Annotated in this window: 108 protein-coding genes and 1 pseudogene (2 of these 109 running past the window's edge); 52 read left to right on the top strand and 57 right to left on the bottom strand. The window is 63.5% G+C overall.

All coding sequences use genetic code 11. From position 1 onward, the window contains the following. The 3 genes from BTN82_RS29255 to BTN82_RS29245 all read right to left on the bottom strand — a co-directional run. Positions 1-426, bottom strand: partial view of a LysE family transporter gene (locus BTN82_RS29255; protein WP_075122474.1) — the 5' portion only. It extends 207 nt beyond the left edge of the window; the window shows 426 of its 633 coding nt (coding positions 1-426); the start codon lies at positions 424-426; the stop codon falls past the left edge of the window. A gap of 112 nt (positions 427-538) precedes the next feature. Beyond that, positions 539-1,117, bottom strand: coding sequence for a mechanosensitive ion channel family protein (locus tag BTN82_RS29250; protein ID WP_075122473.1), 579 nt, complete (start codon positions 1,115-1,117; stop codon positions 539-541). Further along, positions 1,117-3,027: an ATP-binding cassette domain-containing protein gene (locus tag BTN82_RS29245; RefSeq protein WP_075122472.1), complete on the bottom strand. Its 1,911-nt coding sequence runs from the start codon at positions 3,025-3,027 to the stop codon at positions 1,117-1,119. Before BTN82_RS29245 ends, BTN82_RS29250 begins: the two co-directional genes overlap by 1 nt. A gap of 50 nt (positions 3,028-3,077) precedes the next feature. On the opposite strand from BTN82_RS29245, the gene BTN82_RS29240 reads away from it, so the two are divergent. Continuing rightward, a complete protein-coding gene (locus BTN82_RS29240; RefSeq protein WP_075122471.1) occupies positions 3,078-3,542 on the top strand; it encodes a TIGR02444 family protein in 465 nt (154 codons plus the stop codon). Here the strand turns inward: BTN82_RS29240 and BTN82_RS29235 are convergent. Continuing rightward, positions 3,539-4,672, bottom strand: coding sequence for an AlgP family protein (locus BTN82_RS29235; RefSeq protein ID WP_075122470.1), 1,134 nt, complete (start codon positions 4,670-4,672; stop codon positions 3,539-3,541). The genes BTN82_RS29240 and BTN82_RS29235 overlap by 4 nt on opposite strands. Positions 4,673-4,865: 193 nt before the next feature. Here BTN82_RS29235 and BTN82_RS29230 point away from each other — a divergent pair, with 193 nt between their 5' ends. Then, positions 4,866-5,531, top strand: a complete 666-nt coding sequence (locus BTN82_RS29230; RefSeq protein WP_075122469.1) for an FKBP-type peptidyl-prolyl cis-trans isomerase — start codon at positions 4,866-4,868, stop codon at positions 5,529-5,531. 63 nt (positions 5,532-5,594) lie between these two features. Here BTN82_RS29230 and BTN82_RS29225 read toward each other — a convergent pair whose 3' ends face one another. The 7 genes from BTN82_RS29225 to BTN82_RS29195 all read right to left on the bottom strand — a co-directional run bounded on the left by BTN82_RS29225 (position 5,595) and on the right by BTN82_RS29195 (position 11,928). After that, entirely contained in the window at positions 5,595-6,053 is a 459-nt protein-coding gene (locus BTN82_RS29225; protein ID WP_075122468.1) for an Rsd/AlgQ family anti-sigma factor, read from the bottom strand. Positions 6,054-6,262: 209 nt separating this feature from the next. Next, the gene (locus tag BTN82_RS29220; RefSeq protein ID WP_075122467.1) at positions 6,263-6,784 is read right to left on the bottom strand and encodes a disulfide bond formation protein B; all 522 of its coding nucleotides are present in this window, start codon (positions 6,782-6,784) and stop codon (positions 6,263-6,265) included. Between the two features lie 161 nt (positions 6,785-6,945). Continuing rightward, the gene (locus BTN82_RS29215) at positions 6,946-8,184 is read right to left on the bottom strand and encodes a heme biosynthesis protein HemY (protein ID WP_075122466.1); all 1,239 of its coding nucleotides are present in this window, start codon (positions 8,182-8,184) and stop codon (positions 6,946-6,948) included. After that, positions 8,181-9,320: a uroporphyrinogen-III C-methyltransferase gene (locus BTN82_RS29210; RefSeq protein ID WP_075122465.1), complete on the bottom strand. Its 1,140-nt coding sequence runs from the start codon at positions 9,318-9,320 to the stop codon at positions 8,181-8,183. Before BTN82_RS29210 ends, BTN82_RS29215 begins: the two co-directional genes overlap by 4 nt. A gap of 17 nt (positions 9,321-9,337) precedes the next feature. Next, complete coding sequence (locus tag BTN82_RS29205; RefSeq protein WP_075122464.1) at positions 9,338-10,105, bottom strand: uroporphyrinogen-III synthase; 768 nt, start codon at positions 10,103-10,105, stop codon at positions 9,338-9,340. After that, on the bottom strand, positions 10,102-11,043 hold the full coding sequence (hemC, locus tag BTN82_RS29200) for a hydroxymethylbilane synthase (protein WP_075122463.1): 942 nt from the start codon (positions 11,041-11,043) through the stop codon (positions 10,102-10,104). Before hemC ends, BTN82_RS29205 begins: the two co-directional genes overlap by 4 nt. A 138-nt stretch (positions 11,044-11,181) precedes the next feature. Next, a complete protein-coding gene (locus tag BTN82_RS29195) occupies positions 11,182-11,928 on the bottom strand; it encodes a LytR/AlgR family response regulator transcription factor (protein WP_075122462.1) in 747 nt (248 codons plus the stop codon). Between the two features lie 591 nt (positions 11,929-12,519). On the opposite strand from BTN82_RS29195, the gene argH reads away from it, so the two are divergent. Further along, positions 12,520-13,914, top strand: a complete 1,395-nt coding sequence (argH, locus tag BTN82_RS29190; RefSeq protein ID WP_075122461.1) for an argininosuccinate lyase — start codon at positions 12,520-12,522, stop codon at positions 13,912-13,914. A gap of 55 nt (positions 13,915-13,969) precedes the next feature. Here the strand turns inward: argH and BTN82_RS29185 are convergent, their stop codons facing one another. Beyond that, the gene (locus tag BTN82_RS29185; protein ID WP_075122460.1) at positions 13,970-14,629 is read right to left on the bottom strand and encodes a glutathione S-transferase family protein; all 660 of its coding nucleotides are present in this window, start codon (positions 14,627-14,629) and stop codon (positions 13,970-13,972) included. A 125-nt stretch (positions 14,630-14,754) separates the two neighbouring features. On the opposite strand from BTN82_RS29185, the gene BTN82_RS29180 reads away from it, so the two are divergent. The 3 genes from BTN82_RS29180 to BTN82_RS29170 all read left to right on the top strand — a co-directional run bounded on the left by BTN82_RS29180 (position 14,755) and on the right by BTN82_RS29170 (position 18,498). Further along, positions 14,755-15,039: a hypothetical protein gene (locus tag BTN82_RS29180; RefSeq protein WP_075122459.1), complete on the top strand. Its 285-nt coding sequence runs from the start codon at positions 14,755-14,757 to the stop codon at positions 15,037-15,039. A gap of 186 nt (positions 15,040-15,225) precedes the next feature. Further along, positions 15,226-15,471: a TIGR02647 family protein gene (locus tag BTN82_RS29175; RefSeq protein WP_075122458.1), complete on the top strand. Its 246-nt coding sequence runs from the start codon at positions 15,226-15,228 to the stop codon at positions 15,469-15,471. Positions 15,472-15,648: 177 nt separating this feature from the next. Then, positions 15,649-18,498, top strand: a complete 2,850-nt coding sequence (locus BTN82_RS29170) for a class I adenylate cyclase (RefSeq protein WP_075122457.1) — start codon at positions 15,649-15,651, stop codon at positions 18,496-18,498. Between the two features lie 16 nt (positions 18,499-18,514). Here BTN82_RS29170 and rnk read toward each other — a convergent pair whose 3' ends face one another. The 3 genes from rnk to cyaY form a co-directional block, all read right to left on the bottom strand. After that, entirely contained in the window at positions 18,515-18,928 is a 414-nt protein-coding gene (gene rnk, locus BTN82_RS29165) for a nucleoside diphosphate kinase regulator (RefSeq protein ID WP_075122456.1), read from the bottom strand. 141 nt (positions 18,929-19,069) lie between these two features. Next, complete coding sequence (locus tag BTN82_RS29160; RefSeq protein WP_075122455.1) at positions 19,070-19,303, bottom strand: DUF1289 domain-containing protein; 234 nt, start codon at positions 19,301-19,303, stop codon at positions 19,070-19,072. 3 nt (positions 19,304-19,306) lie between these two features. Continuing rightward, positions 19,307-19,639 carry an iron donor protein CyaY gene (gene cyaY, locus BTN82_RS29155; protein WP_025807051.1) on the bottom strand — a complete coding sequence of 111 codons (333 nt, stop codon included), beginning with the start codon at positions 19,637-19,639 and terminating at the stop codon, positions 19,307-19,309. 239 nt (positions 19,640-19,878) lie between these two features. On the opposite strand from cyaY, the gene lptM reads away from it, so the two are divergent. From lptM to BTN82_RS29120, 6 genes are read left to right on the top strand one after another with little or no spacing between them, the layout of a single operon-like run. Next, positions 19,879-20,031, top strand: coding sequence for an LPS translocon maturation chaperone LptM (gene lptM, locus BTN82_RS29145; RefSeq protein WP_075122454.1), 153 nt, complete (start codon positions 19,879-19,881; stop codon positions 20,029-20,031). 9 nt (positions 20,032-20,040) lie between these two features. After that, positions 20,041-21,288 (top strand): diaminopimelate decarboxylase, encoded by a 1,248-nt coding sequence (lysA, locus tag BTN82_RS29140; RefSeq protein WP_075122453.1) that lies wholly within the window; start codon positions 20,041-20,043, stop codon positions 21,286-21,288. A gap of 4 nt (positions 21,289-21,292) precedes the next feature. Continuing rightward, entirely contained in the window at positions 21,293-22,123 is an 831-nt protein-coding gene (gene dapF / locus BTN82_RS29135; protein WP_075122452.1) for a diaminopimelate epimerase, read from the top strand. Positions 22,124-22,136: 13 nt separating this feature from the next. Continuing rightward, positions 22,137-22,862: a DUF484 family protein gene (locus BTN82_RS29130; RefSeq protein ID WP_075122451.1), complete on the top strand. Its 726-nt coding sequence runs from the start codon at positions 22,137-22,139 to the stop codon at positions 22,860-22,862. 2 nt (positions 22,863-22,864) lie between these two features. Beyond that, entirely contained in the window at positions 22,865-23,761 is an 897-nt protein-coding gene (gene xerC, locus BTN82_RS29125; RefSeq protein WP_075122450.1) for a tyrosine recombinase XerC, read from the top strand. Then, positions 23,761-24,465: an HAD family hydrolase gene (locus tag BTN82_RS29120; RefSeq protein WP_075122449.1), complete on the top strand. Its 705-nt coding sequence runs from the start codon at positions 23,761-23,763 to the stop codon at positions 24,463-24,465. Before xerC ends, BTN82_RS29120 begins: the two co-directional genes overlap by 1 nt. A 149-nt stretch (positions 24,466-24,614) precedes the next feature. Here BTN82_RS29120 and sutA read toward each other — a convergent pair whose 3' ends face one another. From sutA to glnK, 4 genes are all read right to left on the bottom strand, one after another. Continuing rightward, the gene (gene sutA, locus BTN82_RS29115) at positions 24,615-24,938 is read right to left on the bottom strand and encodes a transcriptional regulator SutA (protein WP_075122448.1); all 324 of its coding nucleotides are present in this window, start codon (positions 24,936-24,938) and stop codon (positions 24,615-24,617) included. Positions 24,939-25,040: 102 nt separating this feature from the next. Beyond that, positions 25,041-25,466, bottom strand: coding sequence for a secondary thiamine-phosphate synthase enzyme YjbQ (locus tag BTN82_RS29110; RefSeq protein WP_075122447.1), 426 nt, complete (start codon positions 25,464-25,466; stop codon positions 25,041-25,043). A gap of 211 nt (positions 25,467-25,677) precedes the next feature. Beyond that, positions 25,678-27,015: an ammonium transporter gene (locus tag BTN82_RS29105; protein WP_075122446.1), complete on the bottom strand. Its 1,338-nt coding sequence runs from the start codon at positions 27,013-27,015 to the stop codon at positions 25,678-25,680. Positions 27,016-27,050: 35 nt separating this feature from the next. Further along, positions 27,051-27,389, bottom strand: coding sequence for a P-II family nitrogen regulator (gene glnK / locus BTN82_RS29100; protein WP_002555808.1), 339 nt, complete (start codon positions 27,387-27,389; stop codon positions 27,051-27,053). Between the two features lie 417 nt (positions 27,390-27,806). On the opposite strand from glnK, the gene BTN82_RS29095 reads away from it, so the two are divergent. Together BTN82_RS29095 and BTN82_RS29090 are read left to right on the top strand one after the other, a co-directional pair. Then, positions 27,807-28,067 (top strand): accessory factor UbiK family protein, encoded by a 261-nt coding sequence (locus BTN82_RS29095; protein ID WP_075122445.1) that lies wholly within the window; start codon positions 27,807-27,809, stop codon positions 28,065-28,067. A gap of 172 nt (positions 28,068-28,239) precedes the next feature. Then, the gene (locus BTN82_RS29090; protein WP_075122444.1) at positions 28,240-29,733 is read left to right on the top strand and encodes a YifB family Mg chelatase-like AAA ATPase; all 1,494 of its coding nucleotides are present in this window, start codon (positions 28,240-28,242) and stop codon (positions 29,731-29,733) included. Positions 29,734-29,739: 6 nt separating this feature from the next. Here BTN82_RS29090 and BTN82_RS29085 read toward each other — a convergent pair whose 3' ends face one another. Then, complete coding sequence (locus BTN82_RS29085) at positions 29,740-30,954, bottom strand: aldose 1-epimerase family protein (RefSeq protein WP_075122443.1); 1,215 nt, start codon at positions 30,952-30,954, stop codon at positions 29,740-29,742. Positions 30,955-31,239: 285 nt separating this feature from the next. Between BTN82_RS29085 and BTN82_RS29080 the strand changes: the two genes are divergently transcribed. The 11 genes from BTN82_RS29080 to BTN82_RS29030 all read left to right on the top strand — a co-directional run bounded on the left by BTN82_RS29080 (position 31,240) and on the right by BTN82_RS29030 (position 47,627). After that, the gene (locus BTN82_RS29080) at positions 31,240-32,586 is read left to right on the top strand and encodes an SrfA family protein (protein WP_075122442.1); all 1,347 of its coding nucleotides are present in this window, start codon (positions 31,240-31,242) and stop codon (positions 32,584-32,586) included. Positions 32,587-32,603: 17 nt separating this feature from the next. Beyond that, positions 32,604-35,669, top strand: coding sequence for a virulence factor SrfB (locus tag BTN82_RS29075; RefSeq protein ID WP_075122441.1), 3,066 nt, complete (start codon positions 32,604-32,606; stop codon positions 35,667-35,669). Beyond that, positions 35,666-38,380, top strand: a complete 2,715-nt coding sequence (locus tag BTN82_RS29070) for a putative virulence factor (RefSeq protein WP_075122440.1) — start codon at positions 35,666-35,668, stop codon at positions 38,378-38,380. Before BTN82_RS29075 ends, BTN82_RS29070 begins: the two co-directional genes overlap by 4 nt. Before the next feature lie 3 nt (positions 38,381-38,383). Beyond that, complete coding sequence (locus tag BTN82_RS29065) at positions 38,384-39,400, top strand: hypothetical protein (RefSeq protein ID WP_075122439.1); 1,017 nt, start codon at positions 38,384-38,386, stop codon at positions 39,398-39,400. Beyond that, entirely contained in the window at positions 39,397-41,391 is a 1,995-nt protein-coding gene (locus tag BTN82_RS29060; protein ID WP_186828469.1) for a vWA domain-containing protein, read from the top strand. Before BTN82_RS29065 ends, BTN82_RS29060 begins: the two co-directional genes overlap by 4 nt. Positions 41,392-41,401: 10 nt before the next feature. Then, complete coding sequence (locus tag BTN82_RS29055; RefSeq protein WP_075122438.1) at positions 41,402-42,118, top strand: ABC transporter ATP-binding protein; 717 nt, start codon at positions 41,402-41,404, stop codon at positions 42,116-42,118. Further along, complete coding sequence (locus tag BTN82_RS29050; protein WP_075122437.1) at positions 42,102-43,325, top strand: ABC transporter permease; 1,224 nt, start codon at positions 42,102-42,104, stop codon at positions 43,323-43,325. Before BTN82_RS29055 ends, BTN82_RS29050 begins: the two co-directional genes overlap by 17 nt. Then, complete coding sequence (locus BTN82_RS29045) at positions 43,315-44,853, top strand: SUMF1/EgtB/PvdO family nonheme iron enzyme (RefSeq protein WP_075122436.1); 1,539 nt, start codon at positions 43,315-43,317, stop codon at positions 44,851-44,853. Before BTN82_RS29050 ends, BTN82_RS29045 begins: the two co-directional genes overlap by 11 nt. Before the next feature lie 51 nt (positions 44,854-44,904). Further along, positions 44,905-45,633, top strand: coding sequence for a hypothetical protein (locus BTN82_RS29040; RefSeq protein ID WP_075122435.1), 729 nt, complete (start codon positions 44,905-44,907; stop codon positions 45,631-45,633). Positions 45,634-45,643: 10 nt separating this feature from the next. Then, entirely contained in the window at positions 45,644-46,147 is a 504-nt protein-coding gene (locus BTN82_RS29035) for a hypothetical protein (protein WP_075122434.1), read from the top strand. Between the two features lie 64 nt (positions 46,148-46,211). Then, complete coding sequence (locus BTN82_RS29030) at positions 46,212-47,627, top strand: VWA domain-containing protein (RefSeq protein ID WP_075122433.1); 1,416 nt, start codon at positions 46,212-46,214, stop codon at positions 47,625-47,627. Here BTN82_RS29030 and BTN82_RS29025 read toward each other — a convergent pair. Further along, entirely contained in the window at positions 47,624-48,211 is a 588-nt protein-coding gene (locus BTN82_RS29025) for a TetR/AcrR family transcriptional regulator (protein ID WP_075122432.1), read from the bottom strand. The two genes, BTN82_RS29030 and BTN82_RS29025, sit on opposite strands and share 4 nt — an antisense overlap. A 114-nt stretch (positions 48,212-48,325) precedes the next feature. Here BTN82_RS29025 and BTN82_RS29020 point away from each other — a divergent pair, with 114 nt between their 5' ends. Continuing rightward, positions 48,326-49,252: an ABC transporter six-transmembrane domain-containing protein gene (locus BTN82_RS29020; RefSeq protein WP_186828468.1), complete on the top strand. Its 927-nt coding sequence runs from the start codon at positions 48,326-48,328 to the stop codon at positions 49,250-49,252. A 4-nt stretch (positions 49,253-49,256) separates the two neighbouring features. Here the strand turns inward: BTN82_RS29020 and BTN82_RS29015 are convergent, their stop codons facing one another. From BTN82_RS29015 to BTN82_RS29005, 3 genes are all read right to left on the bottom strand, one after another. Continuing rightward, positions 49,257-50,228, bottom strand: a complete 972-nt coding sequence (locus BTN82_RS29015; protein WP_075122430.1) for a Ca2+-dependent phosphoinositide-specific phospholipase C — start codon at positions 50,226-50,228, stop codon at positions 49,257-49,259. 106 nt (positions 50,229-50,334) lie between these two features. Then, positions 50,335-52,311, bottom strand: coding sequence for a methyl-accepting chemotaxis protein (locus BTN82_RS29010; protein WP_075122429.1), 1,977 nt, complete (start codon positions 52,309-52,311; stop codon positions 50,335-50,337). A gap of 190 nt (positions 52,312-52,501) precedes the next feature. Then, complete coding sequence (locus BTN82_RS29005; protein WP_075122428.1) at positions 52,502-53,422, bottom strand: LysR substrate-binding domain-containing protein; 921 nt, start codon at positions 53,420-53,422, stop codon at positions 52,502-52,504. Between the two features lie 157 nt (positions 53,423-53,579). Between BTN82_RS29005 and BTN82_RS29000 the strand changes: the two genes are divergently transcribed. Continuing rightward, entirely contained in the window at positions 53,580-54,989 is a 1,410-nt protein-coding gene (locus tag BTN82_RS29000) for a NorM family multidrug efflux MATE transporter (RefSeq protein WP_186828467.1), read from the top strand. Positions 54,990-55,081: 92 nt separating this feature from the next. Here BTN82_RS29000 and BTN82_RS28995 read toward each other — a convergent pair whose 3' ends face one another. Then, complete coding sequence (locus BTN82_RS28995; RefSeq protein WP_075122426.1) at positions 55,082-56,755, bottom strand: putative bifunctional diguanylate cyclase/phosphodiesterase; 1,674 nt, start codon at positions 56,753-56,755, stop codon at positions 55,082-55,084. 266 nt (positions 56,756-57,021) lie between these two features. Here BTN82_RS28995 and rep point away from each other — a divergent pair, with 266 nt between their 5' ends. Both rep and BTN82_RS28985 read left to right on the top strand, forming a co-directional pair. Next, complete coding sequence (rep, locus tag BTN82_RS28990) at positions 57,022-59,031, top strand: DNA helicase Rep (RefSeq protein ID WP_075122425.1); 2,010 nt, start codon at positions 57,022-57,024, stop codon at positions 59,029-59,031. Between the two features lie 57 nt (positions 59,032-59,088). After that, the gene (locus BTN82_RS28985) at positions 59,089-59,658 is read left to right on the top strand and encodes a xanthine phosphoribosyltransferase (protein WP_044465749.1); all 570 of its coding nucleotides are present in this window, start codon (positions 59,089-59,091) and stop codon (positions 59,656-59,658) included. A gap of 67 nt (positions 59,659-59,725) precedes the next feature. On the opposite strand, the gene BTN82_RS28980 is transcribed toward BTN82_RS28985, so the two are convergent. From BTN82_RS28980 to dadA, 6 genes are all read right to left on the bottom strand, one after another. Next, entirely contained in the window at positions 59,726-61,651 is a 1,926-nt protein-coding gene (locus tag BTN82_RS28980; RefSeq protein ID WP_075122424.1) for an acetyl-CoA hydrolase/transferase C-terminal domain-containing protein, read from the bottom strand. Positions 61,652-61,785: 134 nt separating this feature from the next. Then, complete coding sequence (locus BTN82_RS28975; RefSeq protein WP_075122423.1) at positions 61,786-62,199, bottom strand: c-type cytochrome; 414 nt, start codon at positions 62,197-62,199, stop codon at positions 61,786-61,788. Positions 62,200-62,382: 183 nt separating this feature from the next. Beyond that, positions 62,383-62,931 carry a cupin domain-containing protein gene (locus tag BTN82_RS28970; protein ID WP_007932420.1) on the bottom strand — a complete coding sequence of 183 codons (549 nt, stop codon included), beginning with the start codon at positions 62,929-62,931 and terminating at the stop codon, positions 62,383-62,385. A gap of 128 nt (positions 62,932-63,059) precedes the next feature. Continuing rightward, complete coding sequence (gene alr / locus BTN82_RS28965) at positions 63,060-64,136, bottom strand: alanine racemase (protein ID WP_075122422.1); 1,077 nt, start codon at positions 64,134-64,136, stop codon at positions 63,060-63,062. 92 nt (positions 64,137-64,228) lie between these two features. Then, positions 64,229-64,582, bottom strand: a complete 354-nt coding sequence (locus BTN82_RS28960) for a RidA family protein (protein ID WP_075122421.1) — start codon at positions 64,580-64,582, stop codon at positions 64,229-64,231. Further along, the gene (gene dadA, locus BTN82_RS28955; protein ID WP_075122518.1) at positions 64,554-65,855 is read right to left on the bottom strand and encodes a D-amino acid dehydrogenase; all 1,302 of its coding nucleotides are present in this window, start codon (positions 65,853-65,855) and stop codon (positions 64,554-64,556) included. The genes BTN82_RS28960 and dadA overlap by 29 nt, the downstream gene beginning before the upstream one ends. A 155-nt stretch (positions 65,856-66,010) precedes the next feature. Between dadA and BTN82_RS28950 the strand changes: the two genes are divergently transcribed. After that, entirely contained in the window at positions 66,011-66,499 is a 489-nt protein-coding gene (locus tag BTN82_RS28950) for an Lrp/AsnC ligand binding domain-containing protein (RefSeq protein WP_017125528.1), read from the top strand. Between the two features lie 77 nt (positions 66,500-66,576). Here BTN82_RS28950 and BTN82_RS28945 read toward each other — a convergent pair whose 3' ends face one another. Continuing rightward, a complete protein-coding gene (locus BTN82_RS28945; protein ID WP_075122420.1) occupies positions 66,577-66,930 on the bottom strand; it encodes a YkgJ family cysteine cluster protein in 354 nt (117 codons plus the stop codon). A 148-nt stretch (positions 66,931-67,078) separates the two neighbouring features. On the opposite strand from BTN82_RS28945, the gene BTN82_RS28940 reads away from it, so the two are divergent. After that, the gene (locus BTN82_RS28940) at positions 67,079-68,386 is read left to right on the top strand and encodes an NAD(P)/FAD-dependent oxidoreductase (protein ID WP_075122419.1); all 1,308 of its coding nucleotides are present in this window, start codon (positions 67,079-67,081) and stop codon (positions 68,384-68,386) included. 104 nt (positions 68,387-68,490) lie between these two features. Here the strand turns inward: BTN82_RS28940 and BTN82_RS28935 are convergent, their stop codons facing one another. After that, complete coding sequence (locus BTN82_RS28935) at positions 68,491-68,736, bottom strand: DUF1127 domain-containing protein (protein WP_075122418.1); 246 nt, start codon at positions 68,734-68,736, stop codon at positions 68,491-68,493. Positions 68,737-68,916: 180 nt separating this feature from the next. On the opposite strand from BTN82_RS28935, the gene BTN82_RS28930 reads away from it, so the two are divergent. Together BTN82_RS28930 and BTN82_RS28925 are read left to right on the top strand one after the other, a co-directional pair. Next, complete coding sequence (locus tag BTN82_RS28930) at positions 68,917-70,347, top strand: PLP-dependent aminotransferase family protein (protein ID WP_075122417.1); 1,431 nt, start codon at positions 68,917-68,919, stop codon at positions 70,345-70,347. Positions 70,348-70,407: 60 nt separating this feature from the next. After that, positions 70,408-71,970, top strand: a complete 1,563-nt coding sequence (locus tag BTN82_RS28925; RefSeq protein ID WP_148169624.1) for a phospholipase D family protein — start codon at positions 70,408-70,410, stop codon at positions 71,968-71,970. A gap of 109 nt (positions 71,971-72,079) precedes the next feature. Here BTN82_RS28925 and BTN82_RS28920 read toward each other — a convergent pair whose 3' ends face one another. Then, a complete protein-coding gene (locus BTN82_RS28920; protein WP_075122415.1) occupies positions 72,080-73,228 on the bottom strand; it encodes an MFS transporter in 1,149 nt (382 codons plus the stop codon). A 220-nt stretch (positions 73,229-73,448) separates the two neighbouring features. Continuing rightward, positions 73,449-74,942, bottom strand: a complete 1,494-nt coding sequence (locus tag BTN82_RS28915) for an aldehyde dehydrogenase (protein ID WP_075122414.1) — start codon at positions 74,940-74,942, stop codon at positions 73,449-73,451. 235 nt (positions 74,943-75,177) lie between these two features. Here BTN82_RS28915 and BTN82_RS28910 point away from each other — a divergent pair, with 235 nt between their 5' ends. Beyond that, positions 75,178-75,540: a cupin domain-containing protein gene (locus BTN82_RS28910; protein WP_075122413.1), complete on the top strand. Its 363-nt coding sequence runs from the start codon at positions 75,178-75,180 to the stop codon at positions 75,538-75,540. Positions 75,541-75,598: 58 nt separating this feature from the next. Here the strand turns inward: BTN82_RS28910 and rpmG are convergent, their stop codons facing one another. After that, positions 75,599-75,754 (bottom strand): 50S ribosomal protein L33, encoded by a 156-nt coding sequence (rpmG, locus tag BTN82_RS28905; protein ID WP_003177274.1) that lies wholly within the window; start codon positions 75,752-75,754, stop codon positions 75,599-75,601. 11 nt (positions 75,755-75,765) lie between these two features. Next, entirely contained in the window at positions 75,766-75,999 is a 234-nt protein-coding gene (rpmB, locus tag BTN82_RS28900) for a 50S ribosomal protein L28 (protein ID WP_007921114.1), read from the bottom strand. Positions 76,000-76,568: 569 nt separating this feature from the next. Between rpmB and BTN82_RS28895 the strand changes: the two genes are divergently transcribed. Next, positions 76,569-78,158 carry an ABC transporter substrate-binding protein gene (locus BTN82_RS28895; protein WP_075122412.1) on the top strand — a complete coding sequence of 530 codons (1,590 nt, stop codon included), beginning with the start codon at positions 76,569-76,571 and terminating at the stop codon, positions 78,156-78,158. 8 nt (positions 78,159-78,166) lie between these two features. Here the strand turns inward: BTN82_RS28895 and radC are convergent, their stop codons facing one another. Beyond that, positions 78,167-78,841 (bottom strand): RadC family protein, encoded by a 675-nt coding sequence (gene radC / locus BTN82_RS28890; protein WP_075122411.1) that lies wholly within the window; start codon positions 78,839-78,841, stop codon positions 78,167-78,169. A 131-nt stretch (positions 78,842-78,972) separates the two neighbouring features. On the opposite strand from radC, the gene coaBC reads away from it, so the two are divergent. The 4 genes and pseudogenes from coaBC to argB all read left to right on the top strand — a co-directional run bounded on the left by coaBC (position 78,973) and on the right by argB (position 83,226). After that, positions 78,973-80,181, top strand: a complete 1,209-nt coding sequence (coaBC, locus tag BTN82_RS28885) for a bifunctional phosphopantothenoylcysteine decarboxylase/phosphopantothenate--cysteine ligase CoaBC (protein WP_075122410.1) — start codon at positions 78,973-78,975, stop codon at positions 80,179-80,181. A gap of 5 nt (positions 80,182-80,186) precedes the next feature. Next, positions 80,187-80,642 (top strand): dUTP diphosphatase, encoded by a 456-nt coding sequence (gene dut, locus BTN82_RS28880; protein ID WP_060841716.1) that lies wholly within the window; start codon positions 80,187-80,189, stop codon positions 80,640-80,642. A gap of 249 nt (positions 80,643-80,891) precedes the next feature. Continuing rightward, a pseudogene (locus tag BTN82_RS28875) lies at positions 80,892-82,295 on the top strand (phosphomannomutase/phosphoglucomutase); the annotation flags it as partial. 25 nt (positions 82,296-82,320) lie between these two features. Further along, a complete protein-coding gene (gene argB, locus BTN82_RS28870) occupies positions 82,321-83,226 on the top strand; it encodes an acetylglutamate kinase (RefSeq protein WP_075122408.1) in 906 nt (301 codons plus the stop codon). Positions 83,227-83,359: 133 nt separating this feature from the next. Here argB and pyrE read toward each other — a convergent pair whose 3' ends face one another. Then, on the bottom strand, positions 83,360-84,004 hold the full coding sequence (pyrE, locus tag BTN82_RS28865; protein ID WP_075122407.1) for an orotate phosphoribosyltransferase: 645 nt from the start codon (positions 84,002-84,004) through the stop codon (positions 83,360-83,362). Positions 84,005-84,085: 81 nt separating this feature from the next. On the opposite strand from pyrE, the gene BTN82_RS28860 reads away from it, so the two are divergent. Then, the gene (locus tag BTN82_RS28860; RefSeq protein WP_003176915.1) at positions 84,086-84,865 is read left to right on the top strand and encodes an exodeoxyribonuclease III; all 780 of its coding nucleotides are present in this window, start codon (positions 84,086-84,088) and stop codon (positions 84,863-84,865) included. A 61-nt stretch (positions 84,866-84,926) separates the two neighbouring features. Here the strand turns inward: BTN82_RS28860 and BTN82_RS28855 are convergent, their stop codons facing one another. Next, entirely contained in the window at positions 84,927-85,295 is a 369-nt protein-coding gene (locus tag BTN82_RS28855; protein WP_075122406.1) for a DUF4870 domain-containing protein, read from the bottom strand. A 31-nt stretch (positions 85,296-85,326) separates the two neighbouring features. Continuing rightward, entirely contained in the window at positions 85,327-86,049 is a 723-nt protein-coding gene (gene rph, locus BTN82_RS28850) for a ribonuclease PH (protein WP_075122405.1), read from the bottom strand. A 270-nt stretch (positions 86,050-86,319) separates the two neighbouring features. Between rph and BTN82_RS28845 the strand changes: the two genes are divergently transcribed. The 6 genes from BTN82_RS28845 (at position 86,320) to BTN82_RS28820 (ending at position 91,610) form a co-directional block, all read left to right on the top strand. Continuing rightward, a complete protein-coding gene (locus BTN82_RS28845) occupies positions 86,320-87,183 on the top strand; it encodes a YicC/YloC family endoribonuclease (RefSeq protein ID WP_075122404.1) in 864 nt (287 codons plus the stop codon). A 10-nt stretch (positions 87,184-87,193) separates the two neighbouring features. Next, on the top strand, positions 87,194-87,814 hold the full coding sequence (gmk, locus tag BTN82_RS28840) for a guanylate kinase (RefSeq protein ID WP_075122403.1): 621 nt from the start codon (positions 87,194-87,196) through the stop codon (positions 87,812-87,814). Between the two features lie 167 nt (positions 87,815-87,981). After that, positions 87,982-88,245, top strand: coding sequence for a DNA-directed RNA polymerase subunit omega (gene rpoZ / locus BTN82_RS28835; RefSeq protein ID WP_007921129.1), 264 nt, complete (start codon positions 87,982-87,984; stop codon positions 88,243-88,245). Between the two features lie 57 nt (positions 88,246-88,302). Then, positions 88,303-90,408 (top strand): bifunctional GTP diphosphokinase/guanosine-3',5'-bis pyrophosphate 3'-pyrophosphohydrolase, encoded by a 2,106-nt coding sequence (gene spoT, locus BTN82_RS28830; protein ID WP_075122402.1) that lies wholly within the window; start codon positions 88,303-88,305, stop codon positions 90,406-90,408. A gap of 24 nt (positions 90,409-90,432) precedes the next feature. Next, on the top strand, positions 90,433-90,813 hold the full coding sequence (locus BTN82_RS28825; protein WP_007921133.1) for a RidA family protein: 381 nt from the start codon (positions 90,433-90,435) through the stop codon (positions 90,811-90,813). A gap of 56 nt (positions 90,814-90,869) precedes the next feature. Further along, on the top strand, positions 90,870-91,610 hold the full coding sequence (locus BTN82_RS28820) for a hypothetical protein (protein WP_075122401.1): 741 nt from the start codon (positions 90,870-90,872) through the stop codon (positions 91,608-91,610). A gap of 88 nt (positions 91,611-91,698) precedes the next feature. Here the strand turns inward: BTN82_RS28820 and BTN82_RS28815 are convergent, their stop codons facing one another. Continuing rightward, entirely contained in the window at positions 91,699-92,550 is an 852-nt protein-coding gene (locus BTN82_RS28815; RefSeq protein WP_075122400.1) for an SDR family oxidoreductase, read from the bottom strand. Between the two features lie 187 nt (positions 92,551-92,737). Between BTN82_RS28815 and exbB the strand changes: the two genes are divergently transcribed. The 6 genes from exbB (at position 92,738) to BTN82_RS28785 (ending at position 99,663) form a co-directional block, all read left to right on the top strand. Then, positions 92,738-93,724, top strand: coding sequence for a tonB-system energizer ExbB (exbB, locus tag BTN82_RS28810; protein WP_075122399.1), 987 nt, complete (start codon positions 92,738-92,740; stop codon positions 93,722-93,724). Between the two features lie 6 nt (positions 93,725-93,730). Beyond that, positions 93,731-94,159, top strand: a complete 429-nt coding sequence (gene exbD / locus BTN82_RS28805) for a TonB system transport protein ExbD (RefSeq protein WP_007921142.1) — start codon at positions 93,731-93,733, stop codon at positions 94,157-94,159. After that, positions 94,156-94,902, top strand: coding sequence for an energy transducer TonB (locus tag BTN82_RS28800; protein WP_075122398.1), 747 nt, complete (start codon positions 94,156-94,158; stop codon positions 94,900-94,902). The genes exbD and BTN82_RS28800 overlap by 4 nt, the downstream gene beginning before the upstream one ends. Before the next feature lie 276 nt (positions 94,903-95,178). After that, positions 95,179-96,099: a hydrogen peroxide-inducible genes activator gene (locus tag BTN82_RS28795; RefSeq protein WP_075122397.1), complete on the top strand. Its 921-nt coding sequence runs from the start codon at positions 95,179-95,181 to the stop codon at positions 96,097-96,099. A gap of 9 nt (positions 96,100-96,108) precedes the next feature. Continuing rightward, positions 96,109-98,184: an ATP-dependent DNA helicase RecG gene (gene recG / locus BTN82_RS28790; protein ID WP_075122396.1), complete on the top strand. Its 2,076-nt coding sequence runs from the start codon at positions 96,109-96,111 to the stop codon at positions 98,182-98,184. A 78-nt stretch (positions 98,185-98,262) separates the two neighbouring features. Further along, positions 98,263-99,663, top strand: coding sequence for an aminoacyl-tRNA deacylase and HDOD domain-containing protein (locus BTN82_RS28785; RefSeq protein WP_075122395.1), 1,401 nt, complete (start codon positions 98,263-98,265; stop codon positions 99,661-99,663). Positions 99,664-99,738: 75 nt separating this feature from the next. Here BTN82_RS28785 and BTN82_RS28780 read toward each other — a convergent pair whose 3' ends face one another. From BTN82_RS28780 to tssM, 15 genes are all read right to left on the bottom strand, one after another. Continuing rightward, complete coding sequence (locus tag BTN82_RS28780) at positions 99,739-100,122, bottom strand: helicase (protein ID WP_075122394.1); 384 nt, start codon at positions 100,120-100,122, stop codon at positions 99,739-99,741. A gap of 197 nt (positions 100,123-100,319) precedes the next feature. Next, positions 100,320-100,790, bottom strand: coding sequence for a hypothetical protein (locus tag BTN82_RS28775; protein ID WP_081375527.1), 471 nt, complete (start codon positions 100,788-100,790; stop codon positions 100,320-100,322). Positions 100,791-100,801: 11 nt separating this feature from the next. After that, positions 100,802-101,362: a DUF3304 domain-containing protein gene (locus tag BTN82_RS28770; protein ID WP_075122393.1), complete on the bottom strand. Its 561-nt coding sequence runs from the start codon at positions 101,360-101,362 to the stop codon at positions 100,802-100,804. Continuing rightward, complete coding sequence (locus BTN82_RS28765; protein ID WP_075122516.1) at positions 101,347-101,892, bottom strand: DUF3304 domain-containing protein; 546 nt, start codon at positions 101,890-101,892, stop codon at positions 101,347-101,349. Before BTN82_RS28765 ends, BTN82_RS28770 begins: the two co-directional genes overlap by 16 nt. Continuing rightward, entirely contained in the window at positions 101,892-102,419 is a 528-nt protein-coding gene (locus tag BTN82_RS28760) for a DUF3304 domain-containing protein (RefSeq protein ID WP_410002848.1), read from the bottom strand. The genes BTN82_RS28765 and BTN82_RS28760 overlap by 1 nt, the downstream gene beginning before the upstream one ends. Before the next feature lie 11 nt (positions 102,420-102,430). Beyond that, complete coding sequence (locus tag BTN82_RS28755; RefSeq protein WP_075122392.1) at positions 102,431-102,985, bottom strand: DUF3304 domain-containing protein; 555 nt, start codon at positions 102,983-102,985, stop codon at positions 102,431-102,433. Further along, positions 102,970-103,506 carry a DUF3304 domain-containing protein gene (locus BTN82_RS28750; RefSeq protein WP_075122391.1) on the bottom strand — a complete coding sequence of 179 codons (537 nt, stop codon included), beginning with the start codon at positions 103,504-103,506 and terminating at the stop codon, positions 102,970-102,972. The genes BTN82_RS28755 and BTN82_RS28750 overlap by 16 nt, the downstream gene beginning before the upstream one ends. Before the next feature lie 422 nt (positions 103,507-103,928). After that, positions 103,929-106,556, bottom strand: a complete 2,628-nt coding sequence (locus BTN82_RS28745) for a T6SS phospholipase effector Tle1-like catalytic domain-containing protein (RefSeq protein WP_075122390.1) — start codon at positions 106,554-106,556, stop codon at positions 103,929-103,931. Then, the gene (locus tag BTN82_RS28740; protein ID WP_075122389.1) at positions 106,544-107,047 is read right to left on the bottom strand and encodes a DUF3304 domain-containing protein; all 504 of its coding nucleotides are present in this window, start codon (positions 107,045-107,047) and stop codon (positions 106,544-106,546) included. The genes BTN82_RS28745 and BTN82_RS28740 overlap by 13 nt, the downstream gene beginning before the upstream one ends. A 98-nt stretch (positions 107,048-107,145) precedes the next feature. Continuing rightward, complete coding sequence (locus tag BTN82_RS28735; RefSeq protein WP_261793032.1) at positions 107,146-107,682, bottom strand: DUF3304 domain-containing protein; 537 nt, start codon at positions 107,680-107,682, stop codon at positions 107,146-107,148. Between the two features lie 11 nt (positions 107,683-107,693). Continuing rightward, positions 107,694-108,500, bottom strand: coding sequence for a DUF4123 domain-containing protein (locus BTN82_RS28730; protein WP_075122387.1), 807 nt, complete (start codon positions 108,498-108,500; stop codon positions 107,694-107,696). 11 nt (positions 108,501-108,511) lie between these two features. Beyond that, positions 108,512-110,578, bottom strand: coding sequence for a type VI secretion system tip protein VgrG (locus tag BTN82_RS28725; RefSeq protein ID WP_075122386.1), 2,067 nt, complete (start codon positions 110,576-110,578; stop codon positions 108,512-108,514). A gap of 21 nt (positions 110,579-110,599) precedes the next feature. Continuing rightward, positions 110,600-111,661, bottom strand: coding sequence for a serine/threonine-protein kinase (locus tag BTN82_RS28720; RefSeq protein ID WP_075122385.1), 1,062 nt, complete (start codon positions 111,659-111,661; stop codon positions 110,600-110,602). Continuing rightward, the gene (locus BTN82_RS28715; RefSeq protein ID WP_075122384.1) at positions 111,658-112,386 is read right to left on the bottom strand and encodes a PP2C family protein-serine/threonine phosphatase; all 729 of its coding nucleotides are present in this window, start codon (positions 112,384-112,386) and stop codon (positions 111,658-111,660) included. The genes BTN82_RS28720 and BTN82_RS28715 overlap by 4 nt, the downstream gene beginning before the upstream one ends. Further along, positions 112,386-112,775, bottom strand: the 3' end of a protein-coding gene (gene tssM, locus BTN82_RS28710) for a type VI secretion system membrane subunit TssM (protein ID WP_075122383.1). The gene runs 3,138 nt beyond the window's last position; 390 of the gene's 3,528 nt are visible here — the last part of the coding sequence; its start codon lies beyond the right edge, outside the window — the gene reads right to left on this strand; it ends in the stop codon at positions 112,386-112,388. Before tssM ends, BTN82_RS28715 begins: the two co-directional genes overlap by 1 nt.

Raw genomic sequence — 112,775 nt, 5'->3', positions numbered from 1 at the left:
GTGGGGATCGATGAACTGCGGCAGGACCGCCAGCATGAACACCAGGGCCTTGGGGTTGCTGATATTGACCAGGAAGCCGCGGAACACCAGTGCCAGGGGCTTGCCGATCGGCCGGATCGCCGCGTCGTCGCTCAGGTTGCTCGGCAGCGCGCGCCATTGTTTGACCGCCAGGTAGACCAGGTACGCCACGCCGAACCATTTGATTGCGTAGAAGGCCGTCGAGGACGCAGCGAGAATCGCCCCCACGCCGGCCGCGACAATCGCAATCTGCATGGCCAAGCCCAGTTGCAGACCGAGGGCGTTCCAGTAACCGCGCCAGAAACCGTATTGCAGGCCGCAGGACATCGACGCAATCGCGCCGGCCCCCGGGGAAAGGCTGATCACCCAGCACGCGGCGAAAAACGCCAGCCATGTCTCAAGAACCATCGCACACCTCGGCTCGAATTCGTCGTAGACGCCTAAGCTAATGCGCCGGCCAGCGGATGACCATAGATTTTTGTCGGGCAAGCGCCGCGGTTACAGAGAGGGCGAAGGACGCTTACTTCTCGCCTGCGCCCGGCAGTACATCGCTACCGCGCCAGCGGCGCACCGAACGCTGGAAGAACAGGCTGTTGGGCACTTGCACCATGACACTGCCGGTGCCGGCTTCTTCGGCTTCGATCAGCGAGGTGTACAACAGGTTGATCGCCACCACCCGGCCTTTGATACCCGGCTTGTCGAGGGTGTCCACCAACTCGACCACATCGCCGATGCGGAACGGGCCCACGGTGAAGATCAGGATCGCGCAGAGCAGGTTGGACAACACGCTCCACATGGCGAAGAAGGCCACCGCGGCAACGGCGACAAACCCGGACAAGGCGGTCCAGAGCACCGTCGCCGACACCCCGAGGCGTTCCAGCACGAAGATCAGCGCACTGCCCATGATCAGCCACCGCAGGCCGCCCCGCAGCGGCATCAGCAACTGCGGCGGGAACGGATAACGTTCGCCCAGGCGGGTCAGGCCACGTGCGACAAAGCGCTGGGCAATGTAGCCGGCCAGCAGGATCAGCAGGATCTGCACCGCGACCCACAGCGGCTCGACCCACTGGATTGGCAACGGCAGCTTGAACGCGTCCATCAGGACAAGGCTTCCAGTTCCGCCTGCATGCTTTCCAGCAATTCCAGGGCCTCCATCCAGGTTTCTTCCAGCTCGCCTTCGCGCACCTTCAGCCTGGCCTGCTCGGCCAGCAGGTCGCGCAATTCGTCCTTGCGCGCCGCCTCATAAAGGCCGCTGTCGCCGAGGCTGGTCTCGATTTTCGCCAACCGCTCGTGAACCTTGCCCAGCTCGGCTTCCAGCTTGTCGGCCTCGCGCTTGTGTGGAGCCAGTTGCTGACGCAAGGCAGCGGCAGCCTGACGCTGGGCCTTTTTGTCGGTCTTGTCCGGGTTGACCGTGGCCGTGCTGACCGGCGCGTTGCGCAGACGGAAGTCCACCAACCAGCGCGCATAGTCCTCCAGGTCGCCGTCGAACTCTTCGACCTTGCCGTCGGCCACCAGGAAGAAGTTATCGGTGGTGCTTTTAAGCAAGTGACGATCGTGGGAAACCACCAATACCGCACCACTGAACTCTTGCAGGGCCATGGTCAGCGCCAGGCGCATTTCCAGGTCCAGGTGGTTGGTCGGTTCGTCGAGCAGCAACAGGTTCGGCTTGCCCCAGGCGATCAGCGCCAGGGCCAGGCGAGCCTTTTCGCCGCCGGAGAAGTTCAGCACCGGCTCGTCGATCCGCGCACCGCGGAAGTCGAAGCCGCCGAGGAAGTCGCGCAGGGTTTGCTCGCGCTCGGTCGGCGCCAGGCGCTGCAAATGCAGCAGCGGGCTGGCCTTGGAATCCAGGGAGTCCAGCTGGTGCTGGGCGAAGTAGCCGACCACGGTGTTCTCGCCACGGGTCAGGCGGCCGCCCAGCGGCGACAGTTCGCCGGAGAGGTTCTTGATCAGGGTCGACTTGCCCGCGCCGTTCGGGCCTAGCAGACCGATACGCGCACCCGGGGTCAATTGCAGCTTGACCTTCTCCAGGACGGTTTTTTCGCCGTAGCCCAGGCGCGCGTCGGACAGGTCGAGCAGCGGGCTGGAGATCTTCTCCGACTCGCGGAACACGAAGTCGAACGGCGAATCGACATGGGCGGCGGACAGCTCTTCCATCCGCTCCAGGGCCTTGATCCGGCTCTGGGCCTGGCGGGCCTTGGTGGCCTGGGCCTTGAAGCGCGCAATGTACTTTTCCATGTGCGCGCGTTGCGCCTGCTGCTTCTCGTAGGCTTGCTGCTGCTGCGCCAGGCGCTCGGCACGGGCGCGCTCGAAGGCGCTATAGCCGCCGCGATAAAGCGTGATCTTGCGCTGGTCGACGTGAGCTACATGGTCGACCACGGCATCGAGGAAATCACGGTCGTGAGAAATCAGCAGCAAAGTGCCGGGATAACCCTTGAGCCAGTCTTCCAGCCAGAGGATCGCATCCAGGTCCAGGTGGTTGGTCGGTTCGTCGAGCAGCAGCAGGTCCGACGGGCACATCAAGGCCTGCGCCAGGTTCAGGCGCATCCGCCAGCCGCCGGAGAAATCGCCAACCTGGCGGTCCATCTGCTCGTTGCTGAAGCCAAGGCCCGCCAGCAACTTGCGCGCCCGGGCGTCGGCGGTATAACCGTCGGCGCTGTCCAGCTCGGCATGCAGGCGTGCCTGGGCCGCGCCGTCGTGGGCGGCTTCCGCGGCGGCCAGATCACGCTGCACTTCGCGCAGGCGCAGGTCGCCATCGAGCACATAGTCGACCGCCAGCCGTTCGAGGGTATCGACCTCCTGGCGCATATGGGCGATACGCCAGTCAGCCGGCAGGAAGCAGTCGCCCGAATCCGGGTGCAACTCGCCGCGCAGCAAAGCGAACAGGCTGGATTTGCCGGCGCCGTTGGCACCGATCAGGCCGGCTTTCTGGCCGGCGTGCAGGGTCAGCTCGGCGTCTTCTAGCAGACGTTGCGGACCACGCTGTAAAGTCAGGTTCTGAAGTCGAATCATAATGGCGGCGGAGTCTACCAGCTTCGTTGGCAACTGGCGCGAGTAGCGATATGTCCCCTGACCTGTGGAGTTTCACCCTCAAGACCTACGCCCGTCCGGGCGTCGAGGAGGCCTGCCTGAACCTGCAGGCGGCCGGGGCCAATGTCTGCCTTTTGCTCTGTGCGGCCTGGCTGGGCGCACGCGGAGTGGCCTGCAACACCCAGCGCGTGGAACAACTGCGAGCCCTGGGCCAGCCTTGGCACGACGACGTCGTCAAGCCGCTACGACAGTTGCGCACGCAATGGCGCGCGGGCGCGAGTACGGACCCGCAACTGGCGGCGTTGCGCGAACAGATCAAGGCACTGGAACTGGAAGCCGAACGGCAACTGCTGTTGCGCCTGGAGACACTGGCGGGGGAATGGTCGGAAGGTGCGGCGCAGGATCTGACGAACTGGCTGGAAGGGCTGGCGGCCGAAGCCGCCGACCTTGACCGCGACGCGCTGCAGGTGCTGCGCGTCGCGGCGACCGGCGCTTAGGAAGCGCTGGTTGGCGTGGTGCTGGTAGCAGTAGCTGGAGCTGGAGTGCTCGCTGCCGGAGCTGGCGAAGCTACAGGGGCCGCAGGCTTGGCAGCAGGAGCAGCCGGAGTCGCTGGCTTGGCGGCCGCTGGAGCGGTTGCCGGTTTGGCAGCAGCAGGTTTGGCGGCGACTGGCTTCTTCACCGCAGGTTTGGCTGCCGGCTTGGCCGCGGGTTTCGCCGCTGGCTTGGCTACAGGTTTGGCAGCAGTCGGTTTGGCGGCGGGCTTGGCTGCAGCAGGCTTGGCCGCAGCGGAAGCGGCGGGTTTGGCAGCTGCAGGTTTAGCCGCGGGCTTGGCTGCTGCCTTCACGGGAGCTTTTGCCGCAGCAGGTTTGGCGGCCGGCTTCGCAGCAGGTTTAGCGGCTGGCTTGGCGGCTGGTTTGGCAGCTACCGGCTTGGCGGCGGGCTTGGCTGCAGCAGGCTTGGCAGCGGGTTTTGCCGCTGGCTTGGCGGCAGGTTTGGCCGCTGCGGGTTTGGCAGCAGGTTTAGCGGGGGCTTTTGCCGCAACAGGCTTGGCGGCGGGTTTGGCTGTGGCAGGTTTGGCGGCGGCGGTTTTTGCCACTGGTTTGGCCGCGGGTTTGGCGGCAGGTTTGCTGGCCGCTTTGGCCGGGGCTTTCGCAGCAGGTTTGGCAGGCGCTTTGGCCGCTGGCTTGGCTGCAGCTTTCGCTGCTGGAGCAGTTGCTGGCTTGGCGGAGCGAGTGCTCAGCACCTTGGCTGCGGCTTCTTTGACCCGGCCTACACCCTGGGCCAGTTTCAGGCTTTCCTGGGCGTCGCGCTTGAGTTGCAGAATGTAGGTGCGGGTTTCGGATTGACGCCCCTTAAGTGCATCGAGCAGGTCTTCAAGTTCTTTCACCGCGTCCTTGGCTTTGGCTTGTGCCTTGGCCTTGCCGGCCGCCGCGGCGTCCTGCAATTTAGTGCGCGACTTGTGCAGTTTTTCCTGTGCCTTGCCGCGTTGTTTTTCCAGTTTGGCGAGCAACTTTTCAGCATCAGCCAAGGCTTGGGAACAAGCGTTTTCCAAGTGTTCGAGCAGGCTGCCCGAAAGCTGTTGGAGCAAATGCAACGGAGTATTTACAGGCTTCTTATTGGCCGACATGGGTTACCTCCTGGCTGACGTGAGTTGCGGCTCATACTAGACCTCTGCTGCTACCGCCGCTAGGGCATGTTGACAGTATCGAATGCCATGCGTTGCAGACGATTGAAAATGTTCTTCGTACACCAGAAAGTTACTCAGCAGCCGGCACATTCACGCTGGCATAATTCACCCCATCTCAGGCCGGAGTGCGCCCATGTCGCGTTACCTTTTTTTATCCCTGTGCGTGTTCCTGCCGCTGGCTCAGGCCGCAGAAGATCCGCAGAAAAACGATGCCCACGACCTGGCCTACAGCCTCGGCGCGAGCCTCGGCGAACGCCTGCGCCAAGAGGTGCCGGACCTGCAGATCCAGGCATTGGTGGAGGGATTGAAACAGGCCTATCAGGGCAAGCCCCTGGCACTCAAGGACGAGCGCATCGAGCAGCTTCTCGCCCAGCATGAAGCCCAGTCCAACGAGCAGGCAGGCAAACCGCAGATCGAAGTGGCGCTGGAAAACGAACAGCGTTTTCTGGCGACCGAGAAAAAACGGCCGGGAGTGCGCGAGCTGGAAAACGGCATCCTGCTGACCGAACTGGCGCCGGGCAACGGCACACGACCCGGACCTGACGGCTCGGTACAGGTGCGCTACACCGGGCGCCTGCCTGACGGCACGGTGTTCGATCAGAACCAGCAGCCGCAGTGGTTTCGTCTGGACAGTGTGATTGCCGGATGGCGCAGCGCCTTGCAACAGATGCCGACAGGCGCGAAGTGGCGCCTGGTGATTCCTTCGGCCCAGGCATACGGTGCCGACGGCGCCGGCGACCTGATCGCGCCCTATACGCCTTTGGTATTTGAAATCGAGTTGCTGGGAGCTACCGGCTAGGGCGCCGCAGAAATGAAAAACGGCGCGCAATGCGCACCGTTTCGGTAAACCTTTCGCTGCACCTCAGGCCTGAACGGCGGCCTCTTCCTTGTGAGCGTTGTGCAGCACTTCGATCAGGCAATCTTCCAACTCGAAGCGCTCATGCAACAGGCCGCCCAGCTCCTTGAACTTTTCCGCCACGCATTTGCCTTCGTCGCACAGGTCGTTGAACGCCAGCAGCTTTTCGGTGATGACGTCGATCCGCGGATAAATGGTTTCGGCCAGTTCGAGCCCACGCGTGTCGTTGAAGGCCTTGGCCTCGCCGGTCAGTTGTTCATAGATTTCAAAGTGCCCGGCAGAAACGTAGTCGACAAGGATTCCACAGAACTCCTGCAACGGCTGTCGATTCTCCGCCAGCGCCTCAGGCTCCGCGCCGAGAGCATCATAGGCTCGAACCAGTTCGTGACGCTCCTGCAACCAGCGATCGATCAGCAGATGCACTCCACCCCAGCGTTCCTGAGCATTCTGACAACTTTCCAGCATGGCGATCTCTCTTCCCTATATGGGTCATGCTGCTCTGAATCCGCCACTGGACTGAACATCGGCATCCGCCCAGGCAGAACAGCATCGAGCAACGTAATTGCGGTGACACGTGCGGGCCAGATTATGCCCGCTCGACAGCCGCTTCAAGGTACGCAGGAGATAAAGTTCATACAAGTGTTTAATCTTGAGCCCCGTCGCAAATCGACGACTCAGGCCCCGGCCGCCTTGAGCCGGCCCCGCGATAGAAGCCACGCCAGACGCCAAGCACTCAGAATCAACACGCTGATGAAAAACAACAGGCTCCACTCCGCGGCGCTCATGTCCAGCAACGTCCAGGTGACCTCCGCGCACTGTGCCGTTCCGGTAAAAACCAGCTGCAGGGCACGCCCCCAGGACAGATTGCCGAGCATGAACGGCATGTCCGGCAAGCACGCCAGCAGTTGATCCGACGGAATGTTCTGCAACAGTACATGGCGCCCAGCCGTGACGACGCCCGCCAGGCTGCCAAGCAGTTCCAGCAGCCAGTACAAGGCACTTGCCGGGTATTGTGGGCCATGCAGGAGGGCGACCAGGCTGATCGAGGTCAACAGCAACGCGCAGAAGCGCTGCAACACCCATAACAGGCAAGGCTCGAGCCCAACCCCGTACTCCAGGTGAAACGAAGCCCACAGGGCCAAGGCCCCGGTAAAAAACACCAGGAAAAACAGCAAGCGCGAGCCGGCCAGCGACATGAGGTATCCGCAACGGAAGAAACAGGCTGCCACGGTAGAGAAAGCGCCCGGCCCTTTCAAGGCGCGCCATGACAAGATCGGCGCGGCAAACGGACACTGCGGCCGGATCGGCCAATTCGCCAGGCGGGCCGACCCTCTCGGGTCGTGCCTGCCCTGCGGATCTAGACCCTGGCCGGAACCGGCAAGGGCGATGCCAGCAAACGTTCGTCCAGCAACCCCAGGCCTTCCTGGAACAACTGGTTGCTGCGCTCGGTATCGCCCAACTGCGCCAGCAGCCGGGCCAGTTCGGCGCACGCCTCAGGGTTACGCTGGATGCGCAGGCTGCTTTCCAGGTAATCCCGCGCCTTGCCCCAGAGACTGCTTTGCAGGCACAGGCGGCCCAGGGTCAGCAGCAAGCTCGGATCGTTGGGATGATCCTTGAGCCACTGCTCGGCAAACTGCAGTTGCCGCGCCGGATCGCTGCCACGCAACAAACCGTAGAGCCGTGCCAGATGGCTGTCGTATTTGCGCTTGAGGGCACCGCGCAGCACCTCTTCAGCCTCGGCCTCGGCGCCCAGTTGTCGCAGCTGCTCGGCATAGGCCAGCACCAGCTGCGGCTCCTGACGCTGCGCCGCAGTCAGTTGCTGCCAGGCGCGATTGAGCGATTGCAGGCCAACCGCGCCGTCTTCTTCACGGCGCGCCGCGAGCGTCAGGTTCTCGCCCCAGGCCCGACGTTCCAGCTCGGCCAGCTCATTGGCGGGCAGGACCTTATCCTTGCGCAGCTCGGGCAACAGGCGAATCACCGCCGACCAGTCGCCCCGCTGCTGTTGCAGGCGCTGCAATTGCCGCAGCACTTGAACGCTGTGCGGATGGCGCTCATGCATGGCTTGCAGGGTGTTCAGCGCGCCTTCGGTATCGCCGCGATCGGTCTGCAGTTGGGCATGACTCAAGGCCACCGCCAGCTCGGCCTGGGGCTGACGTTCGAGGGCGCGCTCCAGGAGCTTGTCGCATTCCTCGTAGTGTCCCTGTTCGTTCGCTGCTCGCGCCGCGCCAAGGTAATACAGAAGCGGCTGGCGCTCGGCTTCCGCGGCACGGTGCAAATGCCGCTGGGCGCTGGCCCAGCGACCTTCGGCCAGGTCCATCTGGCCTTGCTCGATGGCGATCTGCACGCGGCGGCTGCGGTTGCGCCGCGACCAGGGATTGACCACGCCGCTGGAAGCCATCACCAGCTCGACCAACGTCTTGATCCCCCAGATCACCAGCCAGATCACTGCGACCAGCGCCAGGGTCGCCCATAGGCTCGACTCGTAACGGAAGCTGTCATAGGCAACCAGGACGTAACCGGAATGTTCGGCAATCGCCAACCCCAACAACCCCGAAGCGGCAATGACCAGGAACAGAATCACATACAGGCGCTTCATGGGCTGGTCTCCTGCGCGGTACCCGCGGCAGGCTTGGCCGGTGGTTTCACCGACTCTTCAACACTCAGGTTGCGCCGCTCCAGATAGGCTTGAACGGCGCTCAGGGTCTTGCTCAGGTCCGGCGTCAACACGGTGACCGGCTGCTTGCTCAGTTCGGACACTCGCTCCAGCATGAGCTTGCTCTGCGGGTTGTCCTGGTTGAAGTTGCCCTTCAACACATCCCGGGCTTCCGCCAGGGCCTGGGTGTACACCGGCGCCTGGCCGTTCAACGCCGCCCACTGAGCCTGCTCCAGGGCCAGGCTCAACGCCAGGCGTACCTGCGTCAGGCTTTGCCCAGCCAGCAATGGCCGCACGTTCTTGTCAGCGTTGAAGTCGATGCGGATATAGCGCGAGATCTGCTCCCACCACTGCGCCCAGCGACTGGCGCCATCGCCATCGGCGGTCAGGCCCAGCAGCGAATCGCCACGGTCGCGGTACTCGGGGGCCAGTTCGGTGAGCTCGACGACCTGATCGCGCAACGCCCCCAATTGCAGGAACAGCCCAGTGCGGTCCGGCTGCTCGGTGCTACGCAGGGCCGCGAGGCTCTTGGCCAACTGCTCGCGAGCGGCGAAAGAGCCCGGGTCGTTCTGCTCGCGCAGGATCTCGTCGGCGCCCTGCACCAGGGCCTGGGCGCTGCTGATGTCCTGCAAGGCCGAAAGACGCAGGCTGGCGAGGCGCAGCAGATGCTCCGCCTCGGCCAGTCGCCAGTCCTTGCGGCTGGCGCCGAGCACGCTTTCCAGTTTCTGGCTGAGTCGCTGCTGGTCGCCTTGCAACTGCGCGACCAGACGACGTCGATCTTCCAACTCGCCGGCCGCCGGCAATTGCTCCAGGCGCGCCGTCAGACGCTGCTCATTGAGCTTCAGGTTCTGGGTCTCATCGCCCAGGGCCTGCAATTGCCCCAACTGCTGTTGATGGTTGGCCTGCAGGTGACGCACCTGCCAGACACCCCAGCCGCCGACGGCGACGCCGGCCGCCCCCAACAGCAGGGCCAGGATCGCCAAGCCGTTGCCACGGCGCGGCGCAACAGGAGTGGCGGGCTCGGCCGGTGCATCGAGTACCGGCTGGACATCATCTTTAGGCAAGGCTGTTTCGCTCACGTATCCATCCTTTGCGTTTAGAGAACGGGCACGGGTTGCTCCCGTAACGCCGTTAGCAAGGCCGCGGCGCTGGCGCCACGACAATCCACAACTTTCTCGGCCCCGGCGGCACGCGCCATCTCGGCGACCCGGGGGCTCGGCACGAACAACGGTAGCCGTGCCACCTCTGGCCAGGCCTCGCCGGCCAGCTGCTGCAAGTGCTCGAAACCCTGCCCACTGCTGACCACCAGCCCATTCAAGCGTTCCGCTCGAATGCGTTGCAGCAGGGTGCCGTCGGCGTAGCGCGGCAGCTCGCGGCGGTACAGTTCCAGATAATCGACACTAGCACCTTGGCCGCGCAAACGCTCAGCCAGCCACTCGCGACCGCCCTCCCCGCGCACGATCAACGTGCGCGGAGCAGGCCGTGCAATAGCCTCGCGCAACTGGGGAAGTTCAAGCAAGGCTTCGCTGTCGTCGCCCTGCTCGGGGAAAAATACCTCCAGGCCGTGATCGGCCAGAACCTGCGCCGTACCGGCGCCCACGCTGAACCAGCGCTGGCGGGGCGGCTGCGGCCAGAACCGTTCGAGCAACTGCACGGCCGCTCGCGCCGCCGGCTTGCTGACCACAATCACCGCGCAATAGCCCGGCAGGTCGAGCACTTTGGCGCGCTGGGCGTCGTCAAAAGGCAGCGCCTGGATGTCCAGCAAAGGCAGGCTGCTGCTGAACACACCGGCTTCGCCCAGCGTCTCGGCCAGCAGAGCCGACTCGTCCGTGGGCCGGGTCAGCAGCACACGCCAGCCGGTCACTCTTCGCCAGCCTCGCCATAGACTGCGCGCAGGATATCGTCGGCACCCTGGGCCAGCAGATCGTCCGCTACCTGCACTCCCAACGTCGCCGCCGCGCTACGCGGGGCCCGGGCCTCGGCACTGAGCAGCACACCGCCGCTCGGCTCGCCGACCAGGCCGCGTAACCACAGCTGGTCGCCTTCAAGCACCGCATAGCAGGCGATCGGCACCTGGCAGCCGCCATTCAGATGTTTGTTGAGGGCCCGCTCGGCAACGACCCGATCCGCCGTATCGGCATGATGCAGCGGTGCCAGCAGCCCGTGGATCTCGCTGTCGGCCGTGCGGCATTCGATGCCCACCGCACCCTGGCCGCCGGCTGGGAGACTGTCATCGACGCTGATCGAAGAAGTGATGCGCTCTTCAAAACCAAGACGGATCAGGCCCGCGGCGGCCAGGATAATGGCGTCGTACTCGCCGGCGTCGAGCTTGGCCAGGCGCGTGTTGACGTTGCCACGCAGGAAACGGATCTGCAGGTCCGGACGACGAGCCAGTAATTGCGCCTGGCGACGCAGGCTGGAAGTACCCACCACGCTGCCCGCAGGCAAGTCGTCAAGACTGGAATAGGTATTGGAGACAAAGGCGTCGCGCGGGTCTTCGCGCTCGCAGATACAGAACAGGCCCAGGCCTTCGGGGAAATCCATGGGCACGTCTTTCATCGAATGTACGGCGATATCCGCTTCGTTTTCGAGCAGCGCGGTCTCCAACTCCTTGACGAACAGGCCCTTGCCGCCGATTTTCGACAGCGGCGAGTCAAGCAGCTTGTCGCCGCGACTGACCATCGGCACCAGCGTCACGATCAACCCCGGGTGGGCGGCTTCCAAACGAGCTTTGACGTATTCGGCCTGCCACAAGGCCAAGGCACTTTTGCGGGTAGCGATGCGGATTTCGCGAGAGGACATGGATCAATCCGTACTGAAGAAAATACGGCAGATGATAACAGCTCAGCCAAATCAGCTTTGACTTGTATCAGGACAGCAGCCCTCCCTGGCCGCAGGAACGTTGCAGGCGTAATGGGCGATCCGTCTGGTCGCCCTGGCCTAGAGCTGCTGCATCATCTTGCGCACGCCGGCCACATGCCGTCGGCTGACGATCAATGCATCGCCGTTGAGACCCTTGAGGAACAACTGGAAATGCCCCAGAGGCGTACGCTGCAGACGCTCGATACGCTCGCGGGCTACCAGGGCGTTGCGGTGGATCCGCACGAAGCGCTCGCCGAATTCGTCTTCCAGCGCTTTCAGAGGCTCGTCCAGCAGGACTTCGCCGCCCTCGTGGCGCAAGGTCACGTACTTGTGGTCGGCAATGAAATAGACCACCTGACCCAGTGGGATCAGCTCGATGCCTTTGCGAGTACGCGCGCTGATATGGCTGCGTGGGCCGCTGCCGCTTTCGGCGGCAGGCCGGGTCAGGGCCGCAAGCTGCACCCTGTTGGGACGATCGGCCTTTTTCAACGCCTCGAGCAAATGCTCGGAACGCACGGGCTTGAGCAGGTGGCCGACCTCGCTGACATCAAAGGCTTCAAGAGCAAATTCGTCGGGAGCGGCGCAGAAGACCACCGCCGGAGGCGCCTCGCGCTCGCACAAGCGGGCAGCGACCTGCAGGCCATCGAGGCCCGGCATGCGGATGTCGAGAAGCACGATATCCGGCTTCAGGCTGTCGATCAGGGCCAATGCCTCTTCGCCATTGGTGGCGCTGGGCTCCAGGACACTGTATCCCTCAAGCTCACTGACCATACGGCTCAGCCGCTCGCGGGCTAGGGGTTCGTCATCAACGATCAGGACATTCATATTGCGCTGGATTCCTGCGTGAGTCTCGCACAAGGATAGCGTAGACAGGTGGAGTGACATCCGTCACCGCGATCCACGCTAAGACTAGTGCGAGGGCCAAAAAGTGCCCTGCCGCGGGCACCTATATTTACCCGGCCCTGAGCGATACCGCTCAAGGCCCGCCACTGCACGACATGGTCATGGGGATTGCTGATACAGGACACAAACACCCCCTCTCTTATAGTCGGCTTCTACCCCGGCCGCCTCCCCCTTGAATCCTGGGTGGCGTCGGAACCGAAGCGCGTGCGACAACGGCTGAGTGGTCAGCGCCCGGATTCGATGAAAGATCCAAGGCAGCGCTGCTCCTTCCAGTCCAACTGTAGACGGTTGCCAAGACGATATTGCTCAATCGATAAATATCGTTACATCACTCTTAGCACCCGACCTTCGCTCACCTAGTCTCTGCGCGCCCGAGGCCGGCGACAAGCGCCCGCAAGCCCGTGGCAGAAATAAAAACCTGCCGACCGGCGCCAGCTACAGGATTGGCAACCCTGTTATTATCCGCGGCAACTTTTCAGCCCATTTTCCTTCCAGCCGATCACGAGCGAATTCATGAGCACTGACAAGACCAATCAGTCCTGGGGCGGCCGCTTCAGTGAACCCGTCGACGCCTTCGTCGCCCGCTTCACCGCCTCCGTCACTTTCGACCAGCGCCTCTATCGTCATGACATCATGGGCTCGATCGCCCACGCCACCATGCTGGCCAAAGTCGGTGTACTGACCGACGCCGAGCGCGACAGCATCATCGACGGCCTGAAAACCATTCAGGGCGAAATCGAGGCCGGCACCTTCGACTGGCGCGTCGACCTGGAAGACGTGCACATGAACATCGAGGCGCGCCTGACCGACCGTATCGGCGTCACCGGCAAAAAGCTGCACACCGGCCGCAGCCGCAACGACCAGGTCGCCACCGATATCCGCCTGTGGCTGCGCGACGAGATCGACCTGATCCTGGCGGAAATCACCCGCCTGCAAAAAGGCCTGCTGGAGCAGGCCGAGCGCGAAGCCGACAGCATCATGCCGGGCTTCACTCACCTGCAAACCGCACAGCCCGTGACGTTCGGCCACCACATGCTGGCCTGGTTCGAAATGCTCAGCCGTGACTACGAGCGCCTGGTCGATTGCCGCAAACGCACCAACCGCATGCCGTTGGGCAGCGCCGCGCTGGCCGGCACCACTTACCCGATCGATCGCGAGCTGACCAGCCAGCTGCTGGGTTTCGACGCCGTCGGCGGCAACTCCCTGGACAATGTGTCTGATCGCGATTTCGCCATCGAGTTCTGCGCGGCCGCCAGCATCGCCATGATGCACCTGTCGCGCTTCTCCGAAGAGCTGGTGCTGTGGACCAGCGCGCAGTTCCAGTTCATCGACCTGCCCGACCGTTTCTGCACTGGCAGCTCGATCATGCCGCAGAAGAAAAACCCGGACGTTCCGGAGCTGGTTCGTGGCAAGAGCGGCCGCGTGTTCGGCGCCCTGATGGGCTTGCTGACGCTGATGAAGGGCCAACCCCTGGCCTATAACAAGGACAACCAGGAAGACAAGGAACCGCTGTTCGATGCCGCCGATACCCTGCGCGACTCGCTGCGCGCCTTCGCCGACATGATCCCGGCAATCAAACCCAAGCACGCGATAATGCGCGAAGCGGCGCTGCGCGGTTTCTCCACCGCCACCGACCTCGCTGACTACCTGGTGCGCCGCGGCCTGCCATTTCGTGACTGCCACGAGATCGTTGGCCATGCCGTGAAATACGGCGTGGAAACCGGTAAGGACCTGGCGGAAATGAGCCTGGAAGAACTGCGTAAGTTCAGCGATCAGATCGATCAGGATGTGTTCGCCGTGTTGACCCTGGAAGGCTCGGTCAATGCCCGCAACCATATCGGCGGTACCGCGCCCGCCCAGGTCAGGGCGGCGGCGGTTCGCGGCCAGGCGCTGCTGGCCAGCCGTTAAAAGCATCACGAGCAAGCTGGCTCCTACAAGAGCCAGCTTGCTCGTGACCAACGAGTTACTTCTTGCTGGCGATCATCGCCAGGAACTGCGGCATCGCCGCATCCTTGTCCGCCGCGACCCGCTGCACATTCGGCATCTGCTCCAGGCGCGCCATCAGGGCCTTGGCCGCCGGGATCTCGGCCAGGTAATCCACCCCGAACAGTTTCTGCCCCACCGCGCAGGCCAGGCTGACGCTGTAAAGGAAATACAGGTCCGCCACGCTCAGGCTGCCACCTGCCACATAGGGGGCGAACTTCGCGTGCCTGGCCAGCGAGGCGAAGCCCAGCGTCAATTCGTTACGGGATTTATCCTTGATCGCCTCGGGCACCGCCATGCCGAAAAACGCCTCGCCGTAACAGGCTCGCGCCGGCAGCTCGATGTACAACTCGATCTCCTTGGCCAGCGCCAGCACCTGGGCGCGCTCGAACGGATCGTTCGGCAATAGCGCCGGACCGGATTGGCTCTGCTCGAGGTATTCGAGGATCACGCTGGTTTCATTGATAACGCCCTGCTCCACCCCCAGCACCGGCACCTTGCCGCGCGGGCTGATGGCCAGCGCTTCGGGGCTTTGCCCGGCGTAGAACGGTACCTCTTCGAAAGGCAGACCTTTTTCCAGTAACGCCAGTTTCACCATGTTGTAGTAGTTGCTGACGGCGAATCCATAAAGCTTGAGCATCACGTAGCCTCCAGGCCGGGTACGGGGTTGGCAGCCCTTCTTATAGATCCTCGGCAGCCTGCTCGCCAGCAGCATCAGCCGGCTGAATACGGGTAAACTGGCGGCCTTTCCTTGAGGAGCCTGCCATGAGCGAGCCAGTTGATATCGACAACGACGAAGAAGAGTTCGCCGAAAACACCCTGATCGAAGCGATCGAGAACCAGATCGAAAGCGATAACCCACCGGCGGCCAAGGCCACGTTCAACAAGCTGACTCTGGTCGGCTATGAGCGTGACGAAATCCTCAACCTCATGGCCCACGTCTTGGCGGTGGAAATCGACGCGATCCTCGAAGAAGACCGCGCGTTCGACACCCAATGGTACGAAGCCGCGCTGCGCGCCCTGCCCGAGCTGCCGCCCGAGAAGAAATAAGCCCGCCACGCCTCGCACCCGCAACCGGCCGGCGCGACTGCCGGCCTTGACTACACTGGTACGCGCCCTGCGGCCAAATACCGCCGTCCAGAGGCGCAAAAGTCCGCAGCGGACACTGGACAGGCTGCCTAACTGCGGTCACCTTAAGGACGCTGTCGTCTAATTCCTAGAAAGTCTGGAGTCCTTATGTCGTATACCCCTGAGTTGGTTGCCGAACTGGAAATCCTTGCACTCTTCAACCTGGACAATTCCCAGGAAGGCCTGAAAATCCATCAGACCGCCGCCCCCCAAGCTATCGCCGCCGCACGACGCCTGTTCGAAAAAGAGCTTATTACCCAGCCCGATGGCGGTTACCTGACCAGCCTGGGCCGCGATGCCGCCGAGCATGCGCAAGGTCTGCTGACCATCCTGGCGGTCAAAGAACTCGCCTGAGGGTTTTCCCCTACAGCCCTCGGAATCCCCGCCTGTCGGATTCCGCGGGCAAGCCCTCAGCCAGACGCTGTAAATCTGACGTCAAAAATAAAATTCAGCTTAAAGCTCGCCCTCGACTGACTGTAAACTGCTCCCCATCTCAGACCTCCCACGTCCAAGCTTCGCGAGCCTGTTTGAATGACCCGCACCCATGAAATACGCCCAGATCTGGACGAGGGAATCGACCGCAAGGTTCTCAGCCAACTGCGTGCGCGCTTTCTGAAGCTCAACGAAGGACGCCTGGGGCGGGCCATGGAAGGGTTGTCGCTGCGCCAGCAACTGGTGCTCAACCTGTTGCCGCTGTTCTTTCACGTCAACCACCCGCTATTGCCGGGCTACGTATCGGGCGGCACCCCCGCCGGGCTGTCCAACTACGAGCCCGATGCATCGACGCTCAACGAAGCCCAGCGCCTGACCCGCTCGTTTTCCTACAAGGTCCGTCCCGGCAATGCTCCGCGCCCGATTCACGGCCTGTTCCTGATGGGCAGTCTGGGCACCCTGGCCCAGGCCGACCAGAGCGACATGGACGTGTGGGTTTGCCACGCTCCCGATCTCGGCGAAAACGAACTCGCCGAACTGCGCAAGAAATGCCTGCTGCTGGAGGCCTGGGCTGCCAGCCAGGGCGCCGAGGCGCACTTTTTCCTGATCGATCCCAGCCGGTTTATCCGCGGCGATCGCGACACCCAGCTGAGCTCCGACGATTGCGGCACCACCCAGCACTATCTGCTGCTGGACGAGTTCTACCGCACCGCCATCTGGCTGGCCGGCCGCACGCCGTTGTGGTGGCTGGTGCCGGTGTACGAAGAGGCCCGCTATCACCAGTACACCCATACGCTGCTGTCCAAGCGTTTCATTCCGGCCGATGAAAACCTCGACCTTGGCCACCTGGCTCATATTCCGCCGGGCGAATTCATCGGCGCCGGGCTCTGGCAACTGTTCAAGGGCATCGAGTCGCCGTACAAGTCCGTGCTCAAGCTGCTGCTGACCGAGGTCTATGCCAGCGAACATCCGCGGGTGGAGTGCCTGAGCCTGCGCTTCAAGCAGGCAGTCTTCGCCAATCGCCTGGACCTCGACGAGCTGGACCCGTACGTCGTGGTCTACCGACGCATCGAGGAATACCTCAAGGCGCGCGGCGAGCCGGAGCGCCTGGAGCTGGTACGGCGCAGCCTGTACCTGAAGGTCAACCGCAAGCTCACCGGCAACAGCGGCGCGCGCAACCCGAGCTGGCAGCGCACGCTGCTCGAACGACTGGCCCACGAATGGGGCTGGGATCACCGCCAGTTGGCCATGCTCGACAGCCGCAGCCAGTGGAAAGTCCGCCAGGTCAGCGCCGAGCGCCGGGCCCTGGTCAACGAACTGAACTACAGCTATCGCTTCCTGACCCAGTTCGCCCGCACCGAGCAGACCCTCGGCCTGATCAACAAACGCGACCTGAATGTCCTGGGCCGCCGCCTGTACGCAGCCTTCGAGCGCAAAGCGGGCAAGGTCGAATTCATCAACCCCGGCATCGCCCCGGATCTGGCCGAAGACACCCTGACCCTGGTGCAATCGCCCAACAAGAAAGAGCCTGGGCAAACCCTCTGGGGCCTGTACAACGGCAACTTGAACGCCCTTGAATGGGAGCACTTCGCGCCGATCAAGCGCAGCCGCGAACTGCTGGAGCTGCTGACCTGGTGCCATCGCAACGGCGTAATCGACAGCAGCACGCGCCTGGCGCTGCATCCCGGCAGCAGCGACCTGAGCGAGTTCGAGCTGTTCAATCTGCTGGGCTGCCTGCAACAGACCATCGCCCTGCCCCTGGGCACTGTCAGCGAAGAGCGCCTGCTTCACGCCAGCGTGCCCAGCGAAGTGCTGGTCCTGGTTAACGTCGGCCGCGATCCGCTCAAGCACCACCGCGACCTGAATATCCTGATGACCACCGAGCGCACCGACTCCCTGAGCTACGCCGGGGTCCGGGAAAACCTGGTGCTGACCCTCGACCAGGTGACGCTCAACAGCTGGAACGAAGTGCTGGTGAGCCGTTACGACGGCGCCCATGCCCTGCTCGACTGCCTGCGCGACTACCTCAACAACCTGCCGCGCGGCCCCGAACAACCGAAGCTGCGGGTGCGCTGCTTCTGCCACAACCGGGCACAGTTCATCGCCCAACGGGTCGAAGAGTTGTTCGACATGGCGCAGAACCTGCTGCTCAGCCAGCTCAATCATCGCTACCTGATCCAGGTACAACAGCATTACCACGTGCTGGAGCTGGTGCCGGGCCAAGTCAACCATGTGGCACTGGCGAGCCTACCGGCGCTGGTCGATTACCTGAGCGAGGAACAGTCGAGCTACAGCCCGCTGTACCTGGACCCGATGGCCCTGGAGGAGCACGACCTGGCGCTGATCCTGCCGATGGGCCAGCCTGACTGCATCCAGGTGTTCTACCGCGTCATCGAAGCCCAGGCCGAGCTGTATGTGCTGGATGAGTTCGATGCGCTCTGGCAGCAAAGCCTGCCCTACCACGACGAGCAGAGCCTGTTGGTGCCCCTGCAACGCTTCTTGCAGTCGATTCTCTATCGACGCGACGCCCAGCTGCCGATGGATGCCGCGCAGGCGCTGGTCCCGCTGGATATTTTGTATTACCAGATATTGCCCTCGGGCAGCACCCGGGCCCGCCGGGTCGAACCGCGCCCGGCACCGCAGACGCCGGCCGACAAACCCTTCTATGACGTACAGGGCATCATCGGCAAAGCCGCACCGGGGCAGGTGCAAGTCACCCTGTATTGCAATCAGCGGGAGTTTTCCGAACTGGAGCATGGCGACCAGTTGTTTGCCGCGGTCGCTCAGGAAATTGTCGGCCAACGTCGTGAAACCGAACGCTATCGCTGCTACATCACCGACCTGGACCTGTCCGGCCTGCTCGGCGACCACCACGGCTCAAGCAACCTCTACCTGCGTTACAAGGCCGACCTGGAGCGCGCCTTGAACGACGCGCTCGAACAGGTCTAGCTGCTCGCGGGCCCGATCAGAGGTGAAAGTCGCCCGCCGCTTCCGGTTGGTATTCCACTTCCAGCAGGGTCAGCTTCAGGGTCTTGCCGCCAGGAGCCGGCCAGTCGATGTACTGCCCGACCTGCAGGCCCAGCAGGGCGCTGCCCACTGGTGCGAGGATCGAGATCCGGCCTTCGTCGGCGTTGGCGTCCTGTGGGTACACCAGGGTCAGGTGGTAGTCCTTGCCGCTGCCCTCTTCGCGGCAATGCACGCGCGAATTCATGGTCACGACACCGGCCGGGACTTCATCGTGGCCCACCAGGGTTTCGGCGCGGTCCAGCTCGGCCTGCAACGCGACGACGCCAGGCAGCGTGTCGTCCAGGCTGTCGATCAGGCGCTCCAGACGCTGCACGTCAAGGCGGGTGAGAATGATGGAAGGTTCGGTGCTCATGATCCAGGAAGACTCCTTTTTTCGGCACAAAAAAACAAAACCCCGTCCAGATAAGACGGGGTTTTCACCGGCCTCGATGTGGCGAGGCGAAGCTGGACACTATCACAGCATCCTGAAGAAACAAACCGTACAAGTACGAACCTACAGCTCCCCTGCCGCTACGGCCCGCTTGCGCTGCAGCGCCTGGGTACAGATCTCTCGCCGTCGCGCGTCGTCCGCCGAACGCCATTCGCGAATGTCTTCGACATGCCGGAAACAGCCCTTGCAGACTTTTTCCTCGTCGAGCCGGCACAGGCTGATGCAGGGCGAGGCCACGGCCGGGCTGACATTGCTGTACAGCGGCTTGGGCGGTCGTACGGGGGCGGCTTGCGTCACGCGTCAGAGCCCTTCGAACTCAAGCTTGATATCGGCCTGCTCGAGGACGATGCGCTCGAGCATCTCGCCAAGCTGCTCTTCGCTCTTGTCGCACATCCAGCGCTCGCTTTCTTCGTCGTAGTCGAAGTGGAAACCGCCGGAGCGCGCCGCCAGCCACAGCTGACGCAACGGTTCCTGGCGGCTGAAGATCACCTGGCTGCCGTTTTCGAACTTGACGGTGAGCACGCCGGCGGAACTCTCCAGATCGATATCCAGGTCGCTTTCGTCGAAAATGTCCTCCAGCGTCTGCTGGGTGGCATCGACCAGATCGTGAAAACGGGCTTCAGTCAAACTCATTGCGGGAACCTCGGAAAGTGTCTACTCACGCTCAAGCGCCGCAAGATACGGGCGCATCCAGGCGAATGCAAAGGATACCGATCATGGGCGCGCACAGGACAGAAAATATCCCCGCGCCCAGCGCTCTCAGCGCCTGCACCCGGGGCAAAGGCCCGCCCGACGGGTATTCCAGCGCATAGGCAAGCCGCCGGGTGGCCGGTATACTCGGGCGCAATTAACGCATTCTCAAGGATTTCGCCATGAAGCGCCTGATCTCTTCCCTTGCTGCGCTCGTCGCGGTTGCCTGCCTTGTCACTGCCTGCGGCCAAAAAGGCCCGTTGTATCTACCCGATGACAGCAAATCCGCTGACGAGCAGGGTCATTCCCAGTCGCACAAGCACGACACCAACTAAGGGAACCCCATGGACGCTTTTAACTACCGCGACGGTCAGCTGTTCGCGGAAGGTGTAGCGTTGTCCGCCATTGCCGAGCGCTTTGGCACGCCGACCTACGTCTATTCCCGAGCGCATATCGAAGCCCAGTACCGTGCGTACGCCGATGCCCTCGCCGGCATGCCGCACCTGGTCTGCTTCGCGGTAAAGGCCAACTCCAACCTGGGCGTATTGAATGTCCTGGCGCGCCTGGGCGCCGGTTTCGACATCGTTTCCCGGGGTGAGCTGGAACGCGTCCTGGCAGCTGGCGGCGCGGCCGACAAGATCGTGTTCTCCGGCGTCGGCAAGACCCGCGACGACATGCGTCGCGCCCTGGAAGTCGGCGTGCACTGCTTCAACGTGGAGTCCAGCGACGAGCTGGAGCGCCTGCAACAGGTGGCCGCCGAGCTGGGCGTTCGTGCGCCGGTCTCGCTGCGGGTCAACCCGGACGTGGACGCCGGCACCCACCCGTACATCTCCACCGGCCTCAAGGAAAACAAGTTCGGTATCGCCATTGCCGCCGCCGAGGATGTGTACATCCGCGCCGCGCAACTACCGAACCTGGAAGTGATCGGCGTCGATTGCCATATCGGCTCGCAACTGACCACCCTGGCCCCGTTCATCGATGCCCTCGATCGTCTGCTGGACCTGGTCGACCGCCTGGGCGAATGCGGCATCTACCTTCGCCACATCGACCTCGGTGGCGGCCTGGGCGTGCGTTACCGCGATGAAGAGCCGCCGCTGGCCGCCGACTATGTCAAGGCCGTGCGCGAGCGCCTCGACGGTCGCGACCTGGAGCTGGTCTTCGAGCCTGGCCGCTTCATCGTCGCCAATGCCGGCGTCCTGCTGACCCGGGTCGAGTACCTCAAGCACACCGAACACAAGGACTTCGCCATCGTCGATGCGGCGATGAACGACCTGATCCGCCCGGCCCTGTACCAGGCCTGGATGGATGTCAGCGCCGTACGCCCGCGCACCGCCGAAGCCCGCACCTACGACATCGTCGGCCCGATCTGCGAAACCGGCGACTTCCTGGCCAAGGAACGTCAGTTGGCACTGGAAGAAGGCGACCTGCTGGCCGTGCATTCGGCCGGCGCCTACGGTTTCGTCATGAGCTCCAACTACAACACCCGCGGTCGCGCTGCTGAAGTGCTGGTCGATGGTGAACAGGCTGTTGAAGTGCGTCGCCGCGAGACGGTAGCCGAGTTGTTCGCTGGCGAAAGCCTGCTGCCGGAGTAAGCCCATGCTGCTGCGTTTTACCAAGATGCACGGCCTGGGCAACGACTTCATGGTCCTCGACCTGGTCAGCCAGCACGCGCACATCCTGCCCAAACATGCCAAGCAATGGGGCGATCGCAATACCGGTGTCGGTTTCGACCAGTTGCTGATCGTCGAAGCGCCGAGCAACCCGGACGTGGATTTCCGCTACCGGATCTTCAACTCCGACGGTTCCGAAGTGGAGCAATGCGGTAACGGTGCCCGTTGCTTCGCCCGTTTCGTCCTCGACAAACGCCTGACCACCAAGCGCCAGATCCGCGTCGAGACCAAAAGCGGCATCATCGAACTGGATGTGCGCAATGACGGGCAAATCAGCGTCGACATGGGTGCGCCGCGCCTGGTGCCCGAGCAGATTCCGTTCGTGGCGTCGGCCCAGGCCCCGAGTTATCAGGTCGACGTCGACGGCCAGGGCGTCGAGCTGGCCGCCGTCTCCATGGGCAACCCCCATGCCGTGCTACGGGTCAGCGATATCAACAGCGCGCCGGTGCATGAACTGGGACCGAAGATCGAACATCACCCGCGCTTCCCGGCACGGGTCAATGTCGGTTTCCTCCAGGTCATCGACCGGCAGCGCGCGCAGTTGCGGGTTTGGGAACGCGGCGCTGGGGAAACCCAGGCCTGCGGTACCGGAGCCTGCGCCGCCGCAGTGGCTGCGATCAGCCAGGGGTGGATGGATTCGCCGCTATTGATCGACCTGCCGGGCGGGCGCCTGTCCATTGAATGGGCGGGCCCTGGCCAACCGGTGAAGATGACCGGCCCGGCAGTACGCGTATACGAAGGACAGGTGCGTCTTTGAATGAGCGAAAACCATGACCGATAAGCCTCAGGTTCCAGCCGAACAACCCGACGAATGCCCTTCCGAAAACCTGGAGGCCGCGGCGATCGCCGCGTACCTGGAGGCTCACCCGGACTTCTTCGTCGAGCACGAAGAACTGCTCCCGGCCTTGCGCATTCCCCATCAGCGCGGCGACACCATCTCGCTGGTGGAGCGGCAGATGAAGATCCTGCGCGAGCGCAACATCGAGATGCGCCACCGGCTTTCGCAGTTGATGGATGTGGCCCGCGACAACGACCGGCTCTTCGAGAAGACCCGCCGCCTGATTCTGGCGCTGATGGATGCCAACAGCCTGGAAGACGTGGTGATCAGTGTCGAAGACAGCCTGCGCCAGGATTTCCAGGTGCCTTTCGTCAGCCTGATCCTGTTCAGCGACAGCACCCTGCCGGTAGGCCGCTGGGTCACCGCGGCAGACGCCCAGACCGCCATCGGCGGTTTGCTGACCGAAGGCAAGAGCGTCAGCGGCAGCCTGCGCGAGCATGAACTGGACTTCCTGTTCGGCGAAGAACAGCGCCAGCAGATCGGCTCTAGCGCAGTGGTCGCCATCGCCCACCAGGGCATTCATGGCGTGCTGGCCATCGCCAGCCGCGATCCGCAGCACTACAAAAGCTCGGTGGGAACGCTGTTCCTCAGCTACATCGCCGAAGTCATGGGCCGCGTGCTGCCGCGCTTCACTCACTCGCTACGCTCGGTACGCTGACCGTGGAACGGCAGCTGGACGCCTACTGCGCGCACCTGCGCAGTGAGCGCCAAGTGTCGCCCCATACGCTGGCGGCCTACCGCCGCGACCTCGACAAGGTGCTGGCGTTCTGCGCCAAACAGCAGGTTTCCAGCTGGTCCGACCTGGATATCCAAGGCCTGCGCAGCATGATCGCGCGCTTGCATCAGCAAGGGCAGTCCTCCCGCAGCCTGGCGCGCCTGCTCTCCGCCGTGCGCGGCCTGTACCACTACCTGAACCGCGAAGGCCTGTGCGATCACGACCCGGCCAACGGCCTGGCGCCACCCAAGGGCGAACGTCGCCTGCCCAAGACCCTGGACACTGACCGGGCTTTGCAGCTGCTCGACGGCGCGGTAGAGGATGATTTTCTCGCGCACCGCGACCAGGCGATTCTCGAACTGTTCTATTCCTCGGGGCTACGCCTGTCGGAGCTGACCAGCCTCGACCTCGATCAGCTGGACCTGGCCGATGGCCTGGTCCAGGTCCACGGAAAGGGCAGCAAGACCCGGGTCCTGCCGGTCGGCAAGAAAGCCCGCGAGGCCTTGCAGCTCTGGCTGCCACTGCGAGCCCTGAGCAACCCGCCGGACGACGCGGTGTTCGTCAGCCAGCAGGGCCGGCGCCTGGGGCCGCGGGCGATCCAGCTGCGGGTCAAGGCCGCCGGCGAACGCGAGCTGGGGCAGAACCTGCATCCGCACATGCTGCGTCACTCCTTTGCCAGCCATATGCTGGAGTCCTCCCAGGACCTGCGCGCCGTCCAGGAACTGCTGGGGCACTCGGACATCAAGACCACCCAGATCTACACCCACCTGGACTTCCAGCACCTGGCGGCGGTCTACGACAGCGCCCACCCACGGGCCAAACGCAACAAAGGCGGTGAGTAATGACGATCAAGCTGATCACCTTCGACCTCGACGATACGCTGTGGGATACCGCGCCCGTGATCGTCAGCGCCGAAGCCGTGCTGCGCCAATGGCTGACCGACCACGCGCCGCAGCTGGGCGGCGTGCCGGTGGAGCATCTATGGGCCATTCGCGAGCGGGTGCTGAACGCCAGGCCGGAACTCAAATACCGCATCAGCGCCCTGCGCCGCCAGGTGCTGTTCCATGCCCTGGAGGAGGCCGGCTACGAGCAGGGCCAAGCCAATGCATTGGCCGACCAGAGTTTTGAAGTGTTCTTGCAGGCGCGGCATCAACTGGAGATATTCCCCGAGGTCCAGCCGACCCTGGAAGCGCTGGCCAACCACTTCGCCCTGGGCGTGGTCACTAACGGCAACGCCGATGTGCGTCGCCTGGGGCTGGCGGACTACTTCAAGTTCGCCCTGTGTGCGGAAGATATCGGCATCGCCAAGCCCGATTCGCGGCTGTTTCACGAGGCCCTGCAGCGGGGCGGGGCCACCCCGGATACCGCCGTGCACATTGGCGACCATCCGGGCGACGACATCGCCGGAGCCCAGCAGGCTGGACTGCGGGCCATCTGGTTCAACCCGACGGGCAGGACCTGGGAGGCCGACCGCCTGCCGGATGCGCAAATCCGCAGCCTGACCGAGCTGCCGAAGCTGCTGGCGCGCTGGCACAGCGGCGCCTGACCTGAGGTTATCGCGAGCAAGCTTCGCTCCTACAGACGACTGCGTACTCCTCGTTCGCGATCACCGTGCAGCGCTGCCATTCCCTGAAAGGCGCCCATGAAAAAGCCCGCAGCGACGGCGGGCTTTTTCAGCAAGCAAGTGGCGAGGGCTCAGATAGGCCGGCTACCGTACTTGTTATCGGGCTTCTTGGGCGGGTCGGCAACCACATTGGCCTCGACTTCCTGCACTTTGCCGCCACGGGCCAGGAACTCCTCCATGGCGCGCGCCAGGGCATCACGCTCTTTGTTCTTGGCTTCGACGCTCGGCAGTTCGTCTACCGAGACGGCAGCCTTGGCCTTGCCTTTGGCGGCCGGGGCAGGAGCATCACCGCCATCGTCTTCCGCCGCATCGTCGGCGGCCGCTTCAAGACCTTCCTCGGCTTCGTCTTCGTCGCCTACTTCGAGGTCGTCGTTTTCCAGATCATCGTCGCTCATGTTCTACCTCATGACTTGCGAAAAGCAGATTAGTTATAGCCCAGCTGAGCCGACTGTCGAAGGCCGCTGGAAAAAATTCAACGTCCACTGATAACCAGCGGCTTATGCCTTATCACCGTATAAGGTGGCAAGGACTTTGCGGGCACCGCCATGATCACGATGCTCGCCCAGATAAACGCCTTGCCAGCTGCCTAACGCCAAGCGACCCGCCGAGACCGGCAAGCTCAATTGACAGCCTAGCAAACTGGCCTTGAAGTGCGCCGGCAGATCATCGGGCCCTTCGTCGTCATGTTCATACCCGGCTACGCCTTGTGGCGCCAGGGTGTTGAAGAAACGCTCGAAGTCCCGACGAACAGCAGGATCGGCGTTCTCGTTGATGGTCAACGAGGCCGAGGTATGCTGCAGCCACAAATGCAACAGACCGACCCGACATGCCTTCAGTTCGGGCAGGCCGGCGAGCAACTCGTCCGTTACCAGATGAAAGCCCCGGGGCCTTGCCCGCAGGGTAATCAGAGTCTGTTGCCACATACAGTTCTCCGCACATTCGGCGCGCATTCTAGCGCGCTCTGGAAAAAAACAAAGTGTCGAATATTCCTCCAATGCTGTAAGTCATTGACTCGAAAAAAAAGCCGTCGGCAAACAGGCTGGCAAGCTCTGGAAAAAACCTTTCAGCTGTCTATCAATGACAAAACCCGGGCAAAAAAATGCCCGGCAAGCCGGGCACTTTTTTCTCGCGAGATTACAGGTTGTAACCGCGCTCGTTGTGTTGCGCCAGGTCGAGGCCGACCGACTCTTCTTCCTCGGTGACACGCAGCCCCATGACCACATCCAGCACCTTGAGGATGATGAAGGTCACGATCGCGGTGTAGATCACCGTGAAGCCCACGCCTTTGCACTGGATCCACACTTGTGCGGCGATGTCGGTTACGGTGCCGAAGCCGCCCAGCGACGGCGCGGCGAACACACCGGTAAGGATCGCGCCGAGGATGCCGCCGATACCGTGCACGCCGAAGGCGTCCAGGGAATCGTCGTAGCCCAGCTTGCGTTTCAGGGTGGTTGCGCAGAAGAAGCACACCACGCCTGCCGCCAGGCCAATCACCAGGGCGCCCATCGGGCCCACGGTACCGGCGGCCGGAGTGATGGCGACCAGACCGGCGACCACGCCCGAAGCAATCCCCAGGGCGCTTGGCTTACCGTGGGTCAGCCACTCGGCGAACATCCAGCCCAGCGCCGCGGCGGCGGTGGCGATCTGGGTCACCAGCATCGCCATGCCGGCGGTGCCGTTGGCGGCGGCGGCGGAACCGGCGTTGAAACCGAACCAGCCGATCCACAGCATGGCCGCGCCCATCAGGGTGTAGCCGAGGTTGTGCGGCGCCATCGGCGTGGTCGGGAAGCCTTTACGCTTGCCCAGTACCAGGCAAGCCACGAGGCCCGCGACACCGGCGTTGATGTGCACCACGGTGCCGCCGGCGAAGTCCAGCACGCCCCAGTCCCACATCAGGCCGCCGTTGCCGGACCAGACCATGTGGGCGATCGGCGCGTAGACCAGGGTGAACCAGATAGCCATGAACACCAGCATGGCGGAGAACTTCATCCGCTCGGCGAAGGCACCGACGATCAGTGCTGGAGTAATGATGGCGAAGGTCATCTGGAAGGTGATGAACACCGCCTCGGGGAACAGCGCCGCGGGGCCGGTCACGCTGGCTGGCGTGACGCCGGCGAGGAACGCCTTGCCCATGCCGCCGACGAAGGAGTTGAAGTTGACGACGCCCTGCTCCATGCCGGTGGTGTCGAACGCGATACTGTAGCCATAAATGACCCACAGGATGCTGATCAGACCGGTAATGGCGAAGCACTGCATCATCACGGAAAGAATGTTTTTCGAGCGCACCATGCCGCCGTAGAACAGCGCCAGGCCGGGAATGGTCATGAACAGCACCAGGGCCGTCGAGGTCAGCATCCAGGCGGTGTCACCGGAATTGAGGACTGGAGCCGCCACTTCGTCTGCCGCCATGGCCAGGCCGGGCATTACGAGGGACAAAAGGGCTCCTAGCCCTGCGATTTTACGCAGAGTCATATTGTTTTCTCCTGGGGCGTTGGGTTTGGGGCGGCTTAGATCGCGTCGGTATCGGTTTCGCCGGTACGGATGCGAATAGCCTGTTCCAGATTGACCACGAAGATCTTGCCGTCACCGATCTTGCCGGTGTTGGCGGCCTTGGTTATCGCCTCGATGACCCGGTCAAGATCCTTGTCGTCGATGGCGACATCGATCTTCACCTTGGGCAGGAAGTCGACCACATACTCAGCACCGCGATACAGCTCGGTGTGCCCCTTCTGCCGACCGAAGCCTTTGACCTCGGTAACGGTAATGCCCTGCACGCCGATTTCGGACAGCGACTCGCGCACGTCGTCCAACTTGAACGGCTTGATGATGGCAGTGACTAGCTTCATGAAACTCTCTCCCGAATTGGTGGACTTGCCCCAGGAAAACAAACCCGACTCAAGTCTAAGCGCAGTGCCTGGCTTTGTAACGCATCGTCGGCCGTCCTCGACCAGACCGACGCCAGCTAACCGCTCCTGGCGAAACACTTCCCCCGTTCCGCCTGTCGCACTGCATTCGCCACAACGACTGCATCAGTGCATGGGTCATCAGCGACTAAGCAGAAACCTTGCCATTTCGTGAAAACCCATTGATTTCAGTCCTTTGCTCATCGTGCGCAAAACCACTTCGCCATCATCGCCGCGGATACGCACAACAACGGTGCGCCGCCGCCCGGAGCAATGCGCGAAAAACGTGCATCGCGCCTGCCCGATTGACTATAGACAGCGCGTGATACACTGCCCGCCATTGTTTTCAGGACACCTCCCATGCTTGCGCCCAAAGACCTCCTCGACGCCCTGAGCGGCCATGCTTCCCGCCTGTTCAGCGGCGACACCCCACTGCCCCGCGCCGAAATCGAAAGCCAGTTCAAGGCCCTGCTGCAAAGCGGTTTCAGCAAGCTGGACCTGGTCAGCCGGGAAGAATTCGACAGTCAGATGGTCGTGCTCGCCCGCACCCGGGCCCGCCTGGAAAGCCTGGAAGCGAAAGTCGCCGAGCTGGAAACCAGGCTCAATCCGAGCGAGCAATAACCCCCGCCGCCACATGACGATTCGCCGCATCGAACCGGGTCGGTCCCATGACCGGCTCGGCTGAAGCGCCCGCCGCAACATCCTGAGTCCATTTACCGACACGGCAATGCCCCCGCCGGGGCTAGGCTTGCACAACCGCAGGACGCGGTTTCCCAGCCTCAAGGAACGAGTCATGTCTCTGGCCATCGTCCACAGCCGTGCCCAGACCGGCGTGCAAGCGCCAGCCGTGTCGGTCGAAGTACACCTCGCCAACGGCCTGCCGGCGCTGACCCTGGTGGGCCTGCCCGAGGCCGCGGTCAAGGAAAGCAAGGACCGGGTGCGCAGCGCCATTCTCAATTCCGGTTTCGATTTCCCCGCCCGGCGCATCACCCTCAACCTCGCCCCGGCCGACCTGCCCAAGGACGGCGGACGCTTCGACCTGGCTATCGCCCTGGGCATTCTCGCCGCCAGCGTGCAGGTGCCGACCCTGGCTCTGGAGGAGGTCGAATGCCTCGGCGAGCTGGCGCTGTCCGGCGCGGTGCGCCCGGTACGCGGCGTGCTGCCAGCGGCCCTCGCCGCGCGCCAGGCCGGACGCACGCTGATGGTGCCGCGCGCCAATGCCGAGGAAGCCTGCCTGGCCTCGGGGCTGCGGGTGATCGCGGTCGAGCACCTGCTCGAAGCCGCCGCCCACCTCAACGGCCACACGCCCATCGAGCCCTATGCCTCGAACGGCCTGGCCTACCGGAGCCAGCCCTACCCCGACCTCAACGAAGTGCAGGGCCAACTGGCCGCCAAGCGGGCGCTGCTGGTGGCCGCGGCCGGCGCGCACAACCTGCTGTTCAGCGGCCCGCCGGGCACCGGCAAGACCTTGCTGGCCAGCCGCCTGCCCGGCCTGCTGCCACCCCTGGAAGAACAGGAAGCGCTGGAAGTGGCCGCCATCCAGTCGGTCGCCAGCCACATTCCCTTGAGCCATTGGCCGCAACGGCCTTTTCGCCAGCCCCACCACTCGGCTTCGGGGCCGGCGCTGGTCGGCGGCGGCTCGAAACCGCAGCCTGGGGAAATCACCCTGGCCCACCACGGTGTGCTGTTTCTCGATGAATTGCCGGAGTTCGATCGCAAGGTCTTGGAGGTGCTGCGCGAGCCGCTGGAGTCTGGCCAGATCGTCATTGCCCGGGCCCGCGACCGGGTGCATTTTCCGGCGCGTTTTCAGTTGGTGGCGGCGATGAACCCCTGCCCCTGTGGATATCTCGGTGAACCCAGCGGTCGCTGCCGTTGCACCCCGGAACAGATCCAACGTTATCGCAACAAACTCTCCGGGCCGCTGCTCGACCGCATCGACCTGCACCTGACCGTCGCCCGGGAAACCACCGCCCTCAACCCCGAGCCACAGCCTGGGGATAACACCGCACAGGCCGCAGCGCGGGTGGCCAGCGCCCGGGAACGCCAGCAACGACGCCAGGGTTGCGCCAATGCCTTTCTCGACCTGCCCGGCCTGCGCCGGCACTGCAAGTTATCCACAACCGACGAAGCCTGGCTGGAAACCGCCTGCGAGCGCCTGACCCTGTCGCTGCGCGCCGCCCACCGCCTGCTCAAGGTCGCCCGCACCCTGGCGGACCTCGAACAGGCCGAACGAATCAGCCGCGAGCACCTGGCCGAAGCCCTGCAATACCGTCCGCCCGCCAGTTGAGGACGGTCACTCCTTGCTCAGGTCCACCAGCGGAATGGAGCGGACTTCGGTCTGCCGGCCGTTCTGGATCTGCTTGATATCGGCCAGGCTCTTATCCACAGCCGCCTTGTCGGCCAGCAGGCTGTAGCGGATCTGGAACTGCTTGCTCTGCCCGGCGTCGATGGTCGGCACCAGGCCCAGCGGACGCTGGTAGCGGCGGTTATAAGAGAAGCTGGTGCCCGGCTCCAGGCCGGTCACGTAGCCCTGGCCCCGGGTGTCGGTGTTTTTCCACAGGGAGAACACCGGCAACTCCCGGGTATTGAACCCCACTGCCACGCCGAGGCTGCCGGCCTTGTTGTACAGCACCGTCAGGGTGTCGCCCTGGGCATCGGCGTAAGGCACCAGGTTGTAGACGGTTTCGTCGTAGTCCCGGGTCGGGCCGCGGTAGGTCTGCCAGTCCGCGAGGTCGGCCTTGGCCTTGTCGTTGAACGGCGAGACCTGCTTCACCGGGGCAGCGAACTTCGCGCCCTCTTCGAGGAACGGCGTGCTGAAGTTGCTGTGATACAGCGCCTGGTACTCCTTCGGATAGTCGCCGTTGTTGGTCAGGGTGTCGTTGAGGGCAAAACGGGTGCTGCCCGGCTCGGTCACCAGTTCGGTGGCCACCAAGAAGTCGACCTTCTTGAAGGCCTGCTCCTTGAGTTCGCCACGCAGGCTGATGGCGTAAGGCGGTTGTTCGTCGATATGCAGGGTGACCTTGCTGGCCGGAATGTTCGCCGCGCGGCCGTGCAGGGTCAGTAGCTCGCCGTTGTCCACGCCCGGGTGCCCGACCCATTCGTAGCCGCAACGGGTCACCAGCTCGTTGAAGCCTTCCAGCCAGCCAAGGCCGCCGCGACCGTTCAACTCGATGAACGCCGGGTTGACCACTTCCTTGACCGGCGAATCCCAGCCCATGCGGACATTCCCCACCGACGCCTGCAAGACGTTCATGCCGCGGGTCGGCACCACCGAGAGTTTCATCGTGCCGTTGTCGATATCGACAATGCTCACTCCCTCCTGGCGCCCGCCATGCAGGGTGCGCAGGCTGATCGAAAAGGGCGTGGCGCTTTTCACCCCCAACTGCGCGCTGGTGATATGAACGTCCTGCGCGGCCTTGTCGCTATCGAGCAGGACATAATCCCAGGCCATGGCGTGGGAAGCGGCGGCGAATGCACAGAAAGCGACCAGCAGTTTGAGCAGTGTCATGGGGATCAGCCTTTATTGGAGTTGTGCGGTTTTTATAGCGCGGATGAATCGTTTCAGCAAACACTTGGACAAACGTCCTCGCCAACCCCTCAAGCCACGGCTGGTCAGCTTCTCCGTCAAATCAGTGCACACGCTTGTCATCCCATGACACACTCGCCAGCGCGGCCACCAATGTCACATTGACGACGACATCATTCTGACATTAAGGTCGCCAGCTAAATTTAGGGAGCAAGCACAGGCGTCCTGCCTGTCTTTAATTTGCGCGAATGAGCACATGGAGTCTGGATGCGCGGGGCACTATTACGCAGCGGTAAGAGCGGGTCATTCACTGCCTTGGGCGAAACAGGCCAGCCGGTCTATAGAGCGGCCCTGCAATTGCGCGAAGCCATTCGCCGCAAGAACCCCGAGATGGTCGACCACCTGGCCATCCCGCAAAGCGACGAGTTGGGCAACCAGATCGACTGGTACAGCGGCATGCCCGGCGACGTCATCCCCTGGAGCAGCGCGACCGAAGAGGAGCGCGCGCCCGCCCGCGTCCAGCTCGCGGCCCTCAAGACCGCGCTCGAAGAGCTGAGCCAGCGCTTCCTCGGCGACGACCCCGCCGAACAGCAGGGCGACAAGGCCGTGTTCGGCAAACTGCTCAAGCGCGTGATTCATTTCCCCGACGAAAACTTCGTATACCTGGTAAACGGCAAGCCGGTCCTGACCTTCTGGGGCTTCGAGCACGCCGACGCCGATCGCAACCGCGATCCGCTGCACTGCCTGCAGGCTCCCGCCGCGGCACCGCCGGTGGCTCCCGTTGTGGCGCCCCTGACCGCCGCGGCCGCCGTAGCGCCTGTCGTCGCCCGTCCCTGGTGGCGGCGCTGGTGGTGGCTGTTGCCGCTGCTCCTGTTGCTACTACTCCTGCTGCTATTGGGCCTGCGTGGCTGCATCCCCGGCGTACCGCTGGTGACGTTGCCGACGCTGGGCATACAGCATGAAGAACCCGTGGCCGACGCGACGCTGGACAGCACGGCCCTGCCTACGGTCAACGGTGTGGTCGCACCCGGCACGACCGTGGTCGGCAACGGCGCAACCCTGGCCACCGAGACTCCAGTGGTGGGCGGGGCAAACGAAGCCGCGGCGCCGGCGGACGTCAAGGTCGATCCGGCCGCCCCATCGAACGCGCCAACACCAGACAACCCGGCGCAAGACGCCGCTGTTGCGCCAGCACAAAACCCGTCAGCCGCCGTGCCGCCCCCGGCAACCCCGCCCGCGGGTCCGCCCCTGAGCATCCCGGCCAACAGCGCCGACGGCGTGGCCGACTTCCTCAACGGCCAGTACCGCGCGGGCGCCGGCATCCAGGACCGACGTACCGGCAAGCCGCTGCGCCTGGAGTACCAGTTCAAGGACGGCAAGGGCCAGGTCACCGTGCGGCGCGCCAATGGCGTCAACTGCACCGGCCCGGTCACCGCAGCCATGAATAAAGGCAGCCTGTCCATCGACAGCCAAGGCCAGGCCGTCTGCGCCGACGGCAGCACCTACGACATGCCAAAGGTCGACTGTCGGCAGGGCGCGACCAGCGTCGCGGACTGCACCGGCGGTTATGGAAACGAGAAATTCCCCTTGTCCATGCGGCAGACGGGCGAATAAGACTGGAAACCCCTGACATGTTGCCTGAAGTCACCCAATTCGAAGATACCGTCACTCTCGTCAGCGACACCGGCATCCAGTTCATGGACTTCGCCTTGCGCCTCGATCCGCGCAAGGAACCCGCCGGCGAGTTCGCCCCGATGATCAGCGGGCTGATCTGCCGCCTGCTGTACAACGAAGAGAAGGATTTCTACTTCTACGAACCCGAACCGGAAAAGCTCGAAAAGACCAAGCCGGTGTTCAGCGTCGACATGAAAAGCAGCCTCGACCTGCTGGACGGCGTCTGGCTGCCGCTCCCGTTCTTCCGCTTCATGCCGCCGCACCGTTTCGACGAAGGCCCGAGCAACTGGTCGCGGATGCGCCTGGTCAAGCTGCCGGCCCCGGACATCGACGGCAACACCCATCGCCTGACGCTGGCGTTCGACAGCCGGGTCATGCCCAAGCGCGAAGGCACCGCCTACCTGGCCCCGAACGAGGAAGACATCAGCTCCGGCGTGTCCTTCAAGCTGGCGGGCAAGGCCCGCGAACTGCGCTGGTTCCTGGCCCAGCCGTGGGTCAACGAATGGCTGCTGGAAGTGTTCAACGAGGGCAACACCCATCGCTCCCGCGAAGAACTGGATATCGACATCCGCGCCGGCCACCACCTGGCCCATTACCTGAACGTGCTCAGCCTGCTGGGCAAGCCCAGCGCGGCGCAGCAGTCCGACAAACCACCGAAGGTCGAGATCCCCGAACTCAAGGTGGTCGCCAACGACAGCAACGGCCTGGTCAAGCCGATTCCGGTGGACCTGGTTCTGGACGTCGGCAACTCGCGCACCTGCGGGATCCTGATCGAGAACCACGGCCAGGCCGGCTCGGGGCTCAAGCAGAACTACGTGCTGGAACTGCGCGACCTGATCACCCCCGAACACACCTACAACCAGCCGTTCGAGAGCCGCGTGGAGTTTTCCCAGGCCTACTTCGGCAAGGACCACTGCTCGGTCAAGAGCGGCCGCCACGACGCCTTCCAGTGGGCCACCATCGCCCGCGTCGGCAGCGAGGCCGGACGCCTGGCCAGCCGTCGTCGCGGCACCGAGGGCTCCACCGGGCTCTCCAGCCCGAAACGCTATCTGTGGGACGAGAGCGCCTATGGTCACGGCTGGCGCTTCAACTGCGCCTATGTCAAGACCGACAACGAGCCTTACGCCACCGCCGCGCCGTTCTCGCACCTGATCAACGAAACCGGCGAGGCGCTCTACGCCCTCGACGAAGACGACCGCCTGCCGGTGTTCATGCCGCGCTACTCGCGCAGCTCGCTGATGACCTTCATGCTGGCCGAGGTCCTGGCCCAGGCGCTGTCGCAGATCAACAGCCCGGCCCAGCGTTCGCGCCAGGGCCATACCCGGGTGCCGCGCCAGCTCAACAGCGTGACCCTGACCGTGCCGCCGGGCATGCCCCAGGCCGAGCGCAGCATCCTCAACGAACGCCTGCTCCAGGCCATCGGCCTGGTGTGGAAAAGCCTTGGCTGGCACGCCGGCGAAGAAGATCCGCACCAGGATGAAAGCCAAAAGCCGCGCACGCCGCTCCCGAGTATCCGCGTGGAGTGGGACGAGGCGTCCTGCGGCCAACTGGTCTACCTGTACACCGAGGTCAACGAGAACTTCGCCGGCCACCCGGAAGAGTTCTTCGACACCCTCGCCCGCCCGGACAAGACCGACCGCGAACGCATCACCCTGGCGACCATCGATATCGGCGGCGGCACCACCGACCTGGTGATCACCGACTACCGCCTCGACCGCGCCGGCAACATGGGCACCGGCAGCAACGTGCACATCGTGCCCGAGCAGCGTTTTCGCGACGGTTTCAAGGTGGCCGGCGACGATATCCTGCTCGACGTGATCCAGGACTTCATTCTCCCCAGCTTCGAGAAAGCCCTGCAAAGCGCCGGCGTGCGTGCCCCCGACTCGCTGATGTCGCGCCTGTGCGGTGGCGAGACCGTGAGCGTGCAAGACGAAATCCTCCGTCAGCAGCTCAACCTGCAAGTCTTCGTCCCGCTGGGCCTGGCGCTGCTCAAGGCCTACGAGCACTACGACCCGCAAGACCAGGCGCAAGTGGCCAATCACGTCTATCGCGACCTGCTGGGCGACAACGCCATCGGCCAGGCCGTGCTCGACTATGTGAACAGCGCGGTGCGCCGCGAAGTCGGCGGGCACAGCACCTTCGACCTGTACCAGGCCTCGATCAGCTTCGATCTGCAACGCCTGCATGCCGCGTTCCTCAACGACCAGATCAACATCACCAAGATCCTCGGCGCGCTCTGCGAAGTGGTGGCCCAGTACCCTTGCGACGTGTTGCTGCTCACCGGCCGGCCCTCGCGCCTGCCCGGCGTCCTGGCGTTCATTCGCAAGGTCCTGCCGTTGCCGCCGGGGCGCATCCTGGCGCTGCAGAACTACCGCACCGGTGGCTGGTACCCGTTCCACAAGAACGGCCGCATCGACGACCCGAAAAGTACCGCCTCGGTCGGCGCCATGCTCTGCCTGTTGTGCGCCAACCACAGCATGCCGAACTTCTACTTCCGCTCCGCGGCGCTCAAGCCGTACTCGACGGTCAAGCACATCGGCATCATCGACCAGAACAATGTGATCAAGGATGCCGACGTGCTGTACCGCGACATCCAGTCCGAAGACAACAAGATCAAGCTGCCAGTGATCGGCAGTGGCGACGACGCCGACACGCCGCAGCTGGAAATGCGCGGCGACCTGCGCCTGGGCTTCCGCCAGCTGGCCGCCGATCGTTGGGCCGCGTCGCCGCTCTACACCTTGAGTTTCACCGCCGCCGGCCGCGACAAGTTCTCCCGGGCCATTGGCGAGAACGGCGATGCGCCGTTGCTCAAGGTGCGCTTCGAGGTCAAGGGTCCGGACAAGCACACGCGCAAGCATGGGCTGGTCAGCGACCGGCTTTCGGTGAGCGGTATCGAATCCAACAGCAGCAACGTCAGCTTCAACCCGCGCAGCGACCTCAAGCTGGAGCTCAACACTCTGCTTGACGCCAGCCTGAGCGAGACCAAGTACTGGCTCGACAGTGGAAGTGTGAAACGCAAATGAACGACCTGACCCCCGAACAAACTCAGCTCTCCACCCGTTGGGCCGCGGTTTACGAAGGTGCCGGTCAGGCGCTGGAATGGATCGCCCAGACCCGCGGCAACGCCCCTCGGCTGGACGGCGAAGCCGACAACCTGAACCTGCGCCTGCATCGCGCGCGCAACCTGGCGCACAGCCTCGGGCGCGTCGCCTGCACGCCGATGACCATCGGTTTCTTCGGCCTGTCCCAGGCCGGCAAGTCGTACCTGATCTCGGCCCTGGCCGCGGGCCGGAACGGCAAGCTGGAAACCGATTTCGGCGGCAAGCGCCTGGACTTCATCGAACACATCAACCCGGTGGGCGGCGGCAAGGAAGCCACCGGCCTGGTCACGCGTTTCAGCCGCCGGGCCAAACCCGGCGACGACCCGCACTTCCCGGTCGAGCTCAAGCTGTTCAACGAGATCGAGCTGGCGAAGATCCTCGCCAACTCCTGGTTCAAGGACTTCGACCTGGAGCGGATCTCCTACGAGATCGACGAAGAGCGCATCCAGCGCGTGCTCAAGCCCTTTGAAGGGCGGGAAACCGGCCCCGTGCAACCCGGGGTCAGCGCCGATGACCTGGTGTCGCTGTGGGATTACCTGCGGGACAACTTCCGCAACTCGGTGAAAAAACTCGAGCACCTGTATTGGCCCAAGGCACTGCAACTGGCGCCGCGCCTGAACTTCCAGGAACGCGCCGAGCTGTTCTCGATTCTCTGGGGCGAGCAGCGCGAGCTGGTCCGCGCCTATCAACAACTGGCCGGCGCCCTGCACAAGCTCGGCCTGCCAGAGACCGTGTTCGCCCCGCTGCACGCCCTGGTGCGCTTCGACAACGATGCCTATAGCCAGCGCGACAGCATCATGAACGTGGATATCCTCGAGCGTTTCGGCACCCCGCAAGACCTGCCGATCGAAGTCCGTCCGCAACTGGCCGGGCAGCTGCAAAACAGCCAGGGTATCCCGGTGGCGCAGCTCGCGGCCTTGACTGCGGAGATGACCTTCCGCCTGATCGAGGCGCCCAGCGACGAGATCGTCGATCAGGTCGACCTGCTGGACTTCCCCGGCTACCGCGGGCGCAAGAAGCTCCATGAAATCGCCAGTTCCAACGACCCGGACGCCAGCGGCAAGGACAACTCGGTTTCCCAGTTGATCCTGCGGGGCAAGGTCGCCTACCTGTTCGAGCGCTACACCGACAACCAGGAAATGAACGCACTGGTGGTCTGCACCGGCTCGACCAAACAGAGCGATGTCAACGATGTGGGCCCGGTGCTGACCCGCTGGATCGAAAAGACCCAGGGCGGCGACGCGGCGACCCGCGCCAAGCGCGAAATCGGGCTGATCTGGGCGCTGACCATGCTCGACCTGCGGGTCAGCACCTCGCTCAAGCTGACCCCGGCGCAGTACGACGAAAGCTGGGACGGCATGATCAAGCTGACCATGCTCGAACGTTTCGGCAGCCTGCCGTGGATGAACGACTGGGCCGGCACCCCGTTCCAGAACACCTTCCTGGTGCGCAAGCCGCGCATGGACGCGGCCTTCATCAAGCAGGACGCCTCGGGCGCGGAAAGCGGGATCAACCCGGATTACCAGGAGCGCCTCGCCGAGCTGGGGCAGAGCTTTGCCAGCAACGCCCTGGTGTGCAAGCACATCAAGGCCCCGGACCAGGCCTGGCAAGCCATGCTCAAGACGGACGACGGCGGCATCAGCCATTTCAGCGCCAGCTTCACCGGCGTCGCCAACACCGAGTTCAAGCTGCAACGTATTCGCGAGCAACTGGACGAATGCATCGAGAGCCTGACCGTCCACGGCCTGAGCACCTGGTACCACGCTGACGGCGACGGTGCTGCGGCGGCCAAGAAGGCCCAGGCGCAGATGATCCTCAGCCAGCTGGGCCGTCGCCCGGCGGTGCTCGGCGAGCTGATCGACCACCTCGATGTGCCCTGCGAAGAAGTCCGCGACCTCTACCTCAGCGGCGTCTACGAAAGCGACGAAGCCGAAACGGCCAGCGACGAAGCGGCCGCCCCGGCAGCGAGCCCGAGCCTGTACGGCGACGAAGGCGGATTCGATTTCGCCGACCTGGGCGACGACCTCGCGGACAGCAGCCCGGCCAGCCCGGCCTCTGCCACCAAGGCCCCGGAAGCGCAAAGCAACGAACACCGCTTCGCCAAGGCCGCCTTCACCGCCTGGATCGCCCACCTGCGCGACCTGCCGACCCGCCAGAGCCTGCTGAATCTGCTGGGGCTGGAAAAATCCCTGATCGAAGCGGTGGTCGACGAACTGGTCACCGCCGGCTATCGCCAGGACCTGCCGGGCCAACTCAGCCGGGCCGTGCTCAAGCGGGCCCAGAGCGGCGCCCGCCGCGACCAGCTGGTGGAGCGCCAGGTGCTGGAAGTGCAGCGGGTGCTGCGCGATTTCGTCTCCTGGTTCGGCTACATCCAGAAGCCGGTGGCCCAGCGGCCGAACAGCCGCGCGGGCGCCAAGGCGCCGCTGTTCTCCTTCTACACCGATGTCGGCCCGGGCCAGGTCCCGGTGCTGCCAGCGCAACCGGCGAACCAGGCGCAGCTGTTCCTTGGCGACTGGCTCTCGGGCCTGGCCTACATCACGCTGGACAATGCCGGCCATGGCGCCGGCCGCGAAATCACCCCCGAACAGAACGAAAAGCTGGGCCGCGTGCTCACAGCCTTCACAGCGAGATAAGCAATGCCCATTCGAGTCGACCTGCTCGCGTTAGAGCCCAATGCACCCGGCCAGGCCCGCCTGACGGTGAAGAAATGGCAAGGCGTTGCGCAGAACCTGGAGTTCTCGATCCAGCGCAACCAGGATGCTTTCTACCTGCAGAACGGCCAGCAGTGGAGCAACAATCCCTACTGGTTCCAGGTGTCCAGCTTCGACCTGGACGCCAGCGGCGAAACCCTGCAGACCCAGGCCGGTCCCGAGGTGGTCGATCCGCTGCTGGAAGGCAGCGCCAACTCCAACTTCCAGATCGAGCTACGCGAACAGGGCCCGGGTTTCAGCGACAAGGGCGTGGTTCGCCCCGGCGCCGGCCTGCTGCCGTCCACCGCGGGCGGCCAGACCCGCTCGACCTACGACGCCGGCCACCTGGCCGCCCCGGCAGCCGCCGCCCCGGAGATTCCACAATTGCCGGAGCTGCCCCTGGCCGAGCCGGAACCCGAGCCGGCAGCGCCCGAGCCGAGCTTCGCCATCAGCGAAACCGAACCCTTGGCGCCCGCGCCGGCAGAGCAGAAAAAGCGCCGCTGGATCTGGCCATTGCTGCTGATCCTGGCGCTGTTGATCGCGGCCGCGGCCTGGTTCTGGCTGAAAAAGCCCGACGCCCCGGTACCGGTCACCAGCGCCGCCACTCCCGCCGAAGCCGGTGCCTGCACCCTGGAAAGCATGAGCAGCCAGCCCGAGCTGACCTTCGTCCAGGCCTGCATCAAGGCCGCGCCAGCCAGCGCCGAGTTGCTGGAAATCATCACCCTGGCCAAGAGCAACAACCATTGCGGCGTGGCCCAGCGCCTGTACGCCAACCGCGCCCAGGCCGGCGACCTGCAGATCGCCAGCGCCTACGCCCACGAATACGACCCCAAATATCACAAGGCCAGCAGCTGCTTCGCCGAGCCCGACAAGGCCACTGCCGCCTACTGGTACGAAACCATCCTCAGCCACGAGCCGGACAACGCGGAAGCCAAACAGCGCTTCGAGGAGTTGCAGAAGTGAGTCGCGCATCCCTGAACCGCTTCCTGCTCTGCGGCGCCGCGCTCCTGGCGCTGGGCGCCGGCGCGCCGGCCCAGGCCGCCGACCAGCCGTTGATCCAGGCGGGCAAGAAAACCCTGTTCCAGCGCGTGCTGACCACCCCGGGCTGCCACCTCAGCCCGTCGGCGGGCGGCGCGGCGGGCGAGGCCCAACCGACCTTCTCGCGCTTCTATGTGTACGAACGCGCCCAGGCCGGTAATGCCGAGTGGCTGAAAGTCGGCCCCGACAGCTACGGCAAGACCGTCGGCTGGCTGCCGGCCAGCTGCACCACCGACTGGAAAATGCAGCTGACCCTGGCCTTCACCAACCCGGCCAACCGCGATCGGCTGCTGTTCTTCAAGGACCGCGCCACCGTCGAAGGCATCCTCGACGCGCCGGACCCGGTGAGCAAGGTCGCCCCGCTGCGCGCCAAGCTCAAGCAAGGGGCCCAGGCTCCTGGCGTGCTGGCCGAGGAGCCGGAGTACTTCGTCGACCTGCAGAAGCAGTTCTACCTGCTGCCGATTCTCAGCGGCGAAGAAGTGATGACCGAAAGCGGCTTCCGCACCCGCCTGCTGAACGTGGCCTCGGTCAGCAAGGACGACGACAAGAACGCCAAGGGCGGCAGCGGTACGGGCGCCAACGGCGGTGCCGGCGGCGACGTCAGTACCAGCAGCCAGTTGAAGGAGTTCAGCGCCGCGGTGGTGTTCGTCATCGACTCGACCATTTCCATGGACCCCTACATCGACCGCACCCGCGAGGCGATCCGCAAGGTCTACCAGCAGATCGAGTCGCAGAACCTGGGCAAGCAGGTCAAGTTCGGCCTGATCGCCTTCCGCTCCAGCACCAAGGCGGTGCCGGGTCTGGAGTACGTCAGCAAGATGTACGCCGACCCCAACCAGGTCAAAGACAGCGCCGACTTCCTGGCCAAGGTCGCCGACCTGAAGCAGGCCAAGGTCTCCAGCAGCAGCTTCGACGAGGACGCCTATGCCGGCGTCATGCACAGCATCGACCAGGTCGACTGGAGCCAGTTCGGCGCCCGTTACGTGGTGCTGATCACCGACGCCGGGGCCATCGAGGGCGACGAGAAGCTCTCCAACACCGGCCTCAGCGCCACCCAGGTGCGCCTCGAAGCGGCCAAGCCCGGCGTGGCCATCTACACCCTGCACCTCAAGACCCCGGCGGGGCTCAAGGACCACAGCAAGGCCGAGGCGCAGTACCAGAACCTGTCGACCTACCCGGGCACCAACACTTCGCTGTACTACCCGGTCGACGCCGGCGACGTGCAGGCCTTCGGCCGCAAGGTCGATGCCCTGGCCACCGCCATCACCTCCCAGGTGAAAGCCGCGTACATGGGCGAAGACGCCATCGGCAGCGCCCTCAACGCCAAGCAGGACCCGGCCGAGAAGAAAATGCTCGAGGACGCCGCGCTGATCGGCCACGCCATGCAGCTGGCCTACCTCGGCGAGAAGACCAACAGCAAGGCGCCGCCGGTGTTCCAGGCCTGGATCACCGACCGCGACCTGATCAAGCAGAACATCCCCACCACCGACGTCCGCGTGCTGCTGACCAAGGCCCAGCTCAGCGACCTCAGCGACGTGCTGAAGAAGATCCTCGACGCCGCCAACGAAGGCCTGATTTCGCCGACCGAAATGTTCGAGCGCCTGCGCTCGGTGGCCGCCACCATGGGCGCCGACCCCAACCAGCTGAAACAGAACGGCAACGCCAAGCTCGCCGAAATGGGCGTGCTCGGCGAGTACCTGGAAGACCTGCCGTACCAGAGCGAGGTGTTGAACCTGGACGAGGAAACCTGGAAGAGCTGGGATGGCCTGGCCCAGGAGAAATTCATCCGGACGCTGAACACCAAACTGCGTCACTACCAGCGTTACAACGCCGACGTCGACCGTTGGGTGGCCCTGGCCAAAGACAGCGACGCCCGGGACAACGTCTACCCGGTGCCGCTGGAAATGATGCCTTAACGAGACGCCCATGCTGGATATCAAGAACCTGCTGGTGCGCCGGGGCGAAGGCGCCCAGGCGCATCAGGTGCGCCTGCCGGAGCTGAGCATTGGCAGCGGCCAGATCCTCGCCATCACCGGCGAAAGCGGCTGCGGCAAAAGCACCCTGCTGGAAGCCATCGGCCTGCTGCTGCGGCCGGTGGAGCTGCAGCGCTTCAGCCTGAGCCCCGCGGATTCGCCGGCCGCGGCGCCGCTGGACATCGGCCAGCTGCTCGCCGCCGACGACCAGCCGGCCCTGGCCGCGGTGCGCTCGCGCTACCTGGGGTTCATCCTGCAAAGCGGCGGCCTGCTGCCCTTTCTCAGCGTCCGCGACAATATCCTCCTGCCTCGCCGCCTGCTCGGCATGCCGCTGCACAGCGAACACGTCGACCAGGCCATCGCCACCCTGCGCCTGCAAACCCTGCTGGACAAACGCCCGCAGGCCCTGTCGATCGGCGAGCGCCAGCGGGTCGCTTGCGTGCGCGCGATCGCCCACGAGCCGCTGTTGCTGCTGGCCGACGAACCCACTGCCGCCCTCGATCCCCATAGCGCCAGGCGGCTGTTCGAGCTGCTGCTGAGCCTGGTCTCGAGCCTCGGGCTGAGCGCCCTGGTGGTGTCCCACGACTGGGCCCTGCTCAAGGACTTTGGCTTGCCGCGCCTGGGCGCGACCAGCCGTCAGGGAGAAACGCTGTTTGAACCTGTGGATTGATCGCCTGTGCCTGCTCGGCAAGCTGGCCACCGAAGACCTCTGGCACGACCGCAAGGTGTCGCTGTGCATCGCCGCCTCGCTGGTGGCGGTGATCGCTCCGCTGTTGCTGCTGTTCGGCCTCAAGCACGGGGTGGTCAGCCAGTTGCAGGATGAGTTGCTGCGCGACCCGCGCAACCTTGAAGTGAAGATGCTCAGCAGCGGCAACTACGACAACGCCTGGATCGAGCGCCTGCGCCAGCAGCCACAGACCGGCTTCGCCATCGGCCAGACGCGCTCGCTCAACACCCAGGCCGACCTGTTCGTCGGCCTGCAACGCTTCGTCGAAAACGCCGAGATCATCCCCACCGACGCCGGCGACCCGCAGCTGGACCTGCCCGGGGTCGCCCCCAGCGGCCGCCAAGTGATCCTCAGTGCACGCGCCGCGCAGCGCTTGCAGGCCAAGGTCGGCGACAGCGTGCGCCTGCGCGCCGAACGACGCCTGGAAGGCAACCAGGAACGCGGCGAAGTGGCGCTGGAGGTGATCGCGATCCTCGACGCCGCGCGCTTCGGTCGCGCCGCCGGGTTCGTCGCGCCCGACCTGTTGCTGAGCCTGGAGCGTTTTCGCGACGGCTATCAGGTCGGCGAATTCGGGGTCGACAGCGGCAAGCCCCTGGGCAGCCTGCAACCGCTGTACGCCCGGGCCCGCCTGTATGCCCGCGACATCGACCAGGTGGCGGATCTGGAACGCTGGCTAAACCAGCAGCACATCGAAACCTCGAGCCGCCTGGCCGACATCGACAACGTCAAGGCCATCAACCATGTGCTGGGGCTGATCTTCGGGGTCATCGCCCTGGCCGCGCTGATCGGTTGCGTCGCGTCGATGGTCGGGGCCTTCCTGGCCAACATCGATCGCAAGCGCAAGAGCCTCGCGGTCCTGCGTCTGCTGGGGTTCAACCGCGCGGCGGTGGCCGGCTTCGTGGTGCTGCAGGCCCTGCTCCTGAGCCTGGCCGGCTACCTCGGCGGGCTGGGGTTCTATTTTGTCGGCAGCCAATTGTTCGACAGCCTGCTCGGCAGCAGCCAGGCCACCGGCACCTTTGTCTGTCACATTACGATCTGGCACGGCCTGGCGGCCCTGCTCATCACTTTTCTGGTCGCTGCGCTGGTGGCCGTCATCGGCGCTGCACGCGCCATCAGCATCCAACCTGCGGAGAGTCTGCGTGAGCTATAAACGTTTCGGCTGGCTGTTGCCCCTGAGCCTGGGCTACCTGCTCGACGCCTCGGCCGCGGGCTGGGAAGAGAAGTTCTACAACCCCATGCCCCAGGACAACGACGTGGTCCTGCCCATGCCCTGCGAAGGCTCGATGGTGTTTCGCAAGGTGTTCATTCCGGTGGCCGGGCCGCTGGACGACTACCCGACCAACATCGGCCAGGACGGCTCGGAGTACGGCTACGTCGAGCAGACCCGCCCGACCTTCATCGCCGGCAGCTTCACCGGGGCCAAGAGCGAAAAATCGCGTTACTACCTGCTGGCCAAGTACGAGATGAGCCAGCTGCAATACGCCGCCCTGACCGAGGAAACCTGCCCCACCGCCTCGACCAAGCTGCGCCTGCCGCAAGTGGCCATCAGCTGGGTCCAGGCCGTCGAAGCGGCGGACAAATACAACCTGTGGCTACGCAAGAACGCCGCCGACAAGCTGCCCAAGGAAGACGGCGCGCTGGGTTTCCTGCGGCTGCCGACCGAGGTCGAGTGGGAGTTCGCCGCCCGCGGCGGGATCGAGGTCGGCACCGCCGAGTTTCGCGATACACGCTACCCGATGCCGGAAGGCCTGAATGCCTACGAATGGTTTGCCGGCGCGCAATCGTCCAACGGCAAGCTGCAACTGACCGGCCTGCAAAAACCCAACCCCCTGGGCCTGCACGACATGCTGGGCAACGCCGACGAAATGATCTTCGAGCCGTTCCGCCTGAACAAGCTCGACCGCCAGCACGGCCAGGCCGGCGGCTATGTGGTGCGCGGCGGCAACTACCTGACCTCCCAGGCCGAGCTGCGCACCTCGTTGCGCAAGGAAGAGCCCTATTACAACAGCGACGGCCAGGTGAAGAACAAGACCACCGGCCTGCGCCTGGCCCTGGTGTCGCCGACCCTGACTTCCCGCGACCGGGTGGCCAGTATCGAAAGCAGCTGGAAGAAGCTCGGCACCGGCGCCGCCGCCCCTTCGGCACCGGGTACCGCCCAGGCCCTGGGCACCCTGGCCTCGGGCGTCGAGGACAAGGCCCTCAAGGAAAAGCTCCAGGCCCTGGAAAACCAGCTGCGCGCCAGCAACCAGCAGCAGGAAGAAACCCGCGACCAGGCGATCCGCGCCAGCCTCAACCTCGGCGCCTTCCTGTGCACCAAGATGCTCGACGACGGCCAGTACGTGGATTTCCTGCAGAAAAACTACGCCCTCAACTGCGAGTCGGCCGAGAAGGACAGCACCTGCGACATGCGCAAGGGCAAGCTCGACGAACAGAAGGACCGCCTGCACAAACTCAGCCGCTACTACGCCAGCAGCCTGGTGGAGTCGGCGTCGCTGTACGGCCAGCCGCTGATCGAGCCGCAAGTGCCGGTGATGGAAGAGATCATCTCGCGCAACAAGCAACTGCAAGACCTCAAGCCGTACCTGCGCACCCACTGGGCCAACCAGAAAGCCTTCCTGCAAAAACAGAAGATCGACACCGAGGCCTGGCTGAAAAGCTGCAAGTCGGTGACCCAATAAGAAATGCCAACAGCGCTAAAAACGCCAACACCGTTAACCAGGAGCACCACCATGTCGCGCAGCCTTTGGACTCGCTTCAAGCTACAGATCGCTTTCACCCTCGCCGCCAGCCTGCTGCTGGGCGGTTGCGCCAGTACCGGTAGCTCCATGCTCGGCGGCGACGGCGCCGACCCGCGCCTGACCCAGGGCAACGACGCGCAGTTCTTCAGCAAGTCCGGCTATCAGGCCTGCGCCGTCGGCGCCGGCGTCGGCATCCTGAGCTGCGCGCTGTCCAACAGCAACAACAAGGCGGTCTGCGCCGTCGCCGCGGGCATCGCCGCCTGTGGCGTGGCCATGGGCGCCAACTACTACCTGGACCAGCGCCGCAGCGAGTACGCCAACACCAGCACCCGCCTGCAGAAGATGAACGCCGACGTCCAGCAGGACACCCAGAACGTCATCACCCGTACCGCTACCGCCCAGCAAGTGATCAAGGACGACCAGGCGCGCATCGCCCAGATCAAGCAGGACATGGCCAACAAGAGGCTGGACAAGGCCCGGGCGCAAACCCAGATCGCCGAGATCGACCAGAACATCGCCCGCCTGCGCAAGGATCTGGGCAACATGCGCAACAAGGTGACCGAGTACGCCAAGGTGGCCGACATGGAACGCTCCCAGGGCGCCGGCGCGGAGATCAAACAGGTGGACATGAGCATTATGAAAATGAACGAGAAAGTCGCTTCGCTGCAGAAAGAAGTGGACGCGCTGTACAGCCAGCGTTCGGCAATTACCCTGGGTTGAGATCATGACCATGACCACGGCAAAACACGCGGCGGCGCTCGCCCTGGCGCTGGCCTTGGGCGGCTGCGCCAGCCAGCCCGGCGACTGCGACGCGACCAACCGCGACGCCAGCCTGCTGACCAAGATGAACTGCGACTATTCCGGCGGCTACAGCGAACAGATCAAGCAGAAGGAACAGGCCCTGACCGCGTCCCGCCAGGAAAACGCCATGTTCCGCCAGGTCTACGACAATATCGCCGCCCAGCAGACCAGCACCCGCCAGGACCTGGCCAGCCAGCAACAGGCCCAGGCCGCGTTGAACCAGTCCCTGGGGCAGTTGCTCAAGTCGCTCAAGGCCCGGCATGGCAACGAGAGCCAGGTGCAGCAGCAGATCGCCGCGCTCGAGCAGCAACTCAAGACCGCCCAGGCCAAGACCACCAGCAACACTCCGGCGGCCCTGGCGGCCAAGCAGCAAGAGCTCAAGGCGCTGCAGAAGAAGGTCAACCAACTGCAGTTCAGCCTGGGTTACGAATAACCCGCTCTCTTAAACCGCGCAGGCCTGTTTCGGCGGGCCTGCACCCTTTTCAGGAATCGTCTGCATGCAACGGGTCATCAGGGATGGTCAGTTCACCGTCGACAAGGCCGATGCGCTGTCGGCCAAGGTCGCGCTGATCCAGAAACACTTCCCGCCCACGGTCGCCAGCCTCTACGCCATTCCCCGCAAAGGCAGCGGCGAGGTGCTGGAGTGGTGGACCGAACTGGGCGGCCAGCCCACGCCCTATGCCGAGCTGAACGAAGACCAGCAACGACGCTTGCTGGACCTCTACCAGCAGCGCCAGGAGGCCCTGGGCCGACTCGCAGACGAGTTGCAAAACCGTAACCAGCCCGAGGCGGCCAGCCTGCGCACGCTGATCGGCCCGCCCGAGCTGGAAGACCTCTACAGCCTCAACGGCGAGCCGCTGGTGATCCGCTGGGGGCTACGCCCGCCGAAACCGCTGCCGCCGCCGGTGGTGATCCCACCCGTGGCGGCGGTAGCGCCGGGCCGCAATTGGTGGAAGCTCGCCGCGGCGCTGCTGGCCCTGCTGCTATTGCTGCTTCTGCTGTGGGCGGCCTACTGGTTCTTCTGCCCGGAAAACCGCCCCGTGGTTCCGGAGCCGGCGGTCCCTGTCGCCGTCGAGCCTCCCGTCAAGGCCGCGGAACCGGTCGCCGAGCCGGTCGTGCCCGCGACCGTTGCAGAACCTGCTCCCGAACCGACGCCTGTGCCTGAGCCGGAACCCGCACCGCCGCCACCGCCACCGCCGCCCAAACCCAAGCCCAAGCCCGCGCCGGCACCGACCCTGGACAACTACGCCTGCCGCAAACAGGCGCCGGACGCCATACCGCCGCAGTTCGTGGTGGTCCTGGATACCTCGGGCTCGATGAACATGAACATCAAGTCGGTGCGCGCCGATGAAGAGTGGTTCTTCGGCAGCCCGGTCAACCAGTACCTCGACCCGATCCGCGCGGACCGGATCTTCACGCCCCCCAGCCGGCTGTCGGTCGCCACCGAATCCCTGACCAGCATGATCAAGGGGCTGGACCCGAAGATCGACACGCGCCTGATCACCTTCAACGGCTGCGCCAGCCAGATCGACCATGGCGTGTTCAGGGCGGCCGACCGACCGCGCCTGATCAACGGTATTCGCGGCCTCCAGGCCAACGACGGCACACCGTTGGCGGACAGCCTGGCCAAGGCGGCGAGCACGGTCGACGGGCGCAAGAACGACGCGGTGATCGTGATGTTCGTCGACGGCGAGGACGGCTGCCAGAAGGACGTCTGCGCCGTGTCCCGGCAGATTGCCGCCCAGCAGCCGCGCCTGCGGGTCAATGTGGTGAACATCGGGGTCGGCGGCCCGTCGCGCTGCATCGCCGAGAACACCGGCGGCCGGGTCTACAGCAGCAGCGACGCGGCCGGCCTGGGCAAGGCCCTGAAGATGGCCAGCAAGGAAGTCTCCAGCAGCACCAAGTGCGACTAGGCCGTCGCCGGGGTAAAGCCCAGCAACAGCCCGGCCACTTCCATCACCTCATCCAGCGCCGCTTCGGCGGCCTCGACCGAAGGTTGCAGCAACAGGTCGTCGCCGTAGCCCATGGTCTGGGCGAAGATCTGCCGGGTCGCACGCGCGGGCGCGGCGCAGCGGAACGCCTGAGCCCGCACCCCGGCCTCGACGATACCGCCCAGCAGCGCCTGCCACTGCGCATTCACCGCCAGGTAGACCTCGGCCATGGCAGCGTCGTGCATGGCCTCGTCCCAGGCGTCCAGCCATAGCGCCCAATCGTCCTCGGCGGTGTCTGGCAGGCAGTAGCGCAGGAACCCCTGCAACGCCTGGAGCGGCGGCGCATCGCGGATTGCGTCGCGCACTTCGTCGAGCTGCTGGTTGGCAAAGCTCAGGAAAGCCTCACGACGCAATTCCTTCCAATCGCTGAAGTAGTGATAGACGTGGCTGCGGGACAACCCGGCGTGGTCCGCCAGGTCACGGGTCGAGACATCGGCGAACCCCTTGCGGCGAAACAGCTCCAGGGCGGCGGCGATGATCTGGTCTTTGCGGTCGGTACGGGACATACGGGCATTACCTCGCGGCGCCGGTAGATGGACGGCGCTTGCATTTTGAGCGATCGCTCAAATATTATTGAGCAGTCGCTCAATAGTAGCGTTTATCTTCCCCTCGGTGCAGTCATGTCGTCCGTTACCCCGCAAACCCTGATCGATGAAAGCAAGAAGATCGGCCAGCAATCCGCCAGCCAGACCCTGAAGGCCATTGCCCGCGCCTACCCCGGCAAGCTGTTCTGCACCCTGTCGCTGGTGGCGCTGGAGAACGCATTGCTGCTGGCCTACCCGCTGTTCGCCGGGTTCGCCGTGGACTCGATCATCCGCGGCGATGCCGGCAGCGCGCTGTTCTATGCGCTGGTGGTGCTGGCGTTCTGGGTGGTCGGGGCCGCGCGGCGGGCGGTGGATACCCGCACCTTCACGCGGATCTACGCCGACCTCGCGGTGCCGGTGATCCTCAACCAGCGCCTGCAGAACCAGAGCACCTCCACCGCCGCGGCGCGGGTGGTGCTGGCGCGGGAGTTCGTCGACTTCTTCGAGAAGCACGTACCGACCATCGCCACCGCGCTGGTGTCGATCGTCGGCGCGGCGGTAATGCTGCTGGTGATCGAGCCCTGGGTCGGCCTGGCCTGCCTGGTGGCCTTGCTGCTGTGCCTGGTCCTGCTGCCACGTTTCGCCCGGCGCAACCAGCAGTTGCACGAGCGCCTGAACGACCGGCTGGAAAAGGAAATCGGCCTGGTGGCCAAGGTCGGCGCGATATCGCTGCAACGGCATTACCGGCTGCTGTCGCGGTTGCGCGTCTGGCTGTCGGACCGCGAGGCGGCGGCCTACCTGTTCCTGGGCGTGGCGGCGGCGCTGCTGTTCGTGATCGCCATCAGCCAGCTGGCCCTGACCGAAGGGGTCAAGGCCGGCCACGTGTACGCGGTGATGACTTACCTGTGGACCTTCGTCAGCAGCCTCGACGAAGCGCCGGGCATGGTCGACCAACTGGCGCGCCTGCGGGATATCGGCAAGCGGGTCGACCCGGGGCTCGGCGAACCGGCCGAACCCCGCTGAAACGTCAGAACGGCCGGATGCGGTAGCCGTTGCCATCCTTGGCCGCGGCGAACTTGTAATACGCCGACAGATTGACCTTCTCGGCGATGTGCTGGGTGAACGACACGCCGTCGTCGCCCCACACCCGGCCGATGTGGCTGTAGGCAAAGGCTTGCGCGGCCCACTGCTTGTCACCCTTGCCCATGTTGTTCATGGCCACGTAGCCGGACGACTGGGTGGACATGCCGCTGACCTTGCCGCTGACATCGTTCTGGCCGTTGGTGACCGGTGAAATGAACACCTTGGCGCTGCTGGTGCGGGCCTCGGCGTATTGCGAGAGTTTCTGGTTCTCCGAGTGGTTGAGCACCAGCAGCACCTTGCCCTGCAACTGGCTGGCGGTCGGCCAGGACTTGCCCTTGAGCGAGCCCTGCAAGGCGCCGCTGCTGACACCCAGGTGTTGGGCCAGGTCGCCCGGGGTGTAGAGCTTGCCCTGGAAAATTCGCCCGACCAGGTCATCAAAGTCTTGCGGCGTCCGCCCGGAGCTGGCCTTCGACCAGCCCTGCTTCTTGTCGAGGATCACGGTAATCGGGAAGTGCCCGGGATGGCTGTCGCTCCAGAGCTTGATGTCGTTGAGGCAAGCCTCGAGGTCGTTGGTGCCTTTACCGTCGCCGGTGCAGTTGTTGTCATTGCCGGACTGCAGCAGGGTGCCGGGGTTGTGCCGCACGAACCAGTGGAGGGCCGAACCGCCGGTGACCGCATCGCGCTGGTCCCAGAAATCCAGCTCCAGGGTCCGCACGCTGTCGAGCACGCTGGTGAAGGTGCCGGCGTACTGTTTTTCGTAGCAGTTATGGCACGCCACCTGGGCAATACCGTTGAAGGCGGTGTACCAGGCAGCCGGGGAAATGAAATCCACGGCCTCCTGGCTCGACGCCATCTGGCTGGCCAGCGCCAGGGGCAATACGGCGATGCGGCGGGCAAAACGCGTGAGAGGGGACATATCAGCTCCTGCCGGGAAGGCGTCCTTTAGGAAAATCGCCCCTATGTTTTAGCCCAGCCCCGCGCATTTGCAATCGAACGTCCCCGCCGCCGGTCACCGACCGCTATCAGCGGAACCGGTCGACTTCCTGGCGCAGGTCCGCCGCCAGCTTCTCCAGTTCCCTGGCGGTAATCGCCAGGTTCGACACCACTTCGCGCTGCTCGCTGTTGGCCAGGGCGATGCTTTGCAGGTTGCTGCTGAGCAGCGTCGCGGTGCTGCTCTGTTCCTGGGTCGCGGTGGTGATCGCGGCGAATTGCTGGCCGGCCGAGCGGCTCTGTTCGTCGATGCGCGCCAGGGCCGAAGCGACATTGGCGTTGCGCGACAGGCCTTCCTGCATCAACGCATTACCCTGCTCCATAGTGGTGATGGCGTGCCCGGTTTCCTGCTGGATGCTGTTGATCATCACCGAGATTTCGTCGGTGGCTTCGCGGGTCCGCGACGCCAGGTTGCGCACCTCGTCGGCGACCACGGCAAACCCGCGCCCCTGCTCGCCGGCCCGCGCGGCCTCGATGGCGGCGTTGAGCGCCAGCAGGTTGGTCTGGTCGGCAATCGCGGTGATCACCCCGACGATGCCGCCGATTTCCTCGGAACGCTGGCCCAGGGTATTGATCACCGTGGCGGTGCTGTTCAAGGCGCCGGCAATCTGCTCCAGCGACGACGACGCCTCTTCCATCGAGGTACGGCCGATCCGCGTCTGCTGGGCATTCTCCTGGGCCAGGCGCTCGGTGTTGCCCATGTTGTCGGCGATGTTCAGCGACGTGGCGCTGAACTCTTCCACCGCCCCGGCCATGCTGCTGATCTCGCCCGACTGCTGCTCCATGCCCTCATACGCCCCGCCCGACAGCCCGGACAGTGCCTGGGCCCGGCCATTGACCTCCTCGGCGGCCTGGCGGATGTGCTCGACCATGGTCGACAGGGCCTGGCCCATCTGGTTGAAACTGCTCGCCAACTGGCCGATTTCGTCCTGGCTGGCCACATTCAGGCGCGCGCTCAAATCGCCTTTGCCCAGGGCGTCGGCCTGGCGCACCAGGTCGCCCAGCGGCGCGAGTTTGCTGCGCAGCAGCCAGACCGTGGCGCCCACCGCCAGCAGCATCGCCAACAGGCTGCCGATCACCAGGCGCAAGCCGACGCTCCAGGTCACCGCGCGGATCTCGGTTTTCGGCATGCTCGCCACCACCGACCAGGGGCCGCCCTCGAACGGCACCACGACGCTATAGAAGTCCTCGGCCTTGTCGCTCCAGAAACGCCCTTTGCCTGGCTGCCTGGCCAGATCGCCGATGGCCGCGACGGACTGCTCCGGGGCCTGCACGCCGGCCGGCGGCACCAGCCATTTGCCCTGCTCGTCCAGCAGCGCCAGGGAACCGGTCTGGCCGATGCGGAAGCGCTTGAGGTTGTCGAACTGGGCGTTCTGCGCGTCGGTGTAGTCGAAGCCGACGAACAGCACCGCGATCACCTTGCCGGCGCTGTCGCGCACCGGGGTGTATTGGGTCATGTACAGGCGCTCGAAGAGCAGCGCGCGACCGACATAGCTCTGCCCGGCCATGAGTTTCTGGTAGGCCGGGTGCGCGTGATCGAGCAAGGTGCCGATGGCGCGGCTGCCGTCCTGTTTGCTCAGGGAGGTGCTGACCCGGACGAAGTCCTCGCCGCTGCGCACGAACACGGTCGCCACGCCCTCGGTCATTTGCTTGAACTCGTCGACTTCCTCGAAGTTGTTGTTCAACACCACGTCGCCCAGGTGCAGGCCCGGGGTCTGGGTGCCGGCCACGGCCACCGGCTGGTCCGGGTGCAGGCTCAGGCCGCCGCTGAAACGCTTCTCGAACAAGCCGCTGAGGCGCTGGGTGCTCTCGCGCAAGGCGCTGTGGAAGGTCGTGAGCTGGTCGGCCAGCAGCCGGGCCTCGCTGGCCAGGTGTTCTTCCCGGGTGTCGAGGTTGGCGGCGTCCAGCGAACGCAGGGCGAAGACGGTACTGCCGCTGATCACGACCGCCAGTACCACGGCGAGTGCGAGACCAAGCTGCGAGGCGATCCGGGCACGAGGTTGAGGCATGACAGCTCCTGGCCGAGAGACCGGATCGTCCTGATCTCGTCACACGCTCGGCAATGGTTCTAAGTAAGAATGAGGCGTTGGAAACGTTCAGAACGAAGGTTCCACTTTCATGGATTCGGCGGCGCCGGGCAATACTTGAGCGAATCGGACGGGTATCGCGCAGGCCGTTTGCCACGGGACCTTCAACGTTTCAGCCGAGACGCTCTACGGCAGGCAATTGCATGGCCCGCACCTCGTTCTGGAGAAAATCGCTGAGGCGGCGCAAACGTTCGCCTCCCGGCCGGGTCTTGGGCCAGACCAGGTAGTAATTCTCACCGCTGGCCACCGCCGTCGGCCAGGGCAGGCTCAGGCGTCCCTGGGCCACATCCTCGGCCACCATCAGCAAGTCGCCCATGGACACGCCATAGCCCCGGGCGGCGGCGATCATGCCCAGCTCCAGGGTATCGAACACCTGCCCGCCCTTGAGCGACACCTGCCCGGACAGGCCCGTGCGCTCCAGCCAGTTGCGCCAGTCCCGGCGATCCGGGGTCGGGTGCAGCAGCTCAGTGGCGGCCAGCCGCGCCACGTCCCACGGCTGGTCGTTGAGCAGGTTCGGCGCGCCCACCGGGATCAGCAGTTCCGGGAACAGGTAACTGGCCTCCCAGTCCGGCGGAAAGTGGCCGTTGCTCAACAGCACCGCGCAGTCGAACGGTTCCTGGTTGAAGTCCACGGAGTCGACGTCCATCCAGGCGCTGGTCAACTGCACTTCGTTGCCCGGCTGCAAATGCCGGAACCGGCTCAGGCGCGCCAGCAGCCAGCGCATGGTCAGGGTCGAGGGCGCCTTCATGCGCAGGATGTCGTCTTCGGCGCGCAGGGTGTTGCAGGCCCGCTCGAGGGCGCTGAAGCCCTCACGGATGCCGGGCAGCAGCAACCGCGCGGCTTCGGTCAGTTGCAGGTTGCGCCCGCTGCGCTGGAACAGCCGGCAGGCGAAGTGTTCTTCCAGGGTGCGGATATGCCGGCTGACCGCGCTCTGGGTGATCGACAGCTCCTCCGCCGCGCGGGTGAAGGAGCTGTGGCGCGCCGCGGCTTCAAAGGCGCGCAAGGCATACAAAGGCGGAAGACGACGGGGCATGGCAGTACTCCACAGGCGCAATCGCGGCAACTTAGCAGAATTCATCCAGCATGAGTTTTAATCATGCCACCAATCGTTTTTATCCCTTTGTGCAACCAGCCCGGAGCGCCGAGAATCAACGGTCTTGCCTCCCTCTTCCCGATCGAGACCGATGATCATGCAGCATCCAGCACGCACCGAACTCTGGGCCATCCTGCGGCTGGCCGGGCCGTTGATCGCCTCGCAGTTGGCGCACATGCTGATGGTGCTGACCGACACCCTGATGATGGCCCGCCTCAGCCCGCAAGCCCTGGCCGGCGGCGGCCTGGGCGCGGCCACCTATTCGTTCGTGTCGATCTTCTGCATCGGCGTGATCGCGGCGGTCGGCACTCTGGTGGCGATTCGCCAGGGCGCCGGCGACATCCCCGGCGCCGCTCGCCTGACCCAGGCCGGGCTCTGGCTGGCGTGGCTGATGGCCCTGGGCGCCGGCCTGCTGCTGTGGAACATCAAGCCGGTGTTGCTGCTGTTCGGCCAGACCGCGAGCAACGTGCAGGCCGCCGGCCAGTTCCTGCTGATCCTGCCGTTCGCCCTGCCCGGCTACCTGAGCTTCATGGCCCTGCGCGGCTTCACCAGCGCCATCGGCCGCGCCACGCCGGTGATGGTCATCAGCCTGGCCGGTACCGTGGCCAACTTCCTGCTCAATTACGCCTTGATCACCGGCATGTTCGGCCTGCCGAAACTGGGGCTGGTGGGCATCGGCCTGGTCACCGCGATCGTCGCCAACTGCATGGCCCTGGCCCTGGCCTGGCATATCAAGCGCCACCCGGCGTATGCCGCCTACCCGCTGCGCCAGGGCCTGTCGCGGCCCAACCGCCAGTACCTGCGGGAACTGTGGCGCCTGGGCCTGCCCATCGGCGGTACCTATGCGGTGGAAGTCGGGTTGTTCGCCTTCGCCGCGCTGTGCATGGGCACCATGGGCAGCACCCAGTTGGCGGCGCACCAGATCGCGCTGCAGATCGTCTCCGTGGCCTTCATGGTCCCTGCCGGGATTTCCTACGCAATCACCATGCGTATCGGCCAGCACTACGGCGCCGGCCAGTTGCTCGACGCCCGCCTGGCCGGCCGGGTCGGGATCGCCTTCGGCGCCGCCGCCATGCTCGGCTTCGCGATGATTTTCTGGTTGCTGCCGAACCAATTGATCGGGTTGTTCCTGGATCACGACGACCCGGCCTTTCGCGAGGTGATCAACCTGGCGGTCAGCCTGTTGGCGGTCGCGGCCTGGTTCGAACTGTTCGACGGTACACAAACCATCGCCATGGGCGCGATCCGCGGGCTCAAGGATGCTAAGACCACCTTCCTCGTGGGCCTGGGCTGCTACTGGCTGATTGGCGCGCCAACGGCTTGGCTGATGGCTTTCACCTTCGGCTGGGGGCCGACCGGCGTGTGGTGGGGCCTGGCTTCGGGGCTGGCCTGCGCCGCCATCAGCCTGACCCTGGCGTTCGAGTGGAAGATGCGGCGGATGATCCGCCGCGAAGGCGCCGGCAGCCGTTCCCAGGACGGCTTCCAGGCGGCGCGGGATTCTCTGTAGGAGCGAGCTCGCGATGGCGGACTCACATTCAACATGGATACCGACTGTTAAACCGCTATCGCGAGCAAGCTCGCTCCTACAGGGCGGAGCCGTCAGATGACTTCGCCCGCGAGAATCTGCTGGTTCCGGCCGAACGTCAGGTACTCCACCAGCTCCGCCAGCGGCAGCGGTTTGCTGATCAGGTAACCCTGGACCTGATCGCAGCCGAAGCTGCGCAGCAAGGCCAGTTGCTCGGGGGTTTCCACACCTTCGGCCACGACTTCCAGATGAAGGTTGTGGGCCAGGTTGATCATCGCGTGCACCAGCTTGCGGTTCTCTTCGCGCAGCTCCATGCCGCCGACGAAGCTCTTGTCGATCTTCAGCAGGGCGATCGGCAGGCTGTTAAGGTGCACGAAGGACGAGAACCCGGTGCCGAAGTCGTCCAGGGAAAACCGCACCCCCAGCCGCCCCAGCGCGTCCATGGTCTGCTTGACCAGGTCGCTGCGGCGCATCACCGCGGTTTCGGTCAGCTCGAACTCCAGCCACTGCGCCTCGACGCCGCGCTCGGCAATCAGCCGGCTGAGGGTCGACAGCAACTGGCTGTCCTGGAACTGGCGGAATGACAGGTTGACCGCCATGTGCAGCGGCGCCAGGCCACGCTCGCGCAGCGCCTGCATGTCGCGCAGCGCCCGGGAAATCACCCAGTAGCCCAGCGGCACGATCAGGCCGCTCTGCTCGGCCAGCGGCACGAACTCGCTGGGCGGCAACAGGCCGCGCTCGCCATGGCGCCAGCGCACCAGGGCCTCGAGGCCGACGATCTGCCCGTCGTGCAGGTTCAGGCGCGGCTGGTAATGCAGCTCCAGCTCGTCGCGGCGCAAGGCCCGGCGCAGCTCGCTTTCCAGGTCGGCAAGGCTGCGGGCGTTACGGTTGATGCGTTCGTTGAAGATATGAAAGGTACAACCCTGGGTGCTTTTGGCCTGCTGCATGGCGATGTGCGCGTGCCACATCAGCGGGTCGGCGCCGGCATTCGCCCGGGCATGGGCGATGCCCAGGCTGCAGCCGATCAACAGGCTCTCGCCGTCGATCCAGTAGGGCTCGGCCATGACTTCGGCGATGCGCTCGGCCATCCACTCGGCGCGTTGCGGCGCCCGGCGGGTATCGATCAAGAGGGCGAATTCGTCGCTGCCCAGGCGCGCCAGCTGGTCCCCGGCCTCGAGCTGGCTCTTGAGCCGCGAGACCACTTGCAGGATCAGCCGGTCGCCGGCCTGGTGGCCCAGCGCATCGTTGGCGTGCCGGAAGTTGTCCAGGTCCAGGTGCCCGAGCGCCAGCCCGCGCCCTTCGTTTTCCGCCAGGCGCGCCGCCAGCAGGGTCTGGAAACCCTGGCGGTTGGCGATGCCGGTCAAAGGGTCCTGTTCGGCCAGGCGCAGCAGGGTGTTTTCCAGCACCCCGCGCTCGCGCACATGGCGCAGGCAGCGACGCACTGTATCGGCGTTGAGACTTTTACTCACCAGCCAGTCGCTGGCGCCCGCCGGCGTACCCTGCGGCTCCTGCTCCAGGAGCAACACCGTGGGCAGGCTGCAACGCCCGGGGGCCGGCTGCAACTGGGGAACGGTTAGCAGAATCGCCGAGCGATCTTCATCGAACAAACGGCTGACAGATTCCCAGGTCGGGGCGCTGATCAGCACCACCGAGTCTCCCAACGGAGCGAGACACTCGCGCAACAAGGCCGCCCACGCCGGCTCTTCGGCCAGCAGCAGCAAGCGCAAGGGTTCGACAGGCTTGGACAAGCTAGCTCCCTAGACTCTGTAATAGAAATTTGCGGTCGGCATTATGACGCGCGGATAAACAATGACAAATGATATTGATTATCAAACGCTATTTCTTGTACCGCTCTAACTCGAACATTAGACGCATATTCAGCGCGCATCCTGAGGGAAAGTATCAAAACCGGCAAATTTAGATAGCGTGCTGCGTCACAAGTCGGAGAGAGCGGCAGAATCCGTCCAGCCTGTTAAAATGCCCGCCCATTTCGTTACAGACTCCTTTTTTCGTCATGTCCCGACTCAATCCCCGGCAGCAAGAAGCCGTGAACTACGTCGGCGGCCCTCTTTTGGTGCTCGCCGGCGCTGGCTCCGGCAAAACCAGCGTGATCACGCGCAAGATCGCCCACCTGATCCAGAACTGCGGCATCCGCGCGCAGTACATCGTCGCCATGACCTTCACCAACAAGGCCGCGCGCGAGATGAAGGAACGGGTCGGCACCCTGCTGCGCAGCGGCGAAGGGCGCGGCCTGACGGTCTGCACCTTCCACAACCTGGGCCTGAACATCATCCGCAAGGAACATGCGCGGCTGGGCTACAAGCCGGGCTTCTCGATCTTCGACGAGACCGACGTCAAGGCCCTGATGACCGACATCATGCAAAAGGAATACTCGGGCGACGACGGCGTCGACGAGATCAAGAACATGATCGGCGCCTGGAAGAACGACCTGATCCTGCCGGCCCAGGCCCTGGAAAACGCGCGCAACCCCAAGGAGCAGACCGCCGCCATCGTCTACACCCACTACCAGCGCACGCTCAGGGCGTTCAACGCGGTGGACTTCGACGACCTGATCCTGCTGCCGGTGAAGCTGTTCGAGGAACACGCCGACATCCTCGAGAAGTGGCAGAACAAGGTGCGCTACCTGCTGGTGGACGAATACCAGGACACCAACGCCAGCCAGTACCTGCTGGTGAAGATGCTGATCGGCAAGCGTAACCAGTTCACCGTGGTGGGCGACGACGACCAGTCGATCTACGCCTGGCGCGGCGCGCGTCCGGAAAACCTGATGCTGCTCAAGGAGGACTACCCGTCCCTGAAGGTGGTAATGCTCGAGCAGAACTACCGCTCCACCAGCCGTATCCTGCGCTGCGCCAACGTGCTGATCTCCAACAACCCCCACGAGTTCGAGAAACAACTGTGGAGCGAGATGGGCCACGGCGACGAGATCCGCGTGATCCGCTGCAAGAACGAAGACGCCGAGGCCGAGCGGGTGGCCATGGAAATCCTCAGCCTGCACCTGCGCACCGACCGCCCCTACAGCGATTTCGCGATCCTTTACCGCGGCAACTACCAGGCCAAGCTGATCGAGCTGAAGTTGCAGCATCACCAGATTCCCTATCGCCTGTCCGGCGGCAACAGCTTCTTCGGGCGCCAGGAAGTGAAGGACCTGATGGCCTACTTCCGCCTGATCGTGAACCCGGACGACGACAACGCCTTCCTGCGGGTGATCAACGTACCGCGCCGGGAAATCGGCTCGACCACCCTGGAAAAACTCGGCAACTACGCCACCGAACGCAAGATCTCGATGTACGCCGCCACCGACGAAATCGGCCTGGGCGAGCACCTGGACAGCCGGTTCACCGACCGCCTGGCGCGCTTCAAGCGCTTCATGGACAAGGTGCGCCAGCAGTGCGCCGGCGAAGATCCGATCTCCGCCCTGCGCAGCATGGTCATGGACATCGACTACGAGAACTGGCTGCGCACCAACAGCTCCAGCGACAAGGCCGCCGACTACCGCATGGGTAACGTCTGGTTCCTGATCGAGGCGCTGAAGAACACCCTGGAAAAAGACGAAGACGGCGAAATGACCGTCGAGGACGCCATCGGCAAGCTGGTATTACGCGACATGCTGGAGCGCCAGCAGGAAGAGGAAGACGGTGCCGAGGGCGTGCAGATGATGACCTTGCATGCGTCCAAGGGCCTGGAATTCCCTTACGTGTTCATCATGGGCATGGAAGAGGAAATCCTCCCCCACCGCTCCAGTATCGAAGCCGACACCATCGAGGAAGAACGCCGCCTGGCCTACGTGGGCATCACCCGCGCCCGCCAGACCCTGGCCTTCACCTTCGCTGCCAAGCGCAAGCAGTACGGCGAGATCATCGACTGCGCGCCAAGCCGCTTCCTCGACGAACTGCCACCGGACGACCTGGCCTGGGAAGGCAACGACGACACCCCGACCGAAGTCAAAGCCGTGCGCGGCAATAGCGCATTGGCGGATATACGCGCGATGTTAAAGCGCTAGAATTGACCACTTTTTACTAGACCTTCGGCGCACATGGCGCCAGTAGAGGAAAGCTTCATGGAAGCACTGCACAAGAAAATTCGCGAAGAAGGCATCGTGCTTTCCGATCAAGTCCTGAAAGTCGACGCCTTTCTGAACCATCAGATCGACCCGGCGCTGATGAAGCTGATCGGCGACGAATTCGCCGCGCTGTTCAAGGACTCGGGCATCACCAAGATCGTCACCATCGAAGCCTCGGGCATCGCCCCGGCCATCATGACTGGCCTGAACCTGGGCGTGCCGGTGATCTTCGCGCGCAAGCACCAGTCCCTGACCCTGACCGAGAACCTGCTGTCGGCGACCGTGTATTCGTTCACCAAGCAGACCGAAAGCACCGTGGCGATTTCCCCGCGCCACCTGACCAGCAGCGACCGCGTGCTGATCATCGACGACTTCCTGGCCAACGGTAAGGCGTCCCAGGCGCTGATCTCGATCATCAAGCAGGCCGGCGCCACCGTGGCCGGCCTGGGTATCGTGATCGAGAAGTCGTTCCAGGGCGGCCGCGCCGAGCTGGATGCGCAAGGTTATCGCGTGGAATCCCTGGCCCGGGTCAAGTCCCTCGCCGGTGGCGTGGTGACTTTTATCTAAGAGGCTTCGCCTCTTTATCGCGAGCAAGCTTCGCTCCTACGGAGGACAGCTTGCCCGCGATGACACCCTACGGCTGCGCCGTCTCCCGCAACGCCGCCAGCAGCAAGCGCTGGTACAACTCCTCGCGCAAGCCGTCGGGCTTCTCCAGCCGCATCCGCTGCAGATGCGCCGGGAACGCCTCCGGTGGCGGCGCGTCCAGCGCGGCCTTGCCCAGTTCGAGAATCTCGCTGAGCTTGAACTTGCTCTTCAGCCAGTTCAGCGCGCGCAGCAGGTCCCGTTCCTCGGCGCTGAAATCGCTGCCCAGCGGATACTCCGGAAACAGATGCCGATGCTGCGCCTGGATCGCCAGCAGGCGCTGCGGCTGGTTGTCGGTAAAGCGCGGGTCGAGGCGAAAATCCTTGGGCAGCTTGCCGGCCTTCTGCGCCTGCTCGATCAGGCCCGGCTGGAAACGCGAGTCGCTGATATTGAGCAGCGCTTCGATCACCTGTGCATCGTTCTTGCCGCGCAGGTCGGCAATGCCGTACTCGGTGACCACGATGTCCCGCAGGTGCCGCGGGATGGTGCAGTGGCCGTATTCCCAGACGATGTTGGAGCTGACCACGCCGGCCGACTCGCGCCAGCTGCGCAGGATCAGGATCGAACGCGCGCCGTGCAGCGCATGGCCCTGGGCGACGAAGTTGTATTGCCCGCCGACACCGCTGAGCACCCGGCCGTCTTCCAGCTGATCCGCCACCCCGGCCCCCAGTAGCGTGACCATGATCGAACTGTTGATAAACCGCGCGTCCAGGCGCTGCAAGCGCTTGAGTTCCTCGTGGCCGTACAGCTCGTTGATGTAGCTGATGGCGGTCATGTTGAACTCGCCGAGCTTGCTCTTGGGCAGGTCCCTGAGGCGCTGGTAGAAACTGCGCGGGCCGAGGAAGAAACCGCCGTGCACCGACACCCCGCCCTCAGCCTGGCCTTCGTCTAAAGTCCCGGCGTTGGCCTGCTGTTGCAGGGCCACCGAGGGGTAGACCTTGCGTCGCACGATGCCCGCGTCGGCCAAGGCCAGCAGGCCGTTGACGAACATTTCGCTGCAGCCGTAAAGCCCCTTGGCGAACGGCTCGACCCCGCCTTCGCGCTCGATCAGCGGCTTCCAGCACTGGACCTCCAGGTCCGCCAGCAGCGCCCGATAACCGTCGTTGTCCGCCTGGCGCGCCAGCAACGCCGCGGTCAGCGCGTCGCCCATGGAACCGATGCCGATCTGCAGCGTGCCGCCGTCGCGCACCAGGGTGCTGGCGTGCAGGCCGATAAAGTGGTCCTGGAACCCCACCGGCATGTTCGGCGTGGAAAACAGCGTGCTGCCTTCCTCTTCGTCGAGCAGCAGGTCAAAACGGGCGGCGTCGATCTCGGCGTCGCCCGGCATGTAAGGCAGGTCGCGGTGCACCTGGCCCAGCAGCAGGATGGTTTCGCCCGCGGCCCGCCGCTCGGCGATCATCGGCAGCAGGTCGAGGGTGATGTCCGGGTTGCAGCTCAGGCTCAGGCGTTCGGCCTGCTGCGGGTCGCGGGCCACCAGCTGGGCGACCAGGTTCAGGCCCGCGGCGTTGATGTCGCGCGCGGCATGGCTGTAGTTGCTGCACACGTAGTCCTGCTGCGCCGCCGGGCTGTTGAGCAGGCTGCCGGGCTGCATGAAGAACTGTTCGATATGGATATTGGCCGGCACCTGGTCGCGGTGCAGGTCGGCGAGGAAATCCAGCTCGGGGTAATCGCCGAACACCTGCTCGATAAAGGGCTCGAGGAAACGCCGTTGCAGTCCGTCCCCCAGCGGCGGCCGGCCCAGGCTCAGGGCGGTGTAAATGGTCAGCCGGCGTTCGGGCAATTGCGCGACGCGACGATACAGGGCATTGGCGAAACGGTTGGGTTTGCCCAGCCCCAGGGGCATGCCCATGTGAATATGCGCCGGCAAACGGGCCAGGACCTCGTCGACCGCCCGCTCGATAGAACACGACTGCACCATCCGATCCTCCTGAACCTTCCATGAATTGAGGTTGGACCGAGCTTGCCGGGTCTTGGTTGCGATGAACAGTCCCAGGCCGGATCGCAGGCACAAAAAAGCCGCTCGTAAGCGGCTTTTTTGCGGAAGATGCAGGCTTATTTCAAACCGGACATCTTCTGGATGGCGCCCTTGAGCTCCTCGTCGGAGCAGTCGGCGCAGGTGCCTTTAGGCGGCATCGCGTTCAAGCCGGTGATGGCCTTGGCCAGCAGGCCGTCGAGGCCGCCCTGGTGATCGGCACGGTCTTTCCAGGCCGCCGCGTCGCCAATTTTCGGCGCACCCAGCAGGCCGCTGCCATGGCAAGCGTTGCAATGCTTGGCGATCACGTCGTCAGGCGTCTTCGCACCGCCGCCGCCCGCGGCAACAGCGACGTCCATGCCCTTGCATTCCTGACCTTGAACGCAGACCTGGCCAACCGGCTCGAGGCGCTTGGCGATGTCGTCGTTGGTTGCAGCTTGAGCGCTGACAGCCCAGAGGGCCAATACGGTTGCTGGTGCGGCCAGCATTTTCATAATTAGGTTCACGCGTACACCCTCAATGGTGGCTAGTCACGCCCACGGCCACGGTTTCGCGGGCGGGCGCAAGTATAACGGTTAGCCCGCCACTCCGAAACAACCCTAGATTCAAAGGGGGATTAGAGCGGGGCGAAACACGGCTTCGGGCACCGCTGCAATCCTTGCAGGACGCCTCTTATGTTAGAAGTTCGCGGGCGTGGCTGCGCTGATTAGTCGCGCGGGAGCATCGAACGGATTACGGAAACGGTGTGGCTTGGTGCTTTCAAAATAGTAGCTGTCGCCCGCTTCGAGCACGAATGTCTCAAGGCCCACTACCAGTTCCAGGCGCCCTTCCACGAGAATTCCGGTTTCCTCGCCCTCGTGGGTGAGCATCTCTTCGCCGGTATCGGCGCCCGGTGGGTAGATCTCGTTGAGAAAGGCGATCGCCCGGCTCGGGTGCGCCCGGCCGACCAGTTTCATGGTCACCGCACCATCGGAAATGTCGATCAGCTCATTGGCTTTGTAGACGATCTGGGTGGGCTTTTCCTGGAGGATTTCTTCCGAAAAAAACTCGACCATCGACATGGGAATGCCGCCAAGAACCTTTCTCAGCGAACTGATCGAGGGGCTGACGCTATTCTTCTCGATCATCGAAATGGTGCTGTTGGTGACGCCCGCGCGCTTGGCGAGTTCACGCTGGGAAAGGCCTTTGAGTTTACGGATGGATTGCAGTCGTTCACCGACGTCCAATGCGGCGGCCTCCTAGGGAATCAGGCGTTGTTGTAATTGAGCGTCATCATGGCGATAGCGTTCAGTATTTACAACACTTGAGCCCCAATCCCCAGGGCAAGGCGACCTTCGGCCGCGGGCGGCCCTACTCAGTCCCCGGAATAGATGCGTGGTACCCGGCGCAAGTTGCAGAACAGCTGGTAGGGAATGGTGTCGGCGGCGGCCGCCAGCTCGCTGGCGAGGATGTTCCTGCCCCACAGTTCGACGCTGGAACCCAACCCGGCCTGCGGCACGTCGGTCAGGTCGATGCACAGCATGTCCATGGAAACCCGGCCAAGCAGCTGGGTCCGCTGCCCCGCCACCAGCACCGGCGCGCCGGTCGGCGCATGCCGCGGATAACCGTCGGCGTACCCCATGGCCACCACGCCGATGCGCATCGGCCGGGAGGTGACGAATTTGGCGCCATACCCCACTGGCTCGCCGGCCGGCAGCTCGCGCACGCAGATCACTTTCGATTCCAGGGTCATCACTGGTTGCAGGCGCGCGGCCAGCGGGTGGCTGTCCTCGAACGGGGTCGAACCGTACAACATGATGCCGGGGCGTACCCAATCGCTGGGGATGTTCGGCCAGCCCAGCACGGCCGGCGAATTGCGCAGGCTGATCTGTGCCGACAGCCCCTGGCGCGCCGCCTCGAACACCGCGACCTGTTCGTCGCTACGGGCGCAACCGAGTTCGTCGGCACGGGCGAAGTGGCTCATGAGCACGATCTTCGCCACCTTGCCGCTGGCCAGCAGCCGCTGATAGGCCGCCTGGTAATCCTTGGGGTGCAGGCCGACGCGGTGCATGCCCGAGTCCAGCTTGAGCCAGACCGTCAGCGGCTTGGCGATCGCGGTTTGTTCGATGGCTTCCAGTTGCCACAGCGAATGCACCACGCACCAAAAGTCATGTTCGACGATCAGGCTCAGCTCGTCGGCCTCGAAAAAACCTTCGAGCAGTAGCACCGGCGCGCGAATCCCCGCCGCCCGCAACTCCAGGGCCTCTTCGATGCAGGCCACGGCAAAACCGTCAGCCTCGGCTTCCAGCGCCTGGGCGCAGCGCACCGCGCCATGGCCATAGGCATCGGCCTTGACCACCGCGAGCGCGCGCGCGCCCGGCGACGCTTCGCGGGCCAGTTGGTAGTTGTGACGCAGGGCTTGAAGATCGATCAGGGCACGGGCAGGACGCATGGCGGCAGACTTCTAGGCGGTCATGTGGGAAGAAAAAACCGGCGCCCGCCGACAGGGTTAGCCGCCATAGGCACCGGGAGAGGGATCTTGCTTTAAGGCAGGGCGGCCACGACGGACAGCTCGACCAGGATTTCTGGCTCGCAGAGCTTGGCCTCGACGGTGGCGCGGGCCGGAGCGACGCCTTTCGGCAGCCACTGGTCCCAGACGCTGTTCATCCCGGCAAAGTGCGCATCGATGTCTTTCAGGTAGATCGTCACCGACAGCAACCGCGACTTGTCGGTGCCGGCCAGATCCAGCAAACGCTCGATATTGGCGAGGGTTTCGCGGGTCTGCTGCTCAATCCCGGCGTTCATGTCGTCGCCGACTTGCCCCGCCAGATACACGGTACCGCTGTGAACGACGATCTGGCTCATGCGCTCATTGGTGAGCTGGCGCTGGATTGACATGTTTTACAGGCTCCTGGGGATTACCGTAACGAGAAATATCGAGACCTTCGGCGCTGATCTGCGGCTTTTTCTTCGCCATCAGATCGGCCAGCAGGCGACCGGAACCACAGGCCATGGTCCAGCCAAGCGTGCCATGGCCGGTGTTCAAGAACAGGTTGCGCATGGACGTGGCGCCGACGATCGGCGTACCGTCCGGGGTGGTCGGGCGCAGGCCGGTCCAGAAACCAGCCTGGGACAAGTCGCCGCCCTGAGGATAAAGATCGTTGACGATCATCTCCAGCGTTTCGCGCCGGCGTGGGTTCAGCGACAGGTCAAAACCGGCTATTTCAGCCATGCCGCCGACGCGGATACGGTTGTCGAAACGGGTGATCGCGACCTTGTAGGTCTCGTCGAGGATGGTCGACGTCGGGGCCATGGCCGGGTTGGTGATCGGCACGGTCAGCGAGTAACCCTTGAGCGGGTACACCGGGGCCTTGATGCCCAGCGGCTTGAGCAACTGCGGCGAGTAGCTGCCGAGGGCCAGCACGTAGCGGTCGGCGGTTTCCAGCTTGCCGTCGATCCACACGCCGTTGACCCGGTCGCCGGCGAAGTCCAGCCGTTGGATGTCCTGGCCGAAGCGGAATTCCACGCCCAGCTTGGTGCACATTTCGGCCAGGCGCGTGGTGAACATCTGGCAGTCGCCGGTCTGGTCGTTCGGCAAGCGCAGGGCGCCGGCCAGGATATCGGTGACCTGGGCCAGGGCCGGCTCGACGCGGGCGATGCCTTCGCGGTCCAGCAGCTCGAACGGCACGCCGGACTCCTTGAGCACGGCGATGTCCTTGGCCGCGCCATCCAGTTGCGCCTGGGTGCGGAACAGCTGGGTGGTGCCCAGGCTGCGGCCTTCATAGGCGATGCCGGTCTCCAGGCGCAGTTCGTCGAGGCAGTCGCGGCTGTACTCGGACAGGCGAACCATGCGCTCCTTGTTCACCGCATAACGGGCAGCGGTGCAGTTGCGCAGCATCTGCGCCATCCACAGGTATTGATCAATGTCGGCGGTGGCCTTGATCGCCAGCGGCGCGTGACGCTGCAGCAACCATTTGATGGCCTTGAGCGGCACGCCCGGCGCGGCCCAGGGAGAGGCATAACCCGGCGAGACCTGGCCGGCGTTGGCGAAGCTGGTTTCCATGGCAACGGCTGGCTGGCGGTCGACCACGGTCACTTCGAAACCGGCACGGGCCAGATAGTAGGCACTGGTGGTACCGATCACGCCGCTACCCAAGACCAGAACGCGCATTTTCATATCCCTCATCGCGGAGAACCGCTGACGTTGTTATTCAGAGCGAAGATGCGCGCAGTATAAGAAGCAACGACCAGTGCTTTTCACTATATAAACGCCTATATTTGGCGAGAATTCTCGGCAAAAACCCTTTTCACGGAGGCGCATCCCCTATGCGTACTAACCATCAGACAAAGCGCGAACTAGACAAGATAGATCGCAATATCCTGCGCATCCTGCAGGCCGATGGGCGCATCTCGTTTACCGAGCTGGGGGAAAAGGTCGGACTGTCGACCACGCCCTGCACCGAGCGGGTCCGCCGCCTGGAGCGCGAAGGCATCATCATGGGCTACAACGCCCGGCTCAACCCGCAGCACCTCAAGGGGAGCCTGCTGGTATTCGTCGAGATCAGCCTGGACTACAAGTCCGGCGATACCTTCGAGGAGTTTCGCCGCGCAGTGCTGAAATTGCCCCACGTGCTGGAGTGCCACCTGGTCTCGGGGGACTTCGACTACCTGGTCAAGGCGCGGATTTCCGAGATGGCCTCGTACCGCAAGCTGCTGGGCGACATCCTGCTCAAGCTGCCCCACGTGCGCGAGTCCAAGAGCTATATCGTGATGGAAGAGGTGAAGGAGAGCCTGAACCTGCCGATTCCGGATTGAGCCGCAGCGGGATTTGAAGAGACCATCGCGAGCAAGCTCGCTCCTGCATTATTAAGGCCGCGCGCGATGGCTTCGGGTCAGACCAGCACCTGGCGGGTGCTCGCCATATAGTCATGGATCTGTTTTTCCACCCGCGGGTGGATCATCTCCACCGGGCGCCGGCCATTGGGGCAAGGCAGGCTCGGGGTGGTGCCGAACAGTCGGCAGATCAGCGGCCGCTCGTCATACACCGTGCAACCGTTGGGCCCCAGGTGCACGCAGTTCAGCTCTTCCATGGCCGCGTCCTGCTCGGCGCGGGTCTTGCGCGGCAGGCGCGACATCTCTTCGCTCGAGGTGGTGACCGGGCCGCAGCAATCGTGACAGCCGGGCACGCACTCGAACGAGGGGATCTGCTGCCGGAGCAGGCGGATTTTCTGGCTGTTGCAGCTCATCGAAGCGCTTACCAAGAGAAGATGGAGGCGTCGATTCTGCCCTAAAAGCCCTGTTGCAGACAGCGCCGGCCGACCAGTGTTGCCGCGCCGGAAAGGTCCGGCTTATGCTCCGTCCATTTTTCCAAACACACGAATCAGGATGATCCACATGCACTCCCGTGTTCAGCCCTCGGGTAATTCGCACCCCGCCTCCTATTACGCTGCCAGCAGCCTGACCCAGCCCGACCACCCGGCCCTGGCCGGCGAGCAGATGGCCGACGTGTGCGTGGTCGGCGGCGGCTTCTCCGGGCTGAACACGGCGATCGAGCTGGCCGAGCGCGGGCTCAGCGTCATCCTGCTGGAAGCGCGCAAGATCGGCTGGGGCGCCAGCGGGCGCAACGGCGGGCAGTTGATTCGCGGGGTTGGCCACGGCCTCGAGCAGTTCGCTCCGGTGATCGGCGAAGACGGCGTGCGCCAGATGAAGCTGATGGGGCTCGAAGCGGTGGAAATCGTTCGCCAGCGGGTCGAACGCTTCCAGATTCCCTGCGACCTGACCTGGGGTTATTGCGACCTGGCCAACAAGCCGCGCGACCTCGAAGGGTTCGCCGAAGATGCCGAAGAACTGCGCGACCTGGGTTATCGCTACGAAACCCGGCTGCTGCAAGCCCATGAAATGCACAGCGTGGTGGGGTCCGAGCGTTATGTCGGCGGCCTGATCGACATGGGCTCCGGGCACCTGCACCCGCTGAACCTGGCCCTTGGCGAGGCTGCGGTCGCGCAGCAGCTGGGCGTGCGCCTGTTCGAGCATTCGGCGGTGACCCGTATCGAGTACGGCCCGCAAGTCAAAGTCCATACCGCCCAGGGAACGGTGCGCACCAACACCCTGGTACTGGGGTGCAACGCCTACCTCAACGATCTCAACCCGCAACTGGGCGGCAAGGTCCTGCCCGCCGGCAGCTACATCATCGCCACCGAGCCCTTGAGCGAAGCACTGGCCCACAGCCTGCTGCCGCAGAACATGGCGGTCTGCGACCAGCGCGTGGCCCTGGATTACTACCGCCTTTCCGCCGACCGCCGCCTGCTGTTCGGCGGTGCCTGCCATTATTCCGGCCGCGACCCGCAGGACATCGCCGCCTATATGCGGCCGAAGATGCTGCAGGTGTTCCCACAACTGGCGTCGGTGAAGATCGACTATCAATGGGGCGGCATGATCGGCATCGGCGCCAACCGCCTGCCGCAGATCGGCCGCCTCAAGGACCAGCCCAACGTGTATTACGCCCAGGCCTATTCGGGCCATGGAGTGAACGCCACGCACCTGGCCGGCAAGCTGCTGGCCGAAGCCATCGGCGGACAGCAAGGCGGCGGCTTCGACCTGTTCGCCAAGGTGCCGCACATCACCTTCCCCGGCGGCAAGCACCTGCGCTCGCCGCTGCTGGCGCTGGGGATGCTCTGGCATCGGTTGAAAGAGTTGCTCTGAAGGCTGTAGCCGCTACGCGGCCGGCATGAAAAAGGCCGCATCCGGCGAAACCGGCTGCGGCCTTTTTGCGGTTGCTGCTTCAGCAAAGACCTGTCAGCGCAGATTCAAAGCCGCCAGAACGGCTTGAGCCCTTCCTGCCGGGCCTGCTCGCGGCTCAGGCCGATATCGCGCAACTGTTCGCTGGTCAGCTCGAGCAACGCCTTGCGTGTACGCAGCCGATGCCAGTACAGGCCCCAGAGACCGAGGCCGGCCGGCGCATTGCGGGCAGTTGTCGCCCCTGCTGCCCGCTCCTGCTCAGCCGCCAGTTCCTGACTGTGTAACGACAAACGCACATCGCTCAAGCCGTTCATTTTTGCTGCTCCTGTTTACTTGGGTCGCTATGAGCAGACATCATGCGCGGGTCGCAAAAACCATTACAGATTCAAAGCTCCGCTATTATTTCCATACAGAATTTCCCCTATCCGGGCTGAATCCTGTAATTTTGCCCCATCTGTACTGGTTACCTGATCAATTTACCCCGAGGCTGCGCCATGACTCTGTACGTCAATCTCGCCGAACTGTTGGGCACCCGCATCGAACAAGGTTTCTATCGCCCCGGCGACCGACTGCCGTCGGTGCGCGCCCTGAGCGTCGAACACGGGGTCAGCCTGAGCACCGTGCAACAGGCCTATCGGGTGCTGGAAGACAGTGGCCTGGCGACGCCCAAGCCCAAGTCCGGCTACTTCGTGCCGGTCAGCCGCGAGCTGCCGGCGCTGCCCGCAGTGGGGCGTCCGGCACAGCGGCCGGTGGAGATCTCGCAGTGGGACCAGGTGCTCGAACTGATCCGCAGCGTGCCGCGCAAGGACATCGTACAGTTGGGCCGCGGCATGCCCGACGTCACCACGCCGACCCTCAAGCCCCTGCTGCGCGGGCTGGCCCGCATCAGCCGACGCCAGGATATGCCCGGCCTGTATTACGACACCATCTACGGCGTGCTCGAACTGCGCGAACAGCTGGCGCGGCTGATGCTCGACTCCGGCTGCCAGATCGGCGCCAACGACTTGGTGATCAGCACCGGCTGCCACGAGGCCCTGTCCACCAGCATTCGCGCCACCTGCGAACCCGGAGACATAGTCGCCGTCGACTCGCCGAGCTTCCACGGCGCCATGCAGACCCTCAAGGGCCTGGGCATGAAGGCCCTGGAAATCCCCACCGACCCGCTCACCGGCATCAGCCTCGACGCCCTGGAGCTGGCCCTGGAACAGTGGCCGATCAAGGCCATACAGTTGACCCCGAACTGCAACAACCCGCTGGGCTATATCATGCCGGAGTCGCGCAAGCGGGCCCTGCTGACCCTGGCCCAGCGCTTCGACGTGGCGATCATCGAAGACGATGTGTATGGCGAACTGTCCTACACCTACCCGCGCCCACGGACCATCAAGTCGTTCGACGACGACGGCCGGGTGCTGCTGTGCAGTTCTTTCTCCAAGACCCTGGCGCCGGGGCTGCGCATTGGCTGGGTCGCCCCCGGGCGTTACCTGGAACGGGTGCTGCACATGAAATACATCAGCACCGGCTCTACCGCGCCGCAGCCGCAGATCGCCATCGCCGAATTCCTCAAGAGCGGCAATTTCGAGCCGCACCTGCGGCGCATGCGTACCCAGTACCAGCGCAACCGCGACCTGATGATCGACTGGGTCAGCCGCTACTTCCCCGCCGGCACCCGCGCCAGCCGCCCGCAAGGCGGGTTCATGCTGTGGGTCGAACTGCCGGAAGGCTTCGACACCCTGCGTCTGAACCGCGCGCTGCTCGGCCAGGGCGTACAGATCGCCGTGGGCAGCATCTTTTCGGCGTCGGGCAAGTACCGCAATTGCCTGCGGATGAATTACGCTGCCAAGCCCACCGCGCAGATCGAGGACGCGGTGCGTAAAGTAGGCGCCGCGGCCATCAAGCTGCTGGCTGAAGACCGCGCCGCCGACTGACCTGTTCCTGTGAGCCTGGCGTCACAACTGGACCATCGCCGAGATTCGAGACGACCTGACTTGAGACCCAGACAGGCCCTGGCCTTCCTTATGCTGATCGCGCTGTGCCTGAGCGGTTGCGCCAGCCTCGACGTGCCCCACGTGCCCAGCCAGGCGCTGCCGGCCGCCGGCTCGGCCTTCGGCCGCTCGATCCAGGCCCAGGCCGCCCCCTATCAGGGACGCTCGGGCTTTCGCCTGTTGCCCGACAGCGCCGAGGCCTTCATGGCCCGCGCCGAGCTGATCCGCAACGCCCAAAGCAGCCTCGACTTGCAGTACTACATCGTCCACGACGGCATCAGCACCCGGATGCTGGTAGACGAGTTGCTCAAGGCTGCCGACCGCGGCGTGCGCATCCGCATCCTGTTGGACGACACCACCAGCGACGGCCTGGACCAGATCATCGCCACCCTCGCCGCCCATCCGCAGGTGCAGATCCGCCTGTTCAACCCCCTGCACCTGGGCCGCAGCACCGGCGTGACTCGCGCCATGGGGCGCCTGTTCAACCTGTCGCTGCAACACCGGCGGATGCACAACAAGCTGTGGCTGGCGGACAACAGCGTGGCCATCGTCGGCGGGCGCAACCTGGGCGACGAGTACTTCGACGCCGAACCCAACATGAACTTCACCGACATCGACATCCTCGGCGTCGGCCCGGTGGCCGAGCAACTCGGGCACAGCTTCGACCAGTACTGGAACAGCGCCCTGAGCAAACCCATCGGCGAATTCCTCTCGCGCCTGCCGTCGGCCAAGGAACTGGCCAACACCCGGCTGCGCCTGCAGCAATCGCTGGACGAGGCCGAGCAGCAGAACCATGCGCTGTTCCAGGCGCTCAAGACCTATCGGACCCAGCCGCGCATGGACATCTGGCGCAAAGAACTGATCTGGGCCTGGAACCAGGCGCTGTGGGACGCGCCGAGCAAGGTCCTGGCCAAGGACGAGCCCGATCCGCGCCTGCTGCTGACCACCCAGCTGGCGCCGCAGCTGCAAGGCGTGAGCCAGGAGCTGATGATGATCTCGGCCTACTTCGTCCCCGGCCAGCCGGGCCTGGTGTACCTCACCGGACGCGCCGACGCCGGGGTTGCGGTGAGCCTGCTGACCAACTCCCTGGAAGCCACCGACGTGCCGGCGGTCCACGGCGGTTATGCGCCGTACCGCAAGGCGCTGCTGCAACACGGGGTGAAACTCTACGAACTGCGGCGCCAGCCCGGCGACAAGGGCAGCGGCGGCAGCGGACCGCATCTGTTCCACAGCGGATCGGACTCCAGCCTGCACAGCAAGGCGATGATCTTCGACCGAAGGCAGTCCTTTATCGGCTCCTTCAACTTCGACCCGCGTTCGGTGCTGTGGAACACCGAGGTCGGCGTGCTGGTGGACAGCCCGGATCTGGCCGAACACGTCCGCGCCCTGGCGCTGCAAGGCATGGCGCCAGCACTGAGCTACCAAGCGAAACTGCAGGACGGCAAGTTGGCCTGGGTCACCGAGGACAACGGGCAATTGCACACTCTGACCCGCGAACCGGGCAGCTGGTGGCGGCGCTTCAACGCCTGGCTGAGCACCACGGTCGGCCTCGAACGCATGCTCTGACCTTCCTCTGTAGGAGCGAGTTTGCTCACGATGACATCCTTCCTGACACATCGTGATGCCTGAGCGAACGCTATCGCGAGCAAGCTCGCTCCTACAGAGGGTATGGGGATTACAGGGTTTGTGGTTGAGCCGCGCCAAACGCGCCCTCGCGCAACAACAGCACGATCAGCCCCAGGGCCCCGGCCGCCATCAGCAACAGCAAGGCATGCCCGCTGACCCACTGGCTACCCGCCCCCGCCACCAACGGCCCGACCAGGCAACCGATCCCCCAGAGCTGGGCAACGTGGGCGTTGGCGCGGACCAGCGCGTCGTCGCGGTAGCGCTCGCCGATCAGGATCAGCGACAAGGTGAACAAGCCGCCAGCGCTGGCGCCGAACAGCACCCACAGCGGCCAGATCAGCAGGGTCTCGAGCAGCAGCGGGATGGCCAGGCTCGACAGCAGCAGGATCACCGCGCAACCTGCAAACAAGGTGCGCCGTGACACGCGGTCGGCCAGCGCACCGATCGGCAGTTGCAGCAAGGCATCGCCGACCACCACGGTGCTGACCATCGCCAGAGCAATCTCTTCGGTAAACCCCTGGCGCAGGCAATAGACCGGCAGCAGGGTCAGGATCATCGCCTCGAACGCGGCGAACAGCGCCACCGCCCAGCCAATGGCCGGCAAGCCGCGGCAGAACCGCCACAGATCGCCGAAGGTCACGCTGCACGCCTCGCTGCTCGGCGCTCCGCTGCGCCCCATCAGCAGTAACGGCGATACCACCAGCAGCACGACGCCGACCCAGAAGCCGTAGTCATGCTCGGTGCCCAGGGCGCCCAGCAACAGCGGGCCGGCCAGCTGGCTCAGGGCATAGCTGCTGCCATACAGCGCCACCAGGCGACCACGCCATTGCTCCACCACCAACTGGTTGATCCAGCTTTCGCCGAGGATGAAGACGATGGTCAACACCATGCCGATCATCAGCCGCAGCACCAGCCACAACGCATAGCTCGGCAGCAGCGCCAGCAGGCCGATGGAGATCGCCCCGCCCCACAGGCACAGGCGCATCAACCCCGCCGTGCCGAAGCGCGCCGCCAGGCGGCTGGAAAGCTTCGCCCCGAACAGGACGCCGATCGCCGGCATCGAGGCCATCACTCCGATCGCAAAGGACCCATAACCCCAGCTCTCCAGGCGGAACGACACCAACGGCATGCTCACGCCCAGGGCCAGCCCCACACTCAGGACAGCCGACAGAACGGCGAAATACGTTGCCCAGCGCATTACCACGCTCCTGTGGATTGTTTTTTCAAGACAGAGACAGCGCAGCCGGGCTTCCCTTGCGAAAAGCCCGGCTGCGCCGTGGATCGAGTCGTCGTTCTGTTGCCAGCGCGTTGCGCTGATCGCGAGCCTGCGCGTACCTACATTGAAATGCGTTTCCCTGTAGGAGCGAGCAGGCTCGCGATGGCGTCGTTTCAGACGCCCAACACCCGCAGCCCTTGAGTTACAGCTTGATCCAGGTCGCCTTCAGTTCGGTGTACTTGTCGAACGCATGCAGCGACTTGTCGCGACCGTTGCCCGACTGCTTGAAGCCGCCGAACGGCGCGGTCATGTCGCCGCCGTCGTACTGGTTGACCCAGACGCTGCCGGCGCGCAGCGCCTTGGCGGTCAGGTGAGCCTTGGAGATATTGGCGGTCCACACCGCTGCCGCCAGGCCGTAAGGCGTGTCGTTGGCGATCTGGATGGCCTCTTCCACCGTATCGAAGGCAATGACCGACAGCACCGGGCCGAAGATTTCTTCCTGGGCGATCTTCATCGCGTTACTGACGCCGTCGAAAATGGTCGGCTCGACGTAGGTGCCACCGGTTTCCTGCAAGGTGCGCTTGCCGCCCACCAGCAGCTTGGCGCCGTCGGCATGCCCGGCCTCGATATACGACAGCACGGTATTCATCTGCTGGGTATCCACCAGCGCACCGACATTGGTGGCCGGGTCCAGCGGGTTGCCCGGCTTCCAGGCCTTGAGGGCCTCGAGCACCAGCGGCAGGAATTTATCCTTGATCGAGCGTTCCACCAGCAGGCGCGAACCGGCGGTGCAGACTTCGCCCTGGTTGAAGGCGATGGCGCTGGCCGCCGACTCGGCCGCGGCCTGCAAGTCGGGAGCATCGGCGAACACGATGTTCGGGCTCTTGCCACCGGCCTCCAGCCACACGCGCTTCATGTTCGACTCGCCGGAATAGACCATCAGTTGCTTGGCGATCTTGGTCGAGCCGGTAAACACCAGGGTATCGACGTCCATATGCAGGGCCAGGGCCTTGCCCACGGTATGGCCATAACCTGGCAGCACGTTGAGCACGCCGGCCGGAATCCCGGCCTCGACCGCCAGGGCGGCGATACGGATGGCCGTCAGCGGCGATTTTTCCGATGGTTTGAGGATCACCGAGTTACCGGTGGACAGGGCCGGGCCGAGCTTCCAGCAGGCCATCATCAGCGGAAAGTTCCACGGCACGATGGCGCCCACCACACCCACCGGCTCGCGCGTCACCAGGCCCAACTGGTCGTGGGGCGTGGCGGCGACTTCGTCGTAGATCTTGTCGATGGCTTCGCCGCTCCAGCTCAAGGCTTGAGCCGCGCCCGGAACGTCGATCCCCAGGGAGTCGCCGATCGGCTTGCCCATGTCCAGGGTTTCGAGCAGGGCAAGTTCTTCAGCGTGCTTTTTCAACAGGCCGGCAAAACGAATCATGGTGGCTTTGCGCTTGGTCGGCGCCAGGCGCGACCAGACGCCGGAATTGAAGGTAGCGCGAGCGTTTTCCACGGCTCGCTGCGCGTCCGCGGCGTCACAGCTGGCAATACTGGCCAGCAGACGGCCGTCGACCGGGCTGATGCATTCAAAGGTTTCGTTGGAGACGGCGGCGGTGTATTCGCCGTTGATATAGGCGCGGCCTTCGATTTTCAGCTCGCGGGCACGTTGTTCCCAATCGGCTCGAGTCAGGGTGGTCATGCGAGTGTCCTCCTCTTATTGGATACAGGCGCCACGTGTTCGACACCGGCACCTTCAGGAATTCTGCCCGGCCAGCTGCGTCGGCCCACGGCATCCGCCACCCTAAACCAGCGGCACCCGAAGTTTCAATATATTTGACAGAAAGGCCGGCAAACGCCATTGCCATGTTCATTTTAATAAACATAGACTTTGGGCTTTCCAGCCATTCGCGTCGCAATCAGGGGGGAATACCAGCATGAGCATCCAGGACATCGTCGACTTCAACCAGGCCAACATCGCCGCCGAACGTTACCGCCCCGCCCAGGAAAAAATCCTCAAGGGCGACCCCGAGCAAGCCGTCTTCAACCACTACAACAGCCCGTGCGGCCAGATGAACGCTGGCGTGTGGGAAGGCGCGGTCGGCCAGTGGACGGTGAACTACACCGAGCACGAATACTGCGAAATCGTGCAGGGCGTTTCGGTACTGCGCGACGGCGAGGGCAATGCCAAGACACTGCGCGCCGGCGATCGCTTCGTCATCCCCGCCGGTTTCCGGGGCACCTGGGAAGTGCTGGAGCCGTGCCGCAAGATCTACGTGATCTTCGAACCCAAGGCCTGAACCGCAGGCACAAAAAAACCCGCTTGAAGGCGGGTTTTTTTGTCAGAAGAAAAATCAATTACTTGATTTTGCCTTCCTTGTAGATCACGTGCTTACGAACAACCGGATCATATTTCTTGATCTCGATTTTGTCCGGAGTAGTGCGCTTGTTCTTGTCGGTAGTGTAGAAGTGACCAGTACCGGCGCTCGAAATCAAACGAATCAATTCACGCATGATTAGCTCCCTTAAACCTTGCCATCGCGACGAAGTTCGGCCAGCACGACATCAATGCCACGCTTGTCGATGATACGCATGCCTTTGGCAGATACGCGCAGACGCACAAAACGTTTCTCGGACTCAACCCAGAAGCGGTGATGCTGCAGGTTCGGCAGGAAACGACGACGGGTTTTGTTGTTTGCGTGGGAAATGTTATTCCCAGTCACCGGACCCTTACCGGTAACTTGACAGACTCTCGACATGCCTCAGCCCTCTAAAACCACATGCCCAACCCGGCATGGGTTGGCCGCTTAATCTCTCAGTCATTTGGCGCCAGGCGCCGCGTTTCTTTAGGGTCTTACCGGCTACACCTACAAGCGAAGGAACCGGGCCCCTAGAAAAGAGCGCTGCTTTATACCAGAAAGACCCCGTAGCAACAACAGCCACAGTGCTTTGGTTTTGCAAAAGCCCCGATTTTCTTGCGCCGAACGTTGGCGCCAAAGGCTGGCGACGCCACTGACCGCTCGTCGAAGAATACGATTGAAGCCGACGCAGAATGCGCTAGAACCTCGCGAACCAAGCCGCCGCCCCGGCCTTGCAGCGCCCCTACGTACCTGAATCCGGTCAATTCATGCCCATTAAATCGCGTCAATTGATGGCTAATGATGCGAGGACAGAACCGTCCGCCCCACGACAGCGAGCTTAACGGGTGTCGAAGTATCCGCCCCGGGAGACAAAAAAGGGGATAGTCATTTTCCAGCGAGGCCACTAGGGTAAGCCTTTTCCAGACTGCACTCGCAGATGGGCCTTCGATCTGCAAAGGAAGCCAAACATGCGCCTCGCTGCCCTCCCGCTGTTGCTCACCCCTCTTCTTCTGAGCCCACTGGCCCATGCCGCTGCGTTAAGCGTGTGCACCGAGGCCAGCCCGGAAGGGTTCGACGTGGTGCAGTACAACTCGCTGACCACCACCAATGCTTCGGCCGATGTGCTGATGAACCGCCTGGTGGACTTTGACGCCAGCAGCGGCAAAGTGGTGCCGAGCCTGGCCGACAGTTGGGAAGTCTCGGCCGACGGCCTGACCTATGTATTCAAGCTGCACCCGAACGTGAAGTTTCACCGTACCGCCTACTTCACCCCGAGCCGCGAGCTGACCGCCGAAGACGTGAAGTTCAGCTTCGACCGCATGCTCGACCCGGCCAACCCCTGGCATAAAGTGGCGCAGAGCGGCTATCCCCACGCCCAGTCCCTGCAACTGCCCGCGCTGATCAAGAAGATCGATGCCCTGGACCCGTTGACCGTGCGCTTCACCCTCGACCACGCCGACTCGACCTTCCTCGCCACCCTGAGCATGGGCTTTGCGTCGATCTACTCCGCCGAATACGCCGACCAATTGCTCAAGGCCGGCACTCAGGACAAGCTCAACAGCCAGCCAATCGGTAGCGGCCCGTTCGTCTTCAATCGTTTCCAGAAAGATGCGTCGATTCGCTACAAGGCCAACCCCGACTACTTCGCCGGCAAGCCGGCGGTGGACCCGCTGATCTTCGCCATCACCCCGGACGCCAACGTGCGCCTGCAGAAGCTGCGTCGCAACGAGTGCCAGATCGCGCTCTCGCCCAAGCCACTGGATGTGACTGCCGCACTTGAAGAGCCTGCGCTCAAGGTCGAGAAAACCGCGGCCTTCATGACCGCATTCGTGGCCCTCAACAGCCAGCACCCGCCGCTGGATAAACCTGAAGTGCGCCAAGCCATCAACCTCGCCTTCGACAAGGCCAGTTATCTGAAGGCCGTGTTCGAAAACACCGCGGAACCCGCCAACGGTCCCTTCCCGCCCAACACCTGGAGCTATGCCAAGGCGTTGCCGGGCTACGCCCATGACCCGGCGAAAGCGCGCCAACTGCTGGCCAAGGCGGGCCTGAAAGACGGCTTCCAGACCACCATCTGGACCCGCCCTTCCGGCAGTTTGCTCAACCCCAACCCGAGCCTGGGCGCGCAACAGCTGCAGGCGGACCTGGCGGAGGTCGGGATCCAGGCGGAAATCCGCGTGATCGAATGGGGCGAGCTGATTCGCCGGGCCAAGGCCGGCGAGCACGACCTGCTGTTCATGGGCTGGGCGGGTGACAATGGCGACCCGGACAACTTCCTTACCCCTCAATTCACCTGCGCGGCGGTGAAGTCCGGCACCAACTTCGCCCGTTATTGTGACCCCGGCCTGGACAAGCTGATCACAGCCGGCAAGACCACCACCGAGCAGGGTGTACGCAGCAAGCTTTATCAGCAGGCGCAAACCCAGATCCAGCAGCAGGCCCTGTGGCTGCCGCTGGCCCACCCGACCGCCTTCGCCCTGACGCGCAAGGACGTCCAGGGTTATCAGGTCAGCCCGTTCGGGCGCCAGGACTACTCGAAGGTCAGCCTCCAGCCCTGAACCGCGGGCTACATCCAGCCGTACTCGGCCATCGACAGGGGCTCGCCCTCGCCGACGATGAAGTGGTCGAGTACGCGCACATCCACCAGGTCCAGCGCCTCCGTGAGCCGGCGGGTCAGCACCCGGTCCGCCTGGCTCGGCTCGGCGACGCCCGAGGGATGGTTGTGGCACAGGATCAGCGCGGCGGCGTTGTGCGCCAGGGCACGCTTGACCACCTGCCGTGGATAGACGCTGGTGGTGTTGATGGAGCCCTGGAACAGCGCCTCGAACGCCAACACCCGATGCTTTGAGTCGAGAAACAGGCAACCGAAGACTTCATGGGGCTCATGCCGCAACAGCGCCTTGAGGTAGTCGCGAACCGCCACGGGACTTTCCAGCACCGAATTGCGACTGAGCTTTTCCGCCAGATGGCGCCGCGCCATTTCCAGCACAGCCTGCAATTGCGCGAACTTTGCCGGGCCCAGGCCCAGCTGTCGGCTGAAGGTCAATTGGTCCGCCTCGAGCAGGCCACGCAGGCTGCCGAACTGATGCAACAGGTGTCGCGCCAGGTCGACCGCGCTCTTTCCAGCAACACCGGTGCGCAAGAAAATCGCCAGCAATTCGGCGTCGGAAAGGGCTCGCGCGCCCTGCTCGAGAAGCTTCTCCCGCGGGCGCTCCGCCGCAGGCCAGTCGCGAATGCTCATAGCACCTCCATGTGTGTGGGCGCCGCTGTTCCATAGCGGTCGCTGTGCTATCTTAGCCCATCTTTTTGCGTGGAATTTCCCCTGGGGAGGGGGTGTTACACGCAGCAATCATTGAACTGAAAGGCAGGCCTATGCAGCGGCTGTATCGGAAACGCATCGTTCTCGGCGTCGGCGGCGGCATTGCCGCCTACAAGAGCGCCGAGCTGGTTCGCCGACTCCTCGACCAGGGCGCGGAAGTGCGCGTGGTCATGACCCGTGGCGGCAGCGAGTTCATCACCCCGCTGACCATGCAGGCCCTGTCCGGGCACCCGGTCCACCTGGACCTGCTCGACCCCGCGGCCGAAGCCGCCATGGGCCACATCGAACTGGCCAAATGGGCCGACCTGGTGCTGATCGCCCCGGCCACCGCCGACCTGATCGCGCGCCTGGCCCAAGGCATCGCCGACGACCTGCTGACCACCCTGGTCCTGGCCACCGACGCCACCGTCGCCATCGCCCCGGCGATGAACCAGGCCATGTGGCGCGACCCAGCCACCCAGGCCAACACCCAACTGCTGCAAAGCCGTGGCCTGAAAGTCTTCGGCCCGGCCTCCGGCAGCCAGGCCTGTGGCGATGTCGGCCTGGGCCGCATGCTCGAGGCCAGCGACCTGGCGTTGTGCGCCGCCGACTGCTTCCAGCATCTGGCGCTGACCGGCAAACACGTGCTGATCACCGCCGGCCCGACCCAGGAAAACATCGACCCGGTGCGCTATATCACCAACCACAGCTCCGGGAAAATGGGTTTTGCCCTGGCCGAAGCCGCCGTTGAAGCCGGCGCTCGGGTGACCCTGATCACCGGCCCCGTGCACCTGCCGACCCCGGACCGGGTGACCCGGATCGACGTGGTCAGCGCACGCGACATGCTCGCCGCCTGCGAAGCCGCCATTCCGTGCGACCTGTTCATCGCCTCGGCCGCGGTCGCGGACTACCGCCCGGAAGTCGTCGCCCCGCAGAAATTGAAGAAAGACCCTACGAACGGTGACGGCCTGTTGCTGCAGATGGTGCGCAACCCGGACATCCTGGCCACCATCGCCACCCGCCCCGACCGTCCGTTCAGCGTCGGCTTCGCCGCTGAAACCGAACATTTGCTCGACTACGCTGCGCGCAAACTCAAAGACAAGAACCTCGACCTGATCGTCGCCAACGACGTGGCCAACCCGAGCATTGGCTTCAACAGCGAGGAAAATGCCTGCAGCGTGATTGACCGGGAGTTGCACGCAACTCTCTTCGCCCAGACCAGCAAGGGCAAGATTGCCCGCCAACTGATCTCTTTTATCGCCGAACGGCTGAACCAGGTTTAACTCGCATGCACGCTTTACAAGCCAAGATCCTCGACCCACGCATCGGCAACGAATTCCCCCTGCCGCAGTACGCCACGCCAGGCTCCGCCGGCCTGGACCTGCGCGCCATGCTCCAGCAGGACACCGTCCTGGAACCGGGCCAGACCCTGCTGATTCCTACCGGCCTGTCGGTCTATATCGGCGATCCGGGCCTGGCGGCGCTGATCCTGCCGCGCTCGGGCCTGGGCCACAAGCACGGCATCGTCCTGGGCAACCTGGTCGGCCTGATCGACTCCGATTATCAGGGCGAGCTCATGGTGTCCTGCTGGAACCGTGGCCAGACCGCGTTCAACATCGCGGTGGGCGAACGCATCGCCCAGCTGGTGCTGGTACCTGTGGTGCAGGCGCACTTCGAGGTAGTCGAGGCCTTCGACGAAAGCCAGCGCGGCGCAGGCGGCTTCGGCCACTCCGGCAGCCATTGAGCAAAAACTCGGGCCGCGCCAATCGCTCGGCCCGAGGTGGGCATGCTGTGTTTCCCTACTAGAATTCAGCAGGTTTACCCACGGACCGAGCGGCCCAGAGCCGAGGCACAAAACGATCGAAGAGAGCTGACGCTCATCAGATGGCCTTTTTGCAGCATGAACCCAAGGGCAAAAACGCCGTCATACCCTTCAGTTTGAGCCTTCCGGCCAATATTCCCGGCCTGTCCTGCCCCCTTTTAGACGGAGCACCCTGTGATGAGCAACGCAGCCCACGTCGTACCCAAATTCCCCGAAAGCATCTTTCGCGCTTACGACATTCGCGGAACCGTTCCGGAAACCCTGAACGCCGAAACGGCCTACTGGATCGGTCGCGCCGTCGGCTCCCAGAGCCTGGCCCAGGGCGAGCCGAATGTGTCCGTAGGCCGCGATGGCCGCCTGTCCGGCCCCGAGCTGGTGGCGCAGTTGATCCAGGGTCTGCACGACAGTGGTTGCCATGTTAGCGATGTCGGCCTGGTACCGACGCCAGCCCTGTATTACGCAGCCAATGTGCTGGCTGGCAAATCCGGGGTGATGCTGACCGGCAGCCACAACCCGTCGAACTACAACGGCTTCAAGATCGTCATCGCCGGCGACACCCTGGCCAACGAACAGATCCAGGCCCTGCACGACCGCCTCAAGACCAATAACCTGAGCAGCGGCCAGGGCAGCATCACCCGGGTCGACATCCTCGATCGCTACGGCAAGGAAATCACCGCCGACGTCAAACTCGCCCGCCGCCTGAAAGTGGTGGTCGATTGCGGCAACGGCGCGGCCGGGGTCATCGCCCCGCAACTGATCGAAGCGCTGAACTGCGAAGTCATCCCGCTGTTCTGCGAGGTCGACGGCAACTTCCCCAACCACCACCCGGACCCGGGCAAGCCCGAGAACCTGGAGGACCTGATCGCCAAGGTCGCCGAGACCAACGCCGATATCGGCCTGGCGTTCGACGGCGACGGCGACCGCGTCGGCGTGGTGACCAATACCGGCAGCATCGTCTTCCCCGACCGCTTGCTGATGCTGTTCGCCAAGGACGTGGTAGCGCGCAACCCGGACGCGGAGATCATCTTCGACGTCAAATGCACCCGCCGCCTGACGCCGCTGATCAAGGAATATGGCGGTCGCCCGCTAATGTGGAAGACCGGCCACTCGTTGATCAAAAAGAAAATGAAGCAGACCGGCGCGTTGCTGGCCGGCGAAATGAGCGGGCATATCTTCTTCAAGGAGCGCTGGTTCGGTTTCGATGACGGTATCTACAGCGCCGCGCGCCTGCTGGAGATCCTCAGCAAGGAAAAATCCACCGCGGAAGAGTTGTTCTCGACCTTCCCGAACGATATTTCCACGCCGGAAATCAATATCCATGTGACCGAAGAGAGCAAATTCAGCATCATTGATGCGCTGCACGACGCGCAATGGGGCGAAGGCGCCGACCTGACCACTATCGACGGCGTACGCGTCGACTACCCCAAAGGCTGGGGCCTGGTTCGCGCCTCCAACACCACGCCGGTGCTGGTGCTGCGTTTCGAGGCCGATGACGAAGCCGAGTTGCAGCGCATCAAGGATGTGTTCCACCGCCAGCTGAAACGTGTTGCACCTGATCTCCAACTACCGTTCTGATTTTATTGAAGTGCCGGAGCCCCGAATGACCCTCGAACGCGATGCCGCTGCCAATACCGCCAAGGTCCTGTCCGAAGCGCTGCCTTACATTCGCCGCTATGTCGGCAAGACCCTGGTGATCAAATACGGCGGCAACGCGATGGAAAGCGAGGAGCTGAAGACCGGCTTCGCCCGCGACATCGTGCTGATGAAGGCCGTCGGGATCAACCCGGTGGTGGTGCACGGCGGCGGCCCGCAAATCGGCGACCTGCTCAAGCGCCTGTCCATCGAAAGCCACTTCATCGACGGCATGCGCGTCACCGACGCGGCGACCATGGATGTGGTGGAGATGGTCCTCGGCGGCCAAGTGAACAAGGACATCGTCAACCTGATCAACCGGCATGGCGGCAGCGCCATCGGCCTGACCGGCAAGGACGCTGAGCTGATTCGCGCGAAGAAGCTCACCGTCAGCCGCAAGACGCCGGAAATGACCACCCCGGAAATCATTGACATCGGCCATGTAGGCGAAGTGGTCGGCATCAACACCGACCTGCTGAACCTGCTGGTCAAAGGCGATTTCATCCCGGTGATCGCTCCGATCGGCGTCGGCGCCAACGGCGAGTCGTACAACATCAACGCCGACCTGGTGGCCGGCAAGGTGGCCGAGGCCCTGAAAGCCGAGAAGCTGATGCTGCTGACCAACATCGCCGGCCTGATGGACAAGTCGGGCAAGGTCCTGACCGGCCTGACCACCCAGCAGGTCGATGCGCTGATCGAAGACGGCACCATCTACGGCGGCATGCTGCCGAAGATTCGCTGTGCGCTGGAAGCGGTACAAGGTGGCGTGGGCAGCTCGCTGATCATCGACGGCCGCGTACCGAATGCGATCCTGCTGGAAATCTTCACCGATACCGGTGTCGGCACCCTGATCAGCAATCGCAAGCGTCCTTAAACGCCACGCAAAAAAAGACCCCGCCTGGCGGGGTCTTTTTTATTGCGCCGTCTGTAGGAGCGAGCTTGCTCGCGATCAGCGGTTTGTCTGATTCACCGCTATCGCGAGCAAGCTCGCTCCTACAGGGTCCGGGTCAAACGCCGAATTGCGCGCGGTAGGCTTCCACCGCCGGCAGGTGCTGCTTGAGCGCCGGGTCGTCTGCCAGGAACTGCAGGACCTGGGTCAGGGAAACGATGCTCACCACTGGAATGCCAAAGTCGCGCTCGACTTCCTGGATCGCCGACAACTCGCCGTTGCCGCGCTCCTGGCGGTTCAGGGCGATCAACACGCCTGCCGCCTTGGCGCCTTCCTGGGACCCAATGATCTGCATCACTTCGCGAATCGCCGTGCCGGCGGTGATCACGTCGTCGATGATCAGCACTTCGCCGGTCAGCGGCGCGCCCACCAGGCTGCCGCCCTCGCCGTGAGCCTTGGCTTCCTTGCGATTGAAGCACCATGGCAGATCGCGCTGATGATGCTCGGCCAGCGCCACGGCCGTTGTCGCCGCCAAAGGAATGCCTTTGTACGCAGGGCCAAACAGCACATCGAAGGGAATGCCACTATCGACGATCGCCGCGGCATAGAAACGCCCCAGCTGCGCCAGGGCCGAGCCGCTGTTGAACAGGCCCGCATTGAAGAAGTAAGGACTGGTACGCCCGGACTTCAGGGTGAACTCACCGAAGCGCAAAACCCCGCGATCGATGGCAAAACGAATGAAATCGCGCTGATACGCCTGCATGAAAAAACCCCAAATACCACGGATTTAGCTAATTAAGTAGACCTCGGGTATCATACACGCACGTGATTTTTGGGGCCATTTATGCGGATCATCAGTGTGAACGTCAATGGTATTCAGGCTGCAGTGGAGCGAGGTTTGCTCAGTTGGCTGCAAGCACAGAATGCCGACGTCATCTGCCTGCAGGACACCCGCGCCTCCGCCTTTGAACTGGACGACCCAGCCTTCCAACTGGATGGCTACTTCCTTTATGCCTGCGATGCCGAAGTTCCCGCCCAAGGCGGTGTGGCTTTGTATTCGCGGTTGCAACCGAAGGCTGTCATCAGCGGTCTCGGTTTCGAGACGGCCGACCGCTACGGGCGCTACCTGCAAGCCGATTTCGACAAGGTCAGCATCGCGACCTTGCTGCTTCCTTCCGGGCAGAACGGCGATGAAGACTTGAACCAGAAGTTCAAGCTTATGGACGACTTCGCCCGCTATCTGGATAAACAGCGGCGCAAACGTCGCGAGTACATCTATTGCGGTTCGCTGTATGTGGCGCAACAGAAGCTGGACATCAAGAACTGGCGTGACAGCCAACAATCTCCAGGCTTCCTGGCACCCGAGCGCGCCTGGATGGACGAGATTGTCGGCAACATGGGTTATGTCGACGCCCTGCGCGAAGTCAGCCGCGAAGGCGACCAGTACAGCTGGTGGCCGGACAACGAGCAGGCCGAGATGCTCAACCTCGGCTGGCGTTTCGACTATCAGTTGCTGACCCCGGGCCTGCGTCGCTTCGTCCGCAGCGCACGTTTGCCGCGCCAGCCACGCTTCTCGCAACACGCGCCGCTGATCGTGGACTACGACTGGACGCTGACCATCTAAGCGTCTTTTCGCAGCCCAAAAAAAGCCGACATCGCTGTCGGCTTTTTTGTGCGCGTACGGCCTACTTGATCAAGCGCCAGGTGAACGGATAGCGATACGCCACCCCTTCGTTGGCCTTGACCCCGGCGATGATGGTCAGCACCAACGCACCGATCGCCAGCACGCCGAAGAGCAGGAACCCCACCAGCACCACCATCAGCAGGAAACAGACCAGCGAGGCCAGGGCGACCGTAATCTGGAAGTTCAGCGCTTCCTTGCCCTGGGCATCGATGAACGGGTCCGTCTCGCGCTTCACCTGCCAGAGCACCAGCGGGCCGATCAGGGTACCGAAGGGAATCCAGATGCCCAGCAAGGCCGACAGGTGACAGAACATTGCCCACTGGCGCACCTCCTGGTTTGGGACAGGTTGCGGAAGCTGGTCGTCGCTCATGCTGCTCTCCTTGCTGGGATTCGCCGGGCAATCAGTCAGCCAGGGCTGCCTGCTGCAATTCAAAGATCTCGCTCATGCCTTTGCGCGCCAGCGCCAACATGGCATTCAGCTCTTCCGGCTGGAACGGCGCGCCTTCGGCGGTGCCCTGGACCTCGATGAAACCACCGGCGCTGGTCATGACCACGTTGAGGTCCGTCTCGGCCGCCGAGTCTTCCAGGTAGTCCAGATCCAGCACCGGCTCGCCCTGGTACATGCCCACGGACACCGCCGCGATCATCTGCTTGATCGGGTCGCCGCCTTTCAGGCCACCACGTTTCTTGATCACTTTCAACGCATCCACCAACGCCACCATGGCGCCGGTGATCGACGCGGTACGGGTACCGCCATCGGCCTGGATCACATCGCAATCGACATACAGGGTGACGTCGCCCAGCTTGGTCATGTCCAGCGCGGCGCGCAGGGAGCGACCGATCAGGCGCTGGATTTCCAGGGTCCGGCCGCCTTGCTTGCCGCGGCTGGCCTCACGCTGGTTACGCTCGCCGGTGGCGCGCGGCAGCATGCCGTATTCGGCGGTCAACCAACCCTGGCCCTGGCCCTTGAGGAAGCGCGGCACGCCGTTCTCGACGCTGACCGTGCAGATCACTTTGGTATCGCCAAACTCGACCAGTACAGAACCCTCGGCGTGTTTGGTGTAGTTGCGGGTGATGCGGATCGAGCGGAGCTGATCGGCAGCGCGACCACTTGGACGTTTCATAGGGGAATACCTGTACGGGGACGGAAAACTGCCGATCATTATAGAGCCCATGGCCCTGCCTGGGCAGTTCTAAAAAACCCGGCCCGTCGGCAACACCCCTGGAACAGCCCTCCGGTCGCTCCGCAGTGCTTTGTCACACCCACCGTTTGGGAGCACCCGCCGCACTGCGCTACAATCCTGCGCCTTCATGGCCAGTCGGCTTCAATTCATTCATAGCGGGTCCGTGCAACCCATCGCGGTTGGCGGCGGACCTGTATCGGAGGTACCTCCATGGTGCACAGCATGACCGCCTTCGCCCGAGTAGAACGGGCCGGCACTCAGGGCACCCTGAGTTGGGAATTGCGCTCGGTCAACAGCCGCTACCTGGAGCCACACCTGCGCCTGCCCGAATCCTTCCGCGACCTCGAAGGCGCCGTCCGCGAAGCCCTGCGCCAGGGGCTGTCGCGCGGCAAGCTCGAATGCACCCTGCGCTTCACCGAGGAAACCACCGGCAAACCGCTGCAGGTCGACCGCGAGCGCGCCGCGCAACTGGTGGCGGCAGCCGAATCCGTCGCCAGCCTGATCAAGCAGCCCGCGGCCTTGAACCCGCTGGAAGTCCTGGCCTGGCCGGGCGTGCTGGTGGCCGACGCCAGCGACCCACAGGCGCTGAACAACGAAGCCCTGAGCCTGTTCAACCAGGGCCTGAAAGAGCTGAAGAACGGCCGCGAACGCGAAGGCGCGGAACTGGCCCGCCTGATCGACGAACGCCTGAGCTCCATCGAGGAAGACGTCGCGACCCTGCGCGAACTGGTCCCGCAGATGCTCGCCACCCAGCGCCAGAAGGTACTCGATCGCTTTGCCGACATGCAGGCCGAACTCGACCCCGTGCGCCTGGAACAGGAAATGGTGATGCTCGCCCAGAAGAGTGACGTCGCCGAAGAACTCGACCGCCTGAGCACCCACATCATCGAGGTGCGCCGTGTGCTCAAGTCCGGCGGTGCCGCCGGCCGGCGCCTGGACTTCCTGATGCAGGAGCTCAACCGCGAAGCCAACACACTGGGCTCCAAGGCCTTCGACCCGCGCAGCACCCAGGCTGCGGTCAACCTCAAGGTGTTGATCGAGCAGATGCGCGAACAAGTACAGAATATTGAGTAAGGCAACTGACATGACCCACAGCACCGGCACCCTGTACATCATTTCCGCGCCGTCGGGCGCGGGCAAAAGCAGCCTGGTCAAGGCCCTGACCGACGCCGACCAGGAGATCCGCGTCTCGGTCTCCCACACCACCCGCGCCATGCGCCTGGGGGAAGTGAACGGCGTGAACTATCACTTCGTCGAACGCAGCGAATTCGTGAAGATGATCGAGCACGGCGATTTCCTCGAACGCGCGGAAGTCTTCGGCAACCTCTACGGCACCTCGCAAAGCCACCTGCAGCAGACCCTGGACGAAGGCCACGACCTGATCCTCGAGATCGACTGGCAAGGGGCCGAGCAGGTGCGCAAGCTGATGCCCCAGGCACGCTCGATCTTCATTCTGCCGCCGTCGCTGCAAGCCTTGCACCAGCGCCTGACCAACCGTGGCCAGGACAGCGACGAGGTCATCGACGGCCGGATGCGCGAAGCCGTCAGCGAAATGAGCCACTACGTCGACTACGACTACCTGATCATCAACGACGATTTCGCCCACGCGCTGGACGATCTGAAGGCGATTTTCCGCTCCAACCAGCTGCAACAGAAGCGCCAGCAACAGCGCTTTGGCAAATTGCTCGCTGAATTGCTCGGTTAAACAGCACTTCCCAAAACCGCTGCAAGCGCTTTACATTGGCACTTGCAGCGCGTTGAAGAGCTTGGTTAAAAAATCAGCGCTTCCCTAATCGCTGGTGATTTTTTAAACTGTTGAGTCCGCTCGCCCATCCGGGCAGCGCGCACATTGCATTTGCTACGAGGAAGACCATGGCCCGCGTAACCGTTGAAGACTGTCTAGAACACGTGGATAACCGCTTTGAGCTGGTCATGCTCTCTACCAAGCGTGCCCGTCAACTGGCAACCGGCGGCAAAGAGCCGAAAGTAGCCTGGGAAAACGACAAGCCTACCGTCGTCGCCCTGCGTGAAATCGCTGAAGGCCTGATCGACTACGCAGCTATCGCCGAAGCCGAAATCGTTGAAGATGAACCGCTTTTTGCTGCTTTCGAGGACGAGTCCAACGAGGCCGTCTAAGCCTATGCCTGGTCGACGTAGCACGGCGCAGGATCACAGCTTACGGCAGGAGTTATCATGCCGAGCATAGACGCCCTCGCCGATCGCTTATCGACCTATCTCGGCACGGACCAGGTCAACCTGGTCCGCCGAGCGTATTTTTACGCCGAACAAGCCCATGACGGTCAGCGCCGTCGCAGCGGCGAGGCGTACGTCACGCACCCATTAGCGGTCGCGAATATTCTTGCCGACATGCACATGGACCATCAGAGCCTGATGGCCGCGATGCTGCATGACGTGATCGAAGACACCGGTATCGCCAAGGAAGCGCTGCAAGCGCAGTTCGGCGAAACCGTGGCCGAACTGGTCGACGGGGTCAGCAAACTGACCCAGATGAACTTCGAGACCAAGGCCGAAGCCCAGGCGGAAAACTTCCAGAAAATGGCCATGGCCATGGCGCGCGACATTCGCGTGATCCTGGTCAAGCTGGCCGACCGCCTGCACAACATGCGCACCCTGGAAGTGCTGTCCGGCGAAAAACGCCGGCGGATCGCCAAGGAAACCCTGGAGATCTACGCGCCCATCGCCAATCGCCTGGGTATGCACAGCATCCGCATCGAATTCGAAGACCTCGGCTTCAAGGCCATGCACCCGATGCGTTCCGCGCGGATCTACCAGGCGGTCAAGCGCGCCCGGGGCAACCGCAAGGAAATCGTCAACAAGATCGAAGAGTCCCTGAGCCACTGCCTGGCCATCGACGGCATCCAGGGCGAGGTCAGCGGCCGCCAGAAGCACCTGTACGGCATCTACAAGAAGATGCGCGGCAAGCGCCGGGCCTTCAACGAGATCATGGACGTCTACGCGTTCCGGATCATCGTCGACAAGGTCGACACCTGCTACCGCGTGCTCGGCGCTGTACATAACTTGTACAAGCCGCTGCCGGGACGCTTCAAGGACTACATCGCGATCCCCAAGGCCAACGGCTACCAGTCGTTGCACACGACGCTGTTCGGCATGCATGGCGTTCCGATCGAGATCCAGATCCGCACCCGCGAAATGGAAGAGATGGCCAACAACGGCATCGCCGCCCACTGGCTGTACAAATCCAGCGGCGACGAACAGCCCAAAGGCACCCACGCTCGGGCCCGCCAGTGGGTCAAAGGCGTGTTGGAGATGCAGCAACGCGCCGGCAACTCCCTGGAATTCATCGAAAGCGTGAAGATCGACCTGTTCCCGGACGAGGTCTACGTGTTCACGCCCAAAGGCCGGATCATGGAGCTGCCCAAAGGCTCCACTGCGGTCGACTTCGCCTACGCGGTGCACACCGACGTCGGCAACAGCTGCATCGCCTGTCGCATCAACCGGCGCCTGGCGCCGCTGTCCGAACCGCTGCAAAGCGGCTCGACCGTGGAAATCGTCAGCGCTCCGGGCGCACGCCCCAACCCGGCCTGGCTCAACTTCGTGGTCACCGGCAAGGCGCGCACCCATATCCGCCACGCGCTGAAGCTGCAACGCCGCTCCGAATCCATCAGCCTGGGCGAACGCCTGCTGAACAAGGTGCTCAACGGCTTCGACAGCTCGCTGGAAAAAATCCCCGCCGAACGCGTGCAAGCGATGCTCAGCGAGTACCGCCTGGAGCTGATCGAGGACCTTCTGGAAGACATCGGCCTGGGCAATCGCATGGCCTACGTGGTCGCCCGCCGCCTGCTCGGCGAAGGCGAACAGCTGCCGAGCCCGGAAGGCCCGCTGGCCATCCGCGGCACCGAAGGCCTGGTCCTGAGCTACGCCAAATGCTGCACGCCGATTCCGGGCGACCCGATTGTCGGCCACCTGTCCGCCGGCAAGGGGATGGTGGTGCACCTAGACAACTGCCGCAATATCAGCGAGATCCGCCACAACCCGGAAAAATGCATCCAGCTGTCGTGGGCCAAGGATGTCACCGGCGAATTCAACGTCGAGCTGCGCGTCGAACTGGAGCACCAGCGCGGCCTGATCGCCCTGCTGGCCAGTAGCGTCAACGCGGCCGACGGCAATATCGAGAAAATCAGCATGGACGAACGCGATGGTCGTATCAGCGTGGTCCAACTGGTGGTCAGCGTGCACGACCGTGTGCACCTGGCCCGCGTGATCAAGAAACTGCGCGCCCTGACCGGGGTCATCCGCATCACCCGCATGCGTGCATAACCCATCTCTTACAAGGAGTCATTCATGACCAAGACCGTTATCACCAGCGACAAGGCACCCGCCGCGATCGGCACCTACTCCCAGGCGATCAAGGCCGGCAACACCGTCTACATGTCCGGCCAGATCCCGCTCGACCCAAAGACCATGGAACTGGTGGAAGGCTTCGAAGCCCAGACCGTCCAGGTCTTCGAGAACCTCAAGTCCGTGGCCGAGGCCGCCGGTGGTTCGTTCAAGGACATCGTCAAGCTGAACATCTTCCTCACCGACCTGAGCCACTTCGCCAAGGTCAACGAGATCATGGGCAAGTACTTCCAGCAGCCTTACCCAGCCCGCGCCGCCATCGGCGTTGCCGCTCTGCCAAAGGGCGCGCAGGTTGAAATGGATGCCATCCTGGTCATCGAGTAACACGCCCGGCGCGGCTACCCACGCCGCGCCGTCTTCGTTCTGAAAGGATTTCCCCCATGCGCAAAGCGCTAGCCCTCTCGTTATGCGCCCTGTTCCTCGGTGGCTGCGCCAGCGATCCCGCTGACCGCGACATCAGCGGCACCTGGATCAATCAGGTCGCCATCGACGCCGCCGCCAAGGGCGGACCGCTGCGCGAAGCCTTGCAAGGCTATGGCCCGAACCTGGAATGGGACGTCAACACCAAGGCCAGCCAGGCGCGCTACACCAATGGCTTCGAAAACGTCGAAGGCAAGGTGCTGGCGCAAGAGTCCGACAGTTGGAAGGTCGATTTCTACGGCAGCTCCGCCAGCGTGCTGAAGCGCGACGGCAAGCAGTTGCAGCAAGAAGCCAACGACAACGAGCCGGAACAAGTGTTCGATCGTCCCAAGGACCCCGCGCCGGAAGGTGCTCCCCTGGGCGCCAATTTCGAGCGAGCCCTGTATTCGGCCTACCTGGGCGGCGAGTGGAAAATCGCCAACGGCCCGGGCGAAGGCGGCATCGTGCGGTTCCAGCCCAACGGCCAGGTCATGGGCCTGCCGGGCGCCGATCGCTACGCACTGTGCCTGGCCGGCGACTGCGCATCAATGAGCGGCGGCTACGACAGCCTGTGGCTACAGCTCAACGGCCAGGGCAACCCATGGATCTTCGCCCGTAACGGCAAGCAGCTGGAGATCTTCCAGCCCATCAACGCATCCCGGGCGGACGAGGTGCCTTCCCTCACCCCAGGCGCGCGTCAGTGGCTGCTGGAAAAGCAATAATCCCCACCTTCCTGTAGGAACGAGCTCGCTCGCGATCAGCGGCGTATCAGGCCACCGCTATCGCGAGCACACTCGCTCCCGCACAGGCTCAGCCTTCGAGAATCTGCGCGTAACCCTCGCGAAAGCTCGGATAGCGCGGCTCCCAGCCCAGGGCCCGGGCCCGGGCGTTGCTGCAGCGCTTGCTGCCCGAGCGGCGCACGCTCGAATTGTCCGCCCACTCGGTCACCCCCAGGTACTCACGTAGCCAGCCCACGACGTCCGCCAACGGTGCGGGGGCATCGTCGACGCCGATATAGCAATCTTCGAGCGCCACGCCGCGTCGATCGGCCTGCAGCAGAAAGGCCAGCAACCCCGCGGCATCGTCGGCATGGATACGGTTGCCGTAGAGCGGCGGGTCGATAGCCACGCGATACCCCTGGCGCACTTGGCTCAACAGCCACTCGCGCCCCGGCCCGTAAATACCGGTCAGGCGCACCAGGCTGGCCGGAATGCCGCTGCGTAATGCCACCTGCTCGGCGTCGAGCATCACGCGCCCGGAATAACCGTCGGCCTGCGCGGGCGAGGTTTCGTCGATCCACTCGCCATCCTTCTGCCCATAGACGCTGCTGCTGGAAACGAACAGCAGGCGCTTCGGCGATTGCCCGTTCTGCTTGAGCCAAGCCAGCACATGCGTCAACCCCTCGACGTACGCCGCGCGATAGCCGGCTTCGTCGTGTTCGGTGGCCGCCGCGCAGTACACCAGGTAATCCAGGGGCGCGGTGGGCCAGGCGGACGGGCACTGCTCACTGAAAAGATCGCCCGCCACGCCGATCACCCCGGCTGGCAATTGCGCCACCGTGCGCCGCAGGCCATGGACCTGCCAGTTTTCAGCCAGTAATTGATTCGCCAGACGGCTGCCGACATCACCGCAGCCAGCGATCAGAACAGAGGGGGCGGACATCAGAAAACTCCTATCAGAAAGGCACAGACTAGCGTCGGCAATGGACGAGCGGCTAGCAATCAAAGAAAAAAAGATACTCTATTACTTCTGTTAACAAGAATTAGTTGCAATAATGACGACCCATTTGTTCTCGGCCCTGCGAGGCCTAGAAGGACATTTACCCTTTTCCCTCTCAGGTCCGGCCAGCATGACACGCAATCAATTCCCCGCTTCGCCAACCCAACGCCCAAGCCCGCTGCGCGCCCTGAGCGCGGCCGCCGCGTTGCTGTTCAGCCTGCTGCTGGCCCCGACCGCGGCCTTCGCCGATGAGCAAGCGCCGGCCGGCACCCCGGCTCCTGCGGCGGCCCACGCGCCTGCCGACGCCGCGGCACCGGTAGCCACCCCGGTCGCGGTGGCGCCAGCGGCGGCCGAAGGCGAGCCTGCCGAGGACGCGCCGGAAGTCCTCGAAGCGGACAACACCCTGGGCATGGCCCACGACCTGTCCCCTTGGGGCATGTACCAGAACGCCGACATCATCGTGAAGATCGTGATGATCGGCCTGGCCATCGCCTCGATCATCACCTGGACCATCTGGATCGCCAAAGGCTTCGAGCTGATGGGCGCCAAGCGTCGTCTGCGCGGCGAGATCCTCAACCTGAAAAAGGCCACCACCCTCAAGGAAGCCAGCGCCACCGCCGCCAAAGAAGGCACCCTGGCCAACCTGCTGGTCCACGATGCGCTGGAAGAAATGCGCCTGTCGGCCAACAGCCGCGAGAAGGAAGGCATCAAGGAACGCGTCAGCTTCCGCCTCGAGCGCCTGGTAGCCGCCTGCGGCCGCAACATGAGCAGCGGCACCGGCGTGCTCGCCACCATCGGTTCCACCGCGCCCTTCGTCGGCCTGTTCGGTACCGTGTGGGGCATCATGAACAGCTTCATCGGCATCGCCAAAACCCAGACCACCAACCTCGCCGTCGTCGCCCCCGGCATCGCCGAAGCCCTGCTGGCAACGGCCCTCGGCCTGGTCGCGGCAATCCCGGCGGTGGTCATCTACAACGTCTTCGCCCGCTCCATCGCCGGCTACAAGGCCCAGGTATCCGACGCCTCCGCGGAAGTCCTGCTGCTGGTCAGCCGTGATCTGGATCACCTGCCGACCGCCGAGCGCACTGCGCAACCCCATGTGGTCAAAGTAGGGTAATCAGCCATGGGCCTGCATTTGAAAGAAGGCGCAGAAGACGATCTCGCCGAAAACCACGAAATCAACGTCACGCCGTTCATCGACGTGATGCTGGTGCTGCTGATCATCTTCATGGTTGCCGCTCCCCTGGCCACCGTGGACATCAAGGTCGACCTCCCGGCCTCGACGGCCAAGCCGGCGCCTCGCCCGGAGAAGCCGGTGTTCCTCAGCGTCAAGGCCGACCAACGCCTGTACCTGGGCGACGACGAAGTGAAGGCCGAAGCCCTCGGCGCCACCCTCGACGCCAAGACCCAGGGCAAAAAAGATACGACGATCTTCTTCCAGGCCGACAAAGGCGTGGATTACGGCGACCTGATGAGCGTGATGGATGCCCTGCGGGCCGCCGGATACCTGAAGGTCGGTCTGGTCGGACTTGAGACGGCTACCAAGAAATGATCACGACGCGCCAAAAACTGACGCGTTACAGCGGTAGCCTGGCCATCGTCCTGGGCGTCCACGCGGTCGCGATCCTGCTCGCGCTCAACTGGCATTCCTCGATGCCGGTCGAACTGCCGCCCCAGGCGATGATGGTCGAGTTGGCGCCGATTCCGGCACCGCCTCCGCCCGCGCCGCCCAAGGTCGTGACGCCACCGCAGCCTCCGGCTCCGGTCGAGGAGTTGCCGTTGCCGAAACTCGCGGAAGCGCCGAAACCGACGATTTCCGTGCCCAAGCCGGTCAAACCCAAGCCCAAGCCGCAACCGCCCAAGCCTGTGGAGAAAAAGCCGGAACCGGTGAAGGAAAAGCCGAGCGAAGAGAAACCCAGCGACGCTCCGCCTACGCCGACTTCGGCTCCGTCGTCGGCCCCCGCGCCCGGCCCTTCGCCGGCACAGGTCGCCGCCAAGGAAAGCTGGCAAGGCACGCTGCTGGCGCACCTGGCCAAGTACAAGAAGTACCCGCCAGGCGCCCAGGCTCGCGGCAAGGAAGGCTTGAACCGCCTGCGTTTCGTGGTCGATGCCCAAGGCAACGTGCTGTCCTACGAACTGGTAGGCCGTTCGGGCAACGCCGATCTGGACCGGGCCACCCTGGAAATGATCCGCCGCGCCCAGCCGCTGCCCAAGCCACCGTCGGACATGCTCAACAACGGCTCGATCGAAATCGTCGCGCCCTTCGTTTACTCCCTGGAGAAACGTCGCCGCTGACAGCACCATCGCCTTTGTAGGAGCGAGCTTGCTCGCGATGAGGCCAGCGTGGGCAATGCCGGACAGTACAGGCGCTTGGCCGCTGCGCGGATCGCGAGCAAGCTCGCTCCTACAAGGGTACGGCAACTCTTATGAAAGGCACCGCAAGGTGCCTTTTTGCTTTTGTGCCCATGGCCGGCATGCATTGCCCGGTGTCACAGCGAGTACTCCGTCTGATAACGTGCGTCTATCGATTGCAGCCGGTATGCTTGGCCCGCAACCTCATGGACGTCCGCTATGACTCTTACAGAATTACGCTACATCGTTACCCTCGCCCAAGAGCAGCACTTCGGCCACGCGGCCGAGCGTTGCCATGTCAGCCAGCCGACCCTGTCGGTGGGCGTGAAGAAGCTTGAAGACGAACTCGGTGTGCTGATTTTCGAGCGCAGCAAGAGTGCGGTACGTCTGACCCCGGTCGGCGAAGGCATCGTCGCCCAGGCGCAAAAGGTCCTTGAACAGGCCCAGGGCATCCGCGAACTGGCCCAGGCCGGCAAGAACCAGCTGACCGCGCCGCTCAAGGTCGGGGCGATCTACACCGTCGGCCCGTACCTGTTCCCGCACCTGATCCCGCAACTGCACCGGGTCGCCCCGCAGATGCCGTTGTACATCGAAGAGAACTTCACCCACGTGCTGCGCGACAAGCTGCGTAACGGCGAACTGGACGCGATCATCATCGCCCTGCCGTTCAACGAAGCCGACGTGCTGACCCTGCCGCTGTACGACGAACCGTTCTACGTGCTGATGCCGAGCACCCACCCCTGGACCCAGAAAGAAACCATCGACGCCAGCCTGCTCAACGACAAGAGCCTGTTGCTGCTGGGCGAAGGCCATTGTTTCCGCGACCAGGTCCTGGAAGCCTGCCCGACCCTGACCAAGGGCAGCGACGGCGCCAAGCACACCACGGTGGAGTCCAGCTCGCTGGAAACCATTCGCCATATGGTCGCTTCGGGCCTGGGCATCTCGATCCTGCCGCTCTCCGCGGTGGACAGCCATCACTACGCCCCCGGCGTGATCGAAGTGCGCCCACTGACCCCGCCCGTACCGTTCCGCACCGTGGCCATCGCCTGGCGCGCGAGCTTCCCGCGGCCGAAAGCCATCGAGATCCTCGCCGACTCGATCCGCCTGTGCTCGGTGGCCAAGCCGCCTGCCGTGAACTAAGCCGGCGCAATGACTGAGCTGTCGAACGTGTCGGTCACGGCACTCAAGGGTGTCGGCGAAGCCATGGCCGAAAAGCTGGCCAAGGTCGGCCTGGAAAACCTGCAGGACGTGCTGTTCCACCTGCCCCTGCGCTACCAGGACCGCACCCGCGTGGTCCCTATCGGCGCGCTGCGCCCCGGGCAGGACGCGGTGATCGAAGGCACCGTCAGCGGCGCCGACGTGGTGATGGGCAAGCGCCGCAGCCTGCTGGTGCGCCTGCAAGACGGCACCGGCGGGCTCAGCCTGCGCTTCTACCATTTCAGCAATGCGCAGAAGGAAGGACTGAAGCGCGGCACCCGCGTGCGCTGTTATGGCGAAGCTCGCCCCGGTGCCTCGGGGCTGGAAATCTACCACCCGGAATACCGCGCCATCAGCGGCGACGAACCACCGCCCGTGGACCAGACCCTCACGCCCATCTACCCGCTCACCGAAGGCCTGACCCAGCAGCGCCTGCGCATGCTGTGCCAGCAGAGCCTGGCCCTGCTCGGCCCGCGCAGCCTGCCGGACTGGCTGCCGGAAGAGCTGGCGCGGGACTACCAGCTGGCGCCGCTGGACGATGCGATCCGCTACCTGCACCACCCGCCGGCCGACGCCGATGTCGACGAACTGGCCCTGGGTCACCATTGGGCTCAGCACCGCCTGGCGTTCGAGGAACTGCTGACCCATCAGTTGTCCCAGCAGCGCCTGCGCGAAAGCCTGCGCTCGCAACTCGCCCCGGCGCTGCCCAAGGCCACCCGGCTACCGGCGCAGTACCTGAAGAACCTCGGTTTTGCACCCACCGGCGCGCAACAGCGGGTCGGCAACGAGATCGCCTATGACCTCAGCCAGTCCGAGCCGATGCTGCGCCTGGTCCAGGGCGACGTCGGGGCCGGCAAGACCGTGGTCGCCGCCCTCGCCGCCCTGCAAGCGCTGGAAGCCGGGTATCAGGTGGCGTTGATGGCGCCGACCGAGATCCTCGCCGAGCAGCACTTCATCACCTTCAAGCGCTGGCTGGAGCCCCTGGGGCTGGAAGTCGCCTGGCTGGCCGGCAAGCTCAAGGGCAAGAACCGCGCGGCGGCCCTGGAGCAGATCGCCGCCGGCGCGCCGATGGTGGTCGGCACCCACGCGCTGTTCCAGGACGAAGTGCAGTTCAAGAACCTGGCGCTGGTGATCATCGACGAACAACACCGTTTCGGCGTCCAGCAACGCCTGGCCCTGCGCCAGAAAGGCGTGGGCGGGCGCCTGTGCCCGCACCAGCTGATCATGACCGCCACGCCGATTCCCCGGACCCTGGCCATGAGCGCCTACGCCGACCTCGACACCTCGATTCTCGATGAGCTGCCCCCCGGCCGTACCCCGGTGAACACCGTGCTGGTCACCGACTCGCGGCGCGTCGAAGTCATCGAACGGGTGCGCGCCGCCTGCGCCGAAGGGCGCCAGGCCTACTGGGTGTGCACGCTGATCGAGGAATCCGAAGAGCTGACCTGCCAGGCCGCGCAGACCACCTACGAAGACCTGAGCAGCGCCCTCGGCGAGTTGCGGGTCGGCCTGATCCACGGCCGCATGAAGCCGGCGGAGAAAGCCGAAGTCATGGGCCAGTTCAAGGCCGGCGAACTGCAACTGTTGGTGGCCACCACGGTGATCGAAGTCGGCGTCGACGTGCCCAACGCCAGCCTGATGATCATCGAGAACCCCGAGCGCCTGGGCCTGGCCCAACTGCACCAGTTGCGCGGCCGCGTCGGCCGGGGCAGCGCCGCCAGCCACTGCGTCTTGCTCTACCATCCTCCCCTGTCGCAGATCGGCCGCCAGCGCCTGGGCATCATGCGCGAAACCAACGACGGTTTCGTCATCGCCGAAAAGGACCTGGAGCTGCGCGGCCCCGGCGAAATGCTCGGCACCCGCCAGACCGGCCTGCTGCAATTCAAGGTCGCCGACCTGATGCGCGACGCCGACCTGCTGCCCGCCGTGCGCGATGCCGCCCAGGCCTTGCTGGAGCGCTGGCCGCATCATGTCAGCCCGCTGCTGGAGCGCTGGCTGCGCCACGGACAGCAATACGGCCAAGTGTGAGCCGCGTCTCAGTTATTGGACCAGTGCCCCGATCAAGCTGGTTATACTCCTGAAATTGTTTGAAAACGGACACAGACCATGACAGAAGTCGCCCTCGCCACTGCAGCCCCGCACGCTCCGTCTGTAATCCGGCTGCTGCTCGGCAAGCTGAACATCAGCTTCACGGAAGTGCTCGACCACCCTGGCCTGCCGGCCGCGCGCAAGGTCCAGGCGGTCTTGCTGGACGACGCCGTCGGCGCGTTGATGGTGCTGTTCCCGCAGAGCCAGTTGCTGGACCTCAACCGCCTCGCCGAACTGACCGGCCGCCGCCTGACCGCCGTCTCGACGGAACGCCTGGAGCGCATGCTCGGCAAACACAACCTGAGCCTGCTGCCCGGCCTGCCGGCGCTCACCAGCTCGCCCTGCCTGTATGAAGAAAGCCTGCTGCGCGAACCGAGCCTGCTGATCAACTCCGGCGAGTCGGGCCTGCTGCTGGAAATCACCAGCGAGGCCTTCAAGAGCATGCTGAGCAAGGCCAGCGCCGGCAATTTCGGCGAAGCCCTGAGCCGCATCCGCCCGAACCTCGACCGTCCGGACGACGACCGCGAGGAAATCACCCAGGCGATGCAGGCCTTCACCGCCCGGCGCATCCAGCAACGCCTGGAAGCGACCATCGAGATCCCGCCGCTCGCCGAAACCGCGCAGAAGATCATCAAGCTGCGGGTCGACCCCAACGCCACCATCGACGACATCACCGGCGTGGTGGAAACCGACCCGGCCCTGGCCGCGCAAGTGGTGAGCTGGGCCGCTTCGCCCTACTACGCCTCGCCGGGCAAGATCCGCTCGGTGGAAGACGCCATAGTCCGTGTGCTGGGCTTCGACCTGGTGATCAACCTGGCGCTGGGCCTGGCCCTGGGCAAGACCCTGAGCCTGCCCAAGGACCACCCGCAACACAGCACGCCGTACTGGCAGCAGTCGATCTACACCGCCGCCGTCATCGAAGGCCTGACCCGCGCCATGCCCCGGGCCCAGCGGCCGGAAGCCGGCCTGACCTACCTGGCGGGCCTGCTGCACAACTTCGGCTACCTGCTGCTGGCCCACGTTTTCCCGCCGCACTTCTCGCTGATCTGCCGCCACCTGGAGGTCAACCCGCACCTGTGCCACAGCTACGTCGAACAGCACCTGCTGGGCATCAGCCGCGAGCAGATCGGCGCCTGGCTGATGCGCTACTGGGACATGCCGGACGAGTTGTCCACCGCCTTGCGCTTCCAGCACGACCCAAGCTACGACGGCGCCTACGCCGAATACCCGAACCTGGTGTGCCTGGCCGTGCGCCTGCTACGCAGCCGCGGCATCGGCTCCGGCCCCGTCGAAGACATCCCCGACGCCCTGCTCGATCGCGTCGGCCTGTCCCGCGACAAAGCCGACGACGTGGTCAGCAAAGTCCTCGAAGCCGAAGTCCTGCTGCGGGAACTGGCCTCGCAGTTCAGCCAGCACTGACGCCCAGAAAAAAGCCCCGCTCCTGTAGGAGCGAGGCTTGCCCGCGATACGCTTGCGCTTATATACGGCTTACCTTCAAGCCTTCGGCTTGGTCTTCTTCGGCTTCAAGTACTTGGTCAGCCCCTGGAACCAGATCACCAGCGCCGGGTTGCCCTTGATCTGGATCGACTTGTCCTGGATCCCGGTCATAAAGGCCAGTTGCTTGTTCTTGGCCTGCATCGTCGCAAAACCATAGGCCGCATCCTTAAAGGCAATGGCGAACGCCGGCTCGGGGTACAGGCCCGACTGGCTGGTGATCCGCTGGTTCTTCACCCGGAAATGCCGCGCCACCTTGCCATCCAGCGTCTGCAACTGAAACACCAGCTCCTTGTCACCCAACTGCTGCTGGAACGCCGGATTGGTCCGGCTGGCCTTGCCCATCAACAGACCCAGCATCCACAGAAGAAAACGAAATTTCATGCGCAAAGCCCCAAAGGAAAAATAAACGGCTGGCGCAGTGTAGCGGCTTCAGGGGGGAACGCCACAGTTATGCAGCGTTAGAAGAAGATGAACCTCTTTTTACTGAAAATGACCACCAAGTCACCTCAAACACCCTGTAGCCGTTGCCGCAGGCTGCGATCGAGTGCGCAGCACTCGCCAGCGGACGACAACCCACACTATCGCTGCTCCAGGCACTGGTTATAGCCCTGCGCAAAACGCTCGTCATACCGCAACACCACCGGCTCCTCGGGATCGACGCTGATATCCACCAGCGATCCGTCATTCACCCCATACCTCACCCATCCCAGCGTCCCCGTCCCCTGCGTCTCGAAAAACACCTTGGCTCGGATCGTCTCGCCGTCGTCCTCATCGATCAGCAGATTGGCTTTCTCCCTGGCCACCTCCCGAAAAGGAAAATTGCTGCTCCTGACCAACTCCGTGAGATAGCCGTAACAGCCCTCCCCCGTCGCTCGGTCTTCAGCCGAGCATGTCGTGATTGGCAGCAGTGCTCCGAGCAATATTCCAGCACCGAGCCCTCCCAAGCGCTTTACAGAGAACCCGCCTTTCGATGCCTCAAGGGCAGGAGACCGGACAGCGAACCGCGTGGAGGCTTTACCTTCAAAGAACAGGACTCGCGACAGCGTCATGGCACTCCTTGTCACTCCGGGCATACGTTGGGCTCCGGCATATTGATTGGGTAGTTGTAGGGGTAACGCGGATCACCCGGCTTCACATTATCCGCAGAGACACGCACTTGATCGCAGGGGAGGAAGTGCACTTTCAGGGTTCCTGCTATGTCGTACTTCGGGATATCGACCACCGCCTTATGGTGTGAGTAGTGCCGCTTATGCTCCTCCATACGCTTGGCCCAGGCATCCGAGTAAGGGCGTTCAGTCCATTCACCATACGAATAGGGATCGGGGTCCTTTTCCCATACAACCACTGCCGTAAGCCCCGGTCTCCACGTACGAGGAACAGAACCGCAACAGGATTGCTTTCCTCCACCCTGATGCGGCCCCAAATTGGGGCCACCTGCATCGTTGACCGTAAAACGATTGATGGCGGCTGAAGTGTGGTTATAGCCCGTCACAGGTGCAGCCAGCATCTTCGATGGCCCCCCGTTACAAGCAGCCAGAACCACCAATCCCGCAAGCAATAAAACCCCACGGGCACCTTCAAATAGCCGACGAACGACCCGGTCAGTCAAAGAGCGGGGCATGTGGCCGACTCCTTCATCTGGAAGTAAGCCCGGTCGGGGTACGCGGGATGGTTGGGGGTGTAGCAGGTTGTTGATACCCGCACTTGATCGCAGGGCAGGAAGTGAACCTGCAGCGCACATACTCGCTCCGCATATTGAGGAATATCCACAACAGCACTGTGTCGGGTGTACTTGGCGGCGTGCTTTCGGTATGCCTCTCGATAAGCATCGGTTCCAAGGGGAGGCCAATCTATTGACTCACCTGGGTACGGATCCTTTTCCCACTTCACTGTCGCCTTCAAGTCCGGGCGCCAATGACGGGGCAGAACACCGCAACAGACCTCCCCCCCTCCGGCCAGATCTGGGCCAAGATTCGGACCACCTGCTCCATTCACACTAAACCGGTTGATAGCCGCCGAAGTGTGGTTGTACCCAGTCACCGGCGCACTCAACATTTCCGGGCCGGTCTGACACGCTAAAAGCGTCAGCATCCCTGCTATCCCGACTGTCACTCGCCCAAATAACGCTCCCCACCTCATAGCGCGTCTCATCAGTCCGGGCATACTTCGGGCTCCGGCATACTCATCGGAAAGTTGTAGGGATAACCAGGATATCCAGGAGTAATACCTGTAGCCGAAACCCGAACTTCATTACAGGGGAGGAAGTGAACCTTCAGGCTTCCTGGCTCGTCATACCTCGGAATTTCCACCACTACCTTATGACGTGCGTACTGTCGCTTTTTGGCTTCCATCCGCTTAGTCCAAGCATCTGAGTAAGGTTGCTCCAACCACATACTCGAAGAGTATGGGTCAGGGTCCCTTTCCCACTCGACAATCGCCCTCAGCCCTGGCGTCCAGTGTCTCGGTATCACCCCACAACAAACCTGGCTGCCTCCTCCCTGATGAGGCCCCACATTTCCGCCACCTGCACCATTGACGCTGAACCAATTGATTGCGGCCGAGGTGTGATTATAGCCAGTCACCGGCGCAGCCAGCATTTCCGGGCCGGTCTGACACGCCAAAAGCAGCAGCGCTGCTATCCCGACGTTCATTCGCCCAAGCAACGCTCCCCACCTCATAGCGCGCCTCATCAGTCCGGGCATACTTTGGGCTCCGGCATATTCATCGGAAAGTTGTAGGGATAACCAGGATACCCAGGAGTAATACCTGTAGCCGAAACCCGAACTTCATTACAGGGGAGAAAGTGAACGTTCAAACTTCCCGGTTCATCGTATTTGGGAACTCCTACCGTCACCTTGTGGCGAGTGTAATTTGCTGCATGACGTTGATAAGCCTCAGGCTCAAGCTGGCCATACTTGTCGCGCTTTATCTTTGCACGAGGAGCAGGATCCTTTTCCCACTCGACAATCGCCCTCAGCCCTGGTGTCCAGTATCTCGGTACCACCCCACAACAAACCTGGCTGCCTCCGCCCTCATGAGGCCCCAAATTTCCGCCTCCTGCGCCATTGATACTGAACCAGTTGATTGCGGCCGAGGTGTGGTTGTAGCCCGTCATAGGCGCCGTTAGCATCTTCGATGGCGCACCGTTGCAAGCAGCCAGAACCACCAAGCCCGCAAGCATTAAAACCCCGCGAGCATCTTCAAATAGACGACGAACGACTTGGCCGATCAAAGAGCCGGGCATGTAGCCGACTCCTTCATCTGGAAGTAAGCCCGGTCGGGGTAGTCGGGATGGCTTGGTGTGTAGCAGGTTGTCGATACCCGCACCTGATCGCAGGGCAGGAAATGAACCTGCAGTGCACAGACTTTCTCCTCGTACTTCGGGATATCTACAACTGCACGATGCAGCGAGTAACCTTGCTTATGCTCTTTCATGCGACCACTCCAGGCGTCAGAGAAAGGCTTTTCTTTCCATTCACTGTAAGCATATGGATCGGGGTCCTTCTGCCACTCCACAATAGCTTTCATCCCTGAATGCCAGCGACGAGGAAGAACACCACAGCAAACCTCTGACCCCCCGCCTTCATGGGCTCCAAGGTTCGGACCACCCGCTCCATTCACACTAAACCGGTTGATAGCCGCCGAAGTGTGGTTGTACCCGGTCACCGGCGCACTCAGCATCTCCTGACGGGCCTGGCATGCCGAGATCATCAACGCACCCACCGTTCCAAGCACCACCCCTACAGCCAAGAGCCCCTGCTTCATCCCTATCACCGCTCCCGCTCGCTGATGACAACCCAGGAATTCAACTCCTTGTTCGCAACCAGCACACAGCGGCATACGCCATCGCATTCAAAACCACGTTTCTTGGGCAAACACTTGTCGTTAAAAAGGGTGAACATGGCTACTCCCTACCCAATAGCGATCCATCACGTCGGTAAAGCCATGAAGCGGCACTGATCGACGTCCGCACGAGAAACTCACAAGACGCTACCAACTTGAGCACCCGGCGAATGTAGGAAAACGCTAATTCTGCGGAACGATGATTCTTGTTCGGCGCGCGACAAATAAAGTCGTCGTTTGGGAGCCATCACTTGAAGGTGATACGGCCTCGGCCGTGAGCAGAGCGCAATCGAAACGGCAAGCGAAGGGCAACTCGACGAGAGCCGCCCTTCGCTGCCTGAGCGCTACACCTTCTTCTCGGACGGCTTCAGATTGCCGACCTGATTCGCCAGCATGTCTTTCCACCCACCGGACTTGCCCTCGTCGTTGGCAGCTTTTGCCAACATCCCGGCCAATGCTCCGGCATCCTTGTTGCGCGCGGCCTCCACAGCCTCCAGGGCCTGATGCGCCACCAGGATTTTCTGCAACGCCGGCGTGTTGGCGGTGGCCTCGTTCAATGGCAATAGCGGCGGTAATGCCGCGACTTTGGCGGTCATGTCTCCGGGGGCCTTGGTAAAGGTCCGCAGCGAATCCAGATTGTTCATCATTGGCAGGGCGATATTGGTGAGCGGATCGAAAGCGCTGACTTCCGGCAGGCCGACTTTGCCACTGAGCACTGGCAGCGCCAGGGACGGCAGGAACAGCCCCAACAGCATGCGTGGGTCCTTTTTCTTGATACTCAGGCCAACGCTGGCCACGGCAATACCGAGCCCGATGACCCGGCCAGCAGTGGCCAGCAACGACAGCTGCTTGTTCGATTCGTTGTCGAAGTGCACCAGGCGAATACGGAAGTAATCGGTGAAGGGCTCACGAGGCACGAACCCTGAACTGTTCATGAACCATGCGCGAGAGTCGTGCACTTGATCGTCGAACAGCGCTACCAGCGTTTCCTGGCCCGCTGCCGGCTTGTTGGGCGCGCTGAACATTTTTTCGTAACGGGCCGTGCCTTCTTTATAGAGGTAGGCGTACTCCTCGGCTTCATCCTCTTCGTTGATCAGGTACACCGTACCGCCAAGCAGCATGTCGATTACCGCAACGCTGGTATGGCCGTCGCCGACCAACCCCCACTCGCGCCGATAGTCATGGCGGAACTCGGCAGCCGCGCCGAGCAACTGCCGAGTATCGAGCGAAGGCTCGAAGGCTTTTTCCCAGCGGGCGCTTTCGTACTTGTCCTGGCCGACGATCTGTATGTTGAGCTGGTGCTCTTTCTCTTCCGCCTCAGTGTAAGTCGGCGCCGGCTTGCCCTGAGCAGCAGCTGTAGCTTCAGCATTGTGGCGTTTCTCCAACGCCTTCCATGCATCGATCTTGGACTGAGGCATATCGGCGGATACGTTCTTGAAGAAGTCACGCTGTGCCAGGCCACCCGCGTAGCGGTCGATACGCCAGGCGGTAATCAATGCTTGTTGGCGCTTGATCATGTCTTCGAGCGGGCCGCCACCTTGGCTAGCGGCATCGGATTGCCAAGCGTTGAAGCGTTTGATGAGCTCTTCAGATACGTTGAATTCTATTTCAGTATCCGGAGTCATCTTGCGCCAGTCTTCATGAATATCAGGCTGCACAATTGTTTGTGGGACTTGTAATGGAGCTCCAGCCATAAAAGCCTCGGCGTAAAGATGCTGCAATGGAATCTGCGACAGCAGATGCTCACTACCTGCCATAGCTTTACCTTGATCGCCTGGCGGATATCCACCACCTACATCTGAGTGCATACCAGGATAAAGATATTCAACGGTTCCACTGCGGTAACCAGATGCCTTACTTGCATCTCGCTTGCCATTTGCATCCTTAGGACGTCGGCGAATTGAGTCTACTGGAAAGCTGGCACGTTGCTCATGCGCTGACACGAGGTGCACACAACGCTTTAAAAAATGACAGTCCTCAGGTAACGAGGTGTCCATGCACTGTTCTATGGCCTCATCTGGCAAACGCATAGTGCCATCAGCCCAGTCCATGTGCCCGGCAGCAAAAGGTGCACTATCCGCAAGTCCAACAGCCGCTACGGTGTCGCAAATACCAAGGAACTCAATGGAAATCGGTAATGTTGCGAAGCGGTACTCCACCTTGTCGTTAGCACCTTGGCAACGTGTGAGTGCTTGTAGCCAATTGGCAAAGGTACGTGCCTGTGCTGCCCCACGGGAGAACCCATAGACATACAGACGTATCGCGAGGATATGTGGCTTTTCTTCCGCCTCTTGGCGTTGCTTCAGTACCTTTTCCAAATCGTCCATATACGGACGCATGGCAGCTTTGCGTTTTTCTTCACCACTCTTCTGCAGCCCCACTGTAACTACATTACCCAACCAACTAGTGGCCATCGCATCAACGAGAGCTTGAGTTTCCGGAAGTTGCAGTGGCTTTTCAGGAGTCAGCGTATTCTTCAGCACGTCAATCAAGCGCGTTAGCCCCCAATTGATTCGGTTTTCCCCGCCTCGGGCACCGATAAGCCCCATTCCATCAGGTGTAAACTCGCGGATATCAGGAAATACTGTTCCTACCCCAGGACTATAGTAACTATAGAATCCTACTTCTTGGCTAAATGAGTTCGCTCCCAAGCTAGCGTGAAAAATTCTGGAGATGTTACTACATGATGAAGGGGTTGATGCACTATCGGCTTTGTCGTTGTTATTGGTTCCGTCGAACGCAATTGTGACATGGAGTGTTTTACAGCACGGCACCCCACTAGATGTATCCCCTTTGGCTTGCAACAATTTTCTTTGCTGAGCACCAAACGCAACTTCGTCACGCTTCTGACGAGTTATGTTTTCTGAAAGTTGCCTAGGGTCCCTAGGCAGACGCCTACCTTGAGGGAAAACAGGAGCAATCATCGCAGCCTCGGGCATTGGTTTCTCTCTACCTATCATCACTTCGGACATACCTTTGGTTCCTCCATACGCAATGGATAGTTATAGGGATAACCAGGGTAGCCTGGGGTTATAGCGGTAGCGGAAACTCGCACTTGATCACATGGAAGAAAGTGGACCTTTAGACTTCCCGGAACGTCATATTTTGGAATTTCAACGGTAACTTTATGATGAGAATAATTAGCTGCATGACGTTTATAGTCCTGAGAATCAAGCTGCCCATACTGATCTCGTTTTATGTAACCTCCAGGGTCTGGATCTTTTTCCCATTCGACAATTGCTCTTAATCCCGGAGTCCATTGGCGAGGGACAACGCCACAGCAGACCTCTTTACCCCCACCTTGGTGAGGACCGATGTTCGGCCCACCAGCTCCGTTAACAGTAAACCGATTGATTGCTGCCGAGGTGTGGTTATAACCGCTCACTGGTGCAGATAGCATCTTTGAGTCAGCCTGACACGCACTCAAACTCAGGACACTGGTAAGCAGCAAAAAAATATGCATACACAACAACTTTCCACAGCCAACACTCTTCATACGATGGTGCGGAATAGAACATAGTCTTCGCACAACAATACAAAAACGCTCGCCAGTAACTTCAATTACGACTCTGGACATACCTTCGGTTCCTCCATATTCATTGGATAATTATACGGATAGCGGGGATCACCTCGATTGATATTATCCGCAGAAACACGAACTTGATCACAGGATAGAAAGTGGACCTTCAGACTTCCTGCCACTTCGTACCTTGGGATATCGACAACAACTTTATGACGTGAGTATTCTTGTTTTGCCTTCTCCATACGCTTATTCCACGCATCTGAATAAGGACGCTCAGGCCATTTTGCATAAGAATACGGTTCAGGATCCTTCTCCCACTCAACAATCGCCCGAAGCCCCGGCACCCACTCGCGAGGCACCAGACCGCAGCAAACTTCGCTTCCTCCGCCTTGGTGGGGACCGATATTCGGGCCGCCCGCGCCGTTGACCGTAAAACGATTGATCGCCGCGGACGTGTGGTTGTAGCCCGTCACCGGCGCGCCCAACATCTTGGGTTGGCTCTGGCAGGCGGCGAGCATCAGCACGCTGCTCGCGCCCAATAACAGCCGAAGCACCAGCCTGTTGGTGCTGCCCATGAAAGTCCGCTTCATATCAACGGCCTCGGCGGCTCGTCGATGACGAACGGCGAGTTGTCCAGCAGCCATTCCTGGATAAAGGGCTGGCGCTCTTCCGGTTCCTTGAGGCCTTGTTTGTTGGCGGCCAGCTGGCTGTGGAACAGGTGGCGGATCAGGCCTTCCTTGCGGCTCATGCCGTAGTCTTGCGGGGTGGCGCAGCGCTCGACGCGGTAGTTGTCGGCTTCGGTCCAGGCCAGCAGGTTGGCCACTTGCGGGTGGTCGAACATGAAGGGTTCGATGGCCGGCGGCGGCGTGTGGCGCACGTGGTTGCCGGGCAGGCTCTGGGGTTGCTGGTCGCGGTCGAGCCAGTGCCAGGCAATGACCGGGGCGTGGAATACCTTCCCCTGGGCCGGGGTCAGGGTTTCGCACACCGGCACGAACATACGCGGATCGTAGTAGCGCAGCACGCCTTCGGCACGGCCCTGGTTCCAGCGTGCCTGGGTGCAACCGCGCAGGTGGGCGGCCAGGGTTTCGAAGCGCCAGGGGCTGAACAGCGCCAGCACGTGCTGGTTGCAGTCGACGGCACCGATAAAGGTTTTCAGCCAGGGCTTCTGCGCCTTGTTCACGCGCAGCAGCAGCGGGCCGAAATCGGCGATCGCCACTTCCGGGGTGTTGTCGAACAGCTTGGCCAATACCGGCGCGTCCGGCTGGTTCGCCAGCTCTTCCAGCAACGGGTAGTCGAGGCTGGTGGCGTCGATCAGCAGGTCGATATGCTCCAGGCCCACTTGTTGGGTCTGGTCCCATAACAGCTCGTGCCACTGCAGATTGCTTGCGTACATGTCGGGGTCCTTTAGCGTGCCGCCAGGGCTTGGCTATTGCGCTTGGCCCGGGCCAGGCATTCCTTGCACACCGGGGGCGGCGGCATCGGCATGTTGCTCGGCGCGACCAGGGGCAGGTCGCCGGCCTTGTCCTTGTCCGCGGCGCCCGGCAGCGTCGGCGGCTTGATGCCGATCCCGGTGCCGTTCCCCGCCGAACCCCCGGCATTGATCTTGACCACCGGCCCCACCACCGTGACGCCGCCGGCATCGAGCTTGATAAAACTGCCGCCGGCCTTGATGGTCAGTTCGCTGCCCGCTTCGATCACCATCTTGGCGCCGGCCTTGAGGTGGATTTCCTGGCCGGCCTTGGTCAGTTGCGCGGTGCCGAGCTTGATGTGCTGGTTTTCGCCGACGGTCAGGTGGTCGTCGACGCGGGTTTCGATCTTGCGGTCGGCGTGGGTGATGCGGTGTTCTTCGGCCTTGAGCTCGGTGTAGGTGTTCTTCACCACGGTGTCGTGGCGTTCGTTACCGATGCGGATTTTCTGGTCGTGCTCGATGTTTTCGTCCCAGTCGCGCTGGGCGTGGATGAAGATTTGCTCGGCGCCTTTCTTGTCTTCGATGCGCAGTTCGTTGAACCCGGCGCCGCCCGGCGAGCTCATGGACTTGAACACGGTGCGGGTCTTGTTCGCCGGCAGCGGGTAAGGCACCGGGTGTTCCTTGTGGTACAGGCAACCGGTGATCAGCGGCTGGTCGGGGTCGCCTTCGAGGAAGGTCACCAACACTTCCATGCCGATCCGCGGGATGACGATGGCGCCGTAGCGGTCGCCGGCCCAGCTGCTGGAGACGCGCAGCCAGCAACTGGTCTTATCGTCGGCCACGCCCTCGCGGTCCCAGTGGAATTGCACCTTCACGCGGCCGTACTGGTCGCAGTGGATTTCTTCGCCCTTGGGTCCGGTGACCACCGCGGTCTGGCTGCCGAGCACCCGCGGTTTCGGGTGGTTCAGCGCGGGGCGGTAGAACACCTGCCAGGGCGTGGCGAGGAAGCGGTTGCGATAGCCCTGGTGGAAGTCGTCCTTCTCATCCGTGGTGTCGCTGGTCACCGACTCTTCCAGCACCTGCGGCTGCTTGCCTTCGTGGACGATTTCGGTCAGCAGCCAGAGGTCGTTCCACTCGCCGCGCGGGTGCTCGGAGAGTTCCAGGAAGTGCCCGCTGGCCAGGGTGGTCTGGTCGCCCCAGCCTTCGGCCTGCTGGTAGTCGGCACGATGCCGCTCGAGGGCGCGCTGGCTGAGAAACTTGCCGCGCGCACGGTCGAGGAAACGCCCCGGGTAGTCGTAATCTTCCAGGTCCGGCTCTTCGCTTTCCGCCTCGGGTTGGTAGGCGGCCTCCAGTTGCAGGCGCGGTTTCTCGAAGTCGTAATCGCGGCGAGTGGTACGGCTGGTGCGGGTTTCCAGGCGCAGGTTGAAGCCCTTGATCACCGGCTCGTCGGCGACCATGCCGCTGCCCTGGATATACGCCGTGGGCTGGCCGAGCTTGGGGAACACGGTCTGGTCGTCGCCGAACACCAGCAGGTGGCCGCTTTCACTGTGCTGGAAGTGGTAGTGCAGGCCTTCTTCTTCGCACAGGCGCTGGATGAAATGCAGGTCGGTCTCGTCGTACTGCACGCAGTAGTCGCGGTCCGGGCACGGCGTGCCGAGCTGGAACTGGTAGGCGTTGCCCTGGATGCCGTGCTCTTCGAGGATCAGCGCGATGATCTTCGGCGCCGACAGCTGCTGGTAGATGCGCTGGTTGGTGCGGTGCGCCAGGTAAGCCAGCTGCGGCACCAGCGACACCTTGTAGCGGGTCAGGCGCTTGCCGGCATCGCCCTGGGCCACGCGGTAGATCTGGCCGTGGATGCCACTGCCTTGCGGATCGAAGGCGAGGAACGCCTGCTGGTGCAGCAGGGTTTCCAGGTCCAGGTCGGGGTTCTCGCTGACCAGCTCCAGGTCGAAACGGAACGGCTGGCTGATGCCTTCGGTGCCCTTGAAAGACAGCACCTGCAAGTCGCCCTGGAAGTCGTCGACGGTCAGGCTGAAATGCGTTTCATTGGAAGGATTGAACATGTCGTGCTCCCTGTTCGGTGGTCATCCGTTACGCCGATGGAACCAGCGTTGCAGCCAGGACGAATCCGCGCGCATGGCGTCGCGCAATGCTTGGGCGGAAATGCTGCGGTCCGCCGCGTCAAAGGCCAGCGCTGCGCGCAGGGCTGGCCAACAGTGTCTGGGAAGGTGCGTGGGTGCTTGCAGCGAGCGGTGCAACTGCTCGTCGCGGGCCTGGGTCGACGGTAACCGGCGATACGGGTGCTTGCCGCCGGCCAGCTCGTAGATCACGCAGGCCACCGCGTACAGGTCGGCGCTGGCCGACAAGGCCCCGCCTTCCAGCAATTCGGGGGCGGCATAGCCGGGCGTCCAGGCGTTGAAGCGGCTGCGGCTCAGTTGCGGCAGGCCGGGCAACACGCCCTCCTCGGCCTGGCTCAGGCCGAAGTCGAACAGCCGCACGCCGTCTTCGCAGAGCATCACGTTGCTCGGCTTCAGGTCGCCGTGCAGCACACCGCGAGCGTGGCTGTACGCCAGGGCATCGAGCAGTGGCAGCACGACGTCGCGCAGCTCTTTCCAGGGCAGGCCCAGCGGCCTCTCGCAGAGCAGTTTGTCCAGGGTCAGGCCGCGCATCAGCTCCATGGTGATGAAGGCGCGCTGGCACTGGGTGTCCACCTCGAAGCTGTGCAGGCGCACGACGTTCGGGTGGCGCAGGCGTCGGGTCAGGGCGAACTCGCTGTAGAGCAAGGCGCTGGCATCCGGCGTCGCGGAAAATTCTTCGCCCATGACTTTGAGCGCGATGTAAGGGTCGGGGTCGCCGAACTGCTCGTGCAGCAGGTCCCGCGCGCGGTAGACCGCGCCCATGCCGCCCGCGCCGAGCAGGCGCTCGAGGCGGTAACGTCCGCCCAGCACCTCCGGCAGTCCGCCCGCCGGCGCCGCGGGCTTGCTCTTGCCGCGGTTCCTGGAACGGTTGCGGCCTTTGCCCTTGGCCTTGGCGGGTGCCACGGGACGCGGCGCCGCAGTGGCTTTGGCGAAGGCGAAATAGGTCAGGTTGCTGGCCTCTTCCTCGCTCATCAGGATGCCGTCCAGCGCGGACTCGAGCTCACTCATTGGCGGATCACCACGGCGGTCAGGTTGTCCCGCGCCGAGCCGCGCAGGGCACCGTCGAACAGACGTTCCAGCGCCACCTGCGGCGACGCCAGGCTCAAGGCATTGCCCAGCGCGTCGCTGCTCAGCCCCTGGTACAGGCCGTCGCTGCACAGCAGGAAGGCATCGCCGGGGTAGACCTGCAACTCCAGGACATCCAGGGTCAATTGCTCGCTGGCGCCCACCGCCCGGGTCAGGGCCTGGGCCGCCGGATGGGCGCGCGCCTGCTCGACGCTCATCTGCTGCTCGTCGATCAACTGCTGCTGCAACGAATGGTCCCTGGACAGCTGGTACAAACGCTGCCCACGCCACAGGTAGCAGCGGCTGTCGCCGGCCCAGATACACGCCGCGCGGTCGCCTTCCAGCAACAGCGCGACCACGGTGCTGCCCATGATGCTGTCGTGCCGCTCGGCGGTGACGGTCAACTCCTGCCCCAGGCGCCGGTTGAGCCAGTGCAGGCACTGGCGCAGGCCCTTGAGGCGTTCGTCGAAGCTGTCTTGCGCCGGCAACTCGGCCAGGCTGGCGACGATCAACTGGCTGGCGATATCGCCGCCCTGATGCCCGCCCATGCCGTCCGCGACCACCCAGAGCCCCTGCTCCGGACAGTCGAGGAAGGCATCTTCGTTGCGCGCCCGAACCTTGCCCGGATCGGTGCGCGCCGCGCTGCGCCAGGGGCTGGCCACCAGCATCAGAGCTGCACCGGCATGCGGAAGGTGCGCAGCACGCCCATGTCGAACGGGTTCGGCGTGCGCTGGCTCATCAGCAGGTAGTTGGCACGCAGCCCGCCCAGGTCGGCCTTGAGCACCAGCACGTCGCGGCCGGTCAGGTACTCGGTCTGCATCAGGTCGAACAGGCGGAACAGCGACCAGGGGCCAGTGTTTTTCTCGATCCCCACCGGGCGCCCGGCCATCTTGTCCAGCACCAGGCTGGTGCGGCCGTCTTCGGCGTCGGTCGGCCATTTGAAGGCCACCGGCACGATCGGACCGTGGCGGTATTCCATGGTCTTGTCGCCGAAACGGAACTCGGAACGGCTGACCGCCGGGTCCAGGGTGTAAGGCTCCAGCTTGAACTGCACCTG

Source organism: Pseudomonas chlororaphis (assembly GCF_001921865.1).
GTDB classification, from domain to species: Bacteria; Pseudomonadota; Gammaproteobacteria; order Pseudomonadales; family Pseudomonadaceae; genus Aquipseudomonas; species Aquipseudomonas chlororaphis_D.
The sequence above is the reverse complement of the archived record's forward strand: the minus strand, read 5'-3'. Positions and strand labels throughout refer to the sequence as shown.

What these genes read in the sequence shown, in the direction of transcription:
- BTN82_RS29250 (WP_075122473.1), bottom strand. Translation starts at nt 1,117, where the DNA reads ATGGACGCGTTCAAGCTGCCGTTGCCAATCCAGTGGGTCGAGCCGCTG.
- BTN82_RS29245 (WP_075122472.1), bottom strand. Translation starts at nt 3,027, where the DNA reads ATGATTCGACTTCAGAACCTGACTTTACAGCGTGGTCCGCAACGTCTG.
- BTN82_RS29240 (WP_075122471.1), top strand. Translation starts at nt 3,078, where the DNA reads ATGTCCCCTGACCTGTGGAGTTTCACCCTCAAGACCTACGCCCGTCCG.
- BTN82_RS29235 (WP_075122470.1), bottom strand. Translation starts at nt 4,672, where the DNA reads ATGTCGGCCAATAAGAAGCCTGTAAATACTCCGTTGCATTTGCTCCAA.
- BTN82_RS29230 (WP_075122469.1), top strand. Translation starts at nt 4,866, where the DNA reads ATGTCGCGTTACCTTTTTTTATCCCTGTGCGTGTTCCTGCCGCTGGCT.
- BTN82_RS29225 (WP_075122468.1), bottom strand. Translation starts at nt 6,053, where the DNA reads ATGCTGGAAAGTTGTCAGAATGCTCAGGAACGCTGGGGTGGAGTGCAT.
- BTN82_RS29220 (WP_075122467.1), bottom strand. Translation starts at nt 6,784, where the DNA reads ATGTCGCTGGCCGGCTCGCGCTTGCTGTTTTTCCTGGTGTTTTTTACC.
- BTN82_RS29215 (WP_075122466.1), bottom strand. Translation starts at nt 8,184, where the DNA reads ATGAAGCGCCTGTATGTGATTCTGTTCCTGGTCATTGCCGCTTCGGGG.
- hemC (WP_075122463.1), bottom strand. Translation starts at nt 11,043, where the DNA reads ATGTCCTCTCGCGAAATCCGCATCGCTACCCGCAAAAGTGCCTTGGCC.
- BTN82_RS29195 (WP_075122462.1), bottom strand. Translation starts at nt 11,928, where the DNA reads ATGAATGTCCTGATCGTTGATGACGAACCCCTAGCCCGCGAGCGGCTG.
- argH (WP_075122461.1), top strand. Translation starts at nt 12,520, where the DNA reads ATGAGCACTGACAAGACCAATCAGTCCTGGGGCGGCCGCTTCAGTGAA.
- BTN82_RS29185 (WP_075122460.1), bottom strand. Translation starts at nt 14,629, where the DNA reads ATGCTCAAGCTTTATGGATTCGCCGTCAGCAACTACTACAACATGGTG.
- BTN82_RS29180 (WP_075122459.1), top strand. Translation starts at nt 14,755, where the DNA reads ATGAGCGAGCCAGTTGATATCGACAACGACGAAGAAGAGTTCGCCGAA.
- BTN82_RS29175 (WP_075122458.1), top strand. Translation starts at nt 15,226, where the DNA reads ATGTCGTATACCCCTGAGTTGGTTGCCGAACTGGAAATCCTTGCACTC.
- BTN82_RS29170 (WP_075122457.1), top strand. Translation starts at nt 15,649, where the DNA reads ATGACCCGCACCCATGAAATACGCCCAGATCTGGACGAGGGAATCGAC.
- rnk (WP_075122456.1), bottom strand. Translation starts at nt 18,928, where the DNA reads ATGAGCACCGAACCTTCCATCATTCTCACCCGCCTTGACGTGCAGCGT.
- cyaY (WP_025807051.1), bottom strand. Translation starts at nt 19,639, where the DNA reads ATGAGTTTGACTGAAGCCCGTTTTCACGATCTGGTCGATGCCACCCAG.
- lptM (WP_075122454.1), top strand. Translation starts at nt 19,879, where the DNA reads ATGAAGCGCCTGATCTCTTCCCTTGCTGCGCTCGTCGCGGTTGCCTGC.
- lysA (WP_075122453.1), top strand. Translation starts at nt 20,041, where the DNA reads ATGGACGCTTTTAACTACCGCGACGGTCAGCTGTTCGCGGAAGGTGTA.
- dapF (WP_075122452.1), top strand. Translation starts at nt 21,293, where the DNA reads ATGCTGCTGCGTTTTACCAAGATGCACGGCCTGGGCAACGACTTCATG.
- BTN82_RS29130 (WP_075122451.1), top strand. Translation starts at nt 22,137, where the DNA reads ATGACCGATAAGCCTCAGGTTCCAGCCGAACAACCCGACGAATGCCCT.
- BTN82_RS29120 (WP_075122449.1), top strand. Translation starts at nt 23,761, where the DNA reads ATGACGATCAAGCTGATCACCTTCGACCTCGACGATACGCTGTGGGAT.
- sutA (WP_075122448.1), bottom strand. Translation starts at nt 24,938, where the DNA reads ATGAGCGACGATGATCTGGAAAACGACGACCTCGAAGTAGGCGACGAA.
- BTN82_RS29110 (WP_075122447.1), bottom strand. Translation starts at nt 25,466, where the DNA reads ATGTGGCAACAGACTCTGATTACCCTGCGGGCAAGGCCCCGGGGCTTT.
- BTN82_RS29105 (WP_075122446.1), bottom strand. Translation starts at nt 27,015, where the DNA reads ATGACTCTGCGTAAAATCGCAGGGCTAGGAGCCCTTTTGTCCCTCGTA.
- glnK (WP_002555808.1), bottom strand. Translation starts at nt 27,389, where the DNA reads ATGAAGCTAGTCACTGCCATCATCAAGCCGTTCAAGTTGGACGACGTG.
- BTN82_RS29095 (WP_075122445.1), top strand. Translation starts at nt 27,807, where the DNA reads ATGCTTGCGCCCAAAGACCTCCTCGACGCCCTGAGCGGCCATGCTTCC.
- BTN82_RS29090 (WP_075122444.1), top strand. Translation starts at nt 28,240, where the DNA reads ATGTCTCTGGCCATCGTCCACAGCCGTGCCCAGACCGGCGTGCAAGCG.
- BTN82_RS29085 (WP_075122443.1), bottom strand. Translation starts at nt 30,954, where the DNA reads ATGACACTGCTCAAACTGCTGGTCGCTTTCTGTGCATTCGCCGCCGCT.
- BTN82_RS29080 (WP_075122442.1), top strand. Translation starts at nt 31,240, where the DNA reads ATGCGCGGGGCACTATTACGCAGCGGTAAGAGCGGGTCATTCACTGCC.
- BTN82_RS29075 (WP_075122441.1), top strand. Translation starts at nt 32,604, where the DNA reads ATGTTGCCTGAAGTCACCCAATTCGAAGATACCGTCACTCTCGTCAGC.
- BTN82_RS29070 (WP_075122440.1), top strand. Translation starts at nt 35,666, where the DNA reads ATGAACGACCTGACCCCCGAACAAACTCAGCTCTCCACCCGTTGGGCC.
- BTN82_RS29065 (WP_075122439.1), top strand. Translation starts at nt 38,384, where the DNA reads ATGCCCATTCGAGTCGACCTGCTCGCGTTAGAGCCCAATGCACCCGGC.
- BTN82_RS29055 (WP_075122438.1), top strand. Translation starts at nt 41,402, where the DNA reads ATGCTGGATATCAAGAACCTGCTGGTGCGCCGGGGCGAAGGCGCCCAG.
- BTN82_RS29040 (WP_075122435.1), top strand. Translation starts at nt 44,905, where the DNA reads ATGTCGCGCAGCCTTTGGACTCGCTTCAAGCTACAGATCGCTTTCACC.
- BTN82_RS29035 (WP_075122434.1), top strand. Translation starts at nt 45,644, where the DNA reads ATGACCACGGCAAAACACGCGGCGGCGCTCGCCCTGGCGCTGGCCTTG.
- BTN82_RS29030 (WP_075122433.1), top strand. Translation starts at nt 46,212, where the DNA reads ATGCAACGGGTCATCAGGGATGGTCAGTTCACCGTCGACAAGGCCGAT.
- BTN82_RS29025 (WP_075122432.1), bottom strand. Translation starts at nt 48,211, where the DNA reads ATGTCCCGTACCGACCGCAAAGACCAGATCATCGCCGCCGCCCTGGAG.
- BTN82_RS29020 (WP_186828468.1), top strand. Translation starts at nt 48,326, where the DNA reads ATGTCGTCCGTTACCCCGCAAACCCTGATCGATGAAAGCAAGAAGATC.
- BTN82_RS29015 (WP_075122430.1), bottom strand. Translation starts at nt 50,228, where the DNA reads ATGTCCCCTCTCACGCGTTTTGCCCGCCGCATCGCCGTATTGCCCCTG.
- BTN82_RS29010 (WP_075122429.1), bottom strand. Translation starts at nt 52,311, where the DNA reads ATGCCTCAACCTCGTGCCCGGATCGCCTCGCAGCTTGGTCTCGCACTC.
- BTN82_RS29005 (WP_075122428.1), bottom strand. Translation starts at nt 53,422, where the DNA reads ATGCCCCGTCGTCTTCCGCCTTTGTATGCCTTGCGCGCCTTTGAAGCC.
- BTN82_RS29000 (WP_186828467.1), top strand. Translation starts at nt 53,580, where the DNA reads ATGCAGCATCCAGCACGCACCGAACTCTGGGCCATCCTGCGGCTGGCC.
- rep (WP_075122425.1), top strand. Translation starts at nt 57,022, where the DNA reads ATGTCCCGACTCAATCCCCGGCAGCAAGAAGCCGTGAACTACGTCGGC.
- BTN82_RS28985 (WP_044465749.1), top strand. Translation starts at nt 59,089, where the DNA reads ATGGAAGCACTGCACAAGAAAATTCGCGAAGAAGGCATCGTGCTTTCC.
- BTN82_RS28980 (WP_075122424.1), bottom strand. Translation starts at nt 61,651, where the DNA reads ATGGTGCAGTCGTGTTCTATCGAGCGGGCGGTCGACGAGGTCCTGGCC.
- BTN82_RS28975 (WP_075122423.1), bottom strand. Translation starts at nt 62,199, where the DNA reads ATGAAAATGCTGGCCGCACCAGCAACCGTATTGGCCCTCTGGGCTGTC.
- alr (WP_075122422.1), bottom strand. Translation starts at nt 64,136, where the DNA reads ATGCGTCCTGCCCGTGCCCTGATCGATCTTCAAGCCCTGCGTCACAAC.
- BTN82_RS28960 (WP_075122421.1), bottom strand. Translation starts at nt 64,582, where the DNA reads ATGTCAATCCAGCGCCAGCTCACCAATGAGCGCATGAGCCAGATCGTC.
- dadA (WP_075122518.1), bottom strand. Translation starts at nt 65,855, where the DNA reads ATGCGCGTTCTGGTCTTGGGTAGCGGCGTGATCGGTACCACCAGTGCC.
- BTN82_RS28950 (WP_017125528.1), top strand. Translation starts at nt 66,011, where the DNA reads ATGCGTACTAACCATCAGACAAAGCGCGAACTAGACAAGATAGATCGC.
- BTN82_RS28945 (WP_075122420.1), bottom strand. Translation starts at nt 66,930, where the DNA reads ATGAGCTGCAACAGCCAGAAAATCCGCCTGCTCCGGCAGCAGATCCCC.
- BTN82_RS28940 (WP_075122419.1), top strand. Translation starts at nt 67,079, where the DNA reads ATGCACTCCCGTGTTCAGCCCTCGGGTAATTCGCACCCCGCCTCCTAT.
- BTN82_RS28935 (WP_075122418.1), bottom strand. Translation starts at nt 68,736, where the DNA reads ATGAACGGCTTGAGCGATGTGCGTTTGTCGTTACACAGTCAGGAACTG.
- BTN82_RS28930 (WP_075122417.1), top strand. Translation starts at nt 68,917, where the DNA reads ATGACTCTGTACGTCAATCTCGCCGAACTGTTGGGCACCCGCATCGAA.
- BTN82_RS28920 (WP_075122415.1), bottom strand. Translation starts at nt 73,228, where the DNA reads ATGCGCTGGGCAACGTATTTCGCCGTTCTGTCGGCTGTCCTGAGTGTG.
- BTN82_RS28915 (WP_075122414.1), bottom strand. Translation starts at nt 74,942, where the DNA reads ATGACCACCCTGACTCGAGCCGATTGGGAACAACGTGCCCGCGAGCTG.
- BTN82_RS28910 (WP_075122413.1), top strand. Translation starts at nt 75,178, where the DNA reads ATGAGCATCCAGGACATCGTCGACTTCAACCAGGCCAACATCGCCGCC.
- rpmG (WP_003177274.1), bottom strand. Translation starts at nt 75,754, where the DNA reads ATGCGTGAATTGATTCGTTTGATTTCGAGCGCCGGTACTGGTCACTTC.
- rpmB (WP_007921114.1), bottom strand. Translation starts at nt 75,999, where the DNA reads ATGTCGAGAGTCTGTCAAGTTACCGGTAAGGGTCCGGTGACTGGGAAT.
- BTN82_RS28895 (WP_075122412.1), top strand. Translation starts at nt 76,569, where the DNA reads ATGCGCCTCGCTGCCCTCCCGCTGTTGCTCACCCCTCTTCTTCTGAGC.
- radC (WP_075122411.1), bottom strand. Translation starts at nt 78,841, where the DNA reads ATGAGCATTCGCGACTGGCCTGCGGCGGAGCGCCCGCGGGAGAAGCTT.
- coaBC (WP_075122410.1), top strand. Translation starts at nt 78,973, where the DNA reads ATGCAGCGGCTGTATCGGAAACGCATCGTTCTCGGCGTCGGCGGCGGC.
- dut (WP_060841716.1), top strand. Translation starts at nt 80,187, where the DNA reads ATGCACGCTTTACAAGCCAAGATCCTCGACCCACGCATCGGCAACGAA.
- argB (WP_075122408.1), top strand. Translation starts at nt 82,321, where the DNA reads ATGACCCTCGAACGCGATGCCGCTGCCAATACCGCCAAGGTCCTGTCC.
- pyrE (WP_075122407.1), bottom strand. Translation starts at nt 84,004, where the DNA reads ATGCAGGCGTATCAGCGCGATTTCATTCGTTTTGCCATCGATCGCGGG.
- BTN82_RS28860 (WP_003176915.1), top strand. Translation starts at nt 84,086, where the DNA reads ATGCGGATCATCAGTGTGAACGTCAATGGTATTCAGGCTGCAGTGGAG.
- BTN82_RS28855 (WP_075122406.1), bottom strand. Translation starts at nt 85,295, where the DNA reads ATGAGCGACGACCAGCTTCCGCAACCTGTCCCAAACCAGGAGGTGCGC.
- rph (WP_075122405.1), bottom strand. Translation starts at nt 86,049, where the DNA reads ATGAAACGTCCAAGTGGTCGCGCTGCCGATCAGCTCCGCTCGATCCGC.
- BTN82_RS28845 (WP_075122404.1), top strand. Translation starts at nt 86,320, where the DNA reads ATGGTGCACAGCATGACCGCCTTCGCCCGAGTAGAACGGGCCGGCACT.
- gmk (WP_075122403.1), top strand. Translation starts at nt 87,194, where the DNA reads ATGACCCACAGCACCGGCACCCTGTACATCATTTCCGCGCCGTCGGGC.
- rpoZ (WP_007921129.1), top strand. Translation starts at nt 87,982, where the DNA reads ATGGCCCGCGTAACCGTTGAAGACTGTCTAGAACACGTGGATAACCGC.
- spoT (WP_075122402.1), top strand. Translation starts at nt 88,303, where the DNA reads ATGCCGAGCATAGACGCCCTCGCCGATCGCTTATCGACCTATCTCGGC.
- BTN82_RS28825 (WP_007921133.1), top strand. Translation starts at nt 90,433, where the DNA reads ATGACCAAGACCGTTATCACCAGCGACAAGGCACCCGCCGCGATCGGC.
- BTN82_RS28820 (WP_075122401.1), top strand. Translation starts at nt 90,870, where the DNA reads ATGCGCAAAGCGCTAGCCCTCTCGTTATGCGCCCTGTTCCTCGGTGGC.
- BTN82_RS28815 (WP_075122400.1), bottom strand. Translation starts at nt 92,550, where the DNA reads ATGTCCGCCCCCTCTGTTCTGATCGCTGGCTGCGGTGATGTCGGCAGC.
- exbB (WP_075122399.1), top strand. Translation starts at nt 92,738, where the DNA reads ATGACACGCAATCAATTCCCCGCTTCGCCAACCCAACGCCCAAGCCCG.
- exbD (WP_007921142.1), top strand. Translation starts at nt 93,731, where the DNA reads ATGGGCCTGCATTTGAAAGAAGGCGCAGAAGACGATCTCGCCGAAAAC.
- BTN82_RS28800 (WP_075122398.1), top strand. Translation starts at nt 94,156, where the DNA reads ATGATCACGACGCGCCAAAAACTGACGCGTTACAGCGGTAGCCTGGCC.
- BTN82_RS28795 (WP_075122397.1), top strand. Translation starts at nt 95,179, where the DNA reads ATGACTCTTACAGAATTACGCTACATCGTTACCCTCGCCCAAGAGCAG.
- recG (WP_075122396.1), top strand. Translation starts at nt 96,109, where the DNA reads ATGACTGAGCTGTCGAACGTGTCGGTCACGGCACTCAAGGGTGTCGGC.
- BTN82_RS28785 (WP_075122395.1), top strand. Translation starts at nt 98,263, where the DNA reads ATGACAGAAGTCGCCCTCGCCACTGCAGCCCCGCACGCTCCGTCTGTA.
- BTN82_RS28780 (WP_075122394.1), bottom strand. Translation starts at nt 100,122, where the DNA reads ATGAAATTTCGTTTTCTTCTGTGGATGCTGGGTCTGTTGATGGGCAAG.
- BTN82_RS28775 (WP_081375527.1), bottom strand. Translation starts at nt 100,790, where the DNA reads ATGACGCTGTCGCGAGTCCTGTTCTTTGAAGGTAAAGCCTCCACGCGG.
- BTN82_RS28770 (WP_075122393.1), bottom strand. Translation starts at nt 101,362, where the DNA reads ATGCCCCGCTCTTTGACTGACCGGGTCGTTCGTCGGCTATTTGAAGGT.
- BTN82_RS28765 (WP_075122516.1), bottom strand. Translation starts at nt 101,892, where the DNA reads ATGAGACGCGCTATGAGGTGGGGAGCGTTATTTGGGCGAGTGACAGTC.
- BTN82_RS28760 (WP_410002848.1), bottom strand. Translation starts at nt 102,419, where the DNA reads ATGAGGTGGGGAGCGTTGCTTGGGCGAATGAACGTCGGGATAGCAGCG.
- BTN82_RS28755 (WP_075122392.1), bottom strand. Translation starts at nt 102,985, where the DNA reads ATGCCCGGCTCTTTGATCGGCCAAGTCGTTCGTCGTCTATTTGAAGAT.
- BTN82_RS28750 (WP_075122391.1), bottom strand. Translation starts at nt 103,506, where the DNA reads ATGAAGCAGGGGCTCTTGGCTGTAGGGGTGGTGCTTGGAACGGTGGGT.
- BTN82_RS28745 (WP_075122390.1), bottom strand. Translation starts at nt 106,556, where the DNA reads ATGTCCGAAGTGATGATAGGTAGAGAGAAACCAATGCCCGAGGCTGCG.
- BTN82_RS28740 (WP_075122389.1), bottom strand. Translation starts at nt 107,047, where the DNA reads ATGCATATTTTTTTGCTGCTTACCAGTGTCCTGAGTTTGAGTGCGTGT.
- BTN82_RS28735 (WP_261793032.1), bottom strand. Translation starts at nt 107,682, where the DNA reads ATGGGCAGCACCAACAGGCTGGTGCTTCGGCTGTTATTGGGCGCGAGC.
- BTN82_RS28730 (WP_075122387.1), bottom strand. Translation starts at nt 108,500, where the DNA reads ATGTACGCAAGCAATCTGCAGTGGCACGAGCTGTTATGGGACCAGACC.
- BTN82_RS28725 (WP_075122386.1), bottom strand. Translation starts at nt 110,578, where the DNA reads ATGTTCAATCCTTCCAATGAAACGCATTTCAGCCTGACCGTCGACGAC.
- BTN82_RS28720 (WP_075122385.1), bottom strand. Translation starts at nt 111,661, where the DNA reads ATGAGTGAGCTCGAGTCCGCGCTGGACGGCATCCTGATGAGCGAGGAA.
- BTN82_RS28715 (WP_075122384.1), bottom strand. Translation starts at nt 112,386, where the DNA reads ATGCTGGTGGCCAGCCCCTGGCGCAGCGCGGCGCGCACCGATCCGGGC.